The sequence below is a fragment of the Nocardioides baculatus genome (genome assembly GCF_016735675.1).
In the GTDB taxonomy this organism is placed as follows: Bacteria; Actinomycetota; Actinomycetes; order Propionibacteriales; family Nocardioidaceae; genus Nocardioides; species Nocardioides baculatus.
Genome location: NZ_JAERSG010000004.1, coordinates 56,624 through 169,655, shown reverse-complemented (window position 1 = coordinate 169,655; position 113,032 = coordinate 56,624). Strand labels below are relative to the sequence as shown.

The following is a 113,032-nucleotide window of genomic DNA, read 5'->3' as shown; positions in this document are numbered from 1 at the left end:
CCAGCGCCGCGCGACCGCGGGCCAACCGGGCCTTCACGGTCCCGACCGGCGCCCCGACCGTCTCGGCCACCTCGTGCACCGGCAGGTCGGCGAGGTGGTGCAGGGCGATGGCCTCCCGCTGGGGCGCGGGCAGCTGGCGCAGTGCGGCCAGCAGCGCCAAACGGTCGTCCGGCAGGTCGGCGTACGCCTGCTCGGCGACGAGGCGGTGGCTGACGTCGCGGAAGAAGCGGTTGCGACGCCACCGGGTCCGGGTGACGTTGACCGCGACGGTGCGCAGCCAGGCCTCGGGGTTGTCGGCCTTGAGGAAGGAGCGACCCGATCCCACCGCGCGGGCGAACGCCTCCATGACCGCGTCCTCTGCCTCGACGGGGTCGCCGGTGACGCCGGTGAGCTGGCCGACGAGGCGTCGGTAGGACGTGGCGTACACCTCGTGCACGCGGTCCACCGCACTCCGGGGCATGGCCCACCCTCCCACTGGTCGTGTGCTCTCACCACCACGACTCATGGGAGGACGGGCTGGTTGCACCGGCCGCCCGACGGTCTACAGCAGCCAGCAGTTGCTGAGCTGTGGGAGCCCGGCGAAGCGCGCCTCGAAGAACGGCAGCGCCTCGACCGTCTGCGGCACGATGCCGCCGACGTGGCCGGGGGCGACGTTGGTCGAGAGGCGGACGTTGGCGCCCTTGCCGCACCAGGACCTCGCCATCTGCTTGCCGACGGCGTAGGGGATGACGTCGTCGATGGCGGAGTGCGTGACGAGCACCGGCACGGTCGGCTTGATGGTGCCGATCCGCTGGGCCTCCACGATCGAGCGGAACGGCTCGACCGCCATCAGCTCCGACATCGGCCGACCGCTGGCGCTGAGGGTCGACGACTTCACGAAGGCGTGGTCGAGCAGGTCGAAGACGCACTCGGTCTCGACCTGGTCGCTGACCGCGCGCCCGCGGTCGTTGAGGTAGGGGGAGAGGTCGACGTCGTAGCTGGCCGAGAGGCCGCGGAGCGCGAAGTAGGCGAAGGCGGAGTAGAGCCCGCCGTCCAGGGAGCTCGCCACCTTCGCGAGGTCGGCCGGGACCGCGCCGACGACGGCACCCTTGACCTTGAGGTCGGGGGCGTAGGTGGAGGCCAGCTCGACGGCCGACGCCGCGGCCCCACCGCCCTGCGAGTAGCCCATCAGCCCGACCGGGCTGCTCGGGCCGAGACCCGTTCCGGACAGGCGCTGCGCGGCCCGTACGACGTCGAGCGTGGCGCGACCCTGCGACACCCGGTCCATGTAGGTGTGGATCCCGGCGGTGCCGAGGCCCTCGTAGTCCGGCATCGCGACGGCGTAGCCGCGCTGGAGCAGGCCCTCGATGCCGAGCCCCTCGTACTCGATGCCCTCGGAGAACAGCCGCGACGGGGCGCAGCGGTCGGCCATGCCCTGGGTGCCGGGGGCGTAGCCGATCACCGGGCGGCTGCCGACGCCGATCCACGGCGAGGTCGGCACGAGCACCGTGCCCGAGACCGCGATGGGCTCGCCGGCGCGGTTGGTGGAGCGGTAGAGGACACGCTGCGCGTTGCGGACCAGGCTGGTGGCGTCGAGCGGGTCGAGCAGGAAGGCGACCTTCTCGCTGCGGATCACCGCGCCGTTGGTGCTGGGCAGGACCGCGGGGGCCTCGTAGAACGCGGGCCGGGGCGGCTCGGGGACGACGGCGGTCGCGGTCGACGTACTCAGCCCCCCGACTGCGAGCGTGGCCGTGAGCGTGACGAGCGCGGTGGTGGCGCGGCGGACGAGTGACATGGGTTCCTCCCTCGGCCGGACCCGGACCGGCCTCCTGGTCGGAACCTACTCGCGAGTCACATCGGGTGGGATGTGACGTCGGTCACGCCCGGCGGGCGTCGTGGTCGCGCCACTGGCAGGCGCCTGCGCTCCGGGTCCGGCTCTTTGGCACAATCGCGCGCATGTCCGCCCCCACCGCCCGGCCCCGGGTGCTCTCCGGCATCCAGCCCACCGCCGACTCGTTCCACCTCGGCAACTTCCTGGGCGCGCTGAAGCAGTGGGTGGCGTTGCAGGAGGACTTCGATCCGTTCTTCTTCATCGCGGACCTGCACTCGATCACGATGCCGCACGACCCGAAGCTGCTGCGCGAGCGCACCCTCGTCTCGGTCGCCCAGCTCCTCGCGGCCGGCGTCGACCCGGACCGGGCGACGATCTTCGTGCAGAGCCAGGTGCCCGCGCACACGCAGGCGTCGTGGGTGCTGGAGTGCCTCACCGGCTTCGGCGAGGCGCGCCGGATGACGCAGTTCAAGGACAAGTCGGCCAAGGGTGGCGAGGGAGCCGCGAGCGTCGGTCTCTTCACCTACCCGATCCTCCAGGCCGCCGACATCCTGCTCTACCGCCCGCAGTACGTCCCGGTCGGCGAGGACCAGCGCCAGCACCTCGAGCTCACCCGCGACCTCGCGCAGCGCTTCAACAAGCGCTTCAAGAAGACCTTCCGCGTCCCGGAGCCCTACATCCTGGAGAGCACCGCCAAGATCTACGACCTCCAGCTCCCCGAGAAGCAGATGTCCAAGAGCATCGGCGGCAACGGGTGCATCTGGCTGCTGGACGACCCGAAGGCCTCCGCGAAGAAGATCCGCTCGGCCGTCACCGACTCCGAGACCGAGATCCGCTTCGACCTCGAGAACAAGCGCGGTGTCTCCAACCTGCTCAACATCCACGCCGCGCTGAGCGGGGCCAAGATCGACGACCTCGTCGCGTCCTTCGAGGGCAAGGGCTACGGCGACCTCAAGGCCGAGGTCGCGCAGGTCGTCGTCGACTTCGTGACGCCGTTCCGCAACCGCGTGCACGACCTCCTCGAGGACCGGTCCGAGCTGGAGACGATCCTGGCCGCGGGCGCCGACCGGGCGACCGAGGTGTCGGAGGCCACGTTGCGAGACGTGTACGAACGGGTGGGATTCCTGCCGCGAGCCGGCGGCTAGGGTCGTAGGCGTGCCCACCATCGGAGTAGCCATCGCGATCCCCGAACCCTGGGCGAGCGAGCTGCAGGACTACCGCACGTCCATCGGGGACACGACGGCCGCGCAGATCCCGACGCACATCACGCTGATCCCGCCGACCGAGCTCGACGTCGACGACATCGCGCCGGTGGCCGAGCACCTCGCGTCGGCCGCAGCCGCGGTCGAGCCGTTCGACATCCACCTGCGCGGCACCGGCACGTTCCGGCCGATCTCACCCGTCGTCTTCGTGACGGTGGCCGAGGGCATCTCGTCGTGCGAGCTGCTCGCCGACGCCGTACGCACCGGGCCGCTCGACGTCGACCTGCACTTCCCCTACCACCCGCACGTGACGATCGCGCACCACCTCGACGACGAGACGCTCGACCGGGCCTTCGGCGAGCTCCAGGGTTTCGAGTGCTCCTTCGACGCCTCGGCGTTCAGCCTCTACGTCCATGACGAGACCGAGGGCTGGGTCCCGACGCACGAGTTCGAGCTCGGCTGATGGCGTTCCTCTCGGGCGTGAAGGCGCGGATCCAGGAGGTGCGCGAGCACCGGCCCTTCATCGACCACGTCGTCCGGATGGTCGAGCACTACGGCAACGTCAACGGCAGTGCGCTCGCCGCTGCGGTGACGTACTTCGCGTTCCTGTCCTTCTTCCCGATCCTCGCTCTGGCCTTCGCGATCTTCGGCCAGGTGACGAAGGTCTACAAGAACGCGCAGGACACGCTCCTGGACGCCGCGAACTCGGTGCTGCCCAACCTCATCGGTGGTGAGGACGGGATCTCCCTCGAGACCCTCCAGGGCGCCGCGCCCGGCATCTTCAGCGTCGGCCTCCTGCTCGCGCTCTACTCCGGCCTCGGTTGGCTGTCGGGCATGCGTCAGGCGCTGATCGCGGTGTTCGAGGAGCCCGAGCGGGACCGACCGGGCTTCGTGGCGGGCAAGATCCGCGACGTGCTCGCCCTGCTGTCCCTCGGCTCGGTGCTGGTGTTCAGCGTCGCCGTGTCGGGCGTCGCGACCAAGGTGCTCACCCCGATCCTCGACCTGCTGCACCTCGGGCCCGTCGGCGCGGTGCTGCTCGTGGTGCTGGCGATCGCCGTCGGCATGGCAGCGAACACCGTCCTCTTCTTCGCCTTCTTCCGCCTCCTCGCCGAGCCCGACGTCCCCACGCGTTCCCTCTGGTCGGGAGCCCTGCTCGGCGCGATCGCGTTCGAGGTCCTCAAGCAGGTCTCGACGCTGCTTCTGAAGTCCACCGCCAACTCCGACGCCTTCCAGGCCTTCGGCATCGCGCTGATCCTCCTGGTCTGGATCAACTACTTCTCCCGCGTGGTCGTGTACGCCGCCGCCTGGGCGCACACCTCGCCCGCGGCCCGCGCCGCGCGCGAGGCCCGTACCGTCGCCGAGCAGACCGTCGAGGGTCCGCGGATCGACCTCGCCGCTGCCGCCTCCACCGGGACCGTCGTACCCCCTGCCGCCCCGGCCTCCTCCCCGAAGGCGGCCTTCGCCGCCGGTGCGGCCGCCATGCTCGGGGTGGTCGCGGTCGTCCGCCGCCGCCGCTGACCTGCCCGCTCGCGCGGTGGTGGAGCCACATTTTCGTGCGATCGAATGTGGGTGGACCACCGCCCACGGGTGTGTCTGAGTCGGACACGCCCTCGAACGGTGGTGGAGCCACATTCTCATGTCGCCGAATGTGGGTGGACCACCGCTCACCGCGTACGCCAGGAGACGTCCACAGCCAAGCCTGAGAACTGCCTGTCCACAGGTCTCTGCGGTCGTACGAGAGGGAGTGCTCGCCGACGTGCGGCGATGGTCAGATGTTCAGGATCCCCGACGACTTCCTCCACCGGCCGTTCGGACGGCTGGACGCCCTCGACGCGGGCGTTCCTGCTCGGGTGCTGGAAGGAGTGCGGTTCCGGCGGCTGCACAAGGGGGTCTACGTCCACCGCGACCACGAGATGACGTGGGAAGACCACGTCGCGGCAGCGCGGTTGGCGCTGCCGGAGTCGGCGCGTACGACCGGGACGACCCGTCTGCGCCAGCTCGGGTTCGCGCTGGGCAGCGAGTGGCCGCTGCATTTCGTCGTGGAGGGCGACCTCCACCTCGAGCTCGAGGGCGTGTTCCTGCACCGCACCGTGAAGATGCCGCCGAACGGCGACGAGGCGGTGAGCACCGAGGCCGCCTTCGTCGCGTTCTGCGCGGAGGCGCGCCTGATCGACGCGATCAAGATGGGGTGCGTGCTGCTCCACAAGGAGCGGCTCGACCTCGACCTCCTCGACCAGATCCTGACCGAGGAGAAGTGGCGCCGGGGTGTGGTCGAGACGTCGTACGTCCTGCCGTTCCTCGACGACCGGTGCAGGTCGATGACCGAGGCGGAGCTGTTGGCGCTCTTCGTCTTCGCCGGGCTGCCGATGCCCGAGGTCAACGTCGCACTCGAGGTGGCGCCCGGGATCGAGCTGACGCCCGACTTCCGGTTCGGGCAGTACCAGCAGGTCGTCGAGTACGAAGGTGGCCAGCACCAGGACGACCGTGGGCAGTACGTCGCCGACATCGACCGCTACGCCCTCTACCGCCGGCATGGCGTGCCCTACGCGCAGATCACCAAGGAGCGGATGCGGTCACCGAAGGCCACCGTGCGCCTGGTCCACCGGGCGCTGGTCGACTGCGGATACGACGGCCCGCCTCCGGACTTCGGGAAGCAGTGGGACGACCTGTTCCGACCGGTCGCGGACGTCGTACGCCCGGTGCGCGCGGCTCGAGCGGTGGCGGAGCCACATGTGTGCGACGTCGAATGTGGCTGGACCACCGTCAATGGGGGTGTCGCCGGCCGACACGCTGACGAGCGGTGGTCCACCCACGTTCCTGAGCCCAGGAGTGTGGCTGGACCACCGCTCGAGCGGGGAGCAGGACTCAGTGACCGTGCTTGATCGCGGTCCGCAGGTCCTTGTTGAGCTGGGAGATCACGTCGAGCGGGATCTCCTTGGGGCAGGCCGCGGTGCAGGCGCCGATGTTGGTGCAGCCACCGAAGCCCTCGGCGTCGTGCTGGGCGACCATGTTGACGACGCGGCTGTCGCGCTCGGGCTGGCCCTGCGGGAGCTCGCCGAGGTGGGTGATCTTGGCACCCATGAACAGCGAGGCCGACCCGTTGGGGCAGGCCGCGACGCAGGCGCCGCAGCCGATGCAGGTGGCGACGTTGAAGGCGCGCATGGCGTCGTCACGCGGCACGGGCACGGAGTGGGCCTCCGGGGCCGACCCGGTGTTGACCGAGATGTAGCCGCCCTGCTGGATGATCCGGTCGAAGGCGCTGCGGTCGACCACGAGGTCCTTGAGGACCGGGAACGCCTCGGAGCGCCACGGCTCGATGGTGATCGTCTCGCCGTCGCTGAACGAGCGCATGTGGAGCTGGCAGGTCGTGGTGACCTCCGGACCGTGCGCGTCGCCGTTGATCATCAGCCCGCACATGCCGCAGATGCCCTCGCGACAGTCCGAGTCGAACGCGATCGGCTCCTCACCCTCGGCGTTGAGCTGCTCGTTGAGCACGTCGAGCATCTCGAGGAACGACATGTCGGGGGAGACGTCGTCGAGCTGGTAGGTGTGGATGGCGCCCTTGTCGGTCGGACCGGCCTGGCGCCAGATCTTCAGGGTCAGTTTCACTTGTAGCTCCGCTGCTTCATCTCGATGGCGGTGTAGACGAGGTCTTCCTTGTGCAGGACGGGGATCGAGTCCTCGCCGGCCCACTCCCAGGCGGCGACGTAGGCGTACTCCTCGTCGTGGCGCATCGCCTCGCCGTCCTCGGTCTGCGACTCTCCGCGGAAGTGGCCGCCGCAGGACTCGCGGCGGTTGAGGGCGTCGATGCACATCAGCTCGCCGAGCTCGAAGAAGTCGGCCACGCGGCCGGCCTTCTCGAGCGACTGGTTGAGCGTCTCCGCGCTGCCGAGGACCTTCACGTTGCGGTAGAAGTCGTCCTTCAGCCCGCGGATCAGGTCGATCGCCTTCTTGAGGCCGGTCTCGGTGCGCTCCATGCCGCAGTACTCCCACATGATGTTGCCGAGCTCGCGGTGGTACGAGTCGACGCTGCGGGTGCCGTTGACGGACAGGAAGTGGTCGATGCGGCCCTTGACGGACTCGCGCGCCTCGACGACGGCCGGGTGGTCCTCGGCGATCTCCTCGAACGGCCCGTCCGCGAGGTAGTCGCGGATGGTGTGGGGGAGCACGAAGTAGCCGTCGGCCAGCCCCTGCATCAGCGCCGAGGCGCCGAGGCGGTTGGCGCCGTGGTCGGAGAAGTTCGCCTCACCGGTCACGAACAGGCCGGGGATCGTCGACTGGAGGTCGTAGTCGACCCACAGGCCGCCCATGACGTAGTGCACGGCGGGGTAGATCCGCATCGGGACCTCGTAGGGGTTCTCGCCCGTGATCCGCTCGTACATGTCGAGGAGGTTGTCGTACTTCTCCTCCACGCCGTCGCGGCCGAGCCGCTCGATGGCAGCCGCGAAGTCGAGGTAGACGCCACGGCGTACGCCCTCCACCTCGGGGCCGACGCCGCGACCCTCGTCGCACATGTTCTTGGCCGCCCGCGACGCGATGTCGCGCGGGACCAGGTTGCCGAAGGAGGGGTAGATCCGCTCCAGGAAGTAGTCGCGGTCCTCCTCGGGGATGTCGCGCGGGTCCTTCTCGCAGTCGGCCTGGTTCTTCGGCACCCAGATCCGGCCGTCGTTGCGCAGCGACTCCGACATCAGCGTCAGCTTGGACTGGTGCTCGCCGGAGACCGGGATGCAGGTCGGGTGGATCTGCGTGAAGCAGGGGTTGGCCATGTAGGCGCCCTTGCGGTGCGCGCGCCACGCGGCGGTGACGTTGCAGCCCATCGCGTTGGTCGAGAGGTAGAAGACGTTGCCGTAGCCGCCGGAGGCGAGCACCACGACGTCGGCGAGGTGGGTCTCGATCTCGCCGGTGACCATGTCGCGGGCGATGATGCCGCGCGCCTTGCCGTCGATCGTGATGAGCTCGAGCATCTCGTGCCGGGTGTACATCGACACGGTGCCGGCCGCGACCTGGCGCTCGAGCGCCTGGTAGGCACCGATCAGCAGCTGCTGGCCGGTCTGGCCGCGCGCGTAGAAGGTGCGGGACACCTGGACGCCACCGAAGGAGCGGTTGTCGAGCAGGCCGCCGTACTCACGGGCGAACGGGACGCCCTGCGCGACGCACTGGTCGATGATGTTGGTGCTGACCTCGGCCAGGCGGTAGACGTTGGACTCGCGCGAGCGGTAGTCGCCGCCCTTGACCGTGTCGTAGAAGAGGCGGTGGACGGAGTCGCCGTCCTCCTTGTAGTTCTTCGCGGCGTTGATGCCGCCCTGGGCCGCGATCGAGTGGGCGCGGCGCGGGGAGTCCTGGTAGCAGAACGACTTCACGCGGTAGCCGGCCTCGCCGAGGGTCGCCGCGGCCGAGGCGCCGGCCAGGCCGGTGCCGACGATGATGATCGAGAGCTTGCGACGGTTGGCCGGGTTGACCAGGCGGGCCTCGAACTTGCGGTTCTGCCAGCGCTCCGAGATCGGACCGTCCGGTGCCTTGGAGTCGACGAGCGGCGCACCCGGCGTGTAGTAGCCGGCCGCGTCGTCGTAGTCCCCGTCGAGGAATCCGGAGTGCGAGGCCTCCGCCGCGGTGACGGTGTCGGGCATGTCCATGTCGTGACTGCTGTGACTCACGTGCAGAGACCCCTTACTTGGTGATGATGCCGGCGAGGACGCCGAGAGGGACGAGGGAGAAGCCGACCGTGACGATCAGCGCGACGACGAAGCCGACCGTCTTGGCCCGCTGGCGCTTGGCCGCGGTGCCGGTCCAGCCGAGGGTCTGGGCGGCGCTCCAGATGCCGTGGTGCAGGTGGGCGCCGAGGGCGAGCATCGCGACGAGGTAGATCAGCGTCAGCCACCAGACGTCGAACGTGTCGACGAGCAGGTTGTAGGGGTCGTTGGTCGCCCCGCCCTGCACGTTGACCTTGCCGATCGTGAAGTTGAGCAGGTGCCAGACGAGGAAGAGCAGGATCGTCACACCGCCCCAGCGCATCATCAGGCTGGCGCGAGTGGCACCCGTCTGCTTCTTCGTGACGTACTTGGTGCCGCGGGCACGGGCCGCCCGGCGCCACAGCACGACGGCGCAGTAGACGTGCACGACGAGCGCCGCGATCAGGCCGACGCGGAGGATCCAGAGCAGGCCCTCGTGGGGCAGCATCGGCTCGCCGATCTCGCGGAGGTGCTCGGCGTACTCGTTGAAGGCGTCATGCCCGGCGAACGCCTTCAGGTTGCCGTACATGTGCGCGAGCACGAACCCGAGGAAGATGATGCCGCTGATCGCCATGCCCAGCTTGAGGGCGATCGTCGTGCGCGAGGCACGGGCGCCCTTCACGAGGGTGGGGGTCTTGGTCGTTGTTGCCACCTGTTCACGGTATCGCGGCGTCCTCGCGCGCGACGCGCCGAGGCGGTGTGAGGTTTTCGTGGGCGCGTTGTCTTCCGCTCAGGTGTGACACAAGACATAGTGCCGGGCATGGCAACGACGGATCACGGGGTGACCAGTCCGGGCCGGGCGCACATCGAGGCACGCACGCTGCGCGAGGACCGGTGGTGGCTCCAGCCACTGACGACCTTCGTGGTGTTCTCGGCCTTCGTCGTCTACGCGACGGTGCGCGCGTTCATGGGTCGCGACTACTACGCCTCGCCCTACCTCTCACCGTTCTACTCGCCCTGCCTCGGCGACTGCGTCGAGGGAGCGTCCGACTTCGGGCAGCCGTTCGGCTGGTGGCCGCTCTCGGCCGCGCTGATCATCCTGATCTTCCCGCTGGGCTTCCGGATGACCTGCTACTACTACCGCAAGTCCTACTACCGGGCGTTCTGGCTGAGCCCGCCCGCGTGCGGCGTCGCCGAGCCGCACAGCGCTTACTCCGGTGAGACCCGCTTCCCGCTGGTCCTGCAGAACGTGCACCGCTACTTCTGGTACGCCGCCGTGCTCGTCGGCCTGGTGCTGACCTACGACGTCCTCCTGGCCTTCCGGCCGATGCCGGCGGAGTACGCCGTGGGCGACGGCGAGACCAGCGGCGTCCACATGGGCCTCGGCACGCTGCTGATGATCGCCAACGTCGTCTTCATCTGGCTCTACACGCTCTCGTGCCACTCGTGCCGCCACGTCGTCGGCGGTCGGCTGCGGCACTTCTCGAAGCACCCGGTCCGCTACCGGCTGTGGACCTGGGTCTCGAGGTTGAACACCAGCCACGGCCGGTGGGCGTGGTACTCGCTGTTCTCGGTCGCCCTCGTCGACCTGTACGTCTTCCTGCTCGCCACCGGAACCATCCAAGACGTGAGGTTCTTCTGACATGTCCGAGACGACACCGACCGACCTGGGCCCCGCTGAGGGCCGGCACCCGATGACCGGCAACGCCCTGTCCGGTGACGCCCGGGGCGGGATGGAGCGCCACACCTACGACGTCGTCGTGATCGGGGCCGGCGGCGCCGGCCTGCGCGCGGCGATCGCGGCCCACGAGTCGGGTGCGCGTACGGCGATCGTGTGCAAGTCGCTGCTCGGCAAGGCCCACACCGTGATGGCCGAGGGCGGCATCGCCGCGGCGATGGGCAACCGGTGGCCGGAGGACAACTGGGAGGTCCACTTCCGCGACACCATGCGCGGCGGGAAGATGCTCAACAACTGGCGGATGGCCCAGCTGCACGCCCAGGAGGCACCCGAGCGGGTGCAGGAGCTCGAGGACTGGGGTGCGCTGTTCGACCGCACCGACGACGGGCTGATCAGCCAGCGCGACTTCGGCGGCCACAAGTACGCCCGGCTGGCGCACGTCGGCGACCGCACCGGCCTGGAGATGATCCGCACGCTCCAGCAGCGCGCGGTGGCGCTCGGCATCGACGTCTTCATGGAGTGCACCGTCACCGACCTGTTCAAGGACGGCGACGCCATCGCCGGGGCGTTCGCCTACTGGCGCGAGTCGGGGCGCTTCATCGTCTTCGACGCCCCGTCGGTGATCCTCGCGACCGGCGGGATCGGCAAGTCCTTCAAGGTCACCTCGAACTCGTGGGAGTACACCGGCGACGGCCACGCCCTCGCGATGCGCGCCGGCGCGAGCCTGATCAACATGGAGTTCGTCCAGTTCCACCCGACCGGCATGGTCTGGCCGCCCTCGGTGAAGGGGCTGCTCGTGACGGAGTCGGTGCGCGGCGACGGCGGCATCCTGAAGAACTCCGAGGGCAAGCGCTTCATGTTCGACTACATCCCGGAGTTCTTCAAGGCGGAGACGGCCGACACGGTCGAGGAGGCCGACGCCTGGTACGACGACAAGAAGAACAACCGGCGCCCACCCGAGCTGCTGCCGCGTGACGAGGTCGCCCGCGCGATCAACTCGGAGATCAAGGCCGGCCGCGGGACGCCGCACGGCGGGATCTACCTCGACATCGCCTCACGTCGTACGCCCGAGTTCATCCGCAAGCGGCTGCCGTCGATGTACCACCAGTTCAAGGAGCTCGCCGACGTCGACATCACGGCGGAGCCGATGGAGATCGGTCCGACCTGCCACTACGTGATGGGCGGCGTCGAGGTCGACGCCGACACCCAGGAGAGCGCCGTCACCGGGCTCTACGCCGTCGGTGAGTGCTCGGGCGGCATGCACGGCTCCAACCGGCTGGGCGGCAACTCGCTCGGCGACCTGCTGGTCTTCGGCAAGCGGGCAGGCGAGCACGCCTCGTCGTACGCCGACTCGCTGGGGGACCGCCGCCCGAGGGTCGACGAGGCCGACGTGAAGGCAGCGCAGACGAGCGCGCTCGCGCCGTTCGAGGTCGAGGGCGGGGAGAACCCGTACACGATCCAGTCCGACCTCCAGCAGTCGATGAACGACCTCGTCGGCATCATCCGCACGCGCTCGGAGCTCGAGGAGTCGCTGAGCGAGATCGAGGCCTTCAAGGTGCGGGCGCAGACGATGGTCGTGGAGGGGCACCGGCAGTACAACCCCGGCTGGCACCTCGCGCTCGACCTGCGCAACATGCTGATCGTCTCGGAGTGCATCGCGAAGGCAGCGCTCGCCCGTGAGGAGTCGCGCGGCGGCCACACCCGCGACGACTTCCCCGGCCCGGACGACGAGTGGGGCACCAAGAACCTGGTCGTGAACCTCAACGAGGCGGGCACGGGTGTCGACCTCCACGAGAAGCCGTTGCCCGAGATGCCCGAGGAGCTGAAGGGGTACTTCGCATGAGCTACACACTCAAGCTGCGGATCTGGCGGGGCGACAAGGACGGCGGCGCCGTCGAGGACTTCCCGGTCGAGGTGTCCGAGGGCGAGGTCGTGCTCGACGCCATCCACCGCGTGCAGGCCACCCAGGCCGGCGACCTCGCCGTGCGCTGGAACTGCAAGGCGGGCAAGTGCGGCTCGTGCAGCGCCGAGGTCAACGGCCGACCGCGCCTGATGTGCATGTGCCGCCTCTCGGACTTCGAGGAGGACGAGACGATCACGGTCACGCCGATGCGGACCTTCCCGGTGATCCGGGACCTCGTCACCGACGTCTCCTTCAACTACGAGAAGGCCAAGGAGCTGCCGTCGTTCGCGCCGCCGCCGCGCGACGCCGACGGCAAGCGGCGGATGGCCCAGGTCGACGTCGAGCGGGGCCAGGAGTTCCGCAAGTGCATCGAGTGCTTCCTGTGCCAGAACGTCTGCCACGTCGTGCGCGACCACGAGGACAACAAGGAGGCCTTCGCGGGCCCGCGCTTCTTCCTGCGCTACGCCGAGCTCGACATGCACCCCCTCGACACCCACGACCGGCGTGAGCTGGCCCAGGGCGCCGCTGGCCTCGGGATGTGCAACATCACCAAGTGCTGCACCGAGGTGTGCCCCGAGGGGATCCACATCACCGACAACGCGATCATCCCGATGAAGGAGCGCGTGGTGGACAAGAAGTTCGACCCGCTCGTGTGGCTGGGCAACAAGATCGGCATCCGCAACAAGGACAACGACGGCCGCACTGAGGTGTGAGGCTCAGACCCGATCGTGTGGCCGGGCAACAAGATCGGACTCCACCACCGGGTTGGGAAACAAGGACAACGACGGCCGCACCGAGGTGTGAGGCTCAGGTCGGCTCGGCCCGGACGAGCGACCTGACCTCGCTCACGACGCGTACGGCCAGCACGGCGCAGACGATGTTGATGACGCTCGACCACTGCTCCCACGTGGCGGCGCCGGCGAAGTGGTCGAGGAGCTGGCCGCCCTCGTCGTCCGACTCGGAGGCGCGGTAGTGGAAGCCGGCGATCATCGAGGTGGCGTACGACACCAGGAAGGTCACCCACCACCAGCCGAGGGTGCGGGTGACCGGCAGCTCCTCGTCGCCCGTGGCGCCGCGACGGATGTCGAGCACCACCTGGAGCGGGCGCCAGAAGTTCAGCAGCGGGACGAACCACCCCCCGATCGCCCATCCCGAGCCGTGGCGCATCACGGAGCGGTCCATCCGCGCGCTGTGGTGGGCGGTGTAGGTCCAGACGATGAAGAGGATCCCGGTGCCGACCCACGGCACCCACTCGAGCGCGGACCACAGCAGCAGCCGGTCGATGCGCAGGCCGTCGGCATCGGTCACGCCGTCGGGTCGCAGCCGCAGCTCCTCGACGAACGCGAGGATCTCGCGGTCGACGTAGATGACGTAGAGGGACATCGCCAGGTTGACCAGCAGCCCGGCCTGGAGTGCGGCGCCCAGCCCGCCCCACCAGCGCGGCAGGGGAGCGTGGTGCGTGCCCGGCGTCGTCCCCGGGTCGTGCGTGTGCATGGTCCACGCGGACCCGTCCCACCAGCGGAGCCGGGCCGGATCCTGCGGGTCGGCGTACCAACCCTCCCCCGAGACGGTCATGCGGTGACAGTAGTGCTCCGGGAGGTCGTCGTGAGACGAATGCCATAGGTCCGGCCCTGCCCACCGCCGGGGCCGCGCCCTATCGTTCGGCGTATGACCAACCCGGATGCTGCCCCGGATCCCGAGCTCGCCGGTGGCCTCGACGAGCCCGACGACCTGCAGCCCGCCGAGGGCTCGCTGCGGCTGGTCGGCGACCACGACACCTACGACGTCGCGGCCTGGGAGGCGGCGACCGCCGCGGTGCTGCGCAAGGCTCGCCGGCTGGGCGAGGACGCGCCCGACTCCGACGTCTGGGCCGCGCTGACCCGCACCACCCTCGACGGCATCGAGGTGGCGCCGATCGGCCAGCGGTCCGACCTCGACGGCCTCGCCACGAGCGGGCGCCCGCAGCGCGTCGGCTCCTGGGACGTGCGTACGTCGCTCGTCGGCGCCGACGCGGCCGCGATGAACGAGGCGGCCCTGGCGGACCTCGACACCGGCGCCACGTCGCTGCACCTCGATCTCATCGCTGGTGATGCGGACCTCGGCCGGGTCCTGCGCGGCGTCCTGCTCGACCTGGCGCCCGTCACGCTCGATCGGCCCACGACGCACCGGTCGGAGGCGCTGGCCCGGCTCCTCGAGGACTCGCCCGCGGACCCGCACCCCCACCACAACCTGTCGGCCGACCCAGCGACCGCGCTGCTGATCGGCGAAGGCGTCCGGGAGGGTGAGCCGACGCTGGCCGAGTCCTTCGTCGACACCGTCCGCCGCGCCCAGGCGCTCGGCGTGCTGGGTGCGGTCGTCGACGGCACCGTCCTGCACGACCTCGGGGCGAGCGACGCCCAGGAGCTCGGCTGGACGATGGCCGTGGGCGTGCACTACCTCCGCGAGCTCACCGACGCCGGCCTCACCGTCGACGAGGCCGCCGGTCTCCTGGAGTTCCGCTACGCCGCCACCGACGAGCAGTTCCCGACGATCGCGAAGCTGCGTGCTGCGCGCCGACTCTGGGCGCGCGTGCTCGAGGCCAGCGGCGGCACGGACGTCCCGCAGCGCCAGCACGTCATCACCAGCCGGGCGATGATGGGCAAGCACGACCCCTGGGTCAACATGCTCCGCGGCACGGTCGCAGCGTTCGCGGCCGGCGTCGGCGGTGCCGACGCGCTGACGGTGGTCCCGTTCGACGAGCGGCTCGGCCAGCCCGATGCGTTCGGCCGGCGCATCGCCCGCAACACCTCCTCGCTCCTCATCGAGGAGTCGCACGTCGCGACGGTGACCGACCCGGCCGGCGGCTCCTACGCCGTGGAGAAGCTCACCGACGACCTCGCCGTCGCCGGGTGGACAGAGCTCGGCCGGATCGAGTCCGACGGCGGCATCGGGTCGATGGCGGCCGAGGCGGTGCGCGCACGGGTCGACGAGGTGCGTGCGAAGCGGGACGCCGGCATCGCGGACCGCTCGCGCCCGCTGACCGGGATCTCGGAGTTCCCGAACCTCGACGAGGTGCTGCCCGAGCGCGAGCCGTGGCGCCGCAACGGCGAGGTCGTGCACTACGCCTCGCCCTACGAGGACATGCGGGCCGAGCCCGCCGAGCGACCGGTCTTCCTCGCGACGATGGGCCCGATCTCCGCCCACACGGCGCGCGCCACCTTCGCCAGCAACCTGTTCGCCGCCGGCGGCGTGGCCGTCGAGGTCGCCGGGGCGACCGACTCCGTGCAGGCGGTGACGGACGCCTATGCCGGCCAGCCCGTCGTGTGCCTCGCCGGCACCGACGCGGCGTACGCCGAGTGGGGCGCCGACCTCGTCACGGCCCTGCGCGCGGCAGGGGCGACGTACGTCGTGCTGGCGGGCAAGCCGGGGGAGCGCACCGTCACCGACGTGGACGACTCGTGTGCCCTGGGGGTCGATGCGCTCGGCTTCCTGGCCCGGATCCGAGAGGAGCTCGCCCGATGAGCACTTCGAGACGGTCGCAGAGCGACCTCCTCAGCACAGGCATCCCGAAGAACTTCGCCGAGGTGGACCTCGCCGGCCGCCACCCCGCGACCGGCGCCGTCGACGGCGAGCCGTGGGCGAGCCCGGAGGGCATCGACATCCTCCCGGTCTACGGCCCCGAGCACCTCGAGGGCCTCGACGGCCTCGACACCTGGCCGGGGATCGCGCCGTTCCTGCGGGGGCCCTACCCGACGATGTACACGACGCAGCCGTGGACGATCCGGCAGTACGCCGGCTTCTCGACCGCGGAGGAGTCCAACGCGTTCTACCGCCGCAACCTGGCCGCCGGGCAGAAGGGGCTGAGCGTCGCGTTCGACCTCGCCACCCACCGCGGCTACGACTCCGACCACCCGCGCGTGCGCGGCGACGTCGGCATGGCGGGCGTGGCGATCGACTCGATCTACGACACCCGCACCCTCTTCGACGGCATCCCGCTCGACGAGATGTCGGTGTCGATGACGATGAACGGCGCGGTGCTGCCGGTGCTCGCGCTCTACATCGCCGCGGCCGAGGAGCAGGGGGTGAAGCCGGAGCAGCTCGCGGGGACCATCCAGAACGACATCCTCAAGGAGTTCATGGTCCGCAACACCTACATCTACCCGCCCTCGCCGAGCATGCGGATCATCAGCGACATCTTCGCCTTCACCTCGCAGAAGATGCCGCGCTTCAACTCCATCTCGATCTCCGGCTACCACATCCAGGAGGCCGGGGCGACGGCCGACCTCGAGCTGGCCTACACGCTCGCCGACGGTGTCGAGTACATCCGCGCGGGCCTCGGGACCGGCATGACGATCGACCAGTTCGCGCCGCGACTGTCGTTCTTCTGGGCCATCGGGATGAACTTCTTCATGGAGGTCGCCAAGATGCGCGCGGCCCGCGCGCTGTGGGCGCGACTGGTCGACGACTTCGACCCGCAGAACCCGAAGTCCCGGTCGTTGCGGACGCACAGCCAGACCTCGGGCTGGTCGCTGACCGCGCAGGACGTCTTCAACAACGTCGGCCGCACCTGCATCGAGGCGATGGCATCGACCCAGGGGCACACGCAGTCGTTGCACACCAACGCCCTCGACGAGGCGATCGCGCTGCCGACCGACTTCTCGGCCCGCATCGCCCGCAACACCCAGCTGCTGCTGCAGCAGGAGAGCGGCACGACCGAGATCATCGACCCCTGGGCAGGCTCCTACTACGTCGAGAAGCTCACCCACGACCTCGCCGAGCGCGCGTGGGCGCACATCCAGGAGGCCGAGCGGGCCGGCGGCATGGCCGCTGCGATCGAGCAGGGCATCCCCAAGATGCGCATCGAGGAGGCGGCCGCCCGCACCCAGGCGCGGATCGACTCCGGCGCGCAGAAGGTCATCGGCGTCAACACCTTCCGCCTGGCCGCCGAGGACAAGCTCGACGTGCTCCGCGTGGACAACGACGACGTCTACCGGCAGCAGGTCGCCAAGCTCGAGCGGCTGCGCGCCGAGCGCAACGACGACGACGTACGCCGTGCGCTCGACGCGCTGACCGCGTCGGCCGAGCGCGGACCGGTCGGCGGCGGCTCCCTCGAGGGCAACCTGCTCGCGCTCGCGGTCGACGCGGCGCGGGCGAAGGCCACGGTCGGCGAGATCTCCGACGCGCTGGAGAAGGTCTACGGCCGGCACCAGGCCGTGATCCGTACGATCAGCGGCGTGTACCGCGACGAGGCAGGCGCCGCCGAGGGTTCCGCCGTCGCGGCCGTGCTCGCCGCGACCGAGGAGTTCGAGGCCGAGGAGGGACGCCGCCCGCGCATCCTCGTCGCCAAGATGGGCCAGGACGGCCACGACCGCGGCCAGAAGGTCGTCGTCACCGCCTTCGCCGACCTCGGCTTCGACGTCGACGTCGGGCCGCTGTTCTCCACGCCCGAGGAGGTCGCCCAGCAGGCGATCGACGCCGACGTGCACATCGTCGGGGTCTCCTCGCTCGCGGCCGGGCACCTGACGCTGCTGCCCGCCCTCAAGCAGGCGCTGGCCGACCAGGGCCGTCCGGACATCATGATCGTCATCGGCGGCGTCATCCCGCCCGACGACGTCGCGACGCTCAAGGAGATGGGCGCCGCGGCGGTCTTCCTGCCGGGCACCGTGATCGCCGAGTCGGCGCTCGACCTGCTGGCCCGGCTGCGCTCCGAGTGAGCCGCTGATGGCCCGCGGCCCGGTCGACGTCGGCGCGCTGGTCGAGGGCATCCGCTCCGGCCGCCGCGCGGACGTCTCGCGCGCCATCACGCTGGTCGAGTCCTCGCGCGCCGAGCACCGGGGCGCCGCGCGCGAGCTGCTGACCGAGCTGGCGTCCTTCGAGCTCCCCCCGGCCACCCGCGTCGGCATCTCGGGCGTGCCGGGTGTCGGCAAGTCGACCTTCATCGAGGCCCTCGGCACGCGGCTGACCGCCGCCGGCCACCGCGTCGGGGTGCTGGCCGTGGACCCGTCGTCAATCCGGACCGGCGGCTCGGTGCTGGGCGACAAGACCCGGATGGCCGCCCTGTCGGTCGACCCGCGTGCCTTCATCCGGCCGTCGCCGTCGGCGGGCACCCTCGGTGGCGTCGCGCGGGCCACCACGCAGGCGATGCTGGTGCTCGAGGCGGCCGGCCACGACGTCGTGCTCGTCGAGACGGTGGGCGTCGGCCAGTCCGAGGTGACGGTCGCCGGGATGGTCGACACCTTCCTGTTCCTCACCCTCGCCCGCACCGGCGACCAGCTCCAGGGCATCAAGAAGGGGATCCTCGAGATCGTCGACGTGGTCGCCGTCAACAAGGCCGACAGTCAGGGAGGGGAGGACCGTGAGGGCGAGGCGCGGGTGGCCGCGCGCGAGCTCGCCGGGGCGCTGCGCCTGGTCCGGGGTCACGCCGAGTGGGCGCCCCCGGTCGTCACCTGCTCCGCGCTGACGGGCGCGGGCATCGACGACGTGTGGTCGCGCATCGGCCAGCACCGCGAGCACCTCGGTGCCGACGGGCTCGCCCACAAGCGTGCCGAGCAGCAGCTCGACTTCACCTGGGCGCTCGTGCGCGACGAGCTCGCCCAGCGGCTGCGGACCTCGCCCGGCGTCGCTGCTGTGCGTGACGACGTACGCCGTGCCGTGCTGTCGGGGGACCTCCCGGCGCCGCTGGCCGCGGATCGGCTTCTCGCGGCCTACGACTCCGGGACGGCCTAGACTGGGCCGGTCATGCCCCCATCAGTGAACCAGCCCACGCCTGCCACAGCTGTCATCCAGGAGGTCGTCGACAAGCACGCCGACGACCTCATTTCTTTGCGCCGTGACCTGCACGCGCACCCCGAGCTGAGCTGGGCCGAGAGCCGGACCTCCGACCTCGTCGTGTCCGCCCTCGAGGGCGCCGGCTGGGCGATCACGCGGCCCGACGGCGGGGGAGTGCTCGCCGAGCTCGGCCACGGCGGCGACCTGGTCGCCCTGCGCGCCGACCTCGACGCGCTGCCGATCGACGACCTGGTCTCCGACCCGTGGAAGAGCACCGTGCCGGGCGTCGCGCACGCGTGCGGCCATGACGTCCACACCTCCGGCCTCGTCGGCGCGGGCCTCGCGCTCGCCGAGGTCGCCACCCGCGGCCTGCTGCCGGGCCGGGTGCGGCTGCTGTTCCAGCCGGCCGAGGAGGTCATGCCCGGTGGCGCGCTCCACCTCATCTCCAGCGGTGCGCTGGAGGGCGTCTCCCACGTCTTCGGCCTGCACTGCGACCCGAGCCTCGACGTCGGCCGCATCGGCCTGCGCGAGGGCCCGCTCACCGGTGCCGCCGACGCACTGACCGTCCGCCTCATCGGCAAGGGCGGCCACACGTCGCGTCCGCACCTGACCGAGGACCTCACCTTCGCGCTCGGCAAGGTGATCACCGAGCTGCCCGCCATCCTGAGCCGCCGCCTCGACCCGCGCGCGGGCGTCAGCGTCGTCTGGGGGATGGTGCGCGCCGGCTCGGCCCCCAACGTGATCCCGCACGGCGGCGTCGTCGCCGGCACCGTCCGGATGCTCGACGCGGTCGCGTGGGCCGACGCGGAGCACCTGATCCGCCAGCTCATCACGTCGATCGTCGCGCCCTACAGCGTCACCGCGGAGGTGACCTACCAGCGCGGCGTGCCGCCGGTCGTCAACCACGTGGTCTCGACCGAGCTGCTCGGCACCGCCCTCGAGCGCGTGCTCGGTCCGCACGGACACGTCTCCACCCTGCAGAGCCTCGGTGGCGAGGACTTCGGCTGGTACCTCGACTCCGTGCCCGGCGCGATGGCGCGCCTCGGCACGCGCACGCCAGGCGGACCGACGTACGACCTCCACCAGGGCAACCTGCGCATCGATGAGGCCGCCACGGCGATCGCCGCCCGGGTGCTCGCCGAGGCCGCGGTCACCGCGCTGTCAGCCGACTGACCCCTCGGCGGGCGCGAGCCCGACGGGGACGCCGAAGGTGAACCGGCTGCCTGTGCCGATGGTCGACTCGACCTCGAGCCGACCGTGCATCAGGTCCGCGAGCTCGCTGGCGATGGCCAGGCCGAGCCCGTTGCCCTGGCGATCGCCCGACGCGTGCGGGTCGGCCTGGGTGAACGGCTCGAAGAGCACCGGCAGCTGCTCGTCGTCGATGCCGATCCCGGTGTCGGCGACCTCGAGGCACAGCCAGGTGGTCGCGGTGTCGCCGGCGCCGGCGCACGACGCGCGCACGTCGACCCGACCGTGCTCGGTGAACTTGATCGCGTTGTGCACCAAGGTCCGCAGCACCTGGGCGATGCGCGGGCCGTCTCCGCACCCGGTCGTCGGGACGTTCGCGTCGACCTCGACGACGAGCTCGATGCCGCGCGCCTCGGCAAGCGGTGCCGCCCAGGCCTCGACCTCCTCGACGAGCTCGCGCACGTGCAGAGGGCCCTGCTCGAGCACGGTCCGGCTGGCCTCCAGCTGGGAGAAGTCCAGCAGGTCCCGGGCCAGGCGCATCAGGCGCTCCGCGTTGCGGTGCACGACCTGCGCATAGTGGGCGGGCTCGTCGCCCAGGTCGGTCTCCATGAGCAGGTCGGATGCTCCGATGAGCGCTGCGAGCGGCGTACGCACCTCATGGCTCACTGTCGCGAGGAACCGGGTCTTCGCGGCGTTCGCCGACCGCAGGTCGCGGAGCACCCGCTGCTCCTCGGTCGTGTCCTCGGTGATGCCATGCACGCCCACCACCTCGCCGTCCACGAGCACCGGAATCGCTGTGCACCGGATGTCGACGATCCCTCCGTCGACCCGTTGCACCCGGGCCTCGACGACCTGGGGGACGCCCGCGAGGGCGCGGTCGAAGCCGGCTTGGAGCAGGTGGACGTCGTCAGGGTGGATCACGTCGGCGAAGTGCGTACGACGCATCTCCTCCAGGCTCAGCCCGGTCATCTCGAGCGCGCGCTGGTTCGCGTCGGTGTAGAAGCCGCGGCAGTCGACCGAGTACGTCGCGTGCGGGTGGTGGGTGAAGAGCGACGCGTAGCGCTCCTCGGCCTGCGCCAGGGCGTCCGCGCCAAGTGACGAGCTCACGAGAGGGACCTCCGAGTGTTCTCCGGTGACGACGGGCCAGTAGACCACGTCGGGACCGCCGTCCTGTCGATCCGTGCCCACCTCGTACGTCATGGTGGTGTCACCGCAACCCGAGGAGAAGACGTGAAGCTGTTGCTCACTTCAGGAGGCATCACCAACCCGAGCATCGAGGCGGCCCTGCTCGAGCTGCTCGGCAAGCCGATCGCCGAGTGCCACGCGCTCTGCGTGCCGACCGCCCAGTGGGGGCACCAGGGGTGCGGCCCCCAGGGTGCGCGAGCCTTCGTGGCCGGCACCCCGGGCCGGGGGCAGGCGATGACGGCGATGGGCTGGGCCTCCGTCGGACTGCTCGAGGTCAGCTCGCTGTCGACCATCGACCGCGAGCGGTGGGAGCCCTGGGTGCGGGAGGCCGACGTGCTCCTCGTCGACGGCGGCGACGCGACCTACCTCGCCCACTGGATGCGCGAGTCCGGCCTCGCCGACCTCGTGCCGGCGCTCGACACCGTGTGGGTCGGCGTCAGCGCGGGCAGCATGGTCATGACCCCGCGGATCGGCCCGGACTTCGTGTCGTGGACGCAGGCGCCCGACGACCGGACGCTGGGCGTCGTCGACTTCTCGATCTACCCGCACGTCGGCCACCCGATGATGCCGGAGAACACCCTGGCCGACGCCGAGCGCTGGGCCGCCGACCTCGGGCTCCCGGCGTACGCCGTCGACGACGACACCGCGATCGTGGTGGTCGACGGCCGGGTCGAGGTCGTCTCCGAGGGGACCTGGCAGCAGCTCGCCTGAGCCCGCGGACGCAGCAGGGCCCGGCGCTGCTGCGCCGGGCCCTCTGTGCGTACGTCGTGGTGCTACTGCTGTTTGTAGGGCACCCCGTCGGCGGCCGGGGGCCGGGAGCGGCCGACCAGGCCCGCCACCGCGAAGATGGTGACGAGGTAGGGGAGCATCAGCATGAACTGGCTCGGCACGGGGGAGCCGATGGCCGACAGCACGCCCTGCAGGTTGGAGGCGAAGCCGAACAGCAGCGCCGCGAGGGTCGCCCGGATCGGGTCCCACTTGCCGAAGATGACCGCCGCGAGCGCGATGTAGCCCGCACCGCCCGTCATCTCGCGGTTGAAGCCCGCGACCGAGACCAGGCTGAAGTAGGCGCCACCGAGGCCGGCGATCGCACCCGCCAGCAGGATCGTGCGGTAGCGCGTGCGGTTGACCCTGATGCCGACGGTGTCGGCCGCCTTGGGGTGCTCGCCGACGGCGCGGACCCGGAGGCCCCAGCGCGTGCGGTAGAGCGCGTAGGCGACGAGCGCGACCACGATGTAGAGCAGGTAGACGAGCGGGGTCTGGCGGAACAGGATCGGGCCGATCAGTGGGATGTCGCCGAGCACCGGGATCGGGAACGCGCGCATCCGCTCGGGGGAGTTGAGGGTGTCGGCGTTGGGGGTGAGGACCTGGCGGAACAGGAAGTTCGTCAGGCCGACCACCAGCACGTTGAGCACGACACCGACGATCACCTGGTCGACGAAGTAGGTGATGGCGAACAGGCCGAGGATCAGCGCGATGAGCGCACCGGCCACCATCGCGGCGACCAGGCCGGCCAGCGACGAGCCGGTGAGCGAGGCGGTGATCGCCGCGGCGAAGGCGCCGAAGAGCAGCTGGCCCTCGATGGCGATGTTGACCACGCCCGCGCGCTCGCCGAGCACGCCTCCCAGCGCGCCGAAGACCAGCGGGATCGCGAGTGCGACCGCGCCGGCGAAGAGGCTGACCACGCGGATCCGGCCGTCGGCGGCCGCCCAGCTCAGGAAGCCGGTCATCCACGCGAGGGCGAAGACGATCGGCAGCCACGCCGGCTGGCGCACGTGCGCCAGCAGGCGGCGTACGGACTCACCGGCGACGGCGACGCACACCAGCACCATCAGCCAGGCCGTCAGCATCGAGGGCACGGTGATGTCGGGCAGCGTCACGAAGTCGGTCTCGGCGGACAGCTGGAACGTCGTGTCGCCCTCGTGGGCGGAGCGCAGGAGGACGATCGCCAGCAGCGCCGCCATCACGCCGAAGATGATCGGCAGCTTCTTGGCACCGGCCGCCTTCGTGGGCGTGACCGCCGGGTCGGGCGCGAGCCCGCCCTGGTCGGCGGGCGTCGGGTTGGTCACGGTGCTCACTTGGCCTCCTGGGCGGGGAGCCGGAAGATCGCGCGCACCAGGGGAGGTGCGGCGAGGAAGAGGACGATCAGCGACTGGACCACCAGCACGAGGTCGACCGAGATGTTCTCGGACGACTGCATGGTGAAGCCGCCGGCCTTGAGGAAGCCGAACAGGAGCCCGGCGGCCAGGATGCCGAGCGGACGCGACCGGCCGAGCAGCGCCACGGTGATGGCGTCGAAGCCGATCGAGGCGTCGAGGTCGAGCGAGACGCCGCTGGAGACGGTGCCGAGCACCTGGTTGACGCCTGCGAGGCCGAGGAGCGAGCCGGCGATGAGCATCACGGTGGTGTAGGTGCGCCCGACGTTGATGCCGGACGCGCGGGCGGCGTGCGGATTCTCACCGACGGCGCGGATCCGGTAGCCGAGGGTCGAGCGGCTGAGCAGCCACCACACCACGCCGACGGCGATGAGCGCGAGCACGAAGCCGAGGTGCAGGTTGAACTTGTCGCCCAGCACCTTGGGCAGGATCGCGGTCTCCTTCATCGGAAGCGACTTCGGGTTGTTGGACGCCGGCGTCTTGAAGAGGAAGTCCTCGGCGAGCGCGTAGAAGAGGAGGTAGAAGGCGACGTAGTTGAGCATGATCGTCACGATCACCTCGTGCGCACCCGTGCGGGCCTTGAGCAGGCCGGCGATGCCGCCCCACAGGGCACCGGCCGCCATCCCGACCAGGATCGCGACGACGAGGTGGATGCCGGCCGGGAGGGAGACCTGCGAGCCGACCAGGCCGGCCGCGCCGCCGGCGATCAGCATCTGGCCGCGACCACCGATGTTGAAGAGCGCCGCGCGGAACGCGATGCCGACGCCGAGGCCACCGAGGATCAACGGCCCGGCGAACTTCAGCGTCTCCGTCAGCGGGCGCCACTGCTGGGCCGGCTCGGTGAGGTTGTAGTTGAAGATCGCGCCGCGGAACATCGCGCTGTAGGCGCCGGAGATGGCCTCCCACACGGCGGAGAAGAAGTCGGACGGGCGGGCGGTGACGTAGCCCAGCGTCTCGCGCACGCCCTCGTCGGTCGCGGCGATCATCACCGAGCCGACGAACACGGCGAGGAAGACGGCCAGCACCCCGGACAGCGCGTCGCCGGAGGCGATCTCGCGGAGCACCGAGCGCGAGCGCGAGTCGTCCTTCGCGGCGTCCTCCGTCGTCTCCTGCGGCGCTTCCTCGGTCACGGTGTCCGTCCCCGACTCCGGCTCCGGCTGCACGGGCTTCTCGTCGGGCTGGGGCTTGTCTGCGTCGCTCATACGGCCACGTCCTTCAGGTCCTTCGGGCGTTCGCCGGTCATCATCAGTCCGAGGGTCTCGCGCGGGGTGTCGGCCGGCACGATGCCGACGACCTGGCCGCGGTAGAGCACCATGATGCGATCGGCGAGGGCGACCACCTCGTCGAGCTCGGTGGAGACGACCAGCACCGGGATGCCGCTGTCGCGGGTCGCGACGATCTGCTTGTGGATGAACTCGATCGAGCCGACGTCGACGCCGCGCGTGGGCTGTGCGGCGACCAGCAGGCGCAGGTCGCGGGACAGCTCGCGGGCCACGACGACCTTCTGCTGGTTGCCGCCCGAGAGGTTGGCGGCCAGCGAGTCGATGTCGCGGGCGCGGACGTCGTACTCCTGGAGCTTCTGCTGCGCGAACTCGCGCAGGGCGCCGATGCGCAGGCCACCGTTCTTCACGAACGGCGACTTGAAGCTGCGGTTGAGCATGAGGTTCTCGGCGATGGTGAAGCCGGGCACCAGGCCGTCGACCTGGCGGTCCTCGGGGATGAATCCGACCCCCGAGTCGAGGATCCTGCGCGTCGACTTCCCCACGAGCTCGGTGCCGTCGAGGACGATCGAGCCGGTGACGTCGTCCTGGAGGCCGAGGAGGGCCTCGGTGAGCTCGGTCTGGCCGTTGCCCTGCACGCCGGCCACGGCGAGGACCTCGCCGGCGCGGATGGTGAAGCTGAGCCCGTCGACCTGCGCGTGACCCGCGGGGTCGACGACGCGGAGGTCCTTGACCACCAGGGCGTCGGCACCGAGCTGGGGCTCGTCCTTGTGCACGGTCAGCTCGACCGGGCGGCCGACCATCATCGAGGCGAGCTCGGCGTTGCTGGACCTGGGATCCGCCTCGCCGACCACCTTGCCCAGGCGGACGACCGTGATGCGGTCGGCGACGGCGCGGACCTCGCGGAGCTTGTGGGTGATGAAGACGATCGCCTTCCCGGCCTCCTTGAGCTGGCGCATGATGTCCATCAGCTCGTCGGTCTCCTGGGGAGTGAGGACCGCGGTCGGCTCGTCGAAGACGAGCAGCTCGGCGTCGCGTGAGAGCGCCTTGATGATCTCGACCCGCTGCTGCACGCCGACCGGGAGGTCCTCGACGAGGGCGTCCGGGTTCACGTGGAAGCCGAAGCGATCGGAGATCTCGGTGACGCGGGTGCGGGACGCGTCGAGGTCGAGCGTGCCGGCGAAGCCGGTGGACTCGTTGCCGAGCATGACGTTCTCGGCGACGGTGAAGACGGGGATGAGCATGAAGTGCTGGTGGACCATGCCGATGCCGGCGGCCATCGCGTCACCGGGACCGGTGAAGTGCTGGACGACGCCGTCGAGCTCGATCTCGCCCTCGTCGGCCTTGTAGAGGCCGTAGAGCACGTTCATCAGGGTCGACTTGCCGGCACCGTTCTCGCCGAGCAGGCAGTGGATCTCGCCGGGCTCGACGGTGAGGGAGATCGAGTCGTTGGCCACCACGCTGCCGAAGCGCTTGGTGATGCCTCGCAGGACGAGTCTCATGGCATCGCATCCTAGGGGTCGGGGTGTGCGGCTTGGCCGCGAGGAAGGCTAGTCGCCGCACAGCCGCAGGTCTGGGCACAGATGTGCCAAACATCGGGGCCGTCGACTGGCACAAGCAGAGGGAGGCCGACGGAACCGTCGGCCTCCCTCGCGATGGAGCAGTGGTGCAACCTGGCTGCTACCAGGGGCTGATCAGCCCAGGTAGGACTCGACCTTGATCGAGCCGTCGATGATGCCGGCCTTCACCTCGTCGAGCTTGCCCTGCAGGTCGGGGCTGACCTTGCTCTCCCAGTCGTGGAACGGGGCGATGCCGACGCCGTCGTTCTCGAGCGTGCCGACGTAGGGAGCGAAGTCGAACTCGTCGTTGCCCGCGGCCAGGACGGCCTCGTAGGTCGAGACCTTCATGCCCTTGAGGATCGAGGTCATGACGTAGGGCTGCGTGGACGGGTCGGTCTCGTAGAGGTCAGCGTCGACGCCGAGCATCGCGATGTCCTTGCCCGAGTCCTCGATGGCCGTGATGGCGCCCTGGTAGATCGGGCCACCGACGGGAAGGATCACGTCGACGTCCTGGTCCAGGATCTGCTTGGCCGTGCTGGTCGCGGCCTCGTTGGCCTCGAAGCCACCGGTGAACGAGCCGTCCTTGCCGTCCCAACCGACGACCTCGACGTCCTTCTTGTTCTCCTTGGCGTAGTACTCGGCGCCCTGCTTGAAGCCGTCCATGAAGATCGTCACGGTCGGGAAGGGGAGACCGCCGTAGGTGCCGACCTTGCCCGTCTTGGTGTAGTCGGCAGCGGCGTAGCCGGCCAGGAACGCGGCCTGGGCGGTGTTGTAGAGGAGCGGCTTGATGTTCTCGACGTCGGCCTTGCCGTCGAAGGTCGCACCGTCGTCGCCACCGTCGGCCGAGTCGTCGATGAGGACGTACTCGATGTCGGGGTTGGCCTTGGCGGACTCCTTGGTGGCCGAGGCCAGCGCGAAGCCGACGGTCACGATGACGTCGCAGCCCTCGCCGACGAGGCTCTCCAGGTTGGGGGCGAACTCGTTCTCGCTGTTGGACTCGACGGACTTGAGCTCGACGCCCAGCTCGTCGGCGGCCTGCTGGGCACCCTCGAAGCCGAGCTGGTTGAACGACTTGTCGTCGAACCCGCCGGCGTCGGAGACGATGCAGGGCAGGAAGTCGCTCGCAGCGGGGGTCTCGCTGGCGCTCCCGCCGGTGTTGGTGTCTTCCTCGGGTGCGTCACCGCACGCAGCCAGCGTCGCGGCCGCGAGCAGCGCAACCAGGCCGCTCGAGACGACCTTCCTCGTCTTCAGCACAATGCCTCCAAATTCGTGCACCCCGGGGTTGGGGTCAGCGTTCGGGCGTCATGATGCCTCCCCACGTGCCACAGGTCACGCAGATACTGACCACCGAAATACGTCTGTGACATAAAACCTGCAGGCGATCTTTCGGCGAAACCTGCCAAAGACCCTCGCTTCGCCGTATGCGACATAGTTGCGCCGTGGAACAGAGGGACTGGGATGAGCTCAAGCAGGCCGCCGTCGAGGTGATGGGACGCGCCTACGCGCCCTACTCGCGCTACCCCGTCGGAGCCGCCGCGCGGACCGACGACGGGCGCACCGTGGTGGGCTGCAACGTCGAGAACGCGGCGTACGGCGTCACGCTCTGCGCCGAGTGCGGGCTGGTCTCCCAGCTCCACGCCACCGGGGGTGGCCGCCTGACGCACTTCGTCTGCGTGAACGCCGACAGCGACGTGATCATGCCGTGCGGGAGGTGCCGCCAGCTGCTCTTCGAGCACGGCGGGCGCGACCTGCTGGTCTGGACCATCGCGGGCGTCAAGCCGATGTCCGAGGTGCTGCCCGACGCCTTCGGGCCTGACGACCTCGGCCTCGTCACCTCGACCGCAACCGACCAGGACGGAGGCCGCTGATGGCCGCCCACGACGCCGTCGAGGTCATCCTCGCCAAGCGCGACAACCACGAGCTCACCGACAGCCAGATCGACTGGGTGATCGACGCCTACACGCGCGGCGAGGTCGCCGACGAGCAGATGTCCGCACTCGCGATGGCGATCCTGCTCAACGGGATGAACCGCACCGAGATCGCCCGCTGGACCGCCGCGATGATCGCCTCCGGCGAGCGGATGGACTTCTCCACCCTGTCGCGGCCGACCGCCGACAAGCACTCGACCGGTGGCGTCGGCGACAAGATCACGCTCCCGCTCGCCCCGCTCGTCGCGGCCTGTGGCGTCGCCGTACCCCAGCTCTCCGGTCGCGGCCTCGGCCACACCGGCGGCACCCTCGACAAGCTCGAGTCGGTCCCGGGCTGGCGCGCGGCGCTCAGCAACGAGGAGATGTTCGCGATCCTAGAGGACGTCGGCGCGGTCATCTGCGCCGCCGGCGACGGCCTCGCGCCCGCCGACAAGAAGCTCTACGCCCTGCGCGACGTGACCGGGACGGTCGAGGCGATCCCGCTGATCGCCAGCTCGATCATGAGCAAGAAGATCGCCGAGGGCACCGGCGCGCTCGTGCTGGACGTCAAGGTCGGCAGCGGCGCCTTCATGAAGGACCTCGCCACTGCGCGCGAGCTCGCCGAGACGATGGTCGCGCTCGGCACCGACGCCGGCGTGCACACCGTCGCTCTCCTCACCGACATGGCCACCCCGCTCGGCCTCACCGCCGGCAACGCGATCGAGGTCGCCGAGTCCGTCGAGGTGCTCGCCGGTGGCGGGCCCGCCGACGTGGTCGAGCTGACCCTCGCCCTGGCCCGCGAGATGCTCGCCGGCGCGGGACGCGACGACGTCGACCCGGCCGACAAGCTCGCCGACGGCTCGGCGATGGACGCCTGGAAGGCGATGATCCGCGCGCAGGGCGGCGACCCCGACGCCGCGCTGCCGGAGGCGAAGGAGTTGCACGTCGTCGCCGCACCGGCCAGCGGCACGCTCACCCGCCTCGACGCGATGGCGGTCGGTCTCGCGGCCTGGCGTCTCGGTGCCGGTCGCGCCCGCAAGGAGGACCCGGTCCAGGCGGGTGCCGGCGTGGTCTGGCACGCGCGCCCGGGCGACGAGGTCACCGAGGGCGAGCCGCTCTTCACGTTGCTCACCGACGAGCCCGAGCGCTTCGACCGCGCCCTCGCCTCGCTCGAGGGCGGCTACGACATCGGCGACGGCGCGGGCTTCACGCGCGGGGAGATCGTGCTCGACCGGATCAGCTGAGGTTCCATAGCCAAACTGGAGCCTTGCCCCCGAAGTTTCGGGGTGAAGGCTCCAGTTTCCCCGGGTACCCGGGGAACGCAACGCGACGCGACTGGACGACCGGATCAGCTGATCAGGCGTTGAGGAGCAGCACCACGTGCTGGGCGACGCAGGCGGGCTTGTCCTGGCCGTCGATCTCGACGGTGTGCTCGACGATGAGCTGCTTGCCCGCGGGAAGGTCGCGCACCTCGCCGAAGCGGACGTGCGAGCGCAGTCGGCTGCCCACGGGCACCGGGCTGGGGAAGCGGACCTTCTCCAGGCCGTAGTTGAGCCGTGCCCCGGGCGTCTCGAGCTGGAAGACCTGCGAGGCGAAGCGGGGGAGCAGGCTCAGCGTCAGGAAGCCGTGCGCGATCGTCGTGCCGAACGGTCCGGCGGCGGCCTGCTCGACGTCGACGTGGATCCACTGGTGGTCGAGCGTCGCGTCGGCGAACGCGTCGATCCGCGCCTGGTCGATCTCGAGCCACTCGCTGGTGCCGATCTCCGAGCCGGCAGCGGCGGCGACGTCGTCGAGCGTGGTGAAGGTGCGCATGGGGCCGAAGATAGACCAACGGCCGCAAGTGCTTGGATGTGCCGATGAGCACTCTGTCCCGCGACCAGGTCCACCGTGCCCCGAAGGTGCTGCTGCACGACCACCTCGACGGTGGCCTGCGTCCGCAGACGATCGTCGAGCTGGCCGCGGAGATCGGCCACGAGCTCCCGGCCGCCGACGCGGAGTCGCTCGGCCGGTGGTTCACCGAGTCGGCCGACTCCGGCTCGCTGGTGCGCTACCTGGAGACCTTCGACCACACCGTCGCGGTCATGCAGACCGGCCCCCACATCGCCCGGGTCGCGCGTGAGTGCGTCGAGGACCTGGCGGCCGACGGCGTCGTCTACGCCGAGGTGCGCTACGCCCCCGAGCAGCACGTCACGGGCGGCCTGACGCTCGACGAGGTGGTCGCTGCGGTGCAGGAGGGCTTCGACGCCGGGGTGGCCGCGAGCGGCGGCAGGATCGTCGTACGCCAGCTGCTGACCGCGATGCGCCACCAGGCGCGGTCGATGGAGATCGCCGAGCTCGCCGTGGCGTGGCGCGACCGTGGCGTGGCCGGCTTCGACATCGCGGGCGCCGAGGCGGGCTTCCCGCCCACCCGTCACCTCGACGCGTTCGAGTACCTCCAGCGGGAGAACTCGCACTTCACCATCCACGCCGGCGAGGCCTTCGGCCTGCCGTCGATCTGGCAGGCCATCCAGTGGTGCGGCGCCGACCGGCTCGGCCACGGCGTGCGGATCATCGACGACGTCACGGTCAACGACGACGGGTCGGTCGAGCTCGGCCGGCTCGCGGCCTACGTCCGTGACATGCGGATCCCGCTCGAGATGTGCCCGCGCTCCAACATCCAGACCGGCGCCGCCGAGTCGATCGCGGAGCACCCGATCGGCCTGCTGACGAAGCTGCGGTTCCGGGTCACGGTCAACACCGACAACCGGCTGATGAGCGGGACGTCGATGACCGAGGAGATGTTCGGCCTGGTCGAGGCCTTCGACTACGGGCTCGAGGACCTGCGCTGGTTCACCATCAACGCGATGAAGTCGGCGTTCCTGCCCTTCGACGAGCGGCTCGCGATCATCGACGACGTCGTCAAGCCGGGCTACGCAGCCCTCATCGCCGAGGGCTGACCACCAGCCACGGCCGGTCCCAGCCGGCAAGGCCGAGGTCCCCGGACTCCCAGCGCCCGCGGGACACCTCGAGGTCGAGGCCCGACGCGGGCTCGTAGGTCCGGGTGATGTCGCGCTCGACGTCGGTGACCAGCACGACGTGGCGGGGCAGGAAGCGGTCGCCGACGAAGACCGCCGCCGGTCGCGTCGGTGTCACGTGGGCCAGGTGCGGCCAGACCCGACGGCCCAGCCGCACCGTGCGGACGTCGTACGGCACCCGGGTGAGGAGGCGCAGCTCGCGGGCCACCGCCCACGGCGGCGTCCCGAGCGAGCGCGGCCACGGCACCTGCCAGCCGCCGGCGGTGTCGGCGAGCGAGGTCAGCCGGCGATGGAGCGTCACGGCCTCGTGGGCGAAGGTCGCCTGGTCGCCCACCAGCCCGGCATAGCGCGGGTGCACGATCCGGCGGGCCATCACGAGCGCGGCGGCGCCGCACGAGCGGCGGTCGGGCTGCCGGAGCCTCACCGGCGGCCGACCGCCGACGCGGTCAGCTCGGCGTAGGCCTGGTCGCCGGTGGCCTTGCGGCACCCCTGGCGCAGGGCGTGGGCGACGACGCGCTGCTGGTCGCGCATGAGGGCGACCCCGCGACGCATCAGCACGAGCGGGGGCTTGCGGTGCTCGCGCAGGTCGCGGGTGAGCCGGCGCCAGAAGGTGACGAGGGGGTGCTGGGTGATGCAGTAGGCCGCCGCGAGCAGGCCCTCCTCGCGGCAGGTGGCCACGACCTCCGGCGCGAAGATCCCCTCCGCGACGAAGAGAGGACTGCCCTCGAGGTCGACGGGCCGGGAGCCGACGCGGCCGTTCTGGGAGATCTCGTAGACCGGGACCTCGCAGCGGCCGGTCGCGCAGAGCTCACGGAGCGCGGCGAGGGCATCCTGCTCGTGCCACGAGGCGGGGTCGTCCCAGTCGACGATGCCGGCGTTGGCGCCGACGCTGATGCGGGGGAGCGTCGGGTCGTCGCCGTCCTTGTAGTAGTCGTCGAGCCGGAGGATCGGGAGCCCGAGCCGCTCGGCGAGCCGGGACTTCCCGGCCCCGCTCGGCCCGGCCAGGACGACCACCTGGGCAGCGCTCACGTGTTTCCATCTCATTTCGTCGTTCGGCCACGGGGGTCAGGGCTGGACACTAGTCTCGCCCAGACCGCTGATCGAAATTCCTTGTGGGAGGAACTTCATGAGTCTGGACGACTCCGCCGCGCCCGGAAACGGGCAGTCCGCGCCTCGCAAGCGCAATGTCCCGCTGCTCGTCGGGCTGGTGCTCGTCATCGCGCTCGGCCTCTTCGCGGCCTTCACGTTCGTCAGCGGGGACGACGTCCCGGCCGAGGCGGACTGCGTCTCGGACAAGGTCACCCTCACCACCGCCCCGGTCATGAAGGAGCTGGTCGAGCAGGCCGTCGAGGACGTCAACGCCGACGAGCCGTGCGTCGACATCCAGGTCACCGCAGGCACGGTGAAGGACGTCGTCGCGCTGCTCGCCGACCCCGACGCCCAGCTCCCCGAGATCTGGATCCCGGACAGCCCGACCTGGAAGGGCCAGCTCACCGCGGCCGGCTGGACCGGCTCCCCGATCGCCAAGGTGCTCGCCCAGACGCCCGTCGGCCTCATCGGCGGCCCCGCGGCCAAGGCGCCCGACTCGTGGGCGAGCGCCCTCGACGGCGGCAGCCTCGCGATGGCCGACCCCAGCGCCGAAGGCGCATCCGCCCTCGCCCTGCTGGCCCCCTACGCCGAGATGAAGCAGACCGGCGAGACCCCGCAGTCGATCGAGCAGAAGACGGTCCCCGTCGCGCAGACGTACGGCGAGCGCGCGGTGGCCGGCAGCGCCAACGAGACCGACCTGTCGACGATCTCCGCGTCGAGCACCCAGCTGGTGCCCGCGACCGAGGAGGCCTACCTCACCGCTCGTCGGAGCAACGACCAGCTGAGCCTGGTGGCGCCGAAGACCGGTGTGCCCATGCTGCAGTACCCGCTCATCGACGTGAGCCGTGGCAGCGGCGACCTCCTCGCCAGCGGCGGGGACATGTCGGCCCGTGTCGGCCGTGCGCTGACCCGCTGGTTCACGTCCACCGCCGGCGTGGAGGCCATCGCCGCCGCCGAGCTGCGCGGCCCCGACGGTGCCCCGCTGCCCAGCGAGATCGGCCTCGGCGACGCCAAGGTCCTCCCGACGGTGGCGCAGAAGACGACGGACGACACGCTCCGCCAGTGGCGCGTGCTGTCGGTGCCCTCGAGCATCCTCGCGGTCGTCGACCTGTCGGGCTCGATGAAGACGGCCATCGGCGACACCACCCGCATCAAGCTCGCCGTCCAGGCCTCCGAGGTCGCGCTCGACGCGTTCCCGGAGCAGGCCCGGATCGGCATCTGGGGCTTCTCGAAGAACCGCGGCGAGGGCGGGGTCTCCTACGAGGAGTACGCCACCCTCGACCGCCTCGACGCCCCGGCCGGCGCGGCCGGCACGCACGGCGACGTCGTCCGCAGCGAGGCCGGCAAGCTCGTCGACCGCGTCCGCGGCGGCACGGGCGTCATGGACACCACGCTGGCGGCGTACAAGTACGCGCAGGAGAAGTGGGACCCGGCCTGGTTCAACTCGGTCGTGATCTTCACCGACGGTGCCGCCGACGACACCAGCTCGCTCTCGCTGGACTCGCTCGTCAACCAGCTCAAGACGCTCCGCGACCCGGCCAAGCCGGTCAAGGTGATCATCATCGGCCTCTCTCAGGAGTCCGACACCGGCGAGCTCGACGAGATCGCGACCGCCACCGGCGGGCAGAAGTACGTCGTCAACGACCCCAACGAGATCCTCGGGATCCTGGCGCAGGCGCTGCTCAACCGCTGACCCCGCACGTACGACGAAGGCCCCCGGAGGATCTCCGGGGGCCTTCGTCGTCGGTGTCGGTGCGGTCAGACGCCGATGGGGTGCCAGACCGTCTTGGTCTCGAGGAACCGGGTCATCCGGTCGAGGCCGGGCTCGGCGAGCCAGTCGGTGTCGGGAGCGGGACGGCGTACGCGCTTGAGGTTGTCGGCTCCGGCCGCCTCGAGCTCGGTCGCCAGGGCGACGTCCTCGACGCCGGTGAGGTCGATGCCGTTGACGTCCATGTGCGAGGCCAGCCAGGGGGCGATCTCGGCCTGCGAGCCGGTGAGGACGTTGACGACGCCACCGGGGAGGTCGCTGGTCGCCATCACCTCGCCGAGCGTGATCGCGGTCAGCGGGTTGTCCTCGCTGGCGATCACCACGACGGTGTTGCCGGTGATGATGAGCGGCGCCACGACGCTGACCAGGCCCAGGAGGGCACCCCGGGGAGCGACGACGGCGATGACGCCGCTGGGCTCCGGGGTGGACAGGTTGAAGTAGGGGCCGGCGACCGGGTTGGCGTTGCCGACGACCTGGGTGATCTTGTCGGCCCAGCCGGCGTACCAGACGAGGCGGTCGATGGCCGCGTCGACGTAGGTGCGCGCCTTCGCCGTCGAGATGCCCTCGGCGGCGCGGAGCTCGGCCTCGAACTGCTCGCGGCGCCCCTCGAGGACCTCGGCGATGCGGTAGACGACCTGGGCCCGGTTGTAGGCGGTCTTGCCGGACCAGCCACCGAAGGCGGCCCGGGCGGCGACGACGGCGTCACGGGCGTCCTTGCGGGAGGCCTGCGCGGCGTTGGCGAGCAGGCGGCCCTTGGCGTCGTTGACGACGTAGGAGCGGCCGGACTCGGAGCGGGGGAACTGGCCGCCGATGTAGAGCTTGTAGGTCTTGCGCACGTCGATGCGGGACATCAGCTGTCCTCTCCCTTGAGGTAGGCCTCGAGCCCGTGGCGGCCGCCCTCGCGGCCGTACCCGGACTCCTTGTAGCCGCCGAACGGCGAGGTCGGGTCGAACTTGTTGAACGTGTTGGCCCACACGACGCCGGCGCGGAGCCGGTTGGCCATCGACAGGATCCGCGAGCCCTTGTCGGTCCACACGCCGGCCGAGAGGCCGAACGGGGTGTTGTTGGCCTTCTCGACCGCCTCGGAGGGCGTCCGGAACGTCAGCACGGACAGCACCGGGCCGAAGATCTCCTCGCGGGCGATGCGGTGGGCCTGCGAGACGCCGGTGAAGACCGTCGGGGCGAACCAGTAGCCGTTGGACGGCAGCTCGCACGGGGCCGACCAGCGCTCGGCGCCCTCGGCCTCGCCGATGTCGGAGAGCTCGCGGATCTTCGCGAGCTGCTCCGCGGAGTTGATCGCCCCGACATCGGTGTTCTTGTCGAGCGGGTCGCCCACGCGCAGCGTGGCCATCCGGCGCTTCAGGCGCTCCATGACCTCGTCGGCCACGGACTCCTGCACGAGCAGGCGGGAGCCGGCGCAGCACACGTGGCCCTGGTTGAAGAAGATGCCGTTGACGATGCCCTCGACGGCCTGGTCGAGCGGGGCGTCGTCGAAGACGATGTTGGCCGCCTTGCCGCCGAGCTCGAGCGTGACCTTCTTGTTGCTGCCGGCGACAGCACGCGCGATCGCCTTGCCGACGTCGGTCGAGCCGGTGAAGGCGACCTTGTCGACGTCGGGGTGCGACACGATCGCGCGGCCGGTGTCACCGGCGCCGGTGACGATGTTGACGACGCCCGGCGGGAGGTCGGCCTGCTGGCAGATCTCGGCGAACAGCAGCGCGGTCAGCGGGGTGGTCTCGGCGGGCTTGAGCACGACGGTGTTGCCGCACGCCAGGGCCGGGGCGATCTTCCACGCCAGCATCAGGAGCGGGAAGTTCCACGGGATGACCTGGCCGGCGACGCCCAGCGGCGTCTCGCCGTAGCCGGAGTACTTCAGCTTGTCGGCCCAGCCGGCGTAGTAGAAGAAGTGCGCCGCGACGACCGGGATGTCGACGTCGCGCGACTCCTTGATGGGCTTGCCGTTGTCGATCGACTCCAGTACGGCGAGCTCGCGGCCGCGCTCCTGGATGATCCGCGCGATGCGGTAGAGGTACTTGGCGCGCTCGGAGCCGGACATCCGCGACCAGACGCGGGTGTAGGCGCGGCGGGCGGCCTTGACGGCGGCGTCGACGTCGGCGTCGCTCGCCTCGGCGACCTCGGCGAGCACCTCCTCGGTGGCCGGGTTGACGGTCTTGAAGGCCTTGCCGGTGCCGTCGACGAACTCGCCGTCGATGAACAGGCCGTAGGACGGCTTGATGTCGACGATCGCGCGCGACTCGGGTGCGGGGGCGTACTCGAAAACAGTGCTCATCAGGCGCCTCAGTCCAGCGTGAAGTAGTCGGGACCGGAGTAGCGACCGGTCGTCATCTTGGTGCGCTGCATCAGCAGGTCGTTGAGCAGCGTGGACGCACCGAAGCGGAACCAGTCGGGGTCGAGCCAGTCGGGACCGGCGATCTCGTTGACCATCACGAGGTACTTGATGGCGTCCTTGGTGGTCTTGATGCCGCCCGCGGGCTTCACGCCGACCATCTGACCGGTCTGCTCGCGGAAGTCGCGTACGGCCTCGAGCATGATCAGCGTGACGGGCAGCGTCGCGGCGGGCTGGACCTTGCCGGTCGAGGTCTTGATGAAGTGGCCACCGGCCATCATCGCGAGCCAGCTGGCGCGCCGGACGTTGTCGTAGGTCTGCAGCTCGCCGGTCTCGAAGATCACCTTGAGGTGGGCGTCTCCGCAGGCCTCGCGGACCTGGGCGATCTCCTCGAAGACCTCGAGGTAGCGGCCGGAGAGGAACGCGCCACGGTCGATGACCATGTCGATCTCGTCGGCGCCGGCCTCGACGGCGTCCTGGACGTCGGCGAGCTTGATGTCCATCGCGGCACGGCCGCTGGGGAACGCGGTCGCGACGGCGGCGACGTGGACGCCGCTGTCGCCGAGGGTCTGCTTGGCGGTGGCGACCATGTCGGGGTAGACGCAGACGGCCGCCGTGGCCGGGCAGGTCGGGTCGGCGGGGTCGGGGCGCATCGCCTTGGAGGCGAGCGCGCGGACCTTGCCGTGGGTGTCCTGGCCCTCGAGCGTCGTCAGGTCGACCATCCGGATGGCGAGGTCGATGGCGAAGGCCTTCGACGTCGTCTTGATCGATCGGGTGCCGAGGCCCGCGGCGCGCGCCTCGCAGCCGACCTGGTCGACCCCGGGGAGGCCGTGGAGGAATCGGCGGAGCGAGGAGTCGGAGCGCACGATGTCGTCGAACGACCCGTCCGTCGCTGCGTGCTCCGCGGGGGCGCTCGCCGTTGAGCTGGGAGTCGGTGTCACCGACCCAGCATAGAGTTGGCGAAGACGGGCCCGACAATCCCCAGTGGGCCAAACACTGCCCAAATCGACGAGGACGACATGGCACCCCTGCAGGACGACCACGACGCGGTGGTCGAGCGTTTCCAGCCCACGAGCGGCCGCGTGACCGGCTGGCTGACCGTGGTCCTCACCGGCGTCCTGGTGGTCGCCGGAGTGGCCTACGTCGACGAGGGGTTCCCGCTCTGGGTGGTGGCGGCCAGCCTGCTCCTCGGGGTCCTCGCGTGGGCCGCGATGCTGCGGCCGGCGCTGTGGGCGACCCACGAGCACCTCGTCATGCGCAACCTCGGCGAGACCGTCCACATCCGACTGGCGGCCGTCGAGGAGATGGCCGTGCGCCAGGTGCTGGCCGTCCGCGCGGCCGACAAGCGGTTCGTCTCGACGGTCGTGGGGCGCACGTGGCGCAAGGCCCTCACGTCGCGCCACCGCCCCGGGGGCCTCGCGGACAGCGCGGCGCTGGCGCCCACCGAGGGGATGCACTACGCCGACTTCGTGGAGAACCGCCTCTACGACCTCGTCGACAAGGCCCGCAGTCGCGACGGCATCCGGGCGGGGTCGGAGGAGCAGCTCGCGCTGCCCGACGCCGTACGCCGGGAGCCGGCGTGGCTGCCGCTCGGGCTGATCGGCGCCTGCCTGGTCCTGCTGGCGGTCAGCCTCTTCCTCTGAAGGCTGTCTCCCGGCCGTCCAGGACCAGCGGGCACGACGCTCTCGTCGACCGTCATCACGCCGTGACGCGACGCGCGGCCTCCGTGCCCGGCGTCGGCCACCACCTGGCGATCGCCGCCGACTGTCCGAGCGTCCAGGTCGAGCTGACCACCCAGTAGAGGAGCAGGGCGACCGGCACGACGCCGCCGGCGACGAGGAGTCCGACGGCCGACAGCGCCGGCATCATCCGGTGCGCGGTGGCCATCGCCTCGGGCATGCCGTCGAGCATGGTGTTGGGAGCGACGAAGAACCTCTGGGTGGCGTACGACAGCCCGGCCGCCGTCAGGGCCAGTCCGTCCACCACGAGCAGGTGCGTCGGCCCGACGCCGGAGTAGCCGCGCGCCGCCAGCGAGACCCCGAGCACCGACGCGGCGCCGAGCGACGAGACCGGTCCCGCACCCATGGCGCCGACGACGGTCCCGGAGGCGACGTCGGAGATCAGGTGGTAGAGGCCGAGCCACACCGGCAGCTGGACCAGCACGGGCAGGCAGCCGAGCCGACTGACGCCGTGCTCCGCGGAGACCCTGCGGCGCTCGTCCATCATCCGCCGCAGGCTGTCGGCGTCGGTCCGGCCCCGGTAGCGCTCGGTGAGGTCGCGGAGGTGGGGCCGCGCGCGGGACGCGGCATGTGCCTGCCGTACGCCGTGGACGACGAACGGCAGGAGGGCGGTGCGGACGAGCACCACGACGACGGTGACGCACAGCAGCCACGTCAGGGCCGAGTCGGGATCGGTGCCGAGGGCGGCGAGGGCGTCGTGGGTGGCCGCGAGGACCGCGGCGAGGGCATGCGTGATCGGGTCGAGCAGGGACATGGGTGGCTCCTGGATGAGGTGGGACGGGTCTGGACGGCGTCGCGCGGGGCGACGTCTCAGACGAGTCCGGGAGCGCGTGGGCGCACCGGGTGGTGGACCACGTCGGTGGTCCGCCCGGCGAGCACGAGGGGCACGGCAGCCGCGCGCCGCGGTGGGCGCAGGGTGCGCTGACCGGCACCGGGCAGCGTCAGCGTGTGCTGCACACCCGTCAGGGCCGCGGCCGCGGAGAGCGCGGTGAGCACCACCAGCGCCTGCGTGGTCATGGTGGGCGTGGCCGAGGCCGCGGTCAGCACCGAGGCGATTCCTGCCAGCGCGACGACGAGCGCGAGGCGCCCGCGTGACACGCGGTCGAGGATGCCGACCATGGGAGAAGGCTAGCCCGGGCCGGATCAGCGGAGCTCGAAGGCGCCGAGGTCCGGGCGTCCGACGAGAGTTCGGCGCGCGAGGGTGGCAGGGGCGACGTACTCCCATCGCGGGCGCCAGCGCACCGGCACGCGGGTGCCGCGGTCGACGGCGGGGGACGAGGCCAGGAGCCGGAAGTCGTCGGACGCCGGGGAGACGAAGCCGCCGAGCCCGACCCGGCGGTTGGCGCGGGCGTCCGCCGGGGCGCTGGTGAGGTCGCCCGGACCGACGAGCAGGTTGTTGCGGAGGTGCGCGCGCGTACCTGCGGCGAGGGCGACGAACGTGCCGGACGTGCGACGGTTGACGAAGGTGTTGTTGACGACCCAGAGGGTGCTGCTCGGTTGGGTGAGCCCCTCCGCGCCGTAGGACACGAGCGCGGGGTTCTCCGAGCGCGGGCCCTGCACGACGACGTTGCCGGCGACGAGCGAGAGGCCACCGTTGGGGAGGTCGATCGAGTAGCTCGCCGTGGCGGTGCCGTCGGTGATCCGGTTGCCCACGATCGTGGTGCGGGCCGCTCGCGACTTGAGCTCGTGGCCGGTGTCGGCGTCGGCGAACCAGCTGCCGGTGACCGTGAGCGAGCGGACGGCGCCGACGTAGAGGTTGTGCGAGTAGCCGTCCCCGGAGCCGTTGCGGAAGAACCGCGACCGCGTGATGACCACGTCGCTGTCGGGATCGGCGCCGGTGAGGATGCCGTTCTCGTTGTCGTGGAACCAGCTGCGCAGAACGACGAGGCCGGTGCCCTCCTGGCGGATGCCGGCACCGTTGCGGTCCGGCACCGAGGACGCGCTGAGCTCGATCCGGTCGACCGTCGTGCGGTCGCCGGCGATCACCCAGATCGCCTTCCCCTGCGCGTCGTTGCCGTCGGCGCGCAGGTGCGCGCGCCCACCGTCGCCGCGGAGGGTGAGGTCGTCCTGGGTCCAGGTCGCGACGTCCCCGGAGTAGGTGCCCGCGTCGATGAGGACCGTGTCACCGTCACCCGCGACGGCGGCCGCGTCGCTGGGGACCTTCAGGTCGCGCTCGGGACCGACCCGCCACGTCCGCGGTGCCTGCGCGCGGTCGTCGTACGACGACGCTGTCGCGGGGCTCGCGACGAGCAGACCGGCCGCGAGTGCGAGGACCAGCGCGCGCACGTCAGCCGCCGAAGACGGCGCCCCGGAGGTCCGCGGTGATCGCGTCGAGGCGGCCGACGGCGGAGATGCGCGCAGCATCGACGCTCCCTCCCTCGGCGCCGGCCTCGACCGGGATCACGACCTCGAGGTAGCACTTGACCTTGGGCTCGGTGCCGCTCGGCCGCACGATCACGCGCGCGCCCTCGGCGAGGGAGTAGCGCAGGCCGTCGGTCGGGGGCAGCTGGGCCGAGCCCTCGGAGAGGTCCTCGACCTTCTCGACCGCGAGTCCGCCGAGGGAGGTCGGCGGGTTCGTCCGGACGCGGTCCATCGTCGCCGGGATCTGGGCGAGGTCGTCGAAGCGCACCGAGAGCTGGTCGGTCGCGTGCAGGCCGTGCTCGCGGGCGATGTCGTCGAGGATGTCGGTGAGCCCACGTCCCTCGGCCTTGGCCGCCGCAGCGAGCTCGCAGACCAGCAGCAGCGCCGAGACGCCGTCCTTGTCGCGGACGTTGTCGGGGTCGCAGCAGTAGCCCAGCGCCTCCTCGTAGCCGAAGGCCAGGCCCTCGACGCGGCCGATCCACTTGAAGCCGGTGAGGGTCTCCTCGTGGGGCTGGCCGGCGGCGGCCGCCATCTTGCCGAGCAGGCTCGACGACACGATCGAGTTGGCGTAGACGCCGGTGCGGCCGCGAGCGAGGAGGTGGTGCGCGAGCAGTGCGCCGACCTCGTCGCCCCGCAGCATCCGCCAGCCGTGGGCATCGGGGACCGCCACCGCACAGCGGTCCGCGTCGGGGTCGTTGGCGACCACGAGGTCGGCCTTCTTCTCGGCCGCGAGCGCCATCGCCAGGTCCATCGCGCCCGGCTCCTCCGGGTTGGGGAAGGCGACGGTCGGGAAGTCCGGGTCGGGCTCCTCCTGCTGCTCGACGACGTAGGGCGCCTCGAAGCCGGCCGTCTCGAGCACCTGCGCGACGGTCGTGCCGCCGACGCCGTGGAGCGGCGTGTAGACGAGGGTCAGGTCGCGCGGACCGTCCTCGGCGAGGCCGGCGACGGTGTCGAGGTAGCGGTCGACGATCTCCTCACCGACGAGCGTGCCGGCGCCACCGCGCGGCAGGTCGGCGAGCGGTCCGACGGCAGCGATCCGGGCAGCGATCTCGCTGTCGGCGGGCGGCACGATCTGGCTGCCGTCGCCGAGGTAGACCTTGTAGCCGTTGTCCTCCGGCGGGTTGTGGCTGGCCGTGACCATCACGCCGGCGGCGCAGCCGAGCTCGCGGATCGCGAAGGCGAGCAGGGGGGTGGGCAGCGTGCGGGGCATGACGAGCGCCTTGAAGCCTGCGCCGGTCATGATCTCGGCGGTGTCGCGCGCGAAGACGTCGGAGTTGTGGCGGGCGTCGAACCCGATCACCACGGACCCGCCGCGGTGGCCCGTGTCGAGGAGGTACGCCGCCAGGCCGGCGGCCGCGCGGGTGACCACGACCCGGTTCATCCGGTTGGGGCCGGCGCCGAGCGCGCCGCGCAGGCCGGCCGTCCCGAACTCGAGCGTGCCCGCGAAGCGGTCGGCGAGGTCGGTGTCCTCGCCGCGCTCGGCGGCCGCGATCACGGCCTCGAGCTCGGACCGGGTCCGCTCGTCGGGGTCCTCTGCGGCCCAGGCGCGGGCATGCTCGATGAGCTCGTTCTCGGCGGTCATGGGCGCACGCTATCCCGCACCGATGTCAGCGGTCGCTGTCAGGATCTGCCCATGATCGATCACCTCGGCATCAACGGACGTCGAGGTCGGCTGCCACCCGGTGCGGTCCTGATATCCGGAGGCGGTCGGCCGAGGGCCCCGTTAGCGTGACGACGTGATCGCCACCGTTCTCTCCGTCAACGCCGGCAGCCTGGAGCAGGTGCCCGGGATGCGCCGCCCGAGCGGGATCCACAAGCAGCCGGTGGACCGGATCGAGGTGCGCGACCCCGGGCCCAAGCGGGGCGGGCTCGGGAGTGGGGTGGTCGGCGACGCGATCGGCAGCCGCAAGCACCACGGCGGCGAGACGCAGGCGGTGTACGCCGTCGCGCGTGAGGAGCTCGACTGGTGGGGCGAGCACCTCGGCCGCGAGCTCGACGACGGGATGTTCGGCGAGAACCTCACGACCACCGGCCTGGCCGTCGACGAGGCCGAGGTGGGGGAGCAGTGGCGGGTCGGCGAGACGTTGCTCGAGGTCTGCGGTCCGCGGGTGCCGTGTGCGACGTTCGCCAAGCACATCGCCGAGCCGCGGTGGGTCAAGCGGTTCACCGAGCGCGGGCTCACCGGGGCCTACCTGGCGGTGCGCGAACCGGGCGAGATCCGGCCGGGCGATGCGATCGAGGTGACGCACCGACCGGGCCACGGGCTCACGGTGCCCATGTTCTTCCGTGCGTGCATGGGCGACCGTGAGCTCGCGGACGTGTTCCTTGCCGCGGAGGTCCTGCCGAAGGTCGAGCACGACTGGCTCGCCTCGCGGCAAGGCTGATCAGCTGAGGACGGCCACCGCGGCGTCGTAGTCGGGCTCGGTGCCGATGGTCTCGGTGAGCTGCGTGTGCAGCACGGTGCGGTCGGTGTCGAGGACGACCACGGCGCGGGCGAGCAGGCCCTGCCAGCCGCCGTCGGCCATCGCGATGCCGTAGTCCTGGCCGAACGACGAGCGGAACGCCGATCCGACCTCGACGTCCTCGATGCCCTCGGCGCCGCAGAAGCGGGCCTGCGCGAGCGGCAGGTCGACCGAGACGTTGACGACGGTGGTGTTGTCGAGGCCGGCCGCGAGCTCGTTGAACTTCCGCACGCTCGCCTGGCAGACGCCGGTGTCGATGCTCGGGAAGATGTTGAGGACGACGCGCTTGCCAGCGGCGTCGGCGTCGGTCACGGGCTGGAACTTCAGCCCGACGAGGTCCCATCCGGGAGCCTGCGAGCCGACCGCGGGGAGCTCGCCGACGGTGCTGACGGTGTTGTCACCGAGTTGTGTGGTTGCCATGGGGCCCAACCTAGACGGCCGTCCTAGAGTGCGACGCATGGCCTCCAGCAACCGGACCGACGTGATCATCGACGTGCTGCGCGACGCCTTCGCGCCGCTGATGCGCGCCGATCCCGCCGCCTTCAGGGCGAAGTACCGCAAGATGGCGCGCGACCCGCACGCGTTCTACCGCGGCAGCGCCTGCCTGTTCTTCAACGACGTCACCCAGGACCAGGACGCGTGGGCCGACCACGGCTCCGAGCGGATCTGGATCCACGGTGACCTGCACGTCGAGAACTTCGGGACCTACCTCAACTCCGACGGCCGCCTGGTCTTCGACATCAACGACTTCGACGAGGCCTACCTCGGCCACTTCACGTGGGACCTCCAGCGGTTCACCGCGAGCCTCGCGCTGGTCGGCTGGCAGAAGGCGCTGCCGGAGGACGCGATCCGCAAGCTGATCGGCCGCTATGCCCGCTCCTACCTGGCGCAGGTCAACCACTACGTCGCCTCCGACTCTGACGACGACTTCGAGATCACCCTCGACACGGCGGAGGGGCCGGTCCTGACCGCCCTGGTCATGGCGCGGCAGATGCGCCGTGCCGACCTCCTCGACGGCATGACGTACATGCAAAACGGGCGACGGCGCTTTACCGAGGAGGCCACCACGCGCCGCCTCAAGAAGGAGGAGCGGGCCAAGGTCGTGGCCGCCTTCCGCGGCTATCTCGACACGATCCCGCAGTCCAAGCGTTTCGACCGCGCGCTCTTCTACGAGCTGCGCGACGTGGTCGGGAAGTCGGGCTTCGGCATCGGCAGCGCCGGCCTTCCGGCCTACAACGTGCTGGTCGAGGGCTACAGCCAGGCGCTCGACAACGACGTCGTGCTGAGCATGAAGCAGGCCAACATCCCGGCGCTGAGCCGGTTCGTCGACACCGCCGAGGTCGACGCCTACTTCGAGCACGAGGGCCACCGCACGGCCGTGAGCCAGCGGGCCCTGCAGGTGCACACCGACCCGCTGCTCGGCCACACCAGCGTCGACGGCGTCGGCTACGTCGTCTCGGAGATCTCGCCCTACGAGGTCGACCTCGACTGGAGCGAGATCAACGAGCCAGAGGACATGCGCGCGGTCGTCGACCTGCTCGGCCGCGCGACCGCGAAGATCCACTGTGCGTCGGACGAGGACAGCCAGCAGGACCTCGTCGACTTCGACGTGGAGGCGGCGATCGCGAAGTCGCTGGAGGGTCGGCGCAACGAGTTCGTCGCGTGGCTGTGCGAGTGGGGGATCGCGTACGCCGTCCGCGTCCGCGAGGACCACGCGCTCTTCGTCGACGCCTTCCGCGAGGGCCAGGTCGGGATCGCCGCGACCTAGCCCCCGCAGAGGATCAGGCGTGGAGGCTCACGCGTCGATCGTCGACATGTCGCCGTAGCGGTCGCCCGCGACGGCGTCGCGCGGGACGGCCTGCTCGAGGGCGGCCAGGTCGTCGGCACCGAGCTCGACCGCTGCCGCGCCGACGTTCTCCTCGAGGTACTTCACCCGCTTGGTTCCGGGGATCGGCGCGACGTCGTCGCCCTGCGCCAGCACCCAGGCGAGCGCGAGCTGGCCGGGGGTGCAGCCCTTCTCGCCGGCGATCTGCGTGATCCGGTCCACGAGCGCGAGGTTGGCGTCGAGGGCGTCCCCGTCGAAGCGCGGGAACCGACCGGTGGCGCGGGAGTCGTCGGACTCCAGCGACTCGCGGGTCACTGCGCCGGTCAGCATGCCGCGCCCGAGGGGGGAGTACGGCACGAGGCCGATGCCGAGCTCGCGGAGGGTCGGCAGGATCTCGTCCTCGAGGTCACGGGTGAAGAGCGAGTACTCGGTCTGCAGCGCCGTGATCGGGTGCACGGCGTGCGCCTTGCGGATGTTGGCGGCCGAGGCCTCGGAGAGGCCGATGTGGCGCACCTTGCCGGCGTCGACCAGCTCCTTCATCGCGCCGACCGTCTCCTCGATCGGGACCGTCTTGTCGACACGGTGCTGGTAGTAGAGGTCGATGTGGTCGACGCCGAGCCGCTGGAGCGAGGCGTCGCACGCCGCGCGGACGTAGTCAGGACGACCGTTGATGCCGACCCACGAGCCGTCCTCATTGCGCTCGTTGCCGAACTTCGTGGCGAGCTGCACCTCGTCGCGCCGGTCCGAGATCGCCCTGCCGACGAGGCGCTCGTTGGTGAACGGGCCGTACATGTCGGCGGTGTCGAGGAAGGTGACGCCGAGGTCGAGCGCGCGGTGGATCGTGTCGATGCCGGCCTGCTCGTCGGGCGTCCCGTAGAACTCCGACATCCCCATGCAGCCGAGGCCGAGGGTGCTGACGGTGAGCGAGGAGGTGGTGCCGAGCGTGCGCTGTCCGATGTCTGGTGTGGTCATGCCCTCCACCAAACTCCTTCGAGCGCGCTCCAAGTCAAGTGGCGGTCAGGGAGCGGGGGCGACCTTGTGCTCGTACAGCGCGATCTTGTGGTCGATCGCCCGGAGGTGGGAGGTCACCTCGGCGAGCTGCTGCTCGACGACCTCGCGGTGGGCGAGGAGCAGGTCGAGCCGCTCGGCCTCGTTGCCGTCGCCGTCGCGGACCAGGGCGGCATAACGGCGTACGTCGCGGATCGGCATGCCGGTGGCCCGGAGCCGGGTCACCATCTGGATCCAGCGCAGGTCGTCGTCGGTGTAGCGCCGGTGGCCCGACGAGGCCCGCTCGACCGAACGCAGCATCAGGCCGTCGCGCTCGTAGTAGCGGAGGGTGTGGGCGGTGAGGCCGGTCTGCTCGGCGGCCTCGGCGATGCTCAGGCTGGTCACCGCACCAGTCTCCGACTTGGAGTGCGCTCCAAGTCAAGACCGGCCAGAGGTCAGAGCGCCGGCCTGTGGAAGCGCGCCATCGCGAACGGGCCGCCGGGGAACTCGGCCTCCGCCTCGTCGTCGGGCCCGGGCTCGATGGATCCGGCGAAGTCCTCGGCGTCGTCCTGCGGCTCGTAGCCCAGTCGGCGGCCGGGCTCCAGGTCCCACCAGCCGCGTGTGTTGGCGCTGATGCCGTAGAGCACGGCGAAGCCGGGAGCCGGGGCCGAGAGCGCCGCCTCGACCATGCGTACGCCGTCGCCGTGGGACAGCCACGTCGACAGCCCGCGGACGCTGGTCGGCTGCTCCAGGAACGAGCCGATCCGGCAGGCGACCGCGTCGATGCCGTGGCGGTCGGAGAACAGCTGGAGCAGCGCCTCGGCGGCGACCTTGGCGACGCCGTAGTACGTGTCGGGACGCGGCAGGGCCTGCTCCGTGAGCTCGCCGGCGGCGCGTGGCGTCCTCCCGACGGCGTGGTTGGACGAGGCGTAGACGATGCGGTGCACCCGGTGGGCGACCATCGCGTCGAGCAGGGCGGCGGTGGTGATGACGTGCGAGGTGAGCTCGTCCGGCAACGACAGCTCCTCTGGGGCGCCGGCGAGGTGCACGACCGCGTCCAGCCGCTCGGCGGCGAAGACGGCCTCGACCGCGTCGCCGTCGGCGCAGTCGGCCTCGTGCCAGGCGTACGGCGTGCCCTCGGGCGCCGGCACCAGGTCGAGCCCGACGACGTCGTGGCCCAGCTCGACCAGGCCGACCGTGATGACCCGGCCGAGGCTGCCGGCCGCGCCGGTGACGAGGACCCGCATCAGGCTGTGCCCCTCATACCCTGCTGACGACCTGGCTCAGCAGGCCGCCCATCCGGCTGGCCGCGGCCTTGCCCGCCTCGAGGACCTCCTCGTGGTTGAGCGGCTCGCCGCTCAGGCCGGCGGCGAGGTTGGTGACGAGGCTGATGCCGAGGATCTCCATGCCGGCCTCGCGCGCCGCGATCGCCTCGAGCGTCGTGCTCATGCCGACGAGGTGGCCGCCCATGACGCCGGCCATCCGCACCTCGGCGGGGGTCTCGTAGTGCGGCCCGGGGAACTGGACGTAGACACCCTCGTCGAGGCTCGGGTCGACCTCCTTGCACATCGCGCGCAGGCGCGGGCTGTAGAGGTCGGTGAGGTCGACGAAGTTGGCGCCGACGATCGGGCTGGTGCCGGTCAGGTTGATGTGGTCGGAGATCAGCACCGGCTGGCCGGGCTGCCACCCCTCCTTGAGGCCGCCGCACCCGTTGGTGAGCACGATCGCCGAGCAGCCGGCGGCGGCCGCCGTACGGATCGGGTGCACGACGGCGGCGACGCCCTTGCCCTCGTAGAAGTGGGTGCGGGAGAGGAAGACCAGCAGGTTCTTGTCGCTTCCCCCTTCGACAGCACAGCGGATGCTGCGGATCTTGCCGCTGTGCCCCACGACGGCCGCGGCGCTGAAGCCCGGCAGGTCGGTGGTGTCGATCTCGGCGGTCGCCTCGCCCAGCGCGTCGACGGCGGGCAGCCAGCCCGAGCCCAGCACGAGGGCGATGTCGTGGCGCTCCACGCCGGTCAGCTCGGCGAGCTTCGCGGCGGCGGCCTGGGCGTTGTCGTAGGGGTTCGTCTCGCTCATGGGCCGCACTCTAGGGCCAGCGGACGCTCCGTCAGAGGCCGGTCGAGCGGCACGCCCGGCGCCGCAGCGCGTGGACGTAGTCCTCCGGGGCGCCGGCGGCGTCGGCGGCGTCGGCGAGCACGCCGAGGTAGGACGCCGAGGGCAACCCGCCCTCGTACGCATCGAGGACGTAGGACCACACGACCATCTCGCCGGTCATGGTCTGCACCCGCACCTTGGTCTTGCGGTAGAGGCCGCTGTCGGCGGCCTCCCAGCCGTCGAGCTGGCGCTCGTCCTCGGGGGTGACGTCGTAGACCGCCACGAAGACCTGCTCGAACGGGTCCTCGACGATCGTCGACAGCGCCCCGTCCCAGCCGTGCTCCTCGCCACCGAACGTCAGTCGCCAGCCGGTCAGCCAGCCCGTGGACTGGAGGATCGAGTGGGGACAGCGCTCGCTCATCCGGGCGGGATCGAGGTTGGTCCCGTAGGCGGCGTAGAGCGTCACGGGGAGCAGGATATCGAGCCTCGACCCTTCGTGACGCGCGCCAGGGCGCGCTCCCCAGGACAAGCCTCGGCCGGGTGTTCCCGCGCGAGGGCCGACAACTAGGGTGGGGACCGTGACCGACACGCACTTCGACACCCTCGTCCTCGGCGCCGGCCCCGGTGGCTACGTCGCCGCGATCCGCGCAGCCCAGCTCGGCCAGAAGGTGGCCGTGGTGGAGGAGAAGTACTGGGGAGGTGTCTGCCTCAACGTCGGCTGCATCCCCTCCAAGGCGCTGCTGAAGAACGCCGAGCTGGCGCACACGCTCCAGCACGAGAAGGCGAAGTTCGGCATCGAGGGCGACGCCACCATGGCCTTCGGCCCCACCCACAAGCGCAGCCGCGACGTCAGCGCCGGCATCGTCAAGGGTGTCCACTTCCTGATGAAGAAGAACAAGATCACCGAGATCGACGGGTGGGGCACGCTCACCGGTCCGAAGGCGATCGACGTCAAGGACAAGGACGGCAGCACGACGTCCTACACCTGCGACAACCTCATCATCGCCGCCGGTGCGACCGTCCGCCTGGTCCCCGGCGTCGAGCTCAGCGACAACGTGGTGACCTACGAGGAGCAGATCCTCACCGACCACCTCCCCGAGTCGATCATCATCGGCGGGTCGGGCGCCATCGGTGTCGAGTTCGCCTACGTGATGGCCAACTTCGGCGTCGACGTGACGATCGTGGAGTTCCTCGACCGGATGGTGCCGACCGAGGACGCCGACATCTCCAAGGAGCTGGCCAAGCACTACAAGAAGCTCGGCGTCAAGGTGCTGACCTCCACCGCGGTCAAGAACGTCGAGGACACCGGGTCGGGCGTCAAGGTCACCGTCGCCCCGGCCGCCGGCGGCGACGAGCAGGTGCTGGAGGCCGGCAAGTTCCTCGCCGCCTTCGGCTTCGCCCCGCGGGTGAAGGGCTACGGCCTCGAGAACACCGGGGTCAACGTCTCCGAGCGCGGCGCGATCGAGATCGACGACTTCGGCCGGACCAACGTCGACGGCGTGTACGCCATCGGCGACTGCACCGGGAAGATGATGCTCGCCCACGTCGCCGAGGCGATGGGCATCGTGGCCGCCGAGACCATCAACGGCGCCGAGACGATGCCGGTGGCCTTCGACTTCGTGCCGCGCGCGACCTACTGCAACCCGCAGGTCGCGTCGTTCGGCTACAGCGAGGCGCAGGCCAAGGAGAAGGGCTACGACGTGAAGACCGCGTCGTTCCCCTTCACCGCCAACGGCAAGGCGATGGGCCTCGGCGAGCCGGTCGGCTTCGTCAAGGTGGTCGCCGACGCCGAGCACAACGAGATCATCGGCGCCCACATGATCGGCCCCAACGTCACCGAGCTGCTGCCCGTGCTGACCATGGCGCAGCAGTGGGACCTCACCGCCGACGAGGTGGCCCGCAACGTCTTCGCGCACCCGACCCTGGGTGAGGCCGTCAAGGAGGCCGTCCACGGCATCGCCGGCCACATGATCAACTTCTGAGGACTCGCATGGCTGATCACATCGTCATCGTCGGCGGCGGCCCCGGCGGCTACGAGGCCGCCCACGTCGCCGCCCAGCTCGGCGCCGAGGTCACGGTCGTCGACACCGACGGCGTCGGCGGCTCGGCCGTCCTCACCGACTGCGTCCCCAGCAAGACCCTGATCGCCACGGCCGAGCTGATGGCCGACATGGGCACGGCCCAGGAGCTCGGGGTCAACTTCCACGACCACCAGGGCGACGCGGCGACCTCGATCTCGGTCGACCTGGGCCGGGTCAACGCCCGCGTGAAGCGGCTGGCCGCCGACCAGTCCACCGACATCGCGGACCGCCTCGACCGCGACGGCGTACGCGTGGTGACGGGTCGCGGCCGCCTCGGGGCTGACCTGACCGTGCTGGTGGGCGAGGAGACGCTCCGGGCCGACGCGATCATCGTCGCCACCGGCGCCGCACCGCGCACGCTGCCCAGCGCGCAGCCCGACGGCGAGCGGATCCTCACCTGGGAGCAGGTCTACGACCTGACCGAGGTGCCGGAGAAGCTGATCGTGGTGGGCTCGGGCGTGACCGGTGCGGAGTTCGCCAGCGCCTACCTCTCGCTCGGCATCGACGTCACCCTCGTCAGCAGCCGTGACCGGGTCCTGCCAGGCGAGGACGCCGACGCCTCCGCCGTGCTCGAGGACGTGCTCACGCGACGCGGGATGCACGTGCTCGGCCAGTCGCGGATGCAGTCGGTGACGCGCGACGGCGACACGGTGACCGTGACGCTCACCGACGGCCGTACGGTCTCGGGCAGCCACTGCATCCTCGCCCTCGGCTCGATCCCCAACACCGCCGACCTCGGCCTCGAGGAGGCCGGTGTCGCCGTCGACGAGGGCGGCTTCATCACCGTCGACCGCGTCTCGCGGACCTCGGCGCGCGGCATCTACGCCGCGGGCGACTGCACCGGCGTGCTGATGCTGGCCTCGGTCGCCGCGATGCAGGGGCGGATCGCGATGTGGCACTTCCTCGGCGACGCGGTCGCGCCGCTCGACCTCAAGAAGGTCTCCTCCAATGTCTTCACGGCTCCCGAGATCGCCACGGTCGGCTGGTCGCAGAAGGCCGTCGACGCGGGCGAGATCGAGGCCGAGGTCGTCATGCTCCCGCTGGCGGGCAACGCCCGCGCCAAGATGCAGGGCGTCCGCGACGGCTTCGTGAAGCTCTTCTGCCGCCCCGGCACCGGCATCGTCGTCGGGGGAGTGGTCGTGGGGCCGCGTGCCTCCGAGCTGATCCACCCGGTGTCGATCGCGGTGGCCGAGTCGCTCACCGCCGACCAGCTCGCCCAGGCGTTCACCGTCTACCCCTCGATGAGCGGCTCGATCGCCGAGGCCGCCCGCCGGCTGCACCGGGTCTGACCCGCACGCCCGGCTGGCCCACCCGCGCCTCGGGTCCCGGTCCGGGCTGGCACGCGGGGCACCACCACGTACGCCGGTTGGCGGCGTCGCCGGGCACCTCGGCCGTCACGCTGATCGGACCGCGGCAGCGCCGGCAGCCATGGCGCTGCCGGCCGGTCACCCAGTGGTCGTCGCCGCGCACGGGCGAGCCGGTCGTGACCTGGTAGGCGCCCTCGACGGTCGCGGAGTGGCGCAGCATCGTCGCCCCGCGCTCGACGAGGCGCTCGACGTCGACCTCGCCGATCGGGGTCCACGGGCTGACGCCGGTGAGGAAGGCCAGCTCGTTGGCCCAGAGGTTGCCGAACCCCGCGACGCGGCGCTGGTCGAGCAACGCCGAGACGAACGGTTGCGTCGGGTCCTCACCGAGCCGTCGTACGGCCTCGGCGGGGTCCCAGTCGTCGCGCAGCGGGTCGGGGCCGAGGTGCCCGACGAGGTCGGCCTCGCGGTCGGTGGGCACGAGGTCGAGGTCGTGGAGCCGGATGCCGTGGACGACCCGGTCGTCGTCGAGCGTCAGCAGGAGGCGCACGTGGGGCTGGACCCTGGCCGGCAGCCGCTTGCCCGGCGCGAGCGTCGACCACGAGCCGTCCATCTTGAGGTGGCTGTGGAGCGTGGCCGGGGGTGAGTCGGCCGCGGCGCTGAAGCGGGTCAGCAGGTGCTTGCCGTGGGTGTCGTGGCCGAGCACCTCGCGCCCGGAGACGTCGCGCGTGGCGAGGCGTGGGGTGCGGAAGTCGGAGCGCGCGATCGTGTGGCCCGTGAGCTGGCGGTCGAGCCGGCGCGCGAGCTTCCAGACGCTGTCTCCCTCGGGCACCCGACCAGTGTCACAGGAGGGTGGGACAGGCGGTCAGTTGAAGCCGCCGCCCGTGCCGTCGTAGCCGCCCATCGCCTGGTTGAGGTAGGCCTGCGACAGGTTCTGCTGCCCGTGCACGCCGTGGCTGCCCGACCTCGCCAGCTGCGCCCCGGCGTCGATGGCACCCTGCACGCTCCCGGCGAGGTGCCACGGGACCCACCGGTCGCCGATCCGCACCATCCGCACGAGCGGCTCCTCGCCGGCGGCGAGGCGGCGGGCATCGGCCGCGCAGATCGCGATCGTGCGCGGAGTGCCGCCCGGCGGGGTCCACTCGACGTCCTGCATCGAGGGCCCGTGCTGCGGGTTGAAGAAGCAGGGCTCGCGGCGCTGGGGGAGCGGCTCGCCGTCGCGGATCGCGAGGACGGTGGCCCGGTGGAAGCGAGCGTCGGCGACGACCTGCTCCACGGCCACGACGTCCTCGGCGGTCGCGCTCGCGGCGAGGAGGTCCTTGGCCTGGTCGTAGTGCGCCAGCGCGCGGCGGTAGTGGTCGGCGGCCTCGTGGCCGAGGTCGTCGGCGAGGGTGTCGACGTGGAGCTCGGCGAGCTGCTCGCCGAGGACGGTGACGTCCTCGTCCATGAGCTTGCGCGCGGTCCGCCAGCGGTCCTTGGCGACGAGCGCTTCCTCACGCCGCCGGCGGCGTCCCCCGAACATGGGTCGAGTCTCGCATGCGCCTGTACGCTCGGAGGCTCTGTTCGTCCACGCTTCTCGGGGGAGATCCACACCATGCGCCACACCCGACCAGCCAGGCTCCTGCTCGCGGTCCTCGCGAGCGTGCTGGTGCTGCCCGTCCTGCCCTCGTCCGCCGCCTCCGCGGCCCCATCGACGGCGGAGCGCCGGAAGGTCGAGACGTTCCCGACGCCGGGCAGCGTCGGCATCACCATCACCGGTCACGGCTACGGCCACGGCAAGGGCCTCTCGCAGTACGGCACCCTGGGTGCGGCCAAGCAGGGCCTGACCTGGCAGCAGATCGACGAGTTCTACTACCCCGGCACCACGTGGGGACGCATCGGCGGCAAGATCCGCGTCCTGATCACCGCCGACACCGGTCGGGACGTCCAGGTCGCCGCGCAGCGCGGGCTCGAGGTCACCAGCCTCTCGAAGCGGCGGACCTGGCGGATCCCGCCGATCGCGGCGAGGAAGTGGCGCCTCGTCGGGGCCGGCAGCGGCACCGCGGTCCAGTACACCAAGGGCGGCGGCTGGCGGACGTGGAAGAAGGTGCCCGGCGAGGCCGAGTTCGGCTCCACCACAGGCGTGCTGACCCTGGTCACGCCGGCCGGACGTCGCGACTATCGCGGCACCCTCCAGTCGGTCGCCCCGCGCCAGAGCACGAAGCGCGAGACGGTCAACCGCCTCAGCATGGAGGCCTACCTCCGCGGGGTCGTCCCGCGCGAGGTCCCGGCCAGCTGGGAGCCCGACGCGGTCAGCGCCCAGTCGGTCGCTGCCCGGACCTACGCCGCGTTCGAGCGCTCGCACCCCTCGGCGGCCCACTACGACCTCTGCGACACCAGCAACTGCCAGGTCTACGGCGGCGTCGACGACGAGCACCCGCTGGCGACCGCTGCCATCCAGGCCACCGCCAAGCAGGGGCTCTTCTACGGCGGTCGTCCCGCCTTCACGCAGTTCTCCGCGAGCAACGGCGGCTACTCGGCCGTCGGGTCGATGCCCTACCTCGTCGCGCAGGCGGACCCCTACGACAGCCTCGCGAACCCGGCGTACTCCACGTGGACGAAGGCGATCGACGACACCCAGATCGAGGCGAAGTGGCCGACGATCGGCGACCTGACCGGCATCGAGGTGACCACCCGCAACGGCTACGGCGAGTGGGGCGGTCGCGTCGTCGACATCGCCTTCACCGGGACGACCGGCACCTTCCGCACCGACGGCGACACGGTGCGCGACGCCTTCGCGCTCAACTCCGACTGGTTCACCTTCTCGGTCACGCCGCGCCAGCGGGGACAGGCGCGCGAGTGAGGGCATCCATCCTGGCTGCCGCTCTGGTTCTCGCGGCCACCGGCTGCAGCGCGGGCGGCGCGAGCAGTGACGACGCCCTGCCCGACCCCGTGGTCGACACCGAGGTGACCTCCACCATCGACTACGTCGCGATGGGCGACTCGTTCTCGGCCGGTCCGTTCATCGGCACGATGCGCACCGACCCCGAGGGCTGCGCGCGCTCGAGGGACAACTACCCGGCGTTCCTCGCCGACTGGCTCGACGTCGCGAGCTACACCGACGTCACCTGCTCGGCGGCGACGACGGCTGATCTCTACGCACCGATGACCATGTTCAACGGGGGGACCACCGGCCCGCAGATCGACGCCGTCTCGGCCGACACCGACCTGGTGACCCTCGGGATCGGTGGCAACGACTTCGGCATCTACGACGGCTTGATCCGGTGCCAGCAGGCCGGCGCGGTGTGCCCGGTCGACCAGCTCGGTGCTGACGCCCGCAAGGTCGCCGGTCGCGTCGAGCAGGCCGTACGACGCATCACGAAGGTCGCGCCCGACGCCGAGGTGCTCGTCGTCGGCTACCCCGACATCCTGCCGACCGAGGGCACCTGCAACGCGGTGGGGGCGTCGGCCGAGGTGCTCGGGCCGGTCACCGAGGTGGCGGGGCTCCTCAACGCCTCGCTGCGCAAGGGCGCGAAGGCGGCCGGCGCGTCGTACGTCGACATGGAGGCCGTCTCGGCCGGTCACGACGTGTGCGCCAAGGGCCGTGCGTGGGTCAACGGGCCGCGCTTCCGGGCGGGCATCGCCGCGCCGTTCCACCCGAAGATCAACGGCATGCGTGCCGTGGCGACCGAGGCGTTCCGGCAGCTCACCGGCGAGGACCCCGAGGTCACCGAGTACGCCGAGCCGGACCCCGACGTCGTGGTGCTCAACCAGTCCTGAGGGACCGGGGTGTCGGACCTCCGTGCTGGGATCGAAGCATGGTGGAGGTGGTCGTCGGTGCGCTGGTCCGCGACCGGCGGGTCCTGCTCGCGCACCGTCGGCCGGACAAGGTGGCCTACCCCGACGTGTGGGAGCTGCCCGGCGGCGTGCGGGAGGAGGGCGAGTCCGAGCTCGAGGCGCTCGTCCGGGAGCTGCGCGAGGAGGTCGGCGTCGAGGTCGACGTCGCCTCGACCACCCACCTGTGCCGGGTGGAGGCACGGCCGGTCGCCGAGCCGGTGGTCCTCAGCGCGTGGCTGGTGCGTGACTGGCAGGGCACGCCCGCCAACCTCGCGCCGGAGGAGCACCTCGACCTCGGCTGGTTCGGGCTCGACGAACTGCCTCCGCCGGCGAACGTCGACGTCAGGGCAGCGCTCGTCCGCGCACTGACGAGCTAGTCGGTGCGGGTCCAGGCATCGGTGGCGTCGAAGACCTGCGACCCGTCGCCGTCTGCCAGCGACATCGCGACGAAGGCAGCGGCACCGGGCGAGGTCTGCCAGCGGAACCGGTAGTCGGGCGACGTTGCCGCCTCGGCGATCGCCCGTCCCGCGTCGGCCGCGGACTGGGCCGCGGCGAAGGCAGCGGCGCTGCGGGAGAGGTAGGCGCCCAGCTGTGCCTCGTAGGGGCCTCCGCCGTCGTGGCGCACGGCGTTGTCGACGAAGCTGCTCGCCACGGCTGCCGGCTCGACGACACTGACCCAGACGCCGTGCCGGTGCGCCACGGTGGACAGGGACTGCATGAAGCCCTCGACGGCGAACTTCGAGCCGCAGTAGGCGTCGGCGAAGGGCTGGCCGACGGCTCCCCCCACGCTGGTCACGGTCAGGATCCGACCGCGACCGGCCTCCCGCATCGCCGGCAGCACGAGCTGGGTGAGGCGCACCGGTGCGAGGTAGTTGACCTCGAGCTGGGCCCGCACGGCGTCGAGGCTGATCTCCTCGGCGGTGCCGACCATGCCCTGCCCGGCATTGTTGACCAGGACCGAGACGGGTCCGTGCTCGGCTGCAACGGCAGCCACGACGTCGCGCGCCGCATCGTCGTCGGTGACGTCGAGGGCCTGCACGGTGAGTGACACGCCCGCCGCCTCGGCGGCTGCGCGCAGCTCGCCGTCCCGGGCCGGGTCGCGCATCGTCGCGACGACGTCCATCCCGGCCGCTGCGAGGGCGACCGCTGCGTGCAGGCCCATGCCGGACGAGCACCCCGTCACCAGCGCGGTGTCAGCCATGGTCGCAACCTAGCCGATCACGAGCACCAGGTCGCCGCCCTCGACCCCCTGGGTCGAGCGGACGGCCAGCCGCGAGACGGTGCCCGCCTTCGGCGCGGTGATCGAAGCCTCCATCTTCATCGCCTCGATGGTGGCCACAGTCTGGCCGGCCTCGACGGTGTCACCCTCGGCGACGGTCACGGTCACCGCGCCGTCGTACGGCGCAGCGACGTGGCCGCCGTTGGCCGGGTCGGCCTTCTCGGCCGAGGCGACCTCGGCGGCGATGCTGCGGTCGCGCACCTGCACCGGCCGGAGCTGGCCGTCGATCGTGGCCATCACGTTGCGGAAGCCGCGCTCGTCGGGCTCGCTGATCGCCTCGAGGCCGTAGAGCACGGTCTTGCCCTCGCGCAGCTGCACGGGATGCTCGCCCCCGCGCTGGAGGCCGTAGAGGTAGTCGGCGGTCGGCAGCACCGACAGGTCGCCGTAGGCCTGACGGGACTCGACGAACGCGGCCGTCGGCCCGGGGAAGAGCAGCTCGTTGAGCGTCGTGCGCCGGTCGTCGGCCAGGCCCTGCTGCTGCTCGGGCGTCAGGCTCTCGGTCGGCTGCTTCCACGTCCGTCCGGCCAGGGCCTTGCTGCGGAACGGCTCGGGCCAGCCGCCGGGCGGGTCGCCCAGCTCGCCGTTGAGGAAGCCGATCACCGAGTCCGGGACGTCGTACGACGCCGGGTCGGCCTCGAACTCCGCCGGGTCGGCACCCGCGGCGACGAGGGCGAGCGCGAGGTCGCCGACGACCTTGGACGACGGGGTCACCTTCACCACGTTGCCGAGGATGTCGTTGGCGGCGGCGTACATGTCCTCGACCTGCTCGAACTTCTCGCCGAGTCCCAGGGCGATGGCCTGCTGGCGCAGGTTGGAGAGCTGGCCGCCGGGGATCTCGTGGCGGTAGACGCGACCGGTCGGCGCGGGCAGGCCGGACTCGAAGGGCGCGTAGACCCGGCGGGTGGCCTCCCAGTAGGGCTCGAGCGCGTTGACCGCGGCGAGCGACAGCCCGGTCTCGCGTGCGGAGTGGTCGGTCGCCGACACCAGCGCCGACAGCGCCGGCTGGGACGTCGTACCGGCCATCGCCGCACACGCGGCGTCGACCGCGTCGACCCCGGCGTCGATCGCCGCGACGAGCGTGGCCAGCTGACCGCCCGGGGTGTCGTGGGTGTGCAGGTGCACGGGCAGGTCGAAGCGCTCGCGCAGCGCGGTCACGAGGGTGCGCGCGGCGGGCGCGCGGAGCAGCCCGGCCATGTCCTTGATCGCCAGCACGTGCGCGCCGGCGTCGACGATCTGCTCGGCGAGGCGGAGGTAGTAGTCGAGCGTGTAGAGCGTCTCGTCGGGCGACGACAGGTCGCCGGTGTAGCAGAGCGCGACCTCCGCGACGGACGTCCCGGTGGCACGCACCGCGTCGATCGCGGGCCGCATCTGCGAGACGTCGTTGAGCGCGTCGAAGATCCGGAAGACGTCGATGCCGGTCTCGGCCGCCTCCTGCACGAAGGCCTCGGTGACCTCGGTCGGGTACGGCGTGTAACCGACGGTGTTGCGACCGCGGAGCAGCATCTGGAGGCCGATGTTGGGGATCGCCTCACGCAGCGCCGCGAGCCGCTCCCACGGGTCCTCGGCGAGGAAGCGCAGCGCGACGTCGTAGGTCGCCCCGCCCCAGCACTCGACCGACCACAGCTCCGGCGTGGTGCGGGAGACGTGCTCGGCGACCGCGAGCAGGTCGCGGGTGCGCACGCGGGTGGCGAGGAGCGACTGGTGGGCGTCGCGGAAGGTCGTGTCCGTGACCGCGACCCGGTCCTGGTCGCGGAGCCGGCGGGCGAACTCCTCGGGGCCGACGTCACGCAGCAGCTGGCGGGTGCCGGCGGGCGCGGGCTGCGAGCGGTCGAGCGCGGGCAGCTTGCTGGTCGGCGACACCGAGAACCGCGCCTCGCCGTGCGGCTGGTTGACGGTGACGTCGGCGAGGTAGGTCAGCAGGCGCGACGCACGGTCGCCGCCGACCTGCGCCTTGAGCAGCTGCGGGTGGTCCTCGATGAAGGAGGTGGTCACGCCGCCCGCGGCGAAGTCGGGATCGGCCAGCACCGCCTGGAGGAAGGCGACGTTGGTGGAGACGCCGCGGATCCGGAACTCGAGCAGCGCGCGCCGGGCCTTCTGCACGGCCGACTCGAAGGTGCGGCCGCGACAGGTGAGCTTGGCGAGCATCGAGTCGAAGTGCGGGCTGATCTCGGCGCCGCTGTACGTCGTACCGCCGTCGAGGCGGACGCCCGGGCCGCCGGGGGAGCGGTAGGTCGTGATCTTGCCGGTGTCGGGGCGGAAGCCGTTGGCCGGGTCCTCGGTGGTGATCCGGCACTGGAGCGCGAAGCCGCGGGGCTGCACGGAGTCCTGGGTGAGCCCGAGGTCGGCGAGGGTGGCGCCGGCCGCGATCAGCATCTGCGACTGCACGAGGTCGACCGCGGTGATCTCCTCGGTCACGGTGTGCTCGACCTGGATGCGGGGGTTCATCTCGATGAAGACGTAGCGGCCGCTGGGATCGAGCAGGAACTCGACGGTGCCGGCGTTCTTGTAGCCGATCTCGCGCGCGAACCGCACGGCGTCGGCGCACATGTGGTCGCGGATCCCGGGGTCGAGGTTGGGCGCGGGCGCGATCTCGACGACCTTCTGGTGGCGGCGCTGCACCGAGCAGTCGCGCTCGTAGAGGTGGATCACGCCACCCTCGGAGCCGGTGCCGTCGGCGAGGACCTGCACCTCGATGTGGCGCGGGTCGACCACGGCCTGCTCGATGAAGACCGTCGGGTCGCCGAAGGCGCCCTCGGCCTCGCGCATGCAGGTCTCGATCGCCTCGCGCAGCCCGGCCCGGTCGTCGACGCGTCGCATGCCGCGGCCACCGCCGCCGGCGACCGCCTTGACGAAGAGGGGCGCCTCGATGGCCTCGGCCGCCTTCAGCAGCTCCTCGACGTCGGTCGACGGGGGCACGGACTCGAGCACGGGTACGCCGGCGGCCTTGGCCGCCGCGATCGCGCGGGCCTTGTTGCCGGTCAGCGTCAGCACCTCGGCGCTCGGGCCGATGAAGGTGATGCCCGCCGCGGCGCACGCCTCGGCCAGGGCCGGGTTCTCCGAGAGGAAGCCGTAGCCGGGGTAGACAGCGTCCGCCCCGCACTGCACGGCGACCGCGACGATCGCGTCCGGGTCGAGGTAGGCCCGCACCGGGTGGCCGACCTCGCCGATCTCGTAGGCCTCCTCGGCCTTCATCCGGTGCTCGGACCACCGGTCCTCGTGCGGGAAGACGGCCACCGTCTTCGAGCCGATCTCGCGCGCGGCTCGGAGGGCACGGACTGCGATCTCACCACGGTTGGCGATGAGGACCTTGGAGAACATGACCCGAACGCTATCGAGGGACGGGTGTGACGTGGGTTACTCGTCCGTACCCCGGTCAGGCAGCGCTCGCCCCACCCGTCGCCTGCTCGGCGCGCCACCACGCGACCGTCGCCCCCAGGCCCGCCTCCACCGGGGTGGGGGAGAGCCCGAGGCGCTGCTCGCTCGCGCTCGAGTCGAGCACGAACGGGTCGCTGAACATGTACGCCGTCTCCGCCAGCTCGCGCATCTCTCGGGAGACGACACCGGACGCGCGGAGCACCCACGGCGGGATCGCGGACATCCGCGGCACGGCCACGCCGCCCGCCTCCGCGACCAGCTCGACGAGCCGGCGCTGGGTGATCGGCGCCGCGGTGGGGGCGTGGAGGAACGAGTTCCAGAGCTCCGGACGCGCGGCGGCCTCGATCATCGCCGCGGCCAGGTCGGGGACGTAGGTGAAGGCGTGCGGCTGGTCGAGGCTGCCGAGCACCCGCATCGTCCGGCCGGCCAGCACGGTCGGCACCAGCCGCTCGCCGGCGTGGGCGTTGCGGACGGCAGGCCCGTAGAAGTCGGACGCCGCGACGCTCACGGTCGCAGTGGCGGACGCCTCGCGCTGGGCGAGCAGCTCGGTGCGGACGCCGAGCTTGCCGGTGGTCGCGGTGCGCGGCAGGTCCTCGGTCAGCGGGCCGTCGACCGGGCCGTAGGAGTAGAGGCTCTCGGGGAAGACGACCACCGCTCCGACCCGCCCGGCGGCATCGAGCACGGCCGCCTCGGCCCGCGGCAGCTCGGCGCGCCAGACCCGGGCGTCGTACGCCGACCCGTGGATGCAGTGGTGCACCGCGACCGCGCCGTCGAAAGCCTCGGCGAGGGCCTCCGGACGGGAGACGTCCACCTGGCGGCGGTCGATGAGCGGGTGCACTGGTCCGCTGCCCGACCGGGTCAGCAGGCGGACCTGGTGGCCCGCGTCGGCGAGCTGGAGGGCGACGGTCGAGCCGACGGGTCCGGCTCCGGTGACGACGTGGACGGTGTTCATGGCTGCTCCTGGGTGAGGTGAATGTGAGAGCACTGCTCTCCGTTCGTCCATCGTGCACCCTTCCCCCCTGCAATGCAAGAGCACTGCTCTCTCTAGTCATCGGTGCTCGCACATGTGGCAGCATGGGCCCATGGACACCGCCACTCCACGAGCCCGGGCACGCGAGCAGACCATGCGCGACATCGTTCGGATCGGACGCGCACACCTCGCCACCGACGGAGCGGCGGCCCTGTCCCTGCGGGCGGTCGCGCGCGACCTCGGCCTGGTGTCGTCCGCGATCTACCGCTACGTCGCGAGCCGCGACGAGCTCCTGACGTTGCTGGTCGTCGACGGCTACGACGAGCTCGGCGACGCGGTCGACGCGGCCCTCGAGCGGGTGGACGACGCCGACCACGCCGGGCGGCTGGCGGCCATCGGCCGGGCGACCCGCGCCTGGGCGCTCGCCGAGCCGGCGACGTACGCCCTGCTCTTCGGCAGCCCGGTGCCCGGCTACGAGGCACCCGCCGAGCGCACGACCGGACCGGGCACTCGCGTGGTCGGCCGGCTGGTCGAGGTCTGGGAGGACGCCTGGCGAGCGGGCGCCGTCAGGCTCGACGACGCGCCCCTCGCACCGCGGCGGCTCTCGCGCGACCTGGGGCGGATCCGGCGGGAGATGGGGCTCAGCGCCCCCGACCGGCTGGTCGCCCGGGGCCTGTTCGCGTGGGCCGCGCTCTTCGGCTGCCTGTCCTTCGAGGTGTTCGGGCAGTACGGCCGCGACACGCTCACCGACCCCGCGGACCTCTTCGAGCAGCACCTCGAGGCGCTGGTCGAGGCCGTCGGACTCACCCCAGGCGGACGCTGACCGGCCGGTCGGCGGTCGTCAGATCGCCGGCCCGCAGGGCACGGGCCAGGGCAGGGATCATCACGGCTGCCGCCAGGAGGTGCAGGACGATCAGCGTGATCATGGCCGCGGCATCCTCTGCCCAGGTCAGCGGCGGGACGAGAGAGATCGCGGTGAGGCCGCCGGCGATCCGGACGAACAATGGCGCCGGGTGAGCGGTCCACCGCAGCAGGGCCGCTGCCAGTGCGACGCCGACGAGCGAGAGGACCGCGGTCACGAACGCGATGCCCGACGCCGGGATCCTGCCGCCCTCGACGTCGAGGTGGATGCCGGCGACGCCGGCGAGGCCGGCACCGAGGCCGGTGGCGGCCGCCGCCGCCGCGGCGGCGAGCAGGCCGGTGCGCGCGAGCCGCATCATCGGGCGGCCCCCTCGAGCCGTGCCGGCAGGCCGAGGTGCGCGAACTGCTCGGGCCCGAAGATCGTGACCTCGGTGATCGCGCCGGCACTGATCCGCAGCACGTCGAGCGCGAGCGGGACGTGGGCCGAGTCCTGCTCGCGCCACACGTAGTAGCCGACCGCGGGCTGGCGGTTGACCGATGTCGGGACGCCGCGCAGGCCGGTGATCTCGGGGTAGCCGCCCTCGATCCAGTCGGCCACCACGGCGTCGCGCCCGATCGTCAACCCCTGCACGGGCGGCATCGCGAACCGCACGTCGTCGCGGAGCATGGTGGCGATCGTGTCGATGTCGGTGGCCATGCTGGCGTCGGTGAAGCGGCGTACGAGCTCCCGGTTGTGGGTGTCGTCCTCGCCCCCCGTCCACTCCTGCCGCTCGGCCGGCAGGTGCTCGCGCATGCCCGCCCTGGCGCGCTGGAGGGCGCTGTTGACCGAGTGGACCGAGTCGCCGAGCAGGTCGGCGACGTCCTTCGCGGGCCAGCCGACGACGTCGCGCAGGATCAGCGCGGCGCGCGGGCGGGGAGCGAGGTGCTGCACCGCGACGACGTACGCCAGCTCGACGGTCTCGCGCGCGAGCGCGGCGGCCTCGGGCTGGTCGGCCTCGTCGGCGGTCAGCTCGTCGAGCAGCCGGTCGGGGTAGGGCGAGAGCCACAGCGCCTCACCGCCGGTCGCCGGCTCGGGGCGGCGCTTGGCGAGCACGTCGAGGCACGTGTTGGTCGCGATCCGGTAGAGCCAGGCGCGGACGGTCGAGCGACCCGCGAAGGTCTCCCGCCGGCGCCACGCGCGCAGGAACGCCTCCTGCACCGCGTCCTCGGCGTCCTGGAACGACCCGAGCATCCGGTAGCAGTGGACGTGCAGCTCACGCCGGTACTTCTCGGCCAGCTCCGAGAATCCGGCCTCGTCCATCGCGCCCAGCTCGGTCACGTTCGTCTCCTGCTCCACGCCCAGCACTGCGCTCATCGTCCATCCTCCGTCGTGTGGTGGTCCATCTGGAGGTATGACGGCGTCGGGCGACAGAACTCATCACGGCACGTCAGGAAGCGCTCGCGACTACGATCGCAGTGCTGCCACGGCCAGGCAGGCCAGCGCGCCTGCGGACGTCAGGCTGCGGCCGGCGTTGAGCAGGACCCACCTGGACTCGAAGTCCGCGCGGACCGCCGCGAGGTCCGCGATCGTGTCCACCCTCCCCGCGCCCTCGAGGGCGTCGTTGAGCGGGATGTTGCCGGCGAAGGTGATGGCCAGCGTGCCGACGGCCAGCACCGTCGCGGCGAGCGCCCACGGTCGCGCCGACGGGCCACCCAGGAGGGCAGCAGCGGCCGCGAGGACCGGCGCACCCAGGAAGGTGGCCAGGAAGAGCGGGTTCACGATGGCGATGTTGATCTGCTGCATCGCTTCCACGAACGTGCGGTCGTCGACCCTGGCCAGCCCGGGCATCACCCCGGTCGACCACGTGAAGTAGGTGCCGGCCTGGAGGCCGGCGACGAGCGCGGCCACGACGATGAGGGCTGCGCGGGGCTCGGTGGTCAGGGCCGTGGACAGGGGGCTGGTCAGGAGGTTTCCGGACGGGACGTGTCGTGAGGTCATGGAGGCAGTCCATCGCGCTGGGCTGCGAGTTTCCATGGTCGAACAGGCCCGTTGCATACGCGAGCGTCTACGATCAAACGCGTGGACGGACTCAGCGCGATGCTCGACGGCCCCCGGGCCCGGCGGGCCTTCCTCCTCCGGATCCTTCTCGACCCGCCCTGGTGCGTGCGGCTGGAGGACGAGGCGCCACTCTCGGTGACCACGGTGGTGCGCGGTGGGATGTGGGTGTGCCCCGACGATGAGGAACCTGTACGCCTCGGGGCCGGTGACGTCGTGGTGTGGGTCGGCGGCGACCACTGGACCATCGCCGACGACCCCGGCACGCCGACCCAGGTCGTCATCCACCCCGGGCAGGTGTGCACGACCGTGGACGGGCACGTCGTGGCCGAGGAGATGGCGCAGGGCGTGCGCAGCTGGGGCAACACCGGCGAGGGGGAGACGGTGCTGCTGACGGGGGTCTACCAGCTGGAGGGCGAGGTGACGCGCCGGCTGCTGCGGGCCCTGCCCCGGACTCTGGTGCTGCGTGCCGACGAGCTCGAGACCCCGCTCGTCGACCTGCTCGCCCAGGAGGTGGTCCGTGACGCCCCCGGCCAGGAGGCGGTCCTCGACCGGTTGCTCGACCTGCTGCTCCTCACCCTGCTGAGGACCTGGTTCGCCCGATCACACGCCGGGACGCCCGGGTGGTACGCCGCCCAGGGCGACGCCGTCGTCGGACCGGCGCTGCGGCTGATGCAGCACCACCCCCACCACGCGTGGTCCGTGGCCGAGCTGGCGGACCGCTCGGGGGTGTCCCGGGCCGGATTCGCGAGGCGGTTCACCGAGCTCGTCGGCGAGCCGCCGATGGCGTTCCTGACCCAGTGGCGGATCTCGCTGGCCGCCGACCTGCTGCTCGAGCCCGATGCTACCGTCGCGTCGGTCGCGCGTCGCGTCGGCTACGCGACGCCGTTCGCGCTCAGCGCGGCGTTCAAGCGGGAGCGCGGCATCAGCCCGCGCGACCACCGGCGAGCCGGCAGTCAGCGCGCGAGCGCCCTCCCGACGGCTCGCCCGGAGAAGATGCACCCGCCGAGGAAGGTGCCCTCGAGCGCGTTGTAGCCGTGGACCCCGCCGCCGCCGAACCCGGCGACCTCGCCCGCGGCGTACAGGCCGGGCACGCGGCTCCCGTCGGCGGCGACGCACTGGCCGTCGAGGTCCGTCTCGAGCCCGCCGAGCGTCTTGCGCGACAGGATGTTGAGGCGTACGGCGATCAGCGGGCCGTGGGCCGGGTCGAGGACCTTGTGCGGCTTGGCGACCCGGATCAGCTTGTCCGTACGGCTGCGGCGGGCGTTGTGGATCGCCATCACCTGGATGTCCTTGCTGAACGGGTTGTCGACCTCGCGGTCGCGCGCCTCGATCTGGTGGCGCAGCGCGTCCGGGTCGAGCTTCGGCCCCCGCGCGAGCTCGTTCATCCCAGTGACGAGCTCGTCGAGGTCGTCGGCGACGACGAAGTCGACACCGTGCTCCTTGAAGGCCTCCACCGGTCCGGGAGCGCCTTTGGCGAGCCGGCTCCGGGCGAGGAACGTCAGGTCCTTGCCGGTGATGTCGGGGTTCTGCTCGGAGCCGGAGAGGGCGAACTCCTTCTCGATCATCGACTGGGTCAGCACGAACCACGAGTAGTCGTGGCCGGCGGCGAGGATCTGCTTCATCGCGCCGATCGAGTCGGCGCCGGGGACGCCCGACATGCCCTCCAGCCGCTTGCCGGTGGCGTCGAACCACATCGACGACGGGCCGGGCAGGATCCGGATCGCGTGGTCGGGCCAGACCGGGTCCCAGTTGTGGATGCCCTCGACGTAGGCCCACATCCGGTCCTTGTTGACCATCGTCGCGCCCGCGGTCTCGGCGATGCCCTGCATCCGGCCATCGACGTGGGCCGGGACGCCGGAGATCAGGTGCTCGGGAGCGGCGCCGACCCGCTCGGTCGGCCAGTTGCGACGCATCAGCTCGTGGTTGTGGCCGATCCCGCCGCTCGTCACGACGACCGCGGCGGCGCGGTGCTCGAAGTCGCCGACCGCCTCACGGCTGGACCTCACCCCGCGCTCGCTGTCGTCGTCGGCCAGGACCGTGCCGCGCACGCCGACGACGGTGCCGTCCTCGACGACCACCTCGTCGACCTGGTGCCGGAACGCGAACCGTACGAGCCCGGCCGCCTCGGCGCGCTCGACCGGCTCGGCGAAGATCCGGACGACCTCGGGACCGGTGCCCCACGTGAGGTGGAAGCGCGGGACCGAGTTGCCGTGGCCCAGCGCGCGCCCGTCGCCGCGCTCGGCCCAGCCGACGAAGGGCAGCGACTTCAGCCCGAGGTCGTGGAGGTACGCGCGCTTCTCGCGGTGGGCGAAGTCGACGTAGGCCCGTGCCCACTGCTGCGGCCAGTGGTCCTCGCCGCGGCCCGGACCGTCGGTGCCGTCGCCGAGCCGGTCGAACTGCGCCGAGCCCTGCCAGTCCTGCCAGGCGAGCTCGGGGGAGTCCGTGATGCCCATCCGCCGCTGCTCGGGGCTGTCGACGAAGAGCAGGCCACCGAGCGACCACCACGCCTGGCCACCGAGGTTCTTGCGGTTCTCCTGGTCGAGGACCAGCACCCGCTTGCCGGCGAGCGCGAGCTCGTGGGTCGCGACGAGGCCGGCGAGCCCGGCGCCGACGACGGTGACGTCGGGGGTGAAGGTGTCCCTGGCGGTGGTCATGGCTGCTCCTGCGGGTAGTGGCTGACGATCATCTCGGCGAGCAGGCGCAGCGCGCGCTCGACGGTGCGGCCGGGGGCGGCCGTCGGGTCGGGGTCGAGGGCCGAGAACGCCAGACCGTCGAGCATGTTGACCACGATGCTCAGCACGGCGGCCAGGTCATCGGCGGGCAGGCGCTCGGCCCAGAGGTCGGAGGCCGCGTCGAGCATCTGCGCCTGCAGCGACTCGCGGGCGGGGAGGAGTGCAGCTCGGAGGTCGGCATCCGCCCGGGCAGCCACGAGCAGCTCGCGCCAGGTCTGGTTGGCGGGGGAGAGGACCACCTCGCGGAGTCGGGCCAGCACGGCGACCACGGCGTCCACGCTGTCCACGTCCGCGCCGACGGTCGTGCGGAACGCCTCGACGTTGCGGGTCGCCACATGCTCGGCCGTGGCGACCAGCAGCGCCTGGCGGGTCGGGAAGTGCCGGAACAGCGCCCCCTGGCTGACGCCTGCCTCCGCGCAGACCGCGGCGGTCGACGTGGCGGCGTACCCCCGCTCGGCGAGGCAGCCGACGGTCGCGTCGAGGAGCGACGTGATCGTGCCCGCGCGACGCTCGGCCTGCGTACGGCGCGGGGTCGGGGTGGCGGACACCCCGGGAGTCTCACATAAAAAGTGATCGCTCGCTATCTATGCGGGCTGTGATGTCGGACTTGGAGGGTGAGTCGGACACTTGGAGGGGGTTGCAAAGGCCTCCGAGTGTCAGAGTCCCCGCACGTGTGGGGACTCCGACGCCGGCGGGACGCTCAGTCCTTGATCTCGCAGATCACGGCACCGTTGGTGACGGTGGCGCCGACCTCGGCCTGGAGGCCGGTGACGGTGCCGGCCTTGTGGGCCTTGAGGGGCTGCTCCATCTTCATCGCCTCCATGACGACGATAACGTCGCCCTCGGCGACCTCGGCGCCCTCCTCGACGGAGACCTTGACGATGGTGCCCTGCATGGGCGAGGTGACGGCGTCGCCCGAGGCCGCGGCCCCGGCCTTCTTGGCGGAGCGCTTGCCGGCCTTCTTCGCGCCGCCCCCGGTGCCGCCGGCTCCCCCGATGGGGAGTCCGCCGAGCCCGGCCGGGAGGACGACCTCGAGGCGCTTGCCGCCGACCTCGACGGTGACCTTCTGCCGCTCGCCGGCCTCCTCGGCCTCCGCGGAGTCACCCGAGTAGGGCTCGATCTGGTTGTTGAACTCGGTCTCGATCCACTGCGTGTAGACGGTGAACTCGCCCTCGCCGGACGGGTTGGACGGACCGACGTAGGCCGGGTCGGAGACGACCGCGCGGTGGAACGGGATGACCGTCGGCATGCCGTCGACGACGAACTCGTCGAGGGCGCGGCGGGAGCGCTCGAGCGCCTGCGTGCGGGTCGTACCGGTGACGATGAGCTTGGCGATGAGGGAGTCGAACGAGCCGGGGATGGTCTCGCCGTTCTCGTAGCCCCCGTCGAGTCGTACGCCGGGACCACTGGGCGGTGCCCACGCGGAGAGCGTGCCGGGCGCGGGCATGAAGTTGCGCCCGCCGTCCTCGGCGTTGATGCGGTACTCGATGGAGTGGCCGCGGATCTCCGGGTCGCCGTAGCCGAGCTCCTCGCCGGCGGCGATGCGGAACATCTCGCGGACCAGGTCGATGCCGGTGACCTCCTCGGAGACGCAGTGCTCGACCTGCAGGCGGGTGTTGACCTCGAGGAACGAGATCGTGCCGTCCTGGGCGACGAGGAACTCACACGTGCCGGCGCCGTAGTAGCCGGCCTCGGTGAGGATCCGCTTGGACGACTCGTAGAGCTCGTCGAGCTGCTCCTGGCTCAGGAACGGCGCGGGCGCCTCCTCGACGAGCTTCTGGTTGCGGCGCTGGAGCGAGCAGTCGCGGGTGCTCACCACGACGACGTTGCCGTGCTGGTCGGCGAGGCACTGGGTCTCGACGTGGCGCGGCTTGTCGAGGAACTTCTCGACCAGGCACTCGCCGCGGCCGAAGGCGGTCACCGCCTCGCGGACCGCGGACTCGTAGGCGTCGGGGATCTCCTCGATCGTGCGGGCGACCTTGAGGCCGCGCCCGCCGCCGCCGAAGACGGCCTTGATCGCGACCGGGAGGCCGTTGGCCTCGGCGAACGCGACGACCTCGTCGGCATCCTTGACCGGGTCCTTGGTGCCCGGGGCCAGCGGTGCGTTGGCCTTGTCGGCGATGTGCTTGGCCTTGGCCTTGTCGCCGAGGGCCTCGATGGCGGCGGGCGGGGGACCGATCCAGATCAGCCCGGCGTCGATGACGGCCTGGGCGAAGTCGGCGTTCTCGGCGAGGAAGCCGTAGCCGGGGTGCACCGAGTCGGCGCCGGTGTCGGTGGCGACCTTGATGATCTTGGCGATGTCGAGGTAGGAGTCGGCCGGCGTCGCGCCACCCAGCGAGTGCGCCTCGTCGGCGAGCCGGACGAAGAGCGCGTCGCGGTCGGGCTCGGCGTAGACCGCCACGGAGCCGATGCCGGCGTCCTTGCAGGCACGGATGACGCGGACGGCGATCTCGCCACGGTTGGCGATCAGGACCTTCTTCAAGCTCACGCGGGACTCCTGGGTCGGGCGAGGGTGGCCATGTGCGCTGGCCGGGAAAAGCACCGCTCGGCAGGCTACCGCGCGCCGAGCACGGCGCGACCGACAGCCTTGTGCAAGGGACGTACGACACGTCCGTAGGCGATGCCGACGACGAGCGAGGCCGCGAGCGCCAGCCACTGGTGGCCCGCGTCCTCGAGCGCCGGGTAGACCTGCCAGTGCGTGAGGTAGATGAACAGGCTGGCTCCGGCGAGCACGCCGGCGGCGCGGGCCACCCACGCCGGCACGGAGACGTGCGGCAGCCACAGCATCGCCAGGAATCCACCGAGCACGATCGCCTCGCGGTGCACCTGCCCGAAGAAGCCGACGAGCAGCGCGGCGGCGAGGACCGAGACGATCACGCGTCGACGCGTCGTGTCGGCGCGGGCGCCGAGCCAGCCGAGCACGAAGACGAAGGCGACCACGAGGGTCGTGTAGCGCTGGGTGGGACCGGCGCGCCAGCCGACGTCGGCGAAGCGGGCCGCGGCGGTGACGGCGAGCAGCACGAGCGCGAAGCGGAACGGCGTACGACGTTCCAGGTCGTGCAGGCGTGGCAGGCAGGTGAGCGCGAGGGCCGCCGCCGTGATCCACACGAGCGACTCGAGGAACCACAGCTGCCACTGGTCGTCCCACTCGGAGCTGTTGAGGAACTCGCGGACGAACAGCGCCGTGGTCAGGTCGTAGCTGCCGAGCACGAGCGCGACGGCACCGACCCAGAGCATGGACGGGACGAGGAGCTGGGCCAGTCCGGAGAGGCCGTGGCGCAGGCGCGTACGGGCGTCACCCGCCGCGGAGAGCTGGAAGCGCGCGAAGTTGAAGCCGGCCAGGGCGAGCAGCAGGTGGGCGCCGCCCTCGAGCGCGATCAGGTCGACGTGGCTGGCGACGACGAAGAGGATCGCGAGCGCGCGCAGGGCGACCGTCGTGTCGAGGCGCGCCCAGCGGCCCGGCTCGACCGTGGTCGTGCCGTCCGTGGCCGCGAGCCGCTCGAGCTCGCCGATGCTGCGGGTGTGCCAGCCGGCGGGCAGCGCGCCGCCGAGCGCCTCACCGAGCCGGGTGGCGAGCTCGACGTAGGACAGCGAGTCGCCGCCGAGGTCGACGAAGGAGTCGGAGTCGCGGGCGTCGGGGCGCCCGAGCACCCGGACGTAGGCCGCACGCACGGAGCTGTCGACGGCGGCCGACGGCTCCTCGGCCTGCCGGGCCAGGGCGCCCAACCCGGCGTAGTCGACCTTGCCGTTGGCGGTGAGCGGCACCTGCGGGAGGACAGTCACCCGCACAGCGTGGTCGGGCACGCCGCAGTGGCCGGTCGTGAGGGCGTGGGCCGCGGCGCTGCCGCGACCGGAGGTGAGGAAGACGTGGACGTGGCGATCGGTCGCGACGACGCGAGCCCGCGGGTCGACCTCAGCCTGGAGGCGACGCTCGAGGTCGTCGAGGTCGAGGCGCAGGCCGAAGACCTTGCCGCGCCGGGCGATCCGGCCGACGACCTCGAACAGCCCGTCGACCTCACGGGCGAGGTCGCCGGTCCGCAGCTCGTCGACGTCGCGTGCCCGGCCGAGGTCCGCGGGGGAGTCGGCGTAGCCGAGCATGACGTTGGGGCCGGAGTAGACGAGCTCGCCCACTCCGGCCCTTCCGTCCACACCCTCGTCGAGGCGTAGCCGTCCCCCCGGAATGGCTACACCGATCGCGGCGGGGTGGTCTGTGGTGAGGTGCGGCGGGAGGTAGGCCATCCGCGCGGTCGCCTCGGTGGCGCCGTACATCACGACGAGGTCCCAGCCGTGGTCGCGGCCGAAGCGGCTCCAGCGGCGTACGGCGTCGGGGTCGAGGCGGCCGCCGGCCTGGGTCACCTGGCGAAGTGTGGGCAGGTCGCGCGCCTCGAAGCCGCTGGCGGCGAGCAGGTCGAAGGTGTGCGGGACCCCGGCCAGCGTGGTCGCGCCGACGCGGGCGAGGAGGTCCCAGAAGCACTCGTCGACGACACTGAGCCCGGTCAGCACGACGCTCGCGCCCGCGACGAGGTGCGAGTGGAGGACCGACAGGCCGTAGCAGTAGTGCAGCGGCAGCGCGGTGATCGCGCGGTCGGCGGGCGTCAGCGCGAGGTAGTCGGCGATCGCCGCGGCGTTGCTGGCGACGTTGTCGTGCGAGAGCCGGACGAGCTTGGGCGACCCGGTGGTCCCGGAGGTGCTGAGCAGGAGCGCGAGGTCGGGGTGGAGGTCGTGCGCGCTCGCCGGCCGGCGTACGTCGTCGGGCTCGTCGGCGAGGCACACGATGTCCGGGTCGTAGGCGGTGACGAGCGCATGGCGCTGGGCGGCGCGGCCGTCGGGCACGACGAGGGCGACGTGGCCGTGCTGGAGGGCGGCGAGGTAGGCGACGACCGAGTCGAGGTCGTTGGCCGCCTCGACGAGCACCAGCCGTCGCTCGGGTCCCCACGCACGGGCGCGATCGGCGACGAGGCGGTCGAGCGCGGCGTGGCTGAGCGTCAGGTCGCCGGCGAGCACCGCGGGTGCGTCGCCGAACCGGGCGTGGTCGAGGACGGGCGTGGTGCGGGTGGTGCGGTGCGGCGTGAGGGTCACGGCGCCGCCGGCCGGTAGGCGCGGACCAGTCCGGTCACGCGCAGGTGGACGATGTCACCGGGGCTCGGGTGGCGGACGCCGGACATCCGCGACAGCACCGAGGTGCCGTCGTCGAGGCGCACCTGCACGGCGCAGTCGTGGCCGTAGTAGCTGACCTCCTCGACCGCGCCGCGGACGCCGTCGTCGTGCGTCAGGTCGACGTAGACCTGCTCGGGCCGGATCATCAGCGCGACCTCGCCCTCGGCGGGCTCGGTCAGCACGACCTCTCCGAGCGCACAGGTCGCGCGCGCCCGGGACGCGGTGCCCGGCAGGACGACCGCGCGGCCGACGAACTCGGCGACCTCGGGGTCGCTCGGCGAGAGGTAGACCTGGCTCGGGGTGGCCGACTGGACGAGCCGGCCGGCGCGCATCACGGCGACCTCGTCGGCCAGGGACAGGGCCTCGTTTTGGTCGTGGGTGACGAGCACGGCCGTGGTGTTGCTGGCCTCGAGGGCACGGCGTACGGCCCGCGACGTGCTGCCGCGCAGGCTGGCGTCGAGGGAGGAGAACGGCTCGTCGAGCAGCACGAGTGCCGGCTGGGGGGCGAGCGAGCGCGCCAGCGCCACCCGCTGCTGCTGACCGCCGGAGAGCTCGTCGGGTCGGCGGTGGCGGAAGTCGGCGGGCAGCTCGACGAGGTCGAGCATCTCCGCCACCCGGTCGTCGGTCCGGTCGGAGCCGCGCGCGCTCTTCTCGAGCCCGAACGCGATGTTGGCGGCGACGTCGAGGTGCGGGAAGAGCGCGCCCTCCTGCGGGACGTAGCCGACGCGCCGCGTCTGCGGTGGCATCGGGCGGGTGCCGTCGCCGGCCACGACGGTGTCGCCGAAGGCGATGCTGCCCGACTCCGGCACGAGGAAGCCGGCGATGAGCCGGAGCAGGGTGGTCTTGCCGCAGCCCGACGGCCCGAGGACGGTCGTGAACGAGCCGTGCCGGACGTGGAGCGTCACGTCGTCGACGGCGCGGGTGGCGCCGAAGGACTTGGTGACCCCGGTGACGGTCAGCGAGCTCATGCGGGGTCCCCGCGGTGTTGTTCGGGGGAGCGAAGCGGAGGAGAAGAACGTCGTGGGGTGTTCATGCAGGCACCTGCTCGGTCTGGGCGGCGGGGCTGTCGGTGCGCATCAGCAGCACCGTCGCGGGGATGGAGACGAGCACCAGCAGCAGGGCGTAGGGCGCGGCGGCGCCGTAGCGGAGCTCCGAGGACGCCGACCAGAACTCGGTGGCCAGCGTGCGGGTGCCGATCGGGGAGAGCATCAGGGTCGCGGTCAGCTCGGTCGAGATCGCGAGGAAGACCAGGGCGGCACCGGCCCCGAGGCTGGGGGCGATCAGCGGCAGGGTGACCCGGCGGGCGGTGGCGAGCGGCCCCACGCCGAGGCTCTGCGCGACCTCGTCGAGCACCACCGGCGCCTGCTCCAGCCCGGCACGCACGGTCACCACGGCCCGCGGCAGGAAGAGGATGGCGTACGCCGCCACGAGGAGGGTCGCGGTCTGGTAGACGACCGGCACCAGCCGCAGCGACGCCACCACGAGGGCCAGGCCGACGACGATGCCGGGCAGCGCGTTGGCGACGTAGGTGCTGCGCTCGATCAGCGTGGACAGCCGCCCGCGGTGGCGTACGGCCAGCCACACGACGGGGATCGCGGCCAGCGTGGTCACGACCGCGCCCGCCAGCGCGAGCACGACGGTGGCGACCAGTGCCTCGGTCAGCTCGGCCACCGGGAACTGTGTCGAGGTGCCGATCGCGAGCCACCGGACGAGCGAGAACGCCGGGACCCCGACGGCGAGGGCGACGACCGCGCCGACGGCGGCGAGCGCGGGTGCGCGCCACGGGCCGAGGGCGAGGGGCACGACGTTGCGCGCGGCGCCCCGACCCACCCGGGCGTAGCGCCGGTCGCCGCGCAGCCGCAGGTCGGCCAGCAGCAGCACGAGGCACAGCAGGACCAGCACGCCGGCCACCGCGGTGGCCGCGGCGCCGTTGAAGGTCGAGCCGTACTGGTCGTAGATCGCGGTCGTGAAGGTCGGGAAGCGCAGTAGCGACAGCGCGCCGAACTCGGCCAGCAGGTGCAGGCCCACCAGCAGGGCGCCACCGAGGAGGGCGGGCCGCAGCTGGGGCAGGAGGACGGTGCGGAACGTGCGCGCACGGGAGTGGCCGAGCGACCAGGCCGACTCCTCGAGCGCCGGGTCGAGGCGCCGCAGCATCGCGACGACGGGAAGGTAGACCAGCGGGTAGTAGGACAGCGTCACCACGCCGAAGGCGCCGGCGAAGCCGTGCACGCTGCGGTCGAGCGAGACCCACGCGTAGCCGTTGACGAAGGCCGGGACGGCGAGCGGTGCCACCAGCAGGCCGTGCCAGGCCCGGCGGCCCGGCAGGTCGGTGCGCTCGACGAGGAAGGCGAGCGCGACGCCGAGCACGGCGGTCGCCGCCATGCACGCCGCGGCCAGGGTGACGGTGTTGCGCAGCAGCTCGACGATGCGCGGTCGCACGACGAGCTGCCACAGCTCGACCGGTCCGATCACGACGACGTAGGTCGCGACATAGGCCAGCGGCACCAGCGCCAGGAGGGCGACGACCGCCCCGGCCGCGAGCAGCAGGGGCGGCGTACGTCGGCCTGTGACGATCGAAGTGGTGGCCCTCGTCCCGAGGCCGGTCGTGGTCAGAGCAGCCCTGCCGCGGTCATCAGGTCGGTGACCTGGGGTCCGTTGAGGCTGGCGACGTCGACCTCCGGCGGTTCGAGCTCGTCGAACGGCTTCACGTCCGGGTTGAGCGCGGCGTCGGGGTTGAGCGGGTACTCGAGGGCGTACGACTCCGCCATCGCCTGCTGCGCCTCGGTGCCGGTGAGCCAGGTGACGAACTCCTCGGCCGCCGCCTGGTGCTCGCTGCTGGCGAGGATGCCGGCGCCGGAGACGCTGAGGAACGCGCCGGGGTCCTGGTTGCCGAAGAAGTGCAGCGCCGAGCTGTCGGAGTCGGTGCCGTTCTCCTGGCGGTCGCGGTACCAGTAGTAGCTGTAGGCGATCCCGGCGTCGACCTCGCCGGAGTCGACGGACTGCATGACGACGAGGTTGTTCTGCACGATGACGCCGTTGTCCTTGAGGCCCTGCAGCCACGCGGCGGTGGCCTCCTCGCCCTCGAGCGCGAGGACGGCGGAGACGATGGCCTGGAAGTCCGCACCGGTGGGGGAGAAGGCGACGCGGCCCTTCCACTCCGGCTCGGCGAAGTCCATGATCGAGGCCGGCATGTCGGCCTCGGTCATCGAGTCGGTGTTGTACATCGCGACGGTCGAGCGGGCCAGGAAGCCGGTCCACTTCCGGTCGGCCGGGACGTACTGCTCCGGGATGCTCGCGGTGGCGGACTCGGGCAGCTCGGCGAAGAGGCCGGCGTTGTCGACGATGCTCATCGCGGGCGAGTTCTCGGTGAGGAACACGTCGGCGGGGGAGTCCGTGCCCTCCTCGACGATCTGGTTGGCGAACTCGAGGTCCTTGCCGCTGCGCAGCTCGACGTCGAGGCCCGACTCCTCCTCGAACATCGGGATGATCTCGTCGAGCAGCTGCTCGTGCTGCGCGTTGTAGATCACCAGGTCCGGCGACCCGAAGACGCCGCAGCCCGACAGGGTCGAGGCGGTGAGGAGGGTCGCGGCGAGCGCGACCGGGATCCGGCGGGTACGAAACGTCACGGGGGTGGGTCCTTCACGAGTTGCTTAGGGTTGCCTCACCTTAGACCCGAGTCGCGGGGGTGTGGCAATCGTGTGTGGTGCACCCCTCACCCGCGTCCCTCACTCGCGTCCTTCACTGGCCCAGCATGATCGCGTGGAGCTCGGTCTGGTCGATGACGCCGGTGACCCGCTCGGCCCCCGGTCCGATCGCGGCGACGCGGATCTGGGTGCCCGTGTGGGTGGCCTTGCCTCGTTCCTTGCCGTCGGTGGCTTCGCGGTACGCCGTGGAGTAGGCGACGGTCATCGGGTCGCCGTCGGCGGTGGTGACCGTGGCGGTGTCGATGCCGCCCTTGTCGTCCATGACGATCTGCGTCGAGTGGGCGTGGTCGCCGGTGACGACGACGAGCGTGTCGGGGTGCTCGCCCTGGTAGTCGAGCGCTGTCTCCACCGCCTCGTCGAGGTCCTCGAGCTCGCCGATCGCCCCGCAGATGTCGCGCTCGTGCTCGGCCTTGTCGACGCTGGCGGCCTCGACCTGGAGGAAGAAGCCATCGGGGTCATCGAGGAGGTCGAGGGCGGTCGACGTCATCTGGGCGACCGTCGGCTCGGTCCCTCGGTCCTGCTCGACGCACCGGCCGTCGGCGGTGGTGGCGCCGCCGGGCCGCGCCTCGAGCGGGGCGTACTTCCGGGTCAGGTGGACCGGGGCGAACAGCCCCAGCAGCCGGCCACCGGCGAGGTCGTCGACGGCGGCGAGCTCGTCAGCCGTCCGCACGGACCGGTAGCCGCGGTCCGTCGTGGCGTGGTCGAGCAGGCTCGCCGATCCGTCCTCCAGCGCCCGGTCGAACCGCTGCTGACCCCCGCCGAGCAGGAGGTCGACTCCCGCGTCGAGGAGCTGCTCGGCGATCGATCCGCGACCGCCGGCCGACTTCAGCGCCGCGGGGCAGGCGGACATCGTGGTCGGGTCCTGGCAGGTCCGGTCGTTGACGTGGGTCGCGGCGGCGGCCGGGGTGGCGTCGGTGATGTCGGCGGTCGAGACGTTGCCGGTCCGCTTGCCGGCCCGCGCGAAGGCCTCGAGCACGGTCTCGTGGTCCTCGCCGGGGACGACCGTCGCGTCCGACGGTCCCTGCGAGATGCGGCCGTCGATGGTCTTCACGCCGGTGGAGAACCCGCTCGCGGTGGCCGCCGAGTCCGACACGTAGTCGATCGCGTGGTCCGGGCCCGGCCCCGGCACCAGGCCGTACGTCGTCATCGCGCCCGTCGCCGGCAGCCCGTCCAGCACGAGGCGCCCGGCCGCGCCGACGGAGTAGTTGCGGGCGGCGGTGATCATCGAGTCGTCCATGCCGTCGCCGATCAGGAGGATCACGCTCCGCGGCGCCGCCTGGCCCGGCTCGGCGGACGGCTGCGTCGTCGGTCCGTCGGTCGGTCCGGTCGTCGGTGCGTCCGTGTCGTCGGGCGAGGCGTCGTACGCCAGCGTCCCGGCCACGCCGACGGCGAGGCCGAGTGCCGTGCCGACCGCGAGGGTGACGAGGGGGAGCCGCTTCACCGCGCGAGGGTACGACGTCCACGCATGGTTAGCGATCGCTAACCTGTGGCGCTAGTCTCGGTCCATGACCTTCGAGCTGTCCCCCGAGCACGAGCAGTTCCGCCGCAGCGTCCGCGACTTCGCCGAGAAGGAGATCGCGCCGCACGCCGCGCAGTGGGACCGCGAGCACCACTTCCCGACCGACGTCGTGCACCAGATGGGCCAGCTCGGCCTGATGGGGCTCACCGCGCCGGAGGAGTTCGGCGGAGCCGGGATGGCCGGCGAGGACGGCGGCTTCACGTCGCTGTGCCTGGCGATCGAGGAGATCGGCCGCGTCGACCAGTCGATGGGCATCACGCTCGAGGCCGCGGTCGGCCTCGGCATCAACCCGATCCTCACCTACGGCACCGACGAGCAGAAGGCGGAGTGGCTCCCCGCCCTCGTCGCCGGCGAGAAGATCGCCGGCTTCGGCCTCACCGAGCCCGGTGCCGGCTCCGACGCCGGCGCGACCAGGACCAAGGCCGTCCTCGACGACGGCGAGTGGGTCGTCAACGGCGCCAAGCAGTTCATCACCAACTCGGGCTCGTCGATCACCTCGCTGGTCACCGTCACCGCCCGCACCGGCGAGCGCGAGGACGGTCGCCCGGAGATTTCCACGATCATCGTGCCGTCGGACACGCCCGGCTTCACCGCCGAGAAGGCCTACGACAAGCTCGGCTGGCACGCCTCCGACACGCACCCGCTGTCGTTCGAGGACGCCCGCGTCCCCGAGGCCAACCTGCTCGGCGAGCGCGGCCGCGGCTACGCCCAGTTCCTCGCGACCCTCGACGACGGTCGCGTCGCCATCGCCGCCCTCGCGGTGGGCTGCATCCAGGCCTGCCTCGACATGTCCCTGCAGTACGCCGGCGAGCGCCAGACCTTCGGCGGCCCCATCGGCCGCAAGCAGGGCCTCGCCTTCCAGGTCTCCGACCTCCAGGTGATGCTCGACGCCTCGCGCCTGCTGACCTACAAGGCGGCCGCGATGAAGGACGCGATGGACGCCGGGCACCAGGTCTCGATGGCCGCCTTCAAGCAGGCCGCCGCCGTCGCCAAGCTCTACACGACCGAGTCCGCCGTCACCGCGACCCGCATCGCCACGCAGGTCTTCGGCGGCTACGGCTTCATGGAGGAGTACCCCGTCGTCCGGTTCTACCGCGACGCCAAGGTGCTCGAGATCGGCGAGGGGACCTCCGAGGTCCAGCGGATGCTCATCGCGCGGGGGCTCGGCCTGCCGGTCGAGTGAGGCCCACTCGCTGGGTGGAGGGAGCCCGGCAGCCGGACAGTGGAGCCCGCGGCCCGACCTACCGGCTCCTGGCTCCACCGTCGATCGCCCGGACCACGCCCTCGAAGAAGTCGCAGTGGCGGCGGAAGCCAGCGTCGCCAAGGGCTGCGTCGAGCTGGTCGCCGGCCCGCTGGCTCACCACCACGCCGGCACAGCCGAGGGTGGGAGCCCGGTCCACCGCGTCCGGCAGGGCGGCCCCGTCGGTCACGCTCGGCAGGAACAGCATCGGCCCCGGCGGGGCGTAGACCGGCGGTGCGGCCACGGTCGCTGCGTCCGCTCCCGGCAGGTCGACCTCGACTCCCGGCGTGCCGCCGCCGGAGCCGTCGAGCTCGCGCAGCCACCACGACTCGGCGATCTCCAACCCGGCGGTTGCCGCGTGCGCGGCCCTCGCGGTCTCGTAGGTCGGGGCCACGAACCGGACCTCGTCACCCGCGCACGCGGTGGCGAAGGCGTTCCAGAGCTCGATCCCGTCCTCCACGCATGCGAAGTCGTCGACGAGCCACCCCTCGCGCGCCGGCGCCGCGATCAGCACCGAGGCGGACGTACGCCAGGCCCGGGCGCCACCGTCGGTGAGGAGGTGATGGAGGTACGACCGGTGGCGGGCGTCCGCGTCGGGTGCCGGTCGCCAGAAGACCGGCGCGTGCGGCACCAGCGCCTCACGGCGGCGCCGTAACGCGTCCGCGACCCAGTCGAGGTCGTCCGGCGTCACGGCGGTGGCCATGCCGGGACGGTAGCGGCATCTCCACCTCCCGACGGATCCGGACGGGGGAGCGGCGCTCTACCCTCGGCGCATGCCGTCCCTGATCGAGCGCGTGCTGACGTGGTTCGGCGTGGACGACCCGTGGGAGCGGCCGCGGCCCGCGATCGGGCGGCAGGACGTGGTGCTCGCCGCCGGTGTCGAGGCGGTCAGCCTGCTGGCGCTGGAGCTGGTGCGCAGCTCGGGCGGGCTGGAGAACACGGACGTCCCGGTGTGGACCGAGTGGTTCGCCGTGTCGACTGGTGCCGTGCTGCTCCTCGGCCGGCGGCGGTGGCCGTTGACGATCGCGCTGCTGGCGGCGCTGCACATGTTCGTGGCGGGCGTGACGATGCCCGAGGTCATGGGCCAGCTGTCGCTGCAGATCATCTACTTCGTCGCCCTGCTCTCCGGCGTCGCGTGGGCGCGCGACCGGCGCGCCATGGCGCTGGTCGTGTGCTCGATCGTGCTGTTCATGTTCGCCTGGCTGACGTGGCAGTTCGCCCTCGGATCGGCCGTCCAGGAGTGGCTCGACGAGGAGGACCTGAGCGAGACGACCGGCGTCTTCGCGCCGATCCCGGCCGCCATCACCATCACCCTGCTGATCAACGCGATCTACTTCGGCGGCGCCATCGCGGGTGGCGGCGTCTCGTGGCGGGCCGCCCGCCAGCGTGCCCGCCTCGAGGACCAGGCGCTCACCATCGCCGGCCAGGCCGGCCGGCTGCGCGAGCAGGCGGTCGTCGACGAGCGCCTGCGGATCGCCCGCGACCTGCACGACGTCGTCGCCCACGGGGTCTCGGCGATGGGCATCCAGGCCGGAGCCGCACGACGCGTGCTCGACCGCGACCCCGACGCCGCGCGGACGGCCCTCTCCCACGTCGAGGAGGCCTCCCGCGACGCGGTCACGCAGATGCGACGACTGCTGGGCACGCTGAGGGAGGGCGGCGGTGAGGGAGCCGACGACGGCAGCGGCGCGCGTACGACCGACGCCGGCATCGACGACATCCCGCGCCTGGTCGCCGAGGTGCACGGTCAGGGCCTAACCGTGAGCCTTGACGTGGTCGAGGAGCAGGACGGTGCCGCCTCCCGGCTGCCTCGCGGCATCGGCCTCGCGGTGTTCCGGACCGTCCAGGAGGCCCTCACCAACGTCCGCCGCCACTCGACCGCCGACACCGTCTCCGTCGTCGTACGGGTGGACGAGCACGCGTACGCCGAGGTCGAGGTGGTCGACAACGGCCGTCCCCGCCACGGCACGTCCGGCAGCGGGCTCGGCCAGCTCGGCATCCGCGAGCGCGCCGCGACGCACGAGGGCCAGGTGGACATCGGCCCCCGCGTCACCGGCGGCTACCGGGTGCGGGTCCGCTACCCCCTGGGGGCCTCCTCGTGACGGACAGGCTCCGGGTGCTGCTCGTCGACGACCACGCGATGGTGCGCTCCGGCTTCGCGATGGTGCTCTCGGTCGAGGACGACATCGAGGTCGTCGGCGAGGCCGCTGACGGGCTCGAGGCGATCGAGCAGGCGCGTGCGACCCGCCCCGACGTCGTGCTGATGGACGTCCAGATGCCGCGGATGGACGGCATCGAGGCCACCCGCCACCTCGTCGCCGACGACCTCGGGCACGTCGTGATCGTGACGACCTTCGACCGCGACGACTACCTCTTCGACGCCCTCCAGGCAGGTGCCAGCGGGTTCCTGCTGAAGAACGCCGGTCCGGAGCAGCTGCTCGACGCCGTACGCGCTGCCGGGCGCGGTCACGCGCTGCTCGCGCCGGAGGTGACCCGGCGCGTGATCGGCCGGATGGCCGGCGAGGCCGCCGACCGCGCCGAGCGCCCCGAGCCGGCCGGGCTCGCGCACCTGACCGCCCGCGAGCGGGAGGTCCTGGTGCTGCTCGGACGCGGGCTGTCCAACGCCGAGATCGCCGCCGACCTCGTCCTCGGCGAGGCGACGGTCAAGACGCACGTCTCCAACGTGCTCGCCAAGCTGCACCTGCGCGACCGCGTGCAGGCCGTGATCTACGCCTACGAGGCCGGACTCATCCTCCCGGCGGAGGAGTGATCCATCCGCACGACGGATCCGCTCGGCGCACGGGCCCCCTAGCGTCGAGGCATGCTGGAGATCCGGGAGCTGACCAGACGGTTCGGTGACACCACCGCCGTGGACCACGTGTCGTTCGAGGTGCCGGCCGGTCAGATGACCGGCTTCGTCGGTGCCAACGGCGCCGGCAAGACCACGACCATGCGGATGGTCATGGGCGTGCTCGGCATCAACGGCGGGGAGGTGCTGTGGCGGGGCAGCCCGATCACGCGGCTGGACCGCCGCACCTTCGGCTACATGCCGGAGGAGCGCGGCCTGTACCCGAAGCAGCCGATCCTCGACCAGCTCGTGTACGTCGCCCAGCTCAAGGGCATGGGGCGGGTCGAGGCGCGGACGCAGGTGCAGGAGCTGCTGGAGCGCTTCGGCCTCGGCGAGCGGACCAAGGACCACCTCGAGAAGCTGTCGCTGGGCAACCAGCAGCGCGTGCAGATCATCGCCTCCGTGCTGCCGAAGCCGGCCGCGCTCGTCCTCGACGAGCCCTTCTCCGGCCTCGACCCGGTCGCCGTCGACTCGATGGTCGACCTGCTCCGGGAGTACACCCGCGACGGGATCCCGGTCCTCTTCTCCAGCCACCAGCTCGACCTGGTGGAGCGCCTGTGCGACCGCCTTGTCGTGCTGGCCAACGGCCGCCGGGTCGCCGCCGGGACGGTGGCGGAGCTGCGCGACGCGGGGGTGCCGCGCTTCCGCCTCGTCCTCGGCGGCGACGCCGGTTGGGTGCGCGACCAGGCGGGGCTCGACGTCCTCGACCTCGACGGCACCACCGCGCTGGTCGAGGTCGCCACCGACGGCGCCGAGCAGCAGCTGGTCGCCGAGGCCACGCGCCGCGGCGCCGTCCACGAGTTCGTCCGGGTCCGCCCGGCGCTCAGCGAGATCTACCGGGAGGCCACCGCATGAACACCGAGAAGAACACCGACAGGAATGCGGTCAGGAACACCGAGCCCGCCTGGCTGCTGGTCACGCGTCGCGAGGTCGTCTCCCGCATCACCGACAAGTCCTTCCTCATCGGGACGCTGCTGATGGTCGTGATGATCGTGGGCTTCCTCGGGTTCACCGCCTGGCAGGACGAGAAGACCGAGACCGCCACGCTCGGCGCCACCCCGGACGCCGTCGCGATGGCGACGGCGATCGCGGACAACGCCTCGCAGGTCGACGACCGGCTCGAGGTCGAGGTGGTCGAGCTGGCCGACGACACGGCCGCCGAGACGGCGCTGCGCGACGACGAGGTCGACGCCTGGCTGCACCCGGGCGACGACGGGTGGCAGCTGACGTCCGAGTCGAGCGAGCAGGAGTCGCTGACCGACGCGGCGCAGGTCGTCGTACGCCAGCAGGTGCTGGCCGACAACGCGGCGGGCGCCGGCACGACCGTCGACGCGCTCGAGGCCGGCAGCAGCGTCAGCACGAACTTCCTCCGCGGGGACGCCGAGAAGGCCGCCGTCGCGGAGGTCGTGGGGTTCGCCTTCGTCTTCCTGTTCTACTTCGCGGCCCTCATCTTCGGCATGCAGCTCGCGTCGTCGGTGATCGAGGAGAAGCAGAGCCGCATCGTCGAGATCATCGCGGCCGCGATCCCGCTGCGGCACCTGCTCGCCGGCAAGGTGCTCGGCAACACCGCGCTCGCCGTCATCCAGCTGCTCGTCTACCTCGTCGTGGGGCTGGTCGGGATGTCGTTCACCTCCTACAAGTCCTACCTGCCGGCGCTCTCCGGGCCGACGGCGTGGTTCATCGGCTTCTTCCTCGCCGGGTTCGTCGCGCTCGCCTGCCTCTGGGCCGTCGCGGGCTCGCTGGCCTCGCGCACCGAGGACCTCCAGGCGACGTCGACCCCGCTGACGATGCTGATGCTCGTGATGTTCTTCGGCGGCCTGTCGCTCGACGGTCGGGCGCAGGTCATCGCGTCCTTCATCCCGCCGGTCTCGGCGGTCGTGATGCCGAAGCGGATCCTCGCGGGTGGGGTGGAGTGGTGGGAGCCGCTCGTCGCGCTCGGGCTGCTCGCCGCCTTCGCCGCGGTCACCGTGTGGGTGGGGGAGAAGCTCTACCGTCGAGCCCTGCTGCAGACCGGCGGCCGGGTGTCGCTGCGCCAGGCGTGGTCCGCGGCGGAGTGATCCCTCAGAAGAAGCCGAGCACGGACGACGTGCCGTAGACGACGGCCCAGAACCGCAGCCCGCGCCCGAGGGTGCCGGTCACCAGGAAGATCCAGAACGGCACGCGGAGGGTGCCGGCCAGCACCGCCGTGATGGCGTACGGCGGGAAGCCGGTGGCCGCGGAGACGAAGAGCAGCGCGGCCGTGAACCACGGCCGCCCCTCCGCGCGCTCGTGCCACCGCTCGAGCGACGCCTTGGCCTTCGGCTTGTCGAGCTGACGGCTCACCCAGGGGGCGCGCTCGATGTGCATGCCGCCCCAGTACCAGAGGACCTTGCCGACCATCTGGCCGATCGTGGCCGCGATGACCAGCAGCCAGGCGTGCGACGGCGCCTGGCTGATCGAGACCGCGAGGATGGCCTCGATGTTGATGAGCGGCAGCAGCGCCGAGGCGATCGAGGCGCCGAAGACGCTCCAGAAGAGCATCAGCCCGCGGCGCCGGGGACGGGCAGGCCGATCCGCACCAGCCGGTGCAGCGAGACCACCTTGAGGGCGAGCAGGGCCAGGGCGATGACCAGGCCGACCCACATCCATCCGGTGACCAGGAGGAGCACGGCGAAGAGCGCGCTGTTGACCGCCTTGGCGGGCTTCGACCAGTTCCACAGCCAGATCGGCCGGTCGACGACGAAGAAGTAGTTGGGGCTGCGCACCGGCCACGCCAGGAACGCGATCGAGAGGAAGCAGTCCACCACCATGAACTCGGCGAGGTAGACGAAGATCGCCGGCGACAGGTCGGGCTGCAGCCACGCCAGTCCGATGTAGAAGGCGCCCGCGTTGAGCCGGTCGCACATGATGTCGAGCACGGCGCCGATACGGGTCTCGCAGTCGCGGATGCGGGCGTAGAACCCGTCGAGCATGTCGCCGATCCAGTAGACGACGAGGGCGGCGACCAACAGGTACAGGCTCTCCTGGTGGGCAGCCATGGCGGCCAGGACGACGGAGGCGATCGTACGGATCGCGGTGATGACGGTCGCCCCGGTCAGCAGCCGCTCCTCGCGGACGCCGTAGCGGTCGTCGGGGTCGGCGACAGGCTGGGCCTGCACCCCACCACGAACTGCGCTCCCCACGCCCGGGATGCTAGCGCCTCAGGCCCGGGACCACAGGGTCGGCCATGCGTGTCCGAGCTCGAGGACCAGCTCGCGCAGCAGCGGCAGGCTGACCCCGACCACGTTGTGGTGGTCGCCTTCGATCCCGGTGACGAAGGCGCCGCCGACGCCGTCGATGGTGAACGCCCCGGCGACCTCCAGCGGCTCGCCCGTGGCGACGTAGGCGTCGATCTCCTCGTCGGTGACGTCGGCGAAGTGCACCGTCGTCGACCCGGTGGCGGCGGCCACCCGGCCGCTGGCGACGTCGCGCAGGCAGTGTCCGCTGTGCAGCACGCCCGACCGGCCGCGCATCGCGCGCCACCTGAGGCGCGCCTCGTCGGCGTCGTGGGGCTTGCCCAGGGCCTCGCCGTCGAGCTCGAGCACCGAGTCGCAGCCCAGCACGAGCGCGTCCGCCGGCACCTCCTCGCGTCCGACGACCGCCGCGCACTTGAGCTCGGCCAGCTGGAGCGCGAGCTCGGCCGGGGTCACGTCGACCACCTGGGACTCGTCGACCCCGCTCACCACGACGATCGGGTCGAGCCCGGCCGCGCGCAACGTCGTACGGCGTGCGGGGGAGGCCGAGGCGAGGACGAGTGGTGTCGTCACAGGCGCTCCAGCGCCGTGCGGAGCGGGTCGAGCCCGAGCGAGCCGAGGTCGAGCGCCGCACGGTGGAAGGCCTTGAGGTCGAAGTCGTCGCCCTGGCGCTGCTGGACGGCCGCTCGCGCCTCGAGCCAGATGCGCTCGCCGACCTTGTAGGAGGGTGCCTGGCCGGGCAGGCCGAGGTAGCGCTTGACCTCGAACTGGATGAACTCGTCGTCCATCCGGCAGTGCAGCCGCATGAACTCCAGGCCGAGCTCGGGCGTCCACGTCTCGCCGGGGTGGAAGGCGGTGCCGCCGGCGCCGAGGCGGTTGTCCTCGGGGATGGTCAGCTCGAGGTGCATGCCGATGTCGACGATGACCCGCGTCGCGCGCAGCGACTGGCCGTCGAGCATGCCGAGCAGGTCGGCCGGGTCGTCGAGGAAGCCGAGCTCCTCCATCAGCCGCTCGGCGTAGAGCGCCCAGCCCTCGCCGTGGCCGCTGCACCAGCACATGAGCCGCTGCCAGCGGTTGAGCGTGTCCTGGCGGTAGGCCGTCTGCGCGACCTGGAGGTGATGGCCGGGCACGCCCTCGTGGTAGACCGTCGTGACCTCGCGCCACGGGTGGAAGTCCTCGATCCCGTCGGGCACCGACCACCACATCCGGCCCGGTCGCGCGAAGTCCTCGGACGGGCCGGTGTAGTAGATGCCGCCGTCGTTGGTCGGCGCGAGCATGCACTCGATGCGGCGGATCGGGTCGGGGATGTCGAAGTGGACGCCGGCCATCTCCTCGATGGTCCGGTCCGCGAGCTGCTGCATCCAGTCACGGAAGGCCTCGCGTCCGTGGACCACCCGCTCGGGGTCGGCGTCGAGGTGGGCGACGGCTCCGTCGACGTCCGCGCCCGGCAGGATCCGGTCGGCGGTGGCGCTCATGAGGTCGGACAGCCGCTGGAGCTCGGTCCACCCCCACGCGTAGGTCTCGTCGAGGTCGACCTCGGCGCCGAGGAAGTAGCGGCTGGCCAGCGCGTAGGCCTCGCGGCCCACGCCCTCCGTGTCCCGGCCCTGCGGCTCGAGCTCGTCGGACAGGAACAGCCCGAACGATGCCGTCGCGGCGCTCGCCGCCCCCGCCAGCGCCCGGAGGTGGGCCGGGTCGCCGCCCTCCAGCCGGTCGACCAGCCCGAGGTAGAAGTCGCCGGCGTCGCCCACCTGGCCGGTCCAGCGGCGCACCTGCTCGGCCACCTCGGCGTACTGCCGGGCGGCGACGACGTTGCCCTTGCGAGCCTCGTCGGAGAGCGTGACGCGCAGCCCCTCGAGCGCGGCGGGGACGGCCTCGAGCCGCGCCGCGATCGCGGCCACCGCCTCCTCGCCCTCGGTCGGCATCAGGTCGAAGACACCGCGGATCTCGTGGAGCGGGCTCCACAGCACCGACATGCGGGACCGGTTGACCCCGGCGTCCTCCAGCGCGATCTCGAGCCGGGTGCGCTCGAGGAACGCGTCCTGCGCGGCGGCCTCGCGGTCGTCGACCGGCGTCGCCGCCTCGACCGCCGCCACCACCTCGCGCGCCAGCGCCTCGCGGGCGTCGAAGCCGGCGGGGGAGTAGTCGGTCATCTCGTGCTCGTGGCCGGCCACCCCGACCGAGGTGGCGGTCAGCGGGTCCAAGGCGCAGTAGTCGTCGACGTAGGCGTCGCAGAGGGCATCGATCGTGCGGGTCTCAGTCACGGCGACGACCCTAACCGTGCCGACGGTGGAGCCCGGGGCCCCTAGGTCGGGCCGCTGGCTCCACTGTCGACGATGGTGCACGCGGATCCGCACCGGACTGGCGCTCCCGCCCACCCGCGGCTCTGCAGGACGGCTGCCACCAGCCCGGCCAGTCGGCACGGTTCGAGGACCTGCGCCCAGCCCGGTCGGAGCGTGACGTGATCCTCGACGGCAGCATCGAGGTCGCGCTGGAGATCGGCCCACCGGTCGACAGCGTCGCGGTGCCCGAAGGCGCCGTCGAGCTCGACGAGCGTCCGCTCGACGGGATAGCGGACGTCGCGGTGGACCGCGCCGCTCGCGGTGTCCTGCCTCAGCTGGCGCTCGCCCTGCGGGAGGCCATGGGCGCGCTCGACGTCGCGCAGGTAGCGACGCTCCAGCACCGAGCGTGTCCCTGCCGCGACGTCGGCCAGGATCTCGCGGAGCAGCGCACGACGGCGCAGCCGCGGCAGGCGGTCGATCGTGTCCACCAGCCGCGCGGCCGTCGTCATCCCCTGGTGCACAGCGTCGGAGAGGAGTGCGATCGAGTCTGCGTCGGTGCGATCTCCGGCCACCTTGAGGACCGCGAAGTCGAAGGCGGCGCGCGGTGGCCGTCTGTTGTCCTGCACCCATGCCTGCCGGTCGCTCGCCCTCTCGACGATCACGCCGGGTGGAGGCACGACGCGGCGCTCACGGTCGACCAGGACATGGATCGCACGGTCCCCGGCGCCTGACGTGCGGTCCCGCGTCATGCCGTGGGCATCGAGCGCGGACTCGCGGTGGAGGGCTGCCGGAGCGCACGCGAGGACCGCTGCCCACTCCCGCTGGCGCCGGGTCGGCGTCCCCGAGTGGTCGACGTACACCCTCGGGTGGACCGGCACGAGCTCGCGGCGGGCGAGGAGGCGTCGTACGTCCGCGCGGGAGGCGCCGAGACCGACCAGCTGGCCGCGAGACACCACCCCGTCCTGGCGCTCCAGCAGGCGCGCGAGGGCTGACTCGTCGAGGGTGCTGGTGGCGCGGCGGGGCATGCGACGACGATGACAAGCGGCCGAGCGCTCGCGCGAGACCGTTCGAAGATCTGTGGACGAGTCATCTGTGGAGCCGCCGGCCGCTAGGTCGGGCCGCCGACTCCACTGTCGACGTACGTCAGTGCGGCAGGCCGCTCGCGCGCCAGGCGCCGACGCCGGTGCGGTGGGTCTGCCGGACCGAGCGGGCCGGGTTGCTCCAGGCCGGGCGCGGACGCTTCGGGGCGTCGTCGCCGGCCGACACCAGTGCCGAGAAGACCGCGACCAGGGCCGCGACCTCCTCGGGGGTCGCGTCGGCGTTGACGACCTGGAGGAGCGAGGTCTCGTGTGCGTCGGCCATCAGAGGGGGATGTTCCCGTGCTTCTTGGGCGGGAGGGTCTCCCGCTTGGAGCGCAGCAGGCGCAGCGAGCGGATGATCTCGACACGGGTCTCGTGGGGTGCGATGACGGCGTCGACGTAGCCGCGCTCGGCGGCGATGTAGGGGTTGGCGAGCGTGGTCTCGTACTCGTCGATCAGCTCCGCGCGCCTTGCCTCGACGTCGCCGCCCTCGTCCTGCACGGCCTTGAGGGTCTTGCGGTGCACGATGTTGGCGGCACCCTGGGCGCCCATCACGGCGATCTGCGCGGTGGGCCAGGCGACGTTGATGTCGGCGCCGAGGTGCTTGGAGCCCATCACGTCGTAGGCCCCGCCGTAGGCCTTGCGGGTGATGACCGTGATGAGGGGGACCGTGGCCTCGGCGTAGGCGTAGATCAGCTTCGCGCCGCGGCGGATGATGCCCTGCCACTCCTGGTCGGTGCCCGGCAGGAAGCCGGGGACGTCGACGAACGTGAGGACCGGCAGGTTGAAGGCGTCGCAGAAGCGGACGAACCGTGCGGCCTTCTCCGAGGCGTCGATGTCGAGCGTGCCGGCGAACTGCATCGGCTGGTTGGCCACGATGCCGACCGAGCGACCCTCGACGCGGCCGAAGCCGACGAGGATGTTGGGGGCGAACAGCTCCTGGACCTCGAGGAACTCCTCGTCGTCGAGCACGGCGGTGATCACGTCGTGCATGTCGTAGGGCTGGTTGGACCCGTCGGGGATGAGGTTGTCGAGGGCCCGGTCGGTGTCGGTGACCTCCATGTCCGGCAGCTCGTCGTACTCCGGCGCCGGGTCGAGGTTGTTCTGCGGGAGGTAGGACAGCATCGCCTTGACGTACTCGATGGCGTCCTCCTCGTCGGAGGCCATGTAGTGGGCGTTGCCCGACTTGGTGTTGTGCGTCCGGGCGCCGCCGAGGTCCTCCATGGTGACGTCCTCGCCGGTGACGGTCTTGATCACGTCGGGTCCGGTGATGAACATCGCGGAGGTCTGGTCGACCATCACGGTGAAGTCGGTGACGGCGGGGGAGTAGACGTGCCCGCCGGCGCAGTTGCCCATGATCAGGCTGATCTGCGGGATGACGCCCGAGGCGTGCACGTTGCGGCGGAAGATCTCGCCGTAGAGGCCGAGGCTGACCACGCCCTCCTGGATCCGGGCGCCGGCGCCCTCGTTGATGCCGATGATCGGGCAACCGGTCTTGATCGCGAGGTCCATGACCTTGGTGATCTTCTCGCCGTAGACCTCGCCCAGCGAGCCGCCGAAGACGGTGAAGTCCTGGCTGAAGACGCAGACCATGCGGCCGTTGACCTCGCCGTAGCCGGTCACCACGCCGTCGCCGTAGGGGCGGGTCTTCTCCAGCCCGAACGCCGTCGAGCGGTGCCGCGCGAGCTCGTCGAGCTCGACGAAGGTGCCCTCGTCGAAGAGCATCTCGATGCGCTCGCGGGCGGTCTTGCGACCCTTCGCGTGCTGCTTCTCGATCGCCTTCGCCGAGCCGGCGTGCACCGCCTCGTCGAGGCGCTGCTCGAGGTCGGCGAGCTTGCCGGCCGTCGTGTGCAGGTCGATCGTGTTGTCCTCACCCGGCTGTGCGCTCACGCGGGGGCCTCCTGAGTTGCCTGGTCTGCGTCGGTCGCTGGTCCATCCGGCAATCTAGTGCCATGACCGACGCACCGGCATCGCGCCCACCTCTCGACCTCGCGCGGCTCGTCGCGCCCGCCGGATGGCGGGTCGAGGTCGAGGAGGCGACCCCATCCACCAACGCCGCGCTCGCGGCGCGTGCCCGCGACGGCGAGGAGCCGGGGCTCGTGCTGGTCACCGAGCACCAGACCGCGGGACGCGGCCGGCTCGACCGCACGTGGGAGACGCCGCCGCGCTCGTCGCTGACCTTCTCGGTGCTCCTGCGCCCCGACGTGCCTCCCGAGTCGTGGTCGTGGCTGCCGCTGCTCACGGGGTACGCCGTCCAGGCGGCGCTCGCCGACCGGCTGCCCGACATCGCGCTGAAGTGGCCCAACGACGTGCTGGTCGACGGCGGCGACCTCGGCACGGGCCGCAAGGTCGCGGGCATCCTGGTCGAGCGGATCGAGACCGCGGGCGGTCCGATCGCGGTCGTCGGGGTCGGCATCAACGTCGACCAGACGCTCGACGAGCTGCCGATCGCGCTCGCCACCTCCGTCGCCCTCGAGACCGGCGAGCCGGTCGAGCGCACCGGCCTGCTCGGCCAGGTGCTCGGCTCGCTCCACGGCCTCCAGGGCCTGCTCGACGACACCGAGTCGCTGCGCGCGGCGTACGCCGACGTGTGCGTCACGCTCGGCCGCACGGTCGACGTGCACCTGCCCGCGGGCGACGTACGCCGTGGGGAGGCGCTGGACATCGACGCGTCCGGGGCGCTGGTCGTCGGGACCGACGACGGCACCCTCACCGTCGCGGCCGGCGATGTGGTGCACGTCCGGCCGGCCTAGTGACATGATCGCTGCGTGGCCTTTCCGACCAAGCTCCTCAACGCGGGCGAACACGTCGTCGTCTCCACCCGGACGCACGTCAAGGCTCTGATCCTGCCCGGCCTCGTCGTGCTCGTGGCGCTGGCCGCCGCGATCTTCCTGAGCCGGCTGATCGACAGCTCGGTGGGGTCGCTGGTGGTGTGGATCCTGTTCCTCGGCGTCGTCGTGTGGTTCGTCGTGGGGCCGTTCCTGAGGTGGCTCACCACGACCTACACCTTCACCAACCGCCGCTTCATCAAGCGCTCCGGCTTCATCGCCAAGGAGGGCCGCACGATCCCGCTCAACCGGATCAGCGGCGTCGACTTCGAGATCGGCGTGATCGACCGGGTCTTCGGCTGCGGCACGCTCGTCGTGTCCGACGCCAGCACCGACGGCCAGGTCGAGCTCCACGACATCCCCGAGGTGGAGAAGGTCCAGCTCCAGGTCTCCGACGAGCTGCACCGGCTCTCCGGCGGTGACCGCCGCGACGATGGCACCTGAGCGCACGCCGAAGAAGGGCAAGCCCCGGGCCAGGACGTCGTCGAGGAAGAAGTCCGAGGCGCGGCGGCCGGGTGAGCAGCTCGACGACGCGATCCTCCGCAGCAAGCCCGAGCTGAGCGCGCTCGAGGTGGCCGCCGAGACCGGCATCACGATCGACCAGACCCGCCGGCTGTGGCGCGCGCTCGGCTTCCCGGAGTTCGTCGGCGAGAAGGCCTACACCACTGCCGACGTCGAGGCCGTCGCGACGCTGATGGGCTTCGTCGACGCGGGTGCGGTCGACTTCGACATGGCGGTGAACCTCACCCGCGGCGTCGGCCAGACCATGGCCCGGCTCGCCGACTGGGAGGTCTCGACCCTCGTGCACCGCGTCGAGGAGCTGGAGTCGGGCGACGAGGCCACCGGCTCGCGCATCGGCTCCGCCCTGCGCCTGATCAACGAGGTCAACCCGCCCTTCGAGGACCTCCTCATCTATGCGTGGCGCCGGCACCTCGCCGCGGCCGTCGGCCGGATCGAGGCGATGGGGGCCAAGGACGAGGACCTCCACACCATCGACGTGACCGTCGGGTTCGCCGACCTGGTGTCGTTCACCGCGCTGTCCAACACGCTCGACCGCGAGGAGATCGGCGACCTCGTCGAGGTGTTCGAGAGTCGCTGCCAGGACGTCGTCGCGCGCTACGCCGGGCGGATCATCAAGAGCCTCGGCGACTCGGTGCTGTTCGTCACCGGCGGCGCGGAGGACGGCATCGCGGTGGCCGAGGGGATCATCAACGTGATCGGCCGCGACGCCAAGATGCCCGACGTCCGCCTCGGGCTGGCGAGCGGACCGGTCATCCAGCGGCTCGGCGACATCTTCGGGCCGCCGGTCAACATGGCCGCCCGCCTGACCCAGGTCGCGCGCCGCAACCGGCTCATCGTGGACCAGAACACCGCCGACCTGCTGCCGCCCGCGGAGTGGGAGAGCAGGCGGCTCCCGGCCCGTCCCGTGCGGGGCTTCGGCCTCGTCGAACCGGTGGCCGTACGCCGTCGCTGACCTGTCTCGGGAGCCCGTCCGGAGCGTGCGAGGTGGACCAGACCAGTCGTGCATCTTTCGGCCAAAAGGCCACCCGGAGGGGTGTCGGATCCTTACGTTCGGCCTCGTGTTGGCTGTGCAAGACGTGCGACTGGACCCGGGCACGCGACAGGTGTGGCGGGGCGACCGTGAGATCCGCCTGAGCCGCAAGGAGTTCCAGCTCCTGCAGGCTCTGATGGCGCGCCCCGGTGACATCGTCACGCGCAGCGAGCTGATGGCGGACGTGTGGCAGACGTCGTTCTACACGAACTCCAAGACCATCGACGTGCACCTCGGGTGGCTGCGTCGCAAGCTCGACGACGACCCGCGCAACCCGACGCTGATCACGACCCACCGCGGTCGCGGCCTCCGCTTCGAGACGGCGGCGCGGATCGCCAGCTGAGCGGTCGATAGGCTCCGGTCGTGTCCTCGACCGGCTCCCACCGCGCTCCCACGCTCGCCGTCATCGGGGGCGGCCAGCTCGCCCGGATGATGGCGCAGCCCGCGATCGCGCTCGGCCTGCCGCTGCGCCTGCTCGCCGAGGCTGAAGGCGTCTCCGCCGCCCAGGTGATCCCCGACCAGCTCGTCGGTGACCACACCGACCTCCCCACGCTCCGTCGCGTCACCGAGGGCGCGGCCGTGGTCACCTTCGACCACGAGCACGTCCCGACGGACCACCTCCACGCGCTCGAGGCGGACGGTGTGGCCGTACGCCCCGGGCCGGACGCGCTCGTCCATGCCCAGGACAAGGCCGTCATGCGCCGCCGTCTCGCCGAGCTGGACGTGCCGTGCCCGCGCAACGCCGTGGTGACGACGACCGAGGAGGTCGCCGACTTCGGCCTGCCGTGCGTCCTCAAGACCACGCGGGGCGGCTATGACGGCAAGGGCGTCTGGGTGGTGCGCGCCCTCGACGAGGCCGGGGTCGCCTTCGCCGCCGCCGCGGCTGCCGGTGTCGAGGTGCTCGCCGAGGAGCTCGTCGACTTCCGCCGCGAGCTGTCGGCCCTCGTCGCCCGCTCCCCGAGCGGCCAGGCCGCGGCCTACCCGGTCGTCGCCTCGACCCAGCTCGACGGCATCTGCCACGAGGTCGTCGCCCCCGCGCCGGACCTCTCGCCCGCCCTGGCCGGTCAGGCGCAGGAGATCGCCCTGCGGATCGCCGGTGCGCTCGACGTCACGGGCATCCTCGCCGTCGAGCTCTTCGAGACGACCGACGGTCGGATCCTGGTCAACGAGCTGGCGATGCGCCCCCATAACACCGGCCACTGGTCCCAGGACGGCGCCGTGACGTCCCAGTTCGAGAATCATCTGCGCGCCGTCATGGACCTCCCGCTGGGTTCGCCGGCCCCGCGTGAGCGCTGGACCGTGATGGTCAACATCCTCGGCGGACCCACCGACACCGGCCGGCTCTACGACGGCCTCCCGCACGCGATGGCCCGCGACCCGCAGCTGCGCGTGCACTTCTACGGCAAGGACCTCCGGCCCGGCCGCAAGGTCGGCCACGTCAACGCCTACGGCGACGACCTCGACGACTGCCTCGAGCGCGCCCGGCACGCCGCCGCGTGGTTCCGCGGCGACCTCGGCAATGAGAGTGAGTGACTGATGACCGACGAGACCGCTGGGAGCCCGACCGTGAAGGTCGGCATCGTGATGGGCTCGGACTCCGACTGGCCGGTCATGCAGGCCGCCGGTGAGGTCCTCACCGAGCTGGGCGTGGTGTGGGAGGCCGACGTGGTCTCCGCCCACCGGATGCCCACCGAGATGATCGAGTGGGGCCAGCAGGCGCACACCCGCGGGCTGTCGGTGATCATCGCCGGCGCCGGGGGAGCGGCCCACCTGCCCGGCATGCTCGCCTCGGTCACGCCGCTGCCGGTGATCGGCGTCCCGGTCCCGCTGAAGTACCTCGACGGCATGGACTCCCTCCTCTCCATCGTCCAGATGCCCGGCGGGATCCCGGTCGCCGCCGTCGCCATCGGCAATGCCAAGAACGCGGGCATCCTCGCCGCCCGCATCCTGGCCACCAGCGACTCCGACCTCCAGCAACGTCTCGTCGACTACGCCGCAGGCCTCGCCGAGACCGCCCACGCCAAGGGCGACGCCGTACGCAGCGCGGCGAAGGGCAGCGGGAGCAAGGTCGGCTTCTAGCTACTCCGGCCGCCCGCGCACCCGACCGCGGAGCGCCTTGGTCTGCGCGCGCTCCTTCTTCGACTTCAGCCGCCGCTCCTTCGACCCGCGGGTGGGTCGGGTCGCCCGACGGGGAGGCGGCGGGGGCGCGAGGGCCTCGCGAAGCATCTCGGCCAGACGCTCCCGGGCGGCGACCCGGTTGCGGTGCTGGGACCGGTGCTCGGAGGCGGCGATCGAGACGGTGCCGGAGGGCCAGCGGCGCAGTGCCCTGGCCCGCTGGGTCGAGGTGAGGACCGCCGAGGACGCGACGTCGTACTCCAGCTCGACGCGGGAGTCCGTGGTGTTGACCGACTGACCCCCGGGGCCGGGTGACTTCGAGAACCGCTCGACGAGCTCGGCGGCGGGAACGACCAGGCCGTCGGGGAGGCCGGGGCCGGCCGGGACGTGGAGGTCGCGCATGCCCCCATTGTGGGGTTGACGCCGGGTGGAGCGGGACGCGACCGTCTGCGACATGGGGGAGCAGCGGATCGCAGTCGTCGGCGGCGGGATCCTCGGCGTCGCGATCGCGCGCGAGATCGTCCGCCGCCGACCCGGCACGGAGGTCGTGGTGCTGGAGAAGGAGGACCGCCTCGCCGCCCACCAGACCGGCCACAACTCCGGCGTCGTGCACGCCGGCATCTACTACAAGCCGGGCAGCCTCAAGGCCGAGCTCTGCACGCGTGGCCGGTCGCTGCTGCGCGAGTTCTGCGCCGAGCACGCGATCCCGTACGTCGCGTGCGGCAAGCTCGTCGTCGCCGTCGATGCGGACGAGATGGGGCGGTTCGACGCCCTCGAGCGCACCGCCGCCGCGAACGGCGTGCCCGGGCTGAGGCGGCTGACGAGCGAGCAGGTCCGGGACGTGGAGCCGTACGCCGCAGGGCTCGCAGCGCTGCACTCGCCGGAGACCGCGATCACCGACTACGTCGCCGTCACCCGGGCCATCGCGAGCGAGGTCGAGGCCGCCGGCGGCCAGGTCCGGCTGGACGCAGAGGTGGTCGGCATCCGCCGCCAGGTCGACGGCGCGGCGGTGACGGTCGAGGGCGACCACGCGCCGCTGCGGTTCGACCACGTCGTGGTGGCCGCCGGGTTGCAGGCCGACCGCGTCGCGACGCTCGCGGGCGACGACAGGGGTCCGGTGATCGTGCCGTTCCGCGGGGAGTACCTCGCCGTCACCGAGGCCAAGCAGGACCTCGTCCGCGGGATGGTCTACCCCGTCCCCGACCCGCGCTATCCCTTCCTCGGCGTCCACTTCACCCGCCGGGTGACGGGTGAGCTCGAGGTCGGCCCCAACGCGGTGCTCGCCACGCGCCGTGAGGGCTACCGCCGGCGCGACGTGTCGGCCCGCGACCTGCGCGAGCTCGTGGCCTGGCCGGGTGCCTGGCGGATGGCGCGCGCGCACTGGCGCACGGGCGTCGAGGAGGTCGTCGGATCCGCGTCGCAGCGGGTGTTCATGGGCAGGGCGTCGCGCTATGTCCCGGACATCGGCGTCGGCGACGTGCGCCGCGCCGGCGCCGGCGTGCGCGCCCAGGCGGTCGACCGTGACGGCAGCCTCGTCGACGACTTCCGGATCACCCGCGACGACGCCGTCACGTGCGTGCGCAACGCCCCGTCGCCGGGCGCGACGTCGAGCCTCGCCATCGCCGCGCATGTGGTCGAGCGGATGTGGCAGGGGTCCTAGGGTGACGCCATGACGACTCGCTGGGGCATCGCCGCGACCGGGGGGATGGCCGCGGCCTTCTCCGAGGACCTCGCCCACGTGGCCGGCGCCGAGATCGCGTTCGTCGGCAGCCGCTCGCCCGGGTCGGCCGCCGACTTCGCCGGGCGCTTCGGTGCGCCCGCCTCGGGCACCTACGCCGACCTCCTCGCCGCCGGCCGCGACGGCGCGGTCGACGTCATCTACGTCGCGACGCCCCACCCGCAGCACCACGACCTCGCGCTCGCCGCGATCGACGGCGGCACCCCGCTGCTGGTCGAGAAGGCCTTCACGGCCACCCTCGCCGGCGCGCAGGAGGTGGTCGACGCCGCGCGTGCCGCGCAGGTCTTCTGCATGGAGGCGATGTGGACCCGCTTCCAGCCGGCGGTCGTGCACGCCCGCGAGCTGATCGCTGCGGGCGAGATCGGCGACCTCCTGCTCGTCCAGGCGAACTTCTGCGCCCAGCGTGACTTCGACCCGACCAGCCGGCTCTTCGACCTGGCGCTCGGTGGCGGGTCGGTCCTCGACCTCGGCGTCTACCCGATCTCGTTCGCCCAGGACCTCCTGGGCCGACCCGACGGCGTGACGGTCACCGGGACGACGTACGACAACGGGGCCGACGCGTCCGCCGCCTTCCACCTGTCCTATGCCGACGGGCGTGCGGCGTCGCTGACCAGCACGCTCGCCGCGGAGGTGCCGGGCCGGGCGACCATCGTGGGCACGAAGGGCTCGATCGAGCTGGAGCCGCCGTTCCACCACCCGAGCCGGATCGTCGTACGCCGCAACGGGCAGGAGGCCGAGACCGTCGAGCGCCCGGCGACCGGGCGGGGCTATGCACACCAGGCCGTCGAGGTGCAGGAGTGCCTCGCGGCCGGGCTGACCGAGAGCCCGGTCATGCCGCTGGCCGACACCCTCGACGTGCAGTGGGTGCTGGAGGAGTCGCTGCGCCAGCTCGGCATCGCGATGACCGAGGCGCGCGTGGACCTCGACGCGTGATCGACCCGAGCGCCCTGCTGGTCGAGCACTGGGGCGTCACGACGCCCGTGCGCCCGCTCGGCGGCGGGATGAACTCCGAGACGTGGCTGGTCGAGCACGCCGGGTCGACCTGGGTCGCCAAGCACGTGCCCGAGGGCGGGGTGGCCGGTCTCGTCGCCGGCAGCGAGGTCGCCACGACGCTCGCCGACGCGGGCTTCGCCACCGGGCGCCCGCTGCCCGCCCGCGACGGCCGCCTCGTCGTGGTCGCCCCCGACGGCTCCGGCCTCGCGCTCCTCGAGCACGTGGCGGGGCGCGAGCTCGAGGGCGAGTCGGACGACGAGCAGGTGTGGATCGCGACCGTCCTGGCCGGGGTGCACGCGGCGACCGACCTCGGTCCCGAACCGGCCACGGCGACGTTCGCGGCGGACTGGCTCGCGCCGGGTGCGCCCGGCGTCACGGAGCACGGCTGGCTGGTCGCGGCCATCTCGGGCGTGCGCGCCGAGACCGACCCGCTGGCGCTCACCTGGGCCACGCTGCACGCCGACCCCGCGCCTGAGGCGTTCGTCCACGACGACGCGACCGGCACCACCGGACTGATCGACTGGGCCGGGTCGACACGGGGCCCGGTGCTGTACGACGTCGCGTCGGCGGTGATGTACCTCGGGGGCGCCGAGCACGCGACGGCGTTCCTCGACGCCTACGACGCGCGCGGACCCCTCGCCCACGGCGAGCTCCGGCACCTCGACGCCTTCCGTCGCATGCGCGAGGTGGTGCAGGGCGTCTACTTCGCCGGCCGGCTGGCAGCCGACGACCTCACCGGCGGGATCGAGCGGGCCGACAACGAGAAGGGCCTCTCCGACGCTCGGCGCCGGCTGGCCGAGCTGGGCGTGCGTACGGACTAGCGCTTGCGCCACTCGATGGCCGGACAGGTGTCCATGACCATCGGCACCCCGGCCGCGAGGGTGCGCGCGAAGGCGTCCTCGTCGATCACGCCGAGCTGGAACCAGACGCCGCCGGCTCCCACCTCCACGGCCTGGTCGGCGAACTCGCCCGCCGCCTCCGAGCGCCGGAAGACGTCGACGACGTCGATGTCGAACGGCACGTCCGCCAGCGCGGCGTACCCCTTCTCGCCGAGCACCTCGGACGCGTCGGGCTCGGCGAACATCGGGTGGATCGGGACGACCCGCTTGCCGCGCTCCTGCAGCAGGCTCGCGATGGAGTACGCCGTCCGCGACGGGTCGCCGGACAGCCCGACCACGGCCCAGGTCTCGGCCCGCAGCAGCGCGTCGACGGTCTCGGGGTCCTGCCAGGACGGGGTCGGGGGAGTGGCCATGACCACACCGTAGACGCCTCCTCCAGAATGCTTGGACGTCCTAGAATCCGGGGTATGAGCGAGTTCCCCCTCTACGCCCTCTCCGAGGAGCACCAGGCCATCCGCGAGGCGGTCCGTGCGGTCGCCGACGCCAAGATCGCACCGTTCGCTGCCGAGGTCGACGAGGAGGCCCGCTACCCGCACGAGGCCGCGGCCGCGCTGCTCGCCTCCGACTTCCACGCCCCCCACGTGCCGGAGGAGTACGGCGGCGCCGGGGCCGACGCGCTCGCCACCGTGCTGGTGATCGAGGAGGTCGCCCGCGCGTGCGTCTCCTCCTCGCTGATCCCGGCGGTCAACAAGCTTGGCTCGCTGCCGGTGCAGATCGCGGGCTCCGAGGAGCTCAAGCAGAAGTACCTCGGCGCGCTCGCCCGCGGCGAGGGCGGCTTCTCCTACTGCCTCTCCGAGCCCGACGCCGGCTCCGACGCGGGCAGCATGAAGACCTGCGCGGTCCGCGACGGCGACGAGTGGGTGCTCGACGGCGTGAAGCGCTGGATCACCAACGCGGGCGAGTCGGAGTTCTACACCGTCATGGCGGTCACCGACACCGAGAAGAAGACCCGCGGCGGCATCTCCGCCTTCGTCGTGGAGAAGTCCGACGAGGGCGTCTCCTTCGGTGCCCCGGAGAAGAAGCTCGGCATCAAGGGCTCGCCGACCCGCGAGGTCTACCTCGACAAGGTCCGCATCCCCGCCGACCGGATGATCGGCGAGGAGGGCACCGGCTTCACCACCGCGATGAAGACCCTCGACCACACCCGCGTCACGATCGCCGCGCAGGCCGTCGGTGTCGCGCAGGGCGCGCTCGACTACGCCCTGGACTACGCCAAGGAGCGCCAGCAGTTCGGGAAGTCGATCGCCGACTTCCAGGGCCTCCAGTTCATGCTCGCCGACATGGGCATGAAGGTCGAGGCGGCCCGTCAGATGACGTACGCCGCTGCCGGCCGCTCGGAGCGCGGCGACGACGACCTCACGTTCTTCGGCGCGGCCGCGAAGTGCTTCGCCTCCGACGTCGCCATGGAGGTCACCGTGAACGCCGTGCAGGTGCTCGGCGGCTACGGCTTCACCCGCGACTACCCGGTCGAGCGGATGATGCGCGACGCCAAGATCACCCAGATCTACGAGGGCACCAACCAGGTCCAGCGGATCGTGATGGCTCGGCAGCTCCTCGCCGGGGTGCAGTCACAGCTCTGATCGCCCGTCTGGCTAGCCTCGGGTCGTGCCCACCCTCACCCTGTCCCTGCCCGACGGCGACGCGGAGGCCTACGTGGCGATCCCTCCGGGCGGTGGTCCCGCGCCGGGCGTGCTGTTCATCGTCGACGCGATCGGCCTGAGGCCGCAGATCGAGCAGATGGCCGACCGGATCGCGTCGTGGGGCTACACCGTGCTCGTGCCGCACGTGTTCTTCCGGGAGGGGTCGGCGTCCGAGCTCGCTCCGACCGGTGACCTGCGCGAGGCCGGCGCGCGCGAGGCGTTCATGGGCGGCGCGATGGCGCGGGTCAAGGCGCTGACGCCGGACCTCGTCGAGAAGGACCTCCCGGTCTACCTGGCCGCGCTGCGCGGGCTGCCGGAGGTGACCGGCCACCGGGTCGGCGTCACGGGCTACTGCATGGGTGCGCGGATCGCCGTACGCGCCGCCGGGCTCGACACCGGCGTGGCGGCCGTCGGTGGCTGGCACGGCGGTGGGCTCGTCACGGACGCTCCCGACAGCCCGCACCTCGCGCTCGCGACCGCGCGGGCGGCCTTCGCCTTCGGCCACGCCGACCACGACGGCTCGATGCCGCCCGAGGCCGTCGCCGCGCTGGGGGAGGCGCTCGACGCCGCCGGGCTCGAGGCGGTCAACGAGGTGTTCCCCGGCCCGCACGGCTACTCGATGGCCGACACGTCGATGTACGACGAGGAGTCGGCGGAGCGGCACTTCGAGAGCCTCCGGGCGCTGCTGGTCTCGACGCTCGGCCGCTGACGGTGCCCCGCCATACTGGAGCCGTGACCCGTACCGCTGTCGGCCTCGCCCTCGCCGCCGTGCTCGGCGCGACGGCCACCGGGTGCAGCTCCGGCGGGTCCGAGCAGGTCGCCGCCGGCCACTCCCATGCCGGTGGCGTGATGGTGTCGATGGCGGTCGGGGACGGGACGACCTCGTCGGAGGTGGGCTACTCCCTCGACGGCGTCCAGGTGCGTGAGCGAGCCAACGGGATCGGCGAGCTGGCGTTCCGGATCGACGACTCCGACGGCGAGCCGGTCACCGACTACGTCGAGGAGCTCACCAAGGAGCTGCACCTCTACGTCGTCAGCGACGACCTCACCGTCTTCCGCCACCTGCACCCGACGCGTGACGAGGCCGGCACGTGGACCGCGCCGTTCGACGTACCGGACGCCGGCTCCTACCGCGTCGTCGCCGAGTTCGTCGCCCGCGACGAGGGCGGGAACGGCGACCACGTCGTCCTGGGCAAGCAGCTCGCGCTGCCGCCCGGCGACCCGGGCGACACCGCCGCGATGGACCCGGTGGTGGACGTGACCGTCGCCCAGGCCCCGTCGACCGGGCCCAACGGCCTGCTGCGGCTCGTGGTCCGCGACGAGCAGGGCGACCCGGTGAACCTCGGGACCTACCTCGGCGCCTACGGGCACGTGACCGGCTTCCAGACCGCCACCGGCTCGATGATCCACCTGCACCCGCTGGACGCACCGGACATCACCGAGGACGGATCGTCGTTGACCTTCCACGCCGACGTGGAGGAGGCGGGGGACTACCGGCTCTTCGTCCAGGTCAGGGTCGACGGGTTCCTGCACACGGTCCCGGTGGAGCTCACGGTCGGATCGTCAGCGTGACAGTGGTCACCGGGTTGTCGAACCTGCTGAGCCGGATGCTGACCTGCACGTCCCACTCGCCAACGCGCGGCACGACGAGCTCGCCACGGTAGGTGCCCGCGGCGATCGACCGGACGGCCACGGCGCCGAGGTCGAGCTCGTCGGAGCGCACCTCCACGGTCGGTGCGGTCGGCGGGTCGTAGGGATCCCCGGCCGCGTCCTGCACCTGCACGAGGAGCGTGTTGGTCCCCGTGCGGCGCGGGTCCATCACCGCGAGCACCCGCAGGTCGTCGCCGATCGTGGCGGCCTCGACGCCCGTCGCACCCGACGCGACGGTCACCGGCGCGGGCCGGGGGGACTGGTTGACCAGGAACCCGGTCACGCCGAGCAGCGCGACGAGCAGGACCGCCTCGACGCGCACGGTCCGCGTCACCGCGGCGGCCGCACGCTCGCGGTCGCCGAACCCGGCAGCCGCCTGCACCGCGGGGAGGGTGCGCCACCGGTTCCAGCCGCCGATCGCGGCCACCACGAGGGCGATGCCGATCTTCGCCAGCAGCAACCAGCCGTACGCCGTCTCGACGAACCCGGCCCACGACCCGAGGATCCGCCACGCGAGGAACGCGCCCGCGGCCGAGACGACGACCAGCGCGAACGCGGCGATCGTCGAGAACCGCGACAGGGTCTGGGCGGCCAGCACCTCGCGACCGGCGAGCGCCCGCAGCGACAGGACGAGCCCGACCAGGCCGCCCAGCCAGACGGCGCCGGCGGTGACGTGGATGACGTCCCATGCGACGAGGACGGGAGCCGGGGCGAAGGCGCGGGTGTGCCCGACCAGCGACGGCCCCAGCAGCGCGACCAGCGCGCCGGCCAGGAGCAGGGCACGGTCGGTCGGGTCGGGCGGGGCGGTCCGTGCCCCGCGGACGACCATGCCCAGCCCCAGCAGCACGAGGCCGGCGCTGACCAGCTCGTTGAGGACGGACCCGGCGTCGAACGCCGACACGACGTCGACGAGCTCGAGGCCCTGGCCGTAGACGGCTGCCACCGGCACCTGGAGGACGAAGCCGGCGGCGCCCGCCCCGGCGGCGTACGTGAGCAGGCGGCGCAGCCGCCTCCGGGTGTCGGTGCCGTCCCACGAGCCGGGGAGCACCCGGGCGAGGAAGATCGCGAGCCCAGCCGCCAGCAGCAGGCCGACGAGCGACGCGACCGTGACGACGTCGCGGACCACCTCGACCGCCCACGACGACGTCTCCGGCGCGGGTGGTGCCGACACGCTCGCGCTCGGGGCGCCGACGGAGAACGTCAGGGCGCCCGAGATCGGGTGGCCGTCGCCGGAGAGGACGTTCCAGGACACGACGTAGGTCCCGTCGGCGAGGTCGGCCGCGCCGGGAAGCGTGACGGTCACGGCGGGGCCGTTCGCACCGGCCGAGGCGTCCACCGGGTCGCCCTCGGCGTCGTAGACCGCGATCTGCTGGGACGTGAGCCGCACCGGTTCGTTGAAGGTCAGCGTCACCTCGGCGGGGGCCGTCTCGACGACGGCTCCCTCCTCGGGGTCGGTGCTGACCAGCTCGGCGTGCGCGGACGCCGGCGAGACGCCGCCCAGGACGATCGCGAGCGCGACCAGCAGGGCGGCGACCGGCCCCCAGAGGGAGGTCAGGTGCCACCGTGCCGGTCGCGCCGGCGACATCACGTGGTCGAGCGCGTCCGGGCCAGGGCGAGTCCGCCCGCGGCCAGGCCGAGCAGGCCGGCGACGAGGCCGGCCCAGCCGAGCGCCGAGGAGCCGCTGTCGGCGTCATCGGCGTCCGCAGCGGTGCCCTCGGCCCCCGGAGCCTCGTCGGACGCCTGCTCGGCCGCGCCGTCCGCCGACTCCTCGTCCTCGTGAGCGGCCTCGTCACCGTGGTGGCCCTCGCCGCTCGCGGCCAGGATGGTGAAGCCCGGAGCCGGGCTCTCCAGCTCGTCCTCGTCCTGCCCGTCGGCGGGGATCTGCGTCCAGGCGGTCTCGCCCTTCTCGCAGGTCTGGATGGTCGGGAACGAGAGCAGCTCGCCCTCGGCGTCCGGGACCTGGAAGGACAGCTCGAAGGTGTCGCGCTGCCCGTCGGGCAGCGGCGTGCGTGCGGTGTAGACGATCGTCGAGGTGCGCTCGGTGACCTCGTTGCCGTGGGCGTCGGTCTGCGGCTCGTCGAGCTGCTCGATCGTGGCCTCGACGTCGTAGAGCGGGTTGCGCGTCGGCGTCACCGAGAGCACCGACTCGGGCACCTGGATCTCGACCTTGGTGGTGGGCGAGCCCTCGCACCCGTGGCCGACGCTGAAGGTGGCGATCGTGAAGGCCCCGGCCGAGGCGTCGCTCGGGGTGGCCGTGACGTGGGCGCTCGCCGGTGCGACGAGCGAGAGGGCGATGGCCGCGGTGGCGGCGGGGAGGACGGCGATCCGGGTGAGCGGGCGCGTCAGGGTACGGCTGGACATGGGTGTTCTCCTGGGTGGTCGTGCGGGTCTGGGGTCGCGTGTGCCCCCTGGTCCGCACGTGCGCAGGCGGAGCTCAGGCGGGCAGGACCACCAGCGGCGGACCGCGGCCGGGAGGGACGAGCAGGTGCACGAGCGAGGCGCCGAGGCGTACGTCGGCCGGGCGCGGTCGCTGCCGGGTCGTGACGGGCAGCGCGGCCCCGACCAGGAGCGCGACGACGTAGGACGCCGCGCGCCGGCCCACCCACCACAGGAAGGCGGTGAGCAGGGTGACGAAGACGTGGGCGGCCACCATCTGCCAGGTCCAGCCCGCGTCGGCCGACATGGCCGACATCGGCTCGTGGCTGTGCTCGGCGACGAGGCCGAAGCTCTCGTGCAGGCCGAGCTGAGCCACGGCGACGACCGGCAGGAGCGCCCACAGGGGCACCCGCCGGGTGAAGAGGACGAGGCCGCCGGAGAGGACGACGGCGGCGACGAGCGCCAGCCCGGGTCCGGTCGGGACCGTGCCGCCGGCCCAGGTGTGGGCGGAGAGCGCGCCGACGAGGACCACGACGGTCGCGGCGAGGGCGCGCGCGACGACGTGGGGCGCACGCCTGCGCACCACCCTCGCCTCCACGTTCACCGGGACATCGTCGCAGAGGCCCCCGGCGAGCGGGGTCGTGGTCCAGCCCGGACCGCTCGCCTAGCGGTGACGTCGGTAGTCGGTGTGCGCGTGGCCGTGGCTCGTTCGAAAGCCGTGGCCCGGCGCGCACGCCGACGCGCCGCGGCGCGAGCGGAAGAACATCAGCGGGAAGATCAGCAGCCAGAACGGCGCGTTGGTCAGCGCGCTCAGCAGCACCAGCACGGCGATGACCGGCAGGAGCGGGAAGCGGCGACGGGGACCGCCGAGCTGGGCCCTGGGCCGGGCCTGCGCGGGGGGATGGGTCACCTGCGGTCGGGGCAGGTCGCTGAAGAGCACCGCGAGGTCGGCGCGGGTCCGCGCCGTCCAGATGGCGTCGAGCCGCTCGTCGTACTCCTCGTGGTCGAGGCGCCCGTCGGCGTAGTGACCGGCGAGGTCGGCCATGGCGCGCTCGCGGTCGCTGTCGGCGATGCGCGTCCTCGGGTCGTGGAGCGGGTCGCTCATCGCTCGCCGTCCCGTCCGTCCGCGAGGATGCCGTAGAGGCGGCGGCGGGTGTCGACGAGGACGTCGAGGGCAGCCTTCTTCTGCTGGTCCGAGCCCTGGGTGGCGAGCTGCCACACGGCGCTGACGACCTGGCCGATCTCGCTCTTGATGTCGGCCTGGCCCGAGGGCTGGTCGCTGCGCACCGGCTCCGTACGGGCGAAGGGCGCCCAGACCGAGGCGAGCTCGTCGGCGTTGGCCTCGGCCCACTCCGTGCCGGCGTCGGTGAGCCGGATCGTACGGCGGCCGCGCTCGTCGTCGGCCTCGACGAGTCCCTCGTCCTGGAGCTGCTGGATCGTCGGGTAGACCGAGCCGGGGGAGGGGCGCCACTCGCCGTTGCTGAGCTCGGAGATCTCCTGGATCACCTGGTAGCCGTTGATCGGCTCCTCGGCGGTGCGGGCACGGTGGAGCACGTCGATGATCGCGGTGCGGACGTCACCGCGCCGCACCTTGGGGCCGCGCTGCGGCGGCGGCGCCTGGGTGGCGCCGACGAAGCCGAGGATGTCGCCGAGCCACGGCGGCGGACCGCCCGGTCGGCGTCCGTGGCGCGGGCGGTGTCGGTCGTCCTGGGGCCAGTCCGCCCCGGGCCAGTGGTGTCCCATGTCGTGCTCCCTCGGGTCAGTACGTGATCTATCGCTGGTCTATCGCGATATATCGTGAGCGTACGTCGAGCTGGGGGAGCGCGCAAGAGCGGTGCGTGAGGAGGATCCCGGACCTCCGAAATCTTCCTGACGCACCGCTCCCGGCGTGGCGAGGGTGGGCTCTAGCGGGCGCGGCCCGTCGGGGTGCAGGCCCGCTTCGGCACCGTGGTGTCCTCGATGATCGCGGTGAAGAGCGCGGGCGCCCGGTCGGGGTCGGCGATGATCCGGTTGGGGTCGCTGGGCGCCGACAGGTTGGGCATCGTGCAGGTCTGGCTGTCGCCGGTCATGGCGAGGGCGAAGCGACCGAGGTCGATCGGGTTCATCCCCTCGTCGACCCGGATCGCGCCGGACGCGGCGTCGTTGATCTTCCAGTAGCGCACGGGGTTGACGAAGGTCCACGGCGTCAGCGCCTCGTCGCCGAGCGCGCTGATCACCTCGCGCTGGCGCGCGACGCGGTCGAGGTCGCTGAGGGCGGTGACGTGCCGCGAGCGGGAGTACGCCAGCGCGGTGAGGCCGTCGACGTCCTGGCAGCCCTTCGTGATGTCGAGGCGGGCCAGCGGGTCCTTCATGTCCTGCTTGGGGCAGATCTCCACCCCGCCGAAGGCGTCCACGGTGTTGATCACGCTGCCGAAGCCGAGCTCGACGTAGTGGTCGATGTGGATGCCCGTCAGCGCCTCGACGGTGGCCACCAGCTTGGGGGCGCCGCCGCTGGCGAAGGCGGAGTTGATCATCTGCGTGCCCTCGCCCGGCACCTCGGTCAGGGTGTCGCGCGGGATCGACATCATCGTGCGGCCGCCGGAGCCGGTGTGCAGCACGATGATCGTGTCGGTGTTGGTGCCGCCGCGCTCGCCGGTCTTGAGGACCTTGCGCTGCGCGTCGGTGAGGTCGTCGGCCTTGTCCGAGCCGACGATCAGGTAGTTGGTGCCGGGCTGGTCGTCGGGCCGCTTGCCGCCGCTGGGCTCGGCGTCGACCTTCTCGATCTGCGTCCAGTGGTAGAGCGGCACGCCGGCCAGGTAGACCAGGACCAGCAGGAGCAGCAGCGGGATGAGGCCGAGCCGCAGGCGGGGGCGCCAGCGGCGCTTCTTCGGCTTCGGCTTCTGGGCCGGGGGAGAGGCGGCCGGCATCCGGCGGTCGGTGGGCGGCTGTCCGCCGCCGGCGCGCTCCTCGCGCCGCGCGGCCGGCATCACGCGGGTCTCGTCGGGACGACCGGATGCGGCGGCTCCCTGGGTGGGCACCCGCTGCGTCGAGTCGGACGGCGGGGACTGCGACTTGCCTCCGTAGAGCCAGTCGTACTCCGGCGTTCCCTTCTCGGGCATCCCGGAGCCCTGCGGACGATCAGCCATGGGAGAAGACGCTACCGTGCCGTTCGTGACAGAGGCCCGCACCACGTCGTACAGCCGGGTGAGCCTCGGCATCATCGCCTCGTCGACCGAGTCCAACCTGCTCGGCAACGTCCACGGTGGCGACATCATGAAGCTCGCGGACTCGACCGCCGGTGCCGTGGCCTACCGCCACAGTGGCGGTCCTGCGGTGACCGCGGCGATGGACGAGATGACCTTCCTCGAGCCCGTGCACGTCGGCGACATCATCAAGACCTACGCCCAGGTCAACTGGGCGGGCACCTCCTCCATGGAGATCGGCGTGCGGGTCGAGGCGCAGCCGTGGGGCGACGCCGCCGACGCGCCGCTGCACGTGGCGAGCGCCTACTTCGTGTTCGTCGCGATCGACGAGGACGGCCGCTCGCGTCGCGTCCCACCGCTCCAGACCGAGACCGAGAGCGACGTACGCCGTCAGCGCGAGGCCGAGATCCGGCGCGCGCACCGGCTCGCCCGCAAGGCCGAGATCGACCAGGGCCGGTCGGAGTGAGGGAGGGGTGACGCGCTGGTCCCACGTCCGGACCGAGCGCCTCTGGCTCGACGAGCCCGTCGACGCCGACGCCGACGCGCTCTTCGCGATCCACAGCGACCCGGCGTCCTGGCGGCACTTCCCGTCCGGCCGGGTCACCGACCCGGCAGCGGGAGCGACGATGGTCGGCGCGAGCCGGCGTCGCTTCGCGCGCGACGGGCTCGCCTACTGGTCGGTGCGCGACGCCGACGGTGGGCCGGTCGTCGGCCGCGGTGGCTGCCTGCGTCCCGACGAGGCGCTGGCCGGTCGCGGGTGGTGGAACCTCTACTACCGCTTCGACCAGCGGGTGCACGGTCGCGGGTACGCCGTGGAGATGGGGAGGGCCGCCCTCGAGGCCGCCCACGACGTCGCCGCCGAGCGACCGGTGCTCGCGTTCCTCCTCGAGCACAACGTCGCCTCGCGTCGGACGGCCGAGAAGCTCGGCATGCGCCTGGTCTGGCGGGGGCCGGACGACGGCAATCCCGACCCCGACGCCGTACGCCTCGTCTTCCTGGACCGCGAGCCCGACGACCTGTTCGTCGAGGAGGTCGCCACCGAGGGGTGGGCTCCCGACCTCATCGTCCGCTGACCTGCGGGCCACGGCGAGTCGCGCACCTGTGGGACGGGTGTGACTGGTGATACTGGGCGGGCTGACTTCCCCCAGCTGAAAGGCCCCCCGATGCCGCCCGCCACGCCCTCCGGGTCGCACCAGATGCGGTTCACCACGCTCGACCGCGCGCAACGCGTCCGGTTCCGACGCGCGGTGACGCTGATGCTGATGACGCTCCTGCTCCCCGGATCGGCCCAGCTCGTCTCGGGCAACCGCCGCACCGGCCGGATCGCGCTGCGGACCTGGGCCGTGCTGGTGCTCGTGGGCCTCGGCACCCTGGTGGCGTCCTTCTTCTGGCACGGCGTCGCGTTCTGGGCCGGCACCAACACGATGGTGCTCCAGGGCCTGCGGATTGGCCTGATGGTCCTCGCGATCGGCTGGGCCTACCTGTTCGTCGACGCCTGGCGGCTCGGCCAGCCCCTGACCCTCCAGCGCCAGCACCGGCTGGCGATCGTGGGGGTCAACGGCTTCCTGTGCTTCAGCGTCGCCGGCGCGCTGCTCTTCGGCGCCCACGTGGTCGGTGTGCAGCGCGACTTCATGATCTCCATGTTCGGCAACGGCGCGGCCGTCGACGCCCACCACGGCCGCTACAACGTGCTGCTGATGGGCGGCGACTCCGGAGCCGGCCGGTGGGGCCTGCGCCCCGACTCGATGACGGTCGCCAGCATCGACGCCGAGACCGGCAAGACGGTGCTCATCTCGCTGCCGCGCAACATGCAGAACTTCCCGTTCGCCGAGGGCTCGGTCATGGCCGAGCAGTTCCCCGACGGCTTCGACGTCGAGGGGATGTACCTCAACGGCCTGTCCACCTGGGCGCTCGACCACGCGGCGCTCTTCAAGGGCTCGAAGAACCCCGGCGTCGACGCGACGATCATGGGGATCGAGGGCATCACCGGCCTCAAGATGAACTACTGGGCGATGGTCAACCTCGAGGGCTTCAAGGACCTGGTCGACGCGGTCGGCGGGGTCGAGCTCAACGTCCGCCAGCCGATCCCGGTCGGGCTGCCCTGGGAGAAGACCTTCCACTACATCGACCCCGGCAAGCGGAAGCTCAACGGCCACGACACCCTCTGGTTCGCCCGCGCCCGCGAGGGGTCCGACGACTACTCGCGCATGGCCCGGCAGAAGTGCGTGATGAGCGCGATGCTCCAGCAGGTCAGCCCGCAGGTCGCGCTGCGCAACTTCGAGCAGATCGCCGGAGCCAGCGAGGCGATGGTGTCCACCGACATCCCGCGCGGCGAGGTCGACCGGTTCGTCGACCTGGCGCTCAAGGCCAAGAGCCAGAAGATCGCCACGCTGTCGCTCGTCCCGCCGATGATCAACACCGCCCACCCCGACATCGCCCTCGTGCAGAAGAAGGTGGCCGCGGCCATCGCCAGGGCCGAGGGCGCCAAGCCGCCCGCCCAGGAGACGGCCGAGGCCGCTCCCGCGGAGGAGGCTCCGGCGACGACGGAGGCGCCCGTCGCCGAGGAGACCTCGACCCCGGCCGCCCAGCCGTCCCCGACCCCGACGCCCGAGGCGCCGCAGTCCGTCACGGGCGGCTCGGTCGGCTCGATGGCCGAGGGCTACGCCGCCAACGAGTCGGAGGACCTCGGCGCGGTGTGCTGACCTCGCCGCGCCCTAGGGTGTACGCCGTGACCACCGGACCGCTGCCCCGCATCATCGCGGTGGTGGTCACCTTCAACCGCCTCGGCCTGCTGGAGAAGCTGGTCGAGCGGCTCGGTGAGATCGACGGTCTCGGCGAGGTGCTGGTGGTCGACAACGCCTCGTCCGACGGCACGGGGGACTGGCTCGACGCCCGCGGCCACACCGGCGAGATCCCGCTGCGCTCGCGCACGCTGAGCACCAACCGCGGGGGAGCGGGCGGCTTCCACGACGGCCTGGCGTGGGCCATCGACCGCGAGGCCGACCTGGTCTGGCTGATGGACGACGACGGCCTGCCCGACCACGACTGCCTCGACCGGCTCCTCGAGGAGACCGACAACCTCGACTTCTGGGGGCCGCTGGTCGTCGACGAGGCCGACCCCGGCCGGCTGGTCTTCCCCATCCGGCTCCCCGGCGGCGCCCGTGTGGTGCACGCCGTCGAGGACGTGCGGAAGGCGGCCTCCCACGACCGCATCGACGGGATCGTCATCCCCTTCAACGGTGTCCTCGTCACCAAGGAGCTCGTCGACCTGATCGGCCTGCCCCGCGAGGAGTTCTTCATCTGGGGCGACGACCACGAGTACCGGTTGCGCGCCGAGGAGGCCGGCGCCCGCGTCGCCACCGTCGTCACCGCGACCGTGCGGCATCCCAGTGTCGGCAACCTCGGGACGCCGATGATGTTCGGCCGCACCACCTACAACGACTCGCCGAGTGACCTCAAGCACTACTGCATGGCGCGCAACAACCTGGTCAACCTCCGCGACTACCGCGGCCCGCTCCACGCTGCCGCGTTCGTCGTGAAGACCGCGTGGTTCTACACCTTCACCCGGCCGAGCCTGGGCCGGCTCCGCCTGAGCCTGCGGGCGATGCGCGCCGGCATCGCCGGCGACTTCGACGGGCACCGGCGGTACCTCTCGTGAGCGACGGGCCCACCCGCGAGACCGTCGCGGTCGTGGTGGTCACCCACAACCGTGCGGACCTGCTCGTCGGCATGCTCGACGGGCTGGCCGCCCAGAGCCACCGTCCCGACGCGGTCATCGTGATCGACAACGGCAGCACCGACCACACCGCCGACGTGCTCGCCCAGCGGGTGGCGCGCGCCGACCTGCCGCTCGAGGTCATCACGCAGGACAACGTCGGCGGTGCCGGCGGCTTCCACCGCGGCGTGCGGACGGCGTACGACGGCGGCTTCGACCGGACCTGGCTGATGGACGACGACGTGGTGCCGGCACCCGACTGCCTGGCGGCGCTGATGGCGGTCGACGAGGACTGCCTGATTGCGGTCCGTGAGGACCTCAGCGGCGCCCTCGTCGAGAAGGCCGCCACCGACTTCGACCTCCGCAACCCGCTCGCGATCCGCCCCAAGCGCGCCTCCGTCGACTCGACGTACGCCGGCCGCGCATCGATGCCGCCGCTGGTCGAGGTGCAGAACGTCGCCTTCGAGGGCTTCATGGTCCGCCGCAGCGTGGTCGAGGAGATCGGCTTCCCCGACCCGGCGTTCTTCATCTTCTACGACGACGTCGACTTCGCGGTACGGGCGCGGGAGAGCGGCCGGCACGTGTGGGCGGTGCGCGACGCGGTCCTGGTGCGCCAGCTCGACTTCAACCAGCAGCACGACCTGAGCGGGTGGAAGGGCTTCTACATGTACCGCAACCTCTTCGTGGTGCACCTGCGCCACGGGGAGAACGTCCTCGTCCGGCTCAAGCCGTGGCTGATCACCGCGGCCGTGGTGCTGCTCAGCCCGCTGCGCGGCGGGCGCGCCGAGGCCCGCAACGTGATCCGCGCCATGGCCTCCGCGCGGGGCATGCGCCGCGTGTCCGATCCGGCCCGTCCCCCTCGCTAGACTCGAGCGCGCCTCCCACGGCGCCGCCACAACCACAGGAGTTCCTCCCTTGTCCCAGGGCACCACCCACGACGCCCCCCTTCCCGACCTCGTCATCGTCGGTGCCGGCCTCTTCGGTCTGACCATCGCCGAGCGCTGTGCCGAGGAGCTGGGCCTCCGCGTGCTCATCCTCGAGCGGCGTCACCACCTCGGTGGCAACGCCTACAGCGAGCGCGACCCCGAGACCAACGTCGAGGTCCACAAGTACGGCGCCCACCTCTTCCACACCTCCAACGAGCGCGTGTGGGAGTACGCCAACCGGTTCACGTCCTTCACCGACTACCGGCACCGCGTCTTCGGGAAGTACCAGGGGCAGGTCTACTCCCTGCCGATGAACCTCGCGCTCATCAACCAGTTCTTCGGCAAGTCGCACACGCCGGAGGAGGCGCGGGCGCTGATCGCCGAGCAGTCGAGCGAGATCGCGACCGAGGACGCCTCCAACCTCGAGGAGAAGGCGATCAGCCTGATCGGCCGCCCGCTCTACGAGGCGTTCATCAAGGGCTACACGGCCAAGCAGTGGCAGACCGACCCCACCGAGCTGAGCGCCGACATCATCACCCGGCTCCCGGTGCGCTACACGTTCCAGAACGGCTGGTTCAGCGACACCTACGAGGGCCTGCCCACCGAGGGCTACACCGCGTGGCTGACCAAGATGGCCGACCACCCCAACATCGAGGTCCGCCTCGAGACCGACTTCTTCGCTGTTGCTGACGACTACAAGGGCAAGGTCCCGATCGTCTACACCGGCCCCGTCGACGAGTACTTCGGCAGCTCCGAGGGCCGCCTGTCGTGGCGCACCGTGGACCTCGAGGAGAGCGTCGTCGACACCGACGACTTCCAGGGCACCGGCGTCGTCAACTACAACGACCAGGACGTCCCCTTCACCCGCATCATCGAGTTCAAGCACTTCCACCCCGAGCGCGAGAAGACCCACCTGCCGGGCAAGAGCGTGATCGTCCACGAGTACAGCCGCTTCGCCGAGGAGGGCGACGAGCCCTACTACCCGGTCAACACCGCCGACGACCGCGCCAAGCTGCTGAAGTACCGCGAGCTCGCCAAGGCCGAGCCGATGGTCCTCTTCGGCGGCCGGCTCGGCACCTACAAGTACCTCGACATGCACATGGCGATCGGCGCCGCGCTGTCGATGTACGACAACAAGCTCAAGCCGCACTTCACCGAGGGCGCTGAGCTGACGAGCGGAGGCATCGACGCATGAGCACCACCCGACTGCTCCAGCGGCAGATCCTGCCGATCGACCGCGACACCGACGTGTTCCCGCTCTACGTCGACCTCGAGGACGCCAAGCTCGACACCGACCGCGATGCGGTCGGGGGCGACAAGGCGGCCAAGGACCTCAACAACGCCGCCATCCGTCAGTCGACGTCGACCGGGCGCAAGCTGCACCCCGACCAGATCCGCTCACGCACCGCGCTGCGGCTCGAGCCGTCGCAGCTGCTGTCCTTCGGCACCTACTTCAACGCCTTCCCCGCCTCCTACTGGCGTCGGCACACCGTCGTGGACCAGGTCGAGCTCACCGTGCGCGTCTCCGGGGCCGGCGCGATGGTCACGGTCTACAAGTCGATGGCGCGCGGGCACTCGCAGCGCGTCGACGCCGCGACCGTCGAGGGTGACGGCGGCGAGTTCTCCTTCACCCTCCCGCTCAAGCCCTTCGTCGACGGCGGCTGGTACTGGTACGACGTCGTCGCCGGCGACCACGGCGCGACCGTCGAGGGCGCGGAGTGGACCGCGCAGGTGCCGGCCGATCGCGCCGAGCACGGCACCGTCGACGTCTGCATCACGACGATGCTCCCCGACATGAGCGCCCAGCTGCTGACCCAGCTCGGCCAGGCCGAGGAGCTCCAGCCCTACCTCGACACCGTCTTCGTGATGGACCAGGGCAAGGACAAGGTCACCGACAGCTCCTACTTCCCGGCCGCCCGCGACGGCCTCGGCGACAAGCTGCGGGTGCTCGTGCAGGGCAACCTCGGCGGCTCGGGCGGTTATGCCCGCGGTCAGCTCGAGAGCGTCCGCAAGG

109 protein-coding genes (2 of these 109 cut by a window edge) are annotated in these 113,032 nt (G+C 71.7%); 50 read left to right on the top strand and 59 right to left on the bottom strand.

Annotation, left to right across the window (positions count from 1 at the left end; all coding sequences use genetic code 11):
* Window positions 1-460, bottom strand: partial view of a sigma-70 family RNA polymerase sigma factor gene (locus JI751_RS13925; protein ID WP_201937757.1) — the 5' portion only. It extends 62 nt beyond the left edge of the window; only the first 460 of its 522 coding nucleotides appear in the window; it begins with the start codon at window positions 458-460; its stop codon lies beyond the left edge, outside the window.
* 81 nt (window positions 461-541) lie between these two features.
* The gene (locus JI751_RS13920) at window positions 542-1,774 is read right to left on the bottom strand and encodes a lipase family protein (RefSeq protein WP_201937749.1); all 1,233 of its coding nucleotides are present in this window, start codon (window positions 1,772-1,774) and stop codon (window positions 542-544) included.
* 161 nt (window positions 1,775-1,935) lie between these two features.
* Here JI751_RS13920 and trpS point away from each other — a divergent pair, with 161 nt between their 5' ends.
* From trpS to JI751_RS13900, 4 genes are all read left to right on the top strand, one after another.
* Window positions 1,936-2,955, top strand: a complete 1,020-nt coding sequence (trpS, locus tag JI751_RS13915) for a tryptophan--tRNA ligase (RefSeq protein ID WP_201937747.1) — start codon at window positions 1,936-1,938, stop codon at window positions 2,953-2,955.
* Window positions 2,956-2,965: 10 nt separating this feature from the next.
* Complete coding sequence (locus JI751_RS13910) at window positions 2,966-3,475, top strand: 2'-5' RNA ligase family protein (protein WP_201937745.1); 510 nt, start codon at window positions 2,966-2,968, stop codon at window positions 3,473-3,475.
* A complete protein-coding gene (locus tag JI751_RS13905; protein ID WP_201937744.1) occupies window positions 3,475-4,530 on the top strand; it encodes a YihY/virulence factor BrkB family protein in 1,056 nt (351 codons plus the stop codon). The genes JI751_RS13910 and JI751_RS13905 overlap by 1 nt, the downstream gene beginning before the upstream one ends.
* A gap of 254 nt (window positions 4,531-4,784) precedes the next feature.
* Window positions 4,785-5,894, top strand: coding sequence for a hypothetical protein (locus tag JI751_RS13900; protein WP_201937735.1), 1,110 nt, complete (start codon window positions 4,785-4,787; stop codon window positions 5,892-5,894).
* Here the strand turns inward: JI751_RS13900 and JI751_RS13895 are convergent.
* From JI751_RS13895 to JI751_RS13885, 3 genes are read right to left on the bottom strand one after another with little or no spacing between them, the layout of a single operon-like run.
* Window positions 5,878-6,621: a succinate dehydrogenase/fumarate reductase iron-sulfur subunit gene (locus tag JI751_RS13895; protein WP_201937733.1), complete on the bottom strand. Its 744-nt coding sequence runs from the start codon at window positions 6,619-6,621 to the stop codon at window positions 5,878-5,880. The two genes, JI751_RS13900 and JI751_RS13895, sit on opposite strands and share 17 nt — an antisense overlap.
* Entirely contained in the window at window positions 6,618-8,639 is a 2,022-nt protein-coding gene (locus JI751_RS13890) for a fumarate reductase/succinate dehydrogenase flavoprotein subunit (RefSeq protein ID WP_201938672.1), read from the bottom strand. Before JI751_RS13890 ends, JI751_RS13895 begins: the two co-directional genes overlap by 4 nt.
* A gap of 40 nt (window positions 8,640-8,679) precedes the next feature.
* A complete protein-coding gene (locus JI751_RS13885) occupies window positions 8,680-9,393 on the bottom strand; it encodes a succinate dehydrogenase cytochrome b subunit (protein ID WP_307814226.1) in 714 nt (237 codons plus the stop codon).
* A gap of 108 nt (window positions 9,394-9,501) precedes the next feature.
* Between JI751_RS13885 and sdhC the strand changes: the two genes are divergently transcribed.
* From sdhC to JI751_RS13870, 3 genes are read left to right on the top strand one after another with little or no spacing between them, the layout of a single operon-like run.
* Entirely contained in the window at window positions 9,502-10,323 is an 822-nt protein-coding gene (gene sdhC, locus JI751_RS13880; RefSeq protein ID WP_201937725.1) for a succinate dehydrogenase subunit SdhC, read from the top strand.
* A gap of 1 nt (window position 10,324) precedes the next feature.
* On the top strand, window positions 10,325-12,202 hold the full coding sequence (locus JI751_RS13875; protein WP_236666259.1) for a fumarate reductase/succinate dehydrogenase flavoprotein subunit: 1,878 nt from the start codon (window positions 10,325-10,327) through the stop codon (window positions 12,200-12,202).
* Window positions 12,199-12,975 carry a succinate dehydrogenase/fumarate reductase iron-sulfur subunit gene (locus tag JI751_RS13870; protein WP_201937723.1) on the top strand — a complete coding sequence of 259 codons (777 nt, stop codon included), beginning with the start codon at window positions 12,199-12,201 and terminating at the stop codon, window positions 12,973-12,975. The genes JI751_RS13875 and JI751_RS13870 overlap by 4 nt, the downstream gene beginning before the upstream one ends.
* 94 nt (window positions 12,976-13,069) lie before the next feature.
* On the opposite strand, the gene JI751_RS13865 is transcribed toward JI751_RS13870, so the two are convergent.
* The gene (locus JI751_RS13865) at window positions 13,070-13,837 is read right to left on the bottom strand and encodes a DUF4328 domain-containing protein (protein WP_201937716.1); all 768 of its coding nucleotides are present in this window, start codon (window positions 13,835-13,837) and stop codon (window positions 13,070-13,072) included.
* Window positions 13,838-13,930: 93 nt separating this feature from the next.
* Between JI751_RS13865 and JI751_RS13860 the strand changes: the two genes are divergently transcribed.
* From JI751_RS13860 to JI751_RS13845, 4 genes are read left to right on the top strand one after another with little or no spacing between them, the layout of a single operon-like run.
* Window positions 13,931-15,763 (top strand): methylmalonyl-CoA mutase family protein, encoded by a 1,833-nt coding sequence (locus tag JI751_RS13860; protein WP_201937714.1) that lies wholly within the window; start codon window positions 13,931-13,933, stop codon window positions 15,761-15,763.
* Window positions 15,760-17,955: a methylmalonyl-CoA mutase gene (gene scpA / locus JI751_RS13855; RefSeq protein ID WP_201937712.1), complete on the top strand. Its 2,196-nt coding sequence runs from the start codon at window positions 15,760-15,762 to the stop codon at window positions 17,953-17,955. Before JI751_RS13860 ends, scpA begins: the two co-directional genes overlap by 4 nt.
* Before the next feature lie 7 nt (window positions 17,956-17,962).
* Complete coding sequence (gene meaB, locus JI751_RS13850; protein WP_201937705.1) at window positions 17,963-18,967, top strand: methylmalonyl Co-A mutase-associated GTPase MeaB; 1,005 nt, start codon at window positions 17,963-17,965, stop codon at window positions 18,965-18,967.
* 12 nt (window positions 18,968-18,979) lie between these two features.
* Window positions 18,980-20,182, top strand: coding sequence for an amidohydrolase (locus tag JI751_RS13845; RefSeq protein ID WP_201937703.1), 1,203 nt, complete (start codon window positions 18,980-18,982; stop codon window positions 20,180-20,182).
* On the opposite strand, the gene JI751_RS13840 is transcribed toward JI751_RS13845, so the two are convergent.
* Complete coding sequence (locus tag JI751_RS13840; RefSeq protein WP_201937701.1) at window positions 20,171-21,304, bottom strand: sensor histidine kinase; 1,134 nt, start codon at window positions 21,302-21,304, stop codon at window positions 20,171-20,173. The two genes, JI751_RS13845 and JI751_RS13840, sit on opposite strands and share 12 nt — an antisense overlap.
* A gap of 123 nt (window positions 21,305-21,427) precedes the next feature.
* On the opposite strand from JI751_RS13840, the gene JI751_RS13835 reads away from it, so the two are divergent.
* A complete protein-coding gene (locus tag JI751_RS13835; protein WP_201937699.1) occupies window positions 21,428-22,093 on the top strand; it encodes a Type 1 glutamine amidotransferase-like domain-containing protein in 666 nt (221 codons plus the stop codon).
* 62 nt (window positions 22,094-22,155) lie between these two features.
* Here JI751_RS13835 and JI751_RS13830 read toward each other — a convergent pair whose 3' ends face one another.
* The 4 genes from JI751_RS13830 to JI751_RS13815 all read right to left on the bottom strand — a co-directional run bounded on the left by JI751_RS13830 (window position 22,156) and on the right by JI751_RS13815 (window position 27,571).
* The gene (locus JI751_RS13830; protein ID WP_307814224.1) at window positions 22,156-23,460 is read right to left on the bottom strand and encodes an ABC transporter permease; all 1,305 of its coding nucleotides are present in this window, start codon (window positions 23,458-23,460) and stop codon (window positions 22,156-22,158) included.
* Window positions 23,457-24,740 (bottom strand): ABC transporter permease, encoded by a 1,284-nt coding sequence (locus JI751_RS13825; protein ID WP_201937691.1) that lies wholly within the window; start codon window positions 24,738-24,740, stop codon window positions 23,457-23,459. The genes JI751_RS13830 and JI751_RS13825 overlap by 4 nt, the downstream gene beginning before the upstream one ends.
* Window positions 24,737-26,260 carry an ABC transporter ATP-binding protein gene (locus tag JI751_RS13820; protein ID WP_201937689.1) on the bottom strand — a complete coding sequence of 508 codons (1,524 nt, stop codon included), beginning with the start codon at window positions 26,258-26,260 and terminating at the stop codon, window positions 24,737-24,739. The genes JI751_RS13825 and JI751_RS13820 overlap by 4 nt, the downstream gene beginning before the upstream one ends.
* Window positions 26,261-26,452: 192 nt before the next feature.
* Window positions 26,453-27,571 (bottom strand): BMP family lipoprotein, encoded by a 1,119-nt coding sequence (locus JI751_RS13815; protein WP_307814223.1) that lies wholly within the window; start codon window positions 27,569-27,571, stop codon window positions 26,453-26,455.
* A 185-nt stretch (window positions 27,572-27,756) separates the two neighbouring features.
* On the opposite strand from JI751_RS13815, the gene JI751_RS13810 reads away from it, so the two are divergent.
* Both JI751_RS13810 and JI751_RS13805 read left to right on the top strand, forming a co-directional pair.
* Window positions 27,757-28,185 carry a cytidine deaminase gene (locus JI751_RS13810; protein WP_307814222.1) on the top strand — a complete coding sequence of 143 codons (429 nt, stop codon included), beginning with the start codon at window positions 27,757-27,759 and terminating at the stop codon, window positions 28,183-28,185.
* Window positions 28,185-29,468, top strand: a complete 1,284-nt coding sequence (locus tag JI751_RS13805; protein ID WP_201937685.1) for a thymidine phosphorylase — start codon at window positions 28,185-28,187, stop codon at window positions 29,466-29,468. Before JI751_RS13810 ends, JI751_RS13805 begins: the two co-directional genes overlap by 1 nt.
* Before the next feature lie 112 nt (window positions 29,469-29,580).
* On the opposite strand, the gene JI751_RS13800 is transcribed toward JI751_RS13805, so the two are convergent.
* A complete protein-coding gene (locus JI751_RS13800) occupies window positions 29,581-30,036 on the bottom strand; it encodes a MaoC family dehydratase (RefSeq protein WP_201937675.1) in 456 nt (151 codons plus the stop codon).
* Window positions 30,037-30,080: 44 nt separating this feature from the next.
* Between JI751_RS13800 and JI751_RS13795 the strand changes: the two genes are divergently transcribed.
* The gene (locus tag JI751_RS13795) at window positions 30,081-31,160 is read left to right on the top strand and encodes an adenosine deaminase (RefSeq protein ID WP_201937673.1); all 1,080 of its coding nucleotides are present in this window, start codon (window positions 30,081-30,083) and stop codon (window positions 31,158-31,160) included.
* Here JI751_RS13795 and JI751_RS13790 read toward each other — a convergent pair.
* Both JI751_RS13790 and JI751_RS13785 read right to left on the bottom strand, forming a co-directional pair.
* Window positions 31,144-31,662, bottom strand: coding sequence for a hypothetical protein (locus tag JI751_RS13790; protein ID WP_201937672.1), 519 nt, complete (start codon window positions 31,660-31,662; stop codon window positions 31,144-31,146). The two genes, JI751_RS13795 and JI751_RS13790, sit on opposite strands and share 17 nt — an antisense overlap.
* Complete coding sequence (locus JI751_RS13785) at window positions 31,659-32,267, bottom strand: nucleoside/nucleotide kinase family protein (protein ID WP_201937670.1); 609 nt, start codon at window positions 32,265-32,267, stop codon at window positions 31,659-31,661. Before JI751_RS13785 ends, JI751_RS13790 begins: the two co-directional genes overlap by 4 nt.
* A gap of 97 nt (window positions 32,268-32,364) precedes the next feature.
* Here JI751_RS13785 and JI751_RS13780 point away from each other — a divergent pair, with 97 nt between their 5' ends.
* Window positions 32,365-34,020: a substrate-binding domain-containing protein gene (locus tag JI751_RS13780; protein WP_201937668.1), complete on the top strand. Its 1,656-nt coding sequence runs from the start codon at window positions 32,365-32,367 to the stop codon at window positions 34,018-34,020.
* Window positions 34,021-34,085: 65 nt separating this feature from the next.
* Here the strand turns inward: JI751_RS13780 and JI751_RS13775 are convergent, their stop codons facing one another.
* From JI751_RS13775 to deoC, 3 genes are read right to left on the bottom strand one after another with little or no spacing between them, the layout of a single operon-like run.
* Window positions 34,086-34,946, bottom strand: a complete 861-nt coding sequence (locus JI751_RS13775; RefSeq protein WP_201937666.1) for an aldehyde dehydrogenase family protein — start codon at window positions 34,944-34,946, stop codon at window positions 34,086-34,088.
* Entirely contained in the window at window positions 34,946-36,385 is a 1,440-nt protein-coding gene (locus JI751_RS13770; protein ID WP_201937657.1) for an aldehyde dehydrogenase family protein, read from the bottom strand. The genes JI751_RS13775 and JI751_RS13770 overlap by 1 nt, the downstream gene beginning before the upstream one ends.
* An 8-nt stretch (window positions 36,386-36,393) precedes the next feature.
* Window positions 36,394-37,383, bottom strand: coding sequence for a deoxyribose-phosphate aldolase (gene deoC / locus JI751_RS13765; RefSeq protein ID WP_372440569.1), 990 nt, complete (start codon window positions 37,381-37,383; stop codon window positions 36,394-36,396).
* Window positions 37,384-37,461: 78 nt separating this feature from the next.
* Here deoC and JI751_RS13760 point away from each other — a divergent pair, with 78 nt between their 5' ends.
* Window positions 37,462-38,085 (top strand): hypothetical protein, encoded by a 624-nt coding sequence (locus tag JI751_RS13760; RefSeq protein WP_201937648.1) that lies wholly within the window; start codon window positions 37,462-37,464, stop codon window positions 38,083-38,085.
* A 55-nt stretch (window positions 38,086-38,140) separates the two neighbouring features.
* Here the strand turns inward: JI751_RS13760 and yidC are convergent, their stop codons facing one another.
* The 4 genes from yidC to JI751_RS13740 are packed head-to-tail and all read right to left on the bottom strand — an operon-like array spanning window position 38,141 to window position 42,124.
* Complete coding sequence (gene yidC / locus JI751_RS13755) at window positions 38,141-38,935, bottom strand: membrane protein insertase YidC (RefSeq protein WP_201937640.1); 795 nt, start codon at window positions 38,933-38,935, stop codon at window positions 38,141-38,143.
* 56 nt (window positions 38,936-38,991) lie between these two features.
* The gene (locus tag JI751_RS13750; RefSeq protein ID WP_201937638.1) at window positions 38,992-39,300 is read right to left on the bottom strand and encodes a hypothetical protein; all 309 of its coding nucleotides are present in this window, start codon (window positions 39,298-39,300) and stop codon (window positions 38,992-38,994) included.
* Window positions 39,301-39,324: 24 nt separating this feature from the next.
* Window positions 39,325-40,467, bottom strand: a complete 1,143-nt coding sequence (locus JI751_RS13745) for a right-handed parallel beta-helix repeat-containing protein (protein WP_201937637.1) — start codon at window positions 40,465-40,467, stop codon at window positions 39,325-39,327.
* A 1-nt stretch (window position 40,468) separates the two neighbouring features.
* A complete protein-coding gene (locus JI751_RS13740; RefSeq protein WP_201937634.1) occupies window positions 40,469-42,124 on the bottom strand; it encodes a phospho-sugar mutase in 1,656 nt (551 codons plus the stop codon).
* 154 nt (window positions 42,125-42,278) lie between these two features.
* Between JI751_RS13740 and JI751_RS13735 the strand changes: the two genes are divergently transcribed.
* Window positions 42,279-42,926 carry an MOSC domain-containing protein gene (locus JI751_RS13735; protein ID WP_201937633.1) on the top strand — a complete coding sequence of 216 codons (648 nt, stop codon included), beginning with the start codon at window positions 42,279-42,281 and terminating at the stop codon, window positions 42,924-42,926.
* Here the strand turns inward: JI751_RS13735 and tpx are convergent, their stop codons facing one another.
* Window positions 42,927-43,424, bottom strand: a complete 498-nt coding sequence (gene tpx / locus JI751_RS13730) for a thiol peroxidase (protein WP_201937631.1) — start codon at window positions 43,422-43,424, stop codon at window positions 42,927-42,929.
* 37 nt (window positions 43,425-43,461) lie between these two features.
* Between tpx and JI751_RS13725 the strand changes: the two genes are divergently transcribed.
* Window positions 43,462-44,772 (top strand): DUF2252 domain-containing protein, encoded by a 1,311-nt coding sequence (locus JI751_RS13725; protein ID WP_201937629.1) that lies wholly within the window; start codon window positions 43,462-43,464, stop codon window positions 44,770-44,772.
* A gap of 27 nt (window positions 44,773-44,799) precedes the next feature.
* Here JI751_RS13725 and JI751_RS13720 read toward each other — a convergent pair whose 3' ends face one another.
* From JI751_RS13720 to JI751_RS13700, 5 genes are read right to left on the bottom strand one after another with little or no spacing between them, the layout of a single operon-like run.
* Window positions 44,800-45,801 carry an aldo/keto reductase gene (locus JI751_RS13720; RefSeq protein ID WP_201937627.1) on the bottom strand — a complete coding sequence of 334 codons (1,002 nt, stop codon included), beginning with the start codon at window positions 45,799-45,801 and terminating at the stop codon, window positions 44,800-44,802.
* A 45-nt stretch (window positions 45,802-45,846) separates the two neighbouring features.
* Entirely contained in the window at window positions 45,847-46,221 is a 375-nt protein-coding gene (locus JI751_RS13715; protein ID WP_201937625.1) for a MerR family transcriptional regulator, read from the bottom strand.
* A gap of 50 nt (window positions 46,222-46,271) precedes the next feature.
* The gene (locus JI751_RS13710) at window positions 46,272-47,063 is read right to left on the bottom strand and encodes an NAD-dependent epimerase/dehydratase family protein (RefSeq protein WP_201937617.1); all 792 of its coding nucleotides are present in this window, start codon (window positions 47,061-47,063) and stop codon (window positions 46,272-46,274) included.
* A 13-nt stretch (window positions 47,064-47,076) separates the two neighbouring features.
* Window positions 47,077-47,892, bottom strand: coding sequence for a purine-nucleoside phosphorylase (locus JI751_RS13705; protein WP_201937615.1), 816 nt, complete (start codon window positions 47,890-47,892; stop codon window positions 47,077-47,079).
* Between the two features lie 31 nt (window positions 47,893-47,923).
* Complete coding sequence (locus JI751_RS13700; RefSeq protein WP_201937614.1) at window positions 47,924-48,376, bottom strand: gamma-glutamylcyclotransferase; 453 nt, start codon at window positions 48,374-48,376, stop codon at window positions 47,924-47,926.
* A gap of 112 nt (window positions 48,377-48,488) precedes the next feature.
* On the opposite strand from JI751_RS13700, the gene lpdA reads away from it, so the two are divergent.
* Window positions 48,489-49,892 (top strand): dihydrolipoyl dehydrogenase, encoded by a 1,404-nt coding sequence (lpdA, locus tag JI751_RS13695; RefSeq protein ID WP_201937612.1) that lies wholly within the window; start codon window positions 48,489-48,491, stop codon window positions 49,890-49,892.
* Between the two features lie 8 nt (window positions 49,893-49,900).
* Complete coding sequence (locus tag JI751_RS13690) at window positions 49,901-51,280, top strand: NAD(P)H-quinone dehydrogenase (protein ID WP_201937603.1); 1,380 nt, start codon at window positions 49,901-49,903, stop codon at window positions 51,278-51,280.
* On the opposite strand, the gene JI751_RS21125 is transcribed toward JI751_RS13690, so the two are convergent.
* Together JI751_RS21125 and JI751_RS13680 are read right to left on the bottom strand one after the other, a co-directional pair.
* Window positions 51,216-52,127, bottom strand: coding sequence for a DNA-formamidopyrimidine glycosylase family protein (locus JI751_RS21125; protein WP_201937600.1), 912 nt, complete (start codon window positions 52,125-52,127; stop codon window positions 51,216-51,218). The two genes, JI751_RS13690 and JI751_RS21125, sit on opposite strands and share 65 nt — an antisense overlap.
* Window positions 52,128-52,160: 33 nt before the next feature.
* Window positions 52,161-52,817, bottom strand: a complete 657-nt coding sequence (locus tag JI751_RS13680; protein WP_201937598.1) for a hypothetical protein — start codon at window positions 52,815-52,817, stop codon at window positions 52,161-52,163.
* 72 nt (window positions 52,818-52,889) lie between these two features.
* Here JI751_RS13680 and JI751_RS13675 point away from each other — a divergent pair, with 72 nt between their 5' ends.
* The 3 genes from JI751_RS13675 to JI751_RS13665 are packed head-to-tail and all read left to right on the top strand — an operon-like array spanning window position 52,890 to window position 55,488.
* Window positions 52,890-54,137: a SpoIID/LytB domain-containing protein gene (locus JI751_RS13675; RefSeq protein ID WP_201937596.1), complete on the top strand. Its 1,248-nt coding sequence runs from the start codon at window positions 52,890-52,892 to the stop codon at window positions 54,135-54,137.
* Window positions 54,134-55,054 carry an SGNH/GDSL hydrolase family protein gene (locus JI751_RS13670; protein WP_201937586.1) on the top strand — a complete coding sequence of 307 codons (921 nt, stop codon included), beginning with the start codon at window positions 54,134-54,136 and terminating at the stop codon, window positions 55,052-55,054. The genes JI751_RS13675 and JI751_RS13670 overlap by 4 nt, the downstream gene beginning before the upstream one ends.
* Before the next feature lie 38 nt (window positions 55,055-55,092).
* Window positions 55,093-55,488, top strand: a complete 396-nt coding sequence (locus JI751_RS13665) for an NUDIX domain-containing protein (protein WP_201937584.1) — start codon at window positions 55,093-55,095, stop codon at window positions 55,486-55,488.
* On the opposite strand, the gene JI751_RS13660 is transcribed toward JI751_RS13665, so the two are convergent.
* Genes JI751_RS13660 through JI751_RS13650 form a run of 3 tightly spaced genes read right to left on the bottom strand, consistent with a single transcriptional unit; the run spans window position 55,485 to window position 60,717 of the window.
* Window positions 55,485-56,312 carry an SDR family NAD(P)-dependent oxidoreductase gene (locus tag JI751_RS13660; RefSeq protein ID WP_201937582.1) on the bottom strand — a complete coding sequence of 276 codons (828 nt, stop codon included), beginning with the start codon at window positions 56,310-56,312 and terminating at the stop codon, window positions 55,485-55,487. The two genes, JI751_RS13665 and JI751_RS13660, sit on opposite strands and share 4 nt — an antisense overlap.
* A 9-nt stretch (window positions 56,313-56,321) precedes the next feature.
* Window positions 56,322-59,708 carry a pyruvate carboxylase gene (locus tag JI751_RS13655; protein ID WP_201937571.1) on the bottom strand — a complete coding sequence of 1,129 codons (3,387 nt, stop codon included), beginning with the start codon at window positions 59,706-59,708 and terminating at the stop codon, window positions 56,322-56,324.
* A gap of 55 nt (window positions 59,709-59,763) precedes the next feature.
* Window positions 59,764-60,717, bottom strand: coding sequence for an NAD-dependent epimerase/dehydratase family protein (locus JI751_RS13650; RefSeq protein ID WP_201937563.1), 954 nt, complete (start codon window positions 60,715-60,717; stop codon window positions 59,764-59,766).
* Between the two features lie 130 nt (window positions 60,718-60,847).
* Between JI751_RS13650 and JI751_RS13645 the strand changes: the two genes are divergently transcribed.
* Window positions 60,848-61,558 (top strand): TetR/AcrR family transcriptional regulator, encoded by a 711-nt coding sequence (locus JI751_RS13645; RefSeq protein WP_201937553.1) that lies wholly within the window; start codon window positions 60,848-60,850, stop codon window positions 61,556-61,558.
* On the opposite strand, the gene JI751_RS13640 is transcribed toward JI751_RS13645, so the two are convergent.
* The 3 genes from JI751_RS13640 to JI751_RS13630 form a co-directional block, all read right to left on the bottom strand.
* Window positions 61,539-61,955 (bottom strand): DUF6069 family protein, encoded by a 417-nt coding sequence (locus tag JI751_RS13640; protein ID WP_201937552.1) that lies wholly within the window; start codon window positions 61,953-61,955, stop codon window positions 61,539-61,541. The two genes, JI751_RS13645 and JI751_RS13640, sit on opposite strands and share 20 nt — an antisense overlap.
* Entirely contained in the window at window positions 61,952-62,950 is a 999-nt protein-coding gene (locus tag JI751_RS13635) for an RNA polymerase subunit sigma-70 (protein ID WP_201937550.1), read from the bottom strand. The genes JI751_RS13640 and JI751_RS13635 overlap by 4 nt, the downstream gene beginning before the upstream one ends.
* Before the next feature lie 90 nt (window positions 62,951-63,040).
* On the bottom strand, window positions 63,041-63,574 hold the full coding sequence (locus JI751_RS13630) for an anthrone oxygenase family protein (protein WP_201937549.1): 534 nt from the start codon (window positions 63,572-63,574) through the stop codon (window positions 63,041-63,043).
* 81 nt (window positions 63,575-63,655) lie between these two features.
* Here JI751_RS13630 and JI751_RS13625 point away from each other — a divergent pair, with 81 nt between their 5' ends.
* Complete coding sequence (locus JI751_RS13625) at window positions 63,656-64,666, top strand: AraC family transcriptional regulator (protein ID WP_201937546.1); 1,011 nt, start codon at window positions 63,656-63,658, stop codon at window positions 64,664-64,666.
* Here JI751_RS13625 and JI751_RS13620 read toward each other — a convergent pair.
* The 8 genes from JI751_RS13620 to JI751_RS13585 all read right to left on the bottom strand — a co-directional run bounded on the left by JI751_RS13620 (window position 64,588) and on the right by JI751_RS13585 (window position 76,668).
* The gene (locus tag JI751_RS13620; protein ID WP_201937538.1) at window positions 64,588-66,288 is read right to left on the bottom strand and encodes an FAD-binding dehydrogenase; all 1,701 of its coding nucleotides are present in this window, start codon (window positions 66,286-66,288) and stop codon (window positions 64,588-64,590) included. The two genes, JI751_RS13625 and JI751_RS13620, sit on opposite strands and share 79 nt — an antisense overlap.
* On the bottom strand, window positions 66,285-66,914 hold the full coding sequence (locus JI751_RS13615; protein WP_201937536.1) for a TetR/AcrR family transcriptional regulator: 630 nt from the start codon (window positions 66,912-66,914) through the stop codon (window positions 66,285-66,287). The genes JI751_RS13620 and JI751_RS13615 overlap by 4 nt, the downstream gene beginning before the upstream one ends.
* Before the next feature lie 152 nt (window positions 66,915-67,066).
* Window positions 67,067-68,854 (bottom strand): acetyl/propionyl/methylcrotonyl-CoA carboxylase subunit alpha, encoded by a 1,788-nt coding sequence (locus tag JI751_RS13610; RefSeq protein WP_307814216.1) that lies wholly within the window; start codon window positions 68,852-68,854, stop codon window positions 67,067-67,069.
* A 65-nt stretch (window positions 68,855-68,919) separates the two neighbouring features.
* The gene (locus JI751_RS13605) at window positions 68,920-71,445 is read right to left on the bottom strand and encodes an AMP-binding protein (RefSeq protein WP_201937534.1); all 2,526 of its coding nucleotides are present in this window, start codon (window positions 71,443-71,445) and stop codon (window positions 68,920-68,922) included.
* On the bottom strand, window positions 71,442-72,491 hold the full coding sequence (locus tag JI751_RS13600; RefSeq protein WP_201937519.1) for an ABC transporter ATP-binding protein: 1,050 nt from the start codon (window positions 72,489-72,491) through the stop codon (window positions 71,442-71,444). Before JI751_RS13600 ends, JI751_RS13605 begins: the two co-directional genes overlap by 4 nt.
* A gap of 61 nt (window positions 72,492-72,552) precedes the next feature.
* Window positions 72,553-74,028 (bottom strand): ABC transporter permease, encoded by a 1,476-nt coding sequence (locus tag JI751_RS13595; protein WP_201937517.1) that lies wholly within the window; start codon window positions 74,026-74,028, stop codon window positions 72,553-72,555.
* 104 nt (window positions 74,029-74,132) lie between these two features.
* Entirely contained in the window at window positions 74,133-75,149 is a 1,017-nt protein-coding gene (locus tag JI751_RS13590; RefSeq protein WP_307814215.1) for an iron ABC transporter substrate-binding protein, read from the bottom strand.
* 112 nt (window positions 75,150-75,261) lie between these two features.
* Window positions 75,262-76,668 (bottom strand): alkaline phosphatase, encoded by a 1,407-nt coding sequence (locus JI751_RS13585; RefSeq protein ID WP_201937515.1) that lies wholly within the window; start codon window positions 76,666-76,668, stop codon window positions 75,262-75,264.
* 64 nt (window positions 76,669-76,732) lie between these two features.
* Between JI751_RS13585 and JI751_RS13580 the strand changes: the two genes are divergently transcribed.
* The gene (locus JI751_RS13580) at window positions 76,733-77,929 is read left to right on the top strand and encodes an acyl-CoA dehydrogenase family protein (RefSeq protein WP_201937507.1); all 1,197 of its coding nucleotides are present in this window, start codon (window positions 76,733-76,735) and stop codon (window positions 77,927-77,929) included.
* A gap of 58 nt (window positions 77,930-77,987) precedes the next feature.
* Here the strand turns inward: JI751_RS13580 and JI751_RS13575 are convergent, their stop codons facing one another.
* Window positions 77,988-78,689, bottom strand: coding sequence for a hypothetical protein (locus JI751_RS13575; RefSeq protein WP_201937498.1), 702 nt, complete (start codon window positions 78,687-78,689; stop codon window positions 77,988-77,990).
* Between the two features lie 70 nt (window positions 78,690-78,759).
* On the opposite strand from JI751_RS13575, the gene JI751_RS13570 reads away from it, so the two are divergent.
* Genes JI751_RS13570 through JI751_RS13555 form a run of 4 tightly spaced genes read left to right on the top strand, consistent with a single transcriptional unit; the run spans window position 78,760 to window position 82,891 of the window.
* Window positions 78,760-80,088 carry a sensor histidine kinase gene (locus JI751_RS13570; protein WP_201937496.1) on the top strand — a complete coding sequence of 443 codons (1,329 nt, stop codon included), beginning with the start codon at window positions 78,760-78,762 and terminating at the stop codon, window positions 80,086-80,088.
* Window positions 80,085-80,756: a response regulator gene (locus JI751_RS13565; protein ID WP_201937494.1), complete on the top strand. Its 672-nt coding sequence runs from the start codon at window positions 80,085-80,087 to the stop codon at window positions 80,754-80,756. Before JI751_RS13570 ends, JI751_RS13565 begins: the two co-directional genes overlap by 4 nt.
* 51 nt (window positions 80,757-80,807) lie before the next feature.
* Window positions 80,808-81,689, top strand: a complete 882-nt coding sequence (locus JI751_RS13560; protein ID WP_201937492.1) for an ABC transporter ATP-binding protein — start codon at window positions 80,808-80,810, stop codon at window positions 81,687-81,689.
* A complete protein-coding gene (locus JI751_RS13555) occupies window positions 81,686-82,891 on the top strand; it encodes an ABC transporter permease (RefSeq protein WP_201937483.1) in 1,206 nt (401 codons plus the stop codon). Before JI751_RS13560 ends, JI751_RS13555 begins: the two co-directional genes overlap by 4 nt.
* A gap of 4 nt (window positions 82,892-82,895) precedes the next feature.
* On the opposite strand, the gene JI751_RS13550 is transcribed toward JI751_RS13555, so the two are convergent.
* The 7 genes from JI751_RS13550 to JI751_RS13525 all read right to left on the bottom strand — a co-directional run bounded on the left by JI751_RS13550 (window position 82,896) and on the right by JI751_RS13525 (window position 89,294).
* On the bottom strand, window positions 82,896-83,354 hold the full coding sequence (locus JI751_RS13550; RefSeq protein ID WP_201937481.1) for a YqaA family protein: 459 nt from the start codon (window positions 83,352-83,354) through the stop codon (window positions 82,896-82,898).
* The gene (locus JI751_RS13545) at window positions 83,354-83,995 is read right to left on the bottom strand and encodes a CDP-alcohol phosphatidyltransferase family protein (protein ID WP_307814213.1); all 642 of its coding nucleotides are present in this window, start codon (window positions 83,993-83,995) and stop codon (window positions 83,354-83,356) included. Before JI751_RS13545 ends, JI751_RS13550 begins: the two co-directional genes overlap by 1 nt.
* An 18-nt stretch (window positions 83,996-84,013) precedes the next feature.
* Entirely contained in the window at window positions 84,014-84,619 is a 606-nt protein-coding gene (locus JI751_RS13540; RefSeq protein WP_201937479.1) for a Maf family protein, read from the bottom strand.
* A complete protein-coding gene (locus JI751_RS13535; RefSeq protein WP_307814212.1) occupies window positions 84,616-86,307 on the bottom strand; it encodes a DUF885 domain-containing protein in 1,692 nt (563 codons plus the stop codon). The genes JI751_RS13540 and JI751_RS13535 overlap by 4 nt, the downstream gene beginning before the upstream one ends.
* 41 nt (window positions 86,308-86,348) lie before the next feature.
* A complete protein-coding gene (locus tag JI751_RS21115; protein ID WP_236666257.1) occupies window positions 86,349-87,350 on the bottom strand; it encodes a type IV toxin-antitoxin system AbiEi family antitoxin domain-containing protein in 1,002 nt (333 codons plus the stop codon).
* Window positions 87,351-87,468: 118 nt separating this feature from the next.
* Window positions 87,469-87,687, bottom strand: a complete 219-nt coding sequence (locus JI751_RS13530) for an acyl-CoA carboxylase subunit epsilon (protein ID WP_201937474.1) — start codon at window positions 87,685-87,687, stop codon at window positions 87,469-87,471.
* On the bottom strand, window positions 87,687-89,294 hold the full coding sequence (locus JI751_RS13525) for an acyl-CoA carboxylase subunit beta (protein WP_201937472.1): 1,608 nt from the start codon (window positions 89,292-89,294) through the stop codon (window positions 87,687-87,689). The genes JI751_RS13530 and JI751_RS13525 overlap by 1 nt, the downstream gene beginning before the upstream one ends.
* A 62-nt stretch (window positions 89,295-89,356) precedes the next feature.
* On the opposite strand from JI751_RS13525, the gene JI751_RS13520 reads away from it, so the two are divergent.
* The 6 genes from JI751_RS13520 to purE all read left to right on the top strand — a co-directional run bounded on the left by JI751_RS13520 (window position 89,357) and on the right by purE (window position 93,863).
* On the top strand, window positions 89,357-90,157 hold the full coding sequence (locus JI751_RS13520) for a biotin--[acetyl-CoA-carboxylase] ligase (protein WP_201937470.1): 801 nt from the start codon (window positions 89,357-89,359) through the stop codon (window positions 90,155-90,157).
* A 15-nt stretch (window positions 90,158-90,172) separates the two neighbouring features.
* Window positions 90,173-90,676 carry a PH domain-containing protein gene (locus JI751_RS21900; protein ID WP_201937469.1) on the top strand — a complete coding sequence of 168 codons (504 nt, stop codon included), beginning with the start codon at window positions 90,173-90,175 and terminating at the stop codon, window positions 90,674-90,676.
* Window positions 90,666-91,706: an adenylate/guanylate cyclase domain-containing protein gene (locus tag JI751_RS13510; RefSeq protein WP_201937461.1), complete on the top strand. Its 1,041-nt coding sequence runs from the start codon at window positions 90,666-90,668 to the stop codon at window positions 91,704-91,706. The genes JI751_RS21900 and JI751_RS13510 overlap by 11 nt, the downstream gene beginning before the upstream one ends.
* A gap of 106 nt (window positions 91,707-91,812) precedes the next feature.
* Complete coding sequence (locus JI751_RS13505; protein WP_201937460.1) at window positions 91,813-92,127, top strand: winged helix-turn-helix domain-containing protein; 315 nt, start codon at window positions 91,813-91,815, stop codon at window positions 92,125-92,127.
* A 20-nt stretch (window positions 92,128-92,147) separates the two neighbouring features.
* Window positions 92,148-93,317, top strand: coding sequence for a 5-(carboxyamino)imidazole ribonucleotide synthase (locus JI751_RS13500; RefSeq protein WP_201937458.1), 1,170 nt, complete (start codon window positions 92,148-92,150; stop codon window positions 93,315-93,317).
* Between the two features lie 3 nt (window positions 93,318-93,320).
* Complete coding sequence (purE, locus tag JI751_RS13495) at window positions 93,321-93,863, top strand: 5-(carboxyamino)imidazole ribonucleotide mutase (RefSeq protein ID WP_201937451.1); 543 nt, start codon at window positions 93,321-93,323, stop codon at window positions 93,861-93,863.
* On the opposite strand, the gene arfB is transcribed toward purE, so the two are convergent.
* A complete protein-coding gene (gene arfB, locus JI751_RS13490) occupies window positions 93,864-94,301 on the bottom strand; it encodes an alternative ribosome rescue aminoacyl-tRNA hydrolase ArfB (protein WP_201937449.1) in 438 nt (145 codons plus the stop codon).
* A gap of 52 nt (window positions 94,302-94,353) precedes the next feature.
* Here arfB and lhgD point away from each other — a divergent pair, with 52 nt between their 5' ends.
* From lhgD to JI751_RS13475, 3 genes are read left to right on the top strand one after another with little or no spacing between them, the layout of a single operon-like run.
* On the top strand, window positions 94,354-95,559 hold the full coding sequence (gene lhgD, locus JI751_RS13485; RefSeq protein WP_201937447.1) for an L-2-hydroxyglutarate dehydrogenase: 1,206 nt from the start codon (window positions 94,354-94,356) through the stop codon (window positions 95,557-95,559).
* A gap of 9 nt (window positions 95,560-95,568) precedes the next feature.
* Window positions 95,569-96,570 (top strand): Gfo/Idh/MocA family protein, encoded by a 1,002-nt coding sequence (locus JI751_RS13480; RefSeq protein ID WP_201937445.1) that lies wholly within the window; start codon window positions 95,569-95,571, stop codon window positions 96,568-96,570.
* On the top strand, window positions 96,567-97,451 hold the full coding sequence (locus tag JI751_RS13475) for a phosphotransferase enzyme family protein (RefSeq protein WP_201937443.1): 885 nt from the start codon (window positions 96,567-96,569) through the stop codon (window positions 97,449-97,451). Before JI751_RS13480 ends, JI751_RS13475 begins: the two co-directional genes overlap by 4 nt.
* On the opposite strand, the gene JI751_RS13470 is transcribed toward JI751_RS13475, so the two are convergent.
* Complete coding sequence (locus tag JI751_RS13470; protein WP_201937433.1) at window positions 97,448-97,882, bottom strand: CoA-binding protein; 435 nt, start codon at window positions 97,880-97,882, stop codon at window positions 97,448-97,450. The two genes, JI751_RS13475 and JI751_RS13470, sit on opposite strands and share 4 nt — an antisense overlap.
* A gap of 54 nt (window positions 97,883-97,936) precedes the next feature.
* Between JI751_RS13470 and JI751_RS13465 the strand changes: the two genes are divergently transcribed.
* Genes JI751_RS13465 through JI751_RS13455 form a run of 3 tightly spaced genes read left to right on the top strand, consistent with a single transcriptional unit; the run spans window position 97,937 to window position 100,741 of the window.
* On the top strand, window positions 97,937-99,109 hold the full coding sequence (locus JI751_RS13465) for an acyl-CoA dehydrogenase family protein (RefSeq protein WP_236666256.1): 1,173 nt from the start codon (window positions 97,937-97,939) through the stop codon (window positions 99,107-99,109).
* A gap of 25 nt (window positions 99,110-99,134) precedes the next feature.
* Window positions 99,135-99,878, top strand: a complete 744-nt coding sequence (locus JI751_RS13460; protein WP_201937431.1) for a dienelactone hydrolase family protein — start codon at window positions 99,135-99,137, stop codon at window positions 99,876-99,878.
* Window positions 99,879-99,901: 23 nt separating this feature from the next.
* Complete coding sequence (locus tag JI751_RS13455; RefSeq protein WP_201937421.1) at window positions 99,902-100,741, top strand: DUF8832 domain-containing protein; 840 nt, start codon at window positions 99,902-99,904, stop codon at window positions 100,739-100,741.
* Here JI751_RS13455 and JI751_RS13450 read toward each other — a convergent pair.
* From JI751_RS13450 to JI751_RS13425, 6 genes are all read right to left on the bottom strand, one after another.
* The gene (locus JI751_RS13450; protein WP_236666294.1) at window positions 100,719-102,404 is read right to left on the bottom strand and encodes a copper resistance CopC/CopD family protein; all 1,686 of its coding nucleotides are present in this window, start codon (window positions 102,402-102,404) and stop codon (window positions 100,719-100,721) included. The genes JI751_RS13455 and JI751_RS13450 overlap by 23 nt on opposite strands.
* Window positions 102,404-103,180: a YcnI family copper-binding membrane protein gene (locus JI751_RS13445; RefSeq protein WP_201937417.1), complete on the bottom strand. Its 777-nt coding sequence runs from the start codon at window positions 103,178-103,180 to the stop codon at window positions 102,404-102,406. The genes JI751_RS13450 and JI751_RS13445 overlap by 1 nt, the downstream gene beginning before the upstream one ends.
* Window positions 103,181-103,253: 73 nt before the next feature.
* Window positions 103,254-103,778 carry a hypothetical protein gene (locus JI751_RS13440; RefSeq protein WP_201937415.1) on the bottom strand — a complete coding sequence of 175 codons (525 nt, stop codon included), beginning with the start codon at window positions 103,776-103,778 and terminating at the stop codon, window positions 103,254-103,256.
* An 81-nt stretch (window positions 103,779-103,859) separates the two neighbouring features.
* Window positions 103,860-104,300 (bottom strand): DUF1707 SHOCT-like domain-containing protein, encoded by a 441-nt coding sequence (locus JI751_RS13435; protein ID WP_201937413.1) that lies wholly within the window; start codon window positions 104,298-104,300, stop codon window positions 103,860-103,862.
* The gene (locus JI751_RS13430) at window positions 104,297-104,938 is read right to left on the bottom strand and encodes a PadR family transcriptional regulator (RefSeq protein ID WP_201937412.1); all 642 of its coding nucleotides are present in this window, start codon (window positions 104,936-104,938) and stop codon (window positions 104,297-104,299) included. The genes JI751_RS13435 and JI751_RS13430 overlap by 4 nt, the downstream gene beginning before the upstream one ends.
* Before the next feature lie 161 nt (window positions 104,939-105,099).
* Window positions 105,100-106,320 carry an LCP family protein gene (locus tag JI751_RS13425; RefSeq protein ID WP_201937410.1) on the bottom strand — a complete coding sequence of 407 codons (1,221 nt, stop codon included), beginning with the start codon at window positions 106,318-106,320 and terminating at the stop codon, window positions 105,100-105,102.
* Between the two features lie 25 nt (window positions 106,321-106,345).
* On the opposite strand from JI751_RS13425, the gene JI751_RS13420 reads away from it, so the two are divergent.
* The 7 genes from JI751_RS13420 to JI751_RS13390 form a co-directional block, all read left to right on the top strand.
* The gene (locus tag JI751_RS13420) at window positions 106,346-106,843 is read left to right on the top strand and encodes an acyl-CoA thioesterase (protein WP_307814210.1); all 498 of its coding nucleotides are present in this window, start codon (window positions 106,346-106,348) and stop codon (window positions 106,841-106,843) included.
* A 7-nt stretch (window positions 106,844-106,850) separates the two neighbouring features.
* Window positions 106,851-107,450, top strand: coding sequence for a GNAT family N-acetyltransferase (locus tag JI751_RS13415; RefSeq protein ID WP_201937405.1), 600 nt, complete (start codon window positions 106,851-106,853; stop codon window positions 107,448-107,450).
* Between the two features lie 90 nt (window positions 107,451-107,540).
* Window positions 107,541-109,079, top strand: coding sequence for an LCP family protein (locus tag JI751_RS13410; RefSeq protein WP_201937403.1), 1,539 nt, complete (start codon window positions 107,541-107,543; stop codon window positions 109,077-109,079).
* Window positions 109,080-109,105: 26 nt separating this feature from the next.
* Window positions 109,106-110,035 carry a glycosyltransferase family 2 protein gene (locus JI751_RS13405; RefSeq protein WP_307814208.1) on the top strand — a complete coding sequence of 310 codons (930 nt, stop codon included), beginning with the start codon at window positions 109,106-109,108 and terminating at the stop codon, window positions 110,033-110,035.
* Complete coding sequence (locus JI751_RS13400; protein WP_201937401.1) at window positions 110,032-110,958, top strand: glycosyltransferase family 2 protein; 927 nt, start codon at window positions 110,032-110,034, stop codon at window positions 110,956-110,958. The genes JI751_RS13405 and JI751_RS13400 overlap by 4 nt, the downstream gene beginning before the upstream one ends.
* Before the next feature lie 49 nt (window positions 110,959-111,007).
* Entirely contained in the window at window positions 111,008-112,213 is a 1,206-nt protein-coding gene (gene glf / locus JI751_RS13395; RefSeq protein ID WP_201937399.1) for a UDP-galactopyranose mutase, read from the top strand.
* Window positions 112,210-113,032, top strand: the start of a protein-coding gene (locus tag JI751_RS13390) for a glycosyltransferase (RefSeq protein ID WP_201937391.1). It continues 1,175 nt past the right edge of the window; the window shows 823 of its 1,998 coding nt (coding positions 1-823); the start codon lies at window positions 112,210-112,212; its stop codon lies beyond the right edge, outside the window. Before glf ends, JI751_RS13390 begins: the two co-directional genes overlap by 4 nt.

Coding starts and splice junctions, on each gene's coding strand:
- JI751_RS13920 (WP_201937749.1), bottom strand. CDS start 1,774: ATGTCACTCGTCCGCCGCGCCACCACCGCGCTCGTCACGCTCACGGCC.
- trpS (WP_201937747.1), top strand. CDS start 1,936: ATGTCCGCCCCCACCGCCCGGCCCCGGGTGCTCTCCGGCATCCAGCCC.
- JI751_RS13905 (WP_201937744.1), top strand. CDS start 3,475: ATGGCGTTCCTCTCGGGCGTGAAGGCGCGGATCCAGGAGGTGCGCGAG.
- JI751_RS13900 (WP_201937735.1), top strand. CDS start 4,785: ATGTTCAGGATCCCCGACGACTTCCTCCACCGGCCGTTCGGACGGCTG.
- JI751_RS13890 (WP_201938672.1), bottom strand. CDS start 8,639: ATGCCCGACACCGTCACCGCGGCGGAGGCCTCGCACTCCGGATTCCTC.
- sdhC (WP_201937725.1), top strand. CDS start 9,502: ATGGCAACGACGGATCACGGGGTGACCAGTCCGGGCCGGGCGCACATC.
- JI751_RS13875 (WP_236666259.1), top strand. CDS start 10,325: ATGTCCGAGACGACACCGACCGACCTGGGCCCCGCTGAGGGCCGGCAC.
- JI751_RS13870 (WP_201937723.1), top strand. CDS start 12,199: ATGAGCTACACACTCAAGCTGCGGATCTGGCGGGGCGACAAGGACGGC.
- JI751_RS13865 (WP_201937716.1), bottom strand. CDS start 13,837: ATGACCGTCTCGGGGGAGGGTTGGTACGCCGACCCGCAGGATCCGGCC.
- JI751_RS13860 (WP_201937714.1), top strand. CDS start 13,931: ATGACCAACCCGGATGCTGCCCCGGATCCCGAGCTCGCCGGTGGCCTC.
- scpA (WP_201937712.1), top strand. CDS start 15,760: ATGAGCACTTCGAGACGGTCGCAGAGCGACCTCCTCAGCACAGGCATC.
- meaB (WP_201937705.1), top strand. CDS start 17,963: ATGGCCCGCGGCCCGGTCGACGTCGGCGCGCTGGTCGAGGGCATCCGC.
- JI751_RS13845 (WP_201937703.1), top strand. CDS start 18,980: ATGCCCCCATCAGTGAACCAGCCCACGCCTGCCACAGCTGTCATCCAG.
- JI751_RS13825 (WP_201937691.1), bottom strand. CDS start 24,740: ATGAGCGACGCAGACAAGCCCCAGCCCGACGAGAAGCCCGTGCAGCCG.
- JI751_RS13820 (WP_201937689.1), bottom strand. CDS start 26,260: ATGAGACTCGTCCTGCGAGGCATCACCAAGCGCTTCGGCAGCGTGGTG.
- JI751_RS13805 (WP_201937685.1), top strand. CDS start 28,185: ATGGCCGCCCACGACGCCGTCGAGGTCATCCTCGCCAAGCGCGACAAC.
- JI751_RS13800 (WP_201937675.1), bottom strand. CDS start 30,036: ATGCGCACCTTCACCACGCTCGACGACGTCGCCGCCGCTGCCGGCTCG.
- JI751_RS13795 (WP_201937673.1), top strand. CDS start 30,081: ATGAGCACTCTGTCCCGCGACCAGGTCCACCGTGCCCCGAAGGTGCTG.
- JI751_RS13780 (WP_201937668.1), top strand. CDS start 32,365: ATGAGTCTGGACGACTCCGCCGCGCCCGGAAACGGGCAGTCCGCGCCT.
- JI751_RS13775 (WP_201937666.1), bottom strand. CDS start 34,946: ATGTCCCGCATCGACGTGCGCAAGACCTACAAGCTCTACATCGGCGGC.
- JI751_RS13770 (WP_201937657.1), bottom strand. CDS start 36,385: ATGAGCACTGTTTTCGAGTACGCCCCCGCACCCGAGTCGCGCGCGATC.
- JI751_RS13760 (WP_201937648.1), top strand. CDS start 37,462: ATGGCACCCCTGCAGGACGACCACGACGCGGTGGTCGAGCGTTTCCAG.
- yidC (WP_201937640.1), bottom strand. CDS start 38,935: ATGTCCCTGCTCGACCCGATCACGCATGCCCTCGCCGCGGTCCTCGCG.
- JI751_RS13750 (WP_201937638.1), bottom strand. CDS start 39,300: ATGGTCGGCATCCTCGACCGCGTGTCACGCGGGCGCCTCGCGCTCGTC.
- JI751_RS13740 (WP_201937634.1), bottom strand. CDS start 42,124: ATGACCGCCGAGAACGAGCTCATCGAGCATGCCCGCGCCTGGGCCGCA.
- tpx (WP_201937631.1), bottom strand. CDS start 43,424: ATGGCAACCACACAACTCGGTGACAACACCGTCAGCACCGTCGGCGAG.
- JI751_RS13725 (WP_201937629.1), top strand. CDS start 43,462: ATGGCCTCCAGCAACCGGACCGACGTGATCATCGACGTGCTGCGCGAC.
- JI751_RS13720 (WP_201937627.1), bottom strand. CDS start 45,801: ATGACCACACCAGACATCGGACAGCGCACGCTCGGCACCACCTCCTCG.
- JI751_RS13710 (WP_201937617.1), bottom strand. CDS start 47,063: ATGCGGGTCCTCGTCACCGGCGCGGCCGGCAGCCTCGGCCGGGTCATC.
- JI751_RS13705 (WP_201937615.1), bottom strand. CDS start 47,892: ATGAGCGAGACGAACCCCTACGACAACGCCCAGGCCGCCGCCGCGAAG.
- JI751_RS13690 (WP_201937603.1), top strand. CDS start 49,901: ATGGCTGATCACATCGTCATCGTCGGCGGCGGCCCCGGCGGCTACGAG.
- JI751_RS13680 (WP_201937598.1), bottom strand. CDS start 52,817: ATGTTCGGGGGACGCCGCCGGCGGCGTGAGGAAGCGCTCGTCGCCAAG.
- JI751_RS13675 (WP_201937596.1), top strand. CDS start 52,890: ATGCGCCACACCCGACCAGCCAGGCTCCTGCTCGCGGTCCTCGCGAGC.
- JI751_RS13665 (WP_201937584.1), top strand. CDS start 55,093: ATGGTGGAGGTGGTCGTCGGTGCGCTGGTCCGCGACCGGCGGGTCCTG.
- JI751_RS13660 (WP_201937582.1), bottom strand. CDS start 56,312: ATGGCTGACACCGCGCTGGTGACGGGGTGCTCGTCCGGCATGGGCCTG.
- JI751_RS13655 (WP_201937571.1), bottom strand. CDS start 59,708: ATGTTCTCCAAGGTCCTCATCGCCAACCGTGGTGAGATCGCAGTCCGT.
- JI751_RS13650 (WP_201937563.1), bottom strand. CDS start 60,717: ATGAACACCGTCCACGTCGTCACCGGAGCCGGACCCGTCGGCTCGACC.
- JI751_RS13645 (WP_201937553.1), top strand. CDS start 60,848: ATGGACACCGCCACTCCACGAGCCCGGGCACGCGAGCAGACCATGCGC.
- JI751_RS13640 (WP_201937552.1), bottom strand. CDS start 61,955: ATGATGCGGCTCGCGCGCACCGGCCTGCTCGCCGCCGCGGCGGCGGCG.
- JI751_RS13635 (WP_201937550.1), bottom strand. CDS start 62,950: ATGAGCGCAGTGCTGGGCGTGGAGCAGGAGACGAACGTGACCGAGCTG.
- JI751_RS13630 (WP_201937549.1), bottom strand. CDS start 63,574: ATGACCTCACGACACGTCCCGTCCGGAAACCTCCTGACCAGCCCCCTG.
- JI751_RS13620 (WP_201937538.1), bottom strand. CDS start 66,288: ATGACCACCGCCAGGGACACCTTCACCCCCGACGTCACCGTCGTCGGC.
- JI751_RS13600 (WP_201937519.1), bottom strand. CDS start 72,491: ATGAGCTCGCTGACCGTCACCGGGGTCACCAAGTCCTTCGGCGCCACC.
- JI751_RS13580 (WP_201937507.1), top strand. CDS start 76,733: ATGACCTTCGAGCTGTCCCCCGAGCACGAGCAGTTCCGCCGCAGCGTC.
- JI751_RS13575 (WP_201937498.1), bottom strand. CDS start 78,689: ATGGCCACCGCCGTGACGCCGGACGACCTCGACTGGGTCGCGGACGCG.
- JI751_RS13570 (WP_201937496.1), top strand. CDS start 78,760: ATGCCGTCCCTGATCGAGCGCGTGCTGACGTGGTTCGGCGTGGACGAC.
- JI751_RS13560 (WP_201937492.1), top strand. CDS start 80,808: ATGCTGGAGATCCGGGAGCTGACCAGACGGTTCGGTGACACCACCGCC.
- JI751_RS13555 (WP_201937483.1), top strand. CDS start 81,686: ATGAACACCGAGAAGAACACCGACAGGAATGCGGTCAGGAACACCGAG.
- JI751_RS13550 (WP_201937481.1), bottom strand. CDS start 83,354: ATGCTCTTCTGGAGCGTCTTCGGCGCCTCGATCGCCTCGGCGCTGCTG.
- JI751_RS21115 (WP_236666257.1), bottom strand. CDS start 87,350: ATGCCCCGCCGCGCCACCAGCACCCTCGACGAGTCAGCCCTCGCGCGC.
- JI751_RS13530 (WP_201937474.1), bottom strand. CDS start 87,687: ATGGCCGACGCACACGAGACCTCGCTCCTCCAGGTCGTCAACGCCGAC.
- JI751_RS13520 (WP_201937470.1), top strand. CDS start 89,357: ATGACCGACGCACCGGCATCGCGCCCACCTCTCGACCTCGCGCGGCTC.
- JI751_RS13510 (WP_201937461.1), top strand. CDS start 90,666: ATGGCACCTGAGCGCACGCCGAAGAAGGGCAAGCCCCGGGCCAGGACG.
- purE (WP_201937451.1), top strand. CDS start 93,321: ATGACCGACGAGACCGCTGGGAGCCCGACCGTGAAGGTCGGCATCGTG.
- arfB (WP_201937449.1), bottom strand. CDS start 94,301: ATGCGCGACCTCCACGTCCCGGCCGGCCCCGGCCTCCCCGACGGCCTG.
- lhgD (WP_201937447.1), top strand. CDS start 94,354: ATGGGGGAGCAGCGGATCGCAGTCGTCGGCGGCGGGATCCTCGGCGTC.
- JI751_RS13480 (WP_201937445.1), top strand. CDS start 95,569: ATGACGACTCGCTGGGGCATCGCCGCGACCGGGGGGATGGCCGCGGCC.
- JI751_RS13470 (WP_201937433.1), bottom strand. CDS start 97,882: ATGGCCACTCCCCCGACCCCGTCCTGGCAGGACCCCGAGACCGTCGAC.
- JI751_RS13465 (WP_236666256.1), top strand. CDS start 97,937: ATGAGCGAGTTCCCCCTCTACGCCCTCTCCGAGGAGCACCAGGCCATC.
- JI751_RS13450 (WP_236666294.1), bottom strand. CDS start 102,404: ATGTCGCCGGCGCGACCGGCACGGTGGCACCTGACCTCCCTCTGGGGG.
- JI751_RS13445 (WP_201937417.1), bottom strand. CDS start 103,180: ATGTCCAGCCGTACCCTGACGCGCCCGCTCACCCGGATCGCCGTCCTC.
- JI751_RS13435 (WP_201937413.1), bottom strand. CDS start 104,300: ATGAGCGACCCGCTCCACGACCCGAGGACGCGCATCGCCGACAGCGAC.
- JI751_RS13430 (WP_201937412.1), bottom strand. CDS start 104,938: ATGGGACACCACTGGCCCGGGGCGGACTGGCCCCAGGACGACCGACAC.
- JI751_RS13425 (WP_201937410.1), bottom strand. CDS start 106,320: ATGGCTGATCGTCCGCAGGGCTCCGGGATGCCCGAGAAGGGAACGCCG.
- JI751_RS13410 (WP_201937403.1), top strand. CDS start 107,541: ATGCCGCCCGCCACGCCCTCCGGGTCGCACCAGATGCGGTTCACCACG.